The organism is Pseudomonas sp. S3E17, from assembly GCF_024168685.1.
Lineage (GTDB): Bacteria > Pseudomonadota > Gammaproteobacteria > Pseudomonadales > Pseudomonadaceae > Aquipseudomonas > Aquipseudomonas marginalis.
On sequence record NZ_JALJWE010000001.1, the window covers coordinates 3,777,181 to 3,892,523 of the forward strand.

General features: G+C 59.0%; 99 protein-coding genes and 4 pseudogenes (2 of these 103 only partly in view). 49 read left to right on the plus strand and 54 right to left on the minus strand.

Annotated features, from left to right (window positions below; genetic code table 11):
* The 4 genes and pseudogenes from J3D60_RS16875 to J3D60_RS16890 all read left to right on the plus strand — a co-directional run.
* Window positions 1-194, plus strand: partial view of a YbaK/EbsC family protein gene (locus J3D60_RS16875; RefSeq protein ID WP_057711097.1) — the end only. It extends 277 nt beyond the left edge of the window; only the last 194 of its 471 coding nucleotides appear in the window; the start codon falls outside the window, past its left edge; its stop codon occupies window positions 192-194.
* A gap of 13 nt (window positions 195-207) precedes the next feature.
* The gene (locus tag J3D60_RS16880) at window positions 208-1,338 is read left to right on the plus strand and encodes an acyl-CoA dehydrogenase family protein (protein ID WP_253492081.1); all 1,131 of its coding nucleotides are present in this window, start codon (window positions 208-210) and stop codon (window positions 1,336-1,338) included.
* Window positions 1,339-1,359: 21 nt separating this feature from the next.
* Window positions 1,360-1,974 carry a LysE family translocator gene (locus J3D60_RS16885; RefSeq protein WP_253492083.1) on the plus strand — a complete coding sequence of 205 codons (615 nt, stop codon included), beginning with the start codon at window positions 1,360-1,362 and terminating at the stop codon, window positions 1,972-1,974.
* Window positions 1,975-2,049: 75 nt separating this feature from the next.
* Window positions 2,050-2,166, plus strand: a pseudogene (locus J3D60_RS16890) (integrase); the annotation flags it as partial.
* 79 nt (window positions 2,167-2,245) lie between these two features.
* Here the strand turns inward: J3D60_RS16890 and J3D60_RS16895 are convergent.
* The 5 genes from J3D60_RS16895 to J3D60_RS16915 all read right to left on the minus strand — a co-directional run bounded on the left by J3D60_RS16895 (window position 2,246) and on the right by J3D60_RS16915 (window position 6,827).
* On the minus strand, window positions 2,246-2,515 hold the full coding sequence (locus J3D60_RS16895; RefSeq protein WP_253492085.1) for a hypothetical protein: 270 nt from the start codon (window positions 2,513-2,515) through the stop codon (window positions 2,246-2,248).
* Window positions 2,512-3,492: an integrase domain-containing protein gene (locus J3D60_RS16900; RefSeq protein WP_253494019.1), complete on the minus strand. Its 981-nt coding sequence runs from the start codon at window positions 3,490-3,492 to the stop codon at window positions 2,512-2,514. The genes J3D60_RS16895 and J3D60_RS16900 overlap by 4 nt, the downstream gene beginning before the upstream one ends.
* Window positions 3,476-3,829 carry a hypothetical protein gene (locus tag J3D60_RS16905; RefSeq protein ID WP_253492086.1) on the minus strand — a complete coding sequence of 118 codons (354 nt, stop codon included), beginning with the start codon at window positions 3,827-3,829 and terminating at the stop codon, window positions 3,476-3,478. Before J3D60_RS16905 ends, J3D60_RS16900 begins: the two co-directional genes overlap by 17 nt.
* On the minus strand, window positions 3,822-5,222 hold the full coding sequence (locus J3D60_RS16910) for a YfjI family protein (protein WP_253492087.1): 1,401 nt from the start codon (window positions 5,220-5,222) through the stop codon (window positions 3,822-3,824). The genes J3D60_RS16905 and J3D60_RS16910 overlap by 8 nt, the downstream gene beginning before the upstream one ends.
* Before the next feature lie 1,068 nt (window positions 5,223-6,290).
* Window positions 6,291-6,827, minus strand: coding sequence for a LasR-specific antiactivator QslA (locus J3D60_RS16915; RefSeq protein ID WP_253492088.1), 537 nt, complete (start codon window positions 6,825-6,827; stop codon window positions 6,291-6,293).
* 533 nt (window positions 6,828-7,360) lie between these two features.
* Here J3D60_RS16915 and J3D60_RS16920 point away from each other — a divergent pair.
* Together J3D60_RS16920 and J3D60_RS16925 are read left to right on the plus strand one after the other, a co-directional pair.
* Window positions 7,361-7,693: a hypothetical protein gene (locus tag J3D60_RS16920; protein ID WP_253492089.1), complete on the plus strand. Its 333-nt coding sequence runs from the start codon at window positions 7,361-7,363 to the stop codon at window positions 7,691-7,693.
* A 294-nt stretch (window positions 7,694-7,987) separates the two neighbouring features.
* Window positions 7,988-8,569: a lasso peptide biosynthesis protein gene (locus J3D60_RS16925; protein WP_253492091.1), complete on the plus strand. Its 582-nt coding sequence runs from the start codon at window positions 7,988-7,990 to the stop codon at window positions 8,567-8,569.
* Between the two features lie 156 nt (window positions 8,570-8,725).
* Here the strand turns inward: J3D60_RS16925 and J3D60_RS16930 are convergent, their stop codons facing one another.
* Entirely contained in the window at window positions 8,726-11,587 is a 2,862-nt protein-coding gene (locus tag J3D60_RS16930) for a DNA methyltransferase (RefSeq protein ID WP_253492093.1), read from the minus strand.
* Between the two features lie 219 nt (window positions 11,588-11,806).
* Between J3D60_RS16930 and J3D60_RS16935 the strand changes: the two are divergent.
* The 4 genes and pseudogenes from J3D60_RS16935 to J3D60_RS16950 form a co-directional block, all read left to right on the plus strand.
* Window positions 11,807-12,182, plus strand: a pseudogene (locus J3D60_RS16935) (transposase); the annotation flags it as partial.
* A gap of 217 nt (window positions 12,183-12,399) precedes the next feature.
* Window positions 12,400-14,694, plus strand: coding sequence for an AAA family ATPase (locus tag J3D60_RS16940; protein WP_253492094.1), 2,295 nt, complete (start codon window positions 12,400-12,402; stop codon window positions 14,692-14,694).
* Window positions 14,691-16,538, plus strand: coding sequence for a UvrD-helicase domain-containing protein (locus J3D60_RS16945; RefSeq protein WP_253492096.1), 1,848 nt, complete (start codon window positions 14,691-14,693; stop codon window positions 16,536-16,538). The genes J3D60_RS16940 and J3D60_RS16945 overlap by 4 nt, the downstream gene beginning before the upstream one ends.
* 373 nt (window positions 16,539-16,911) lie before the next feature.
* Entirely contained in the window at window positions 16,912-17,520 is a 609-nt protein-coding gene (locus J3D60_RS16950) for a hypothetical protein (protein WP_253492097.1), read from the plus strand.
* Window positions 17,521-17,686: 166 nt separating this feature from the next.
* On the opposite strand, the gene J3D60_RS16955 is transcribed toward J3D60_RS16950, so the two are convergent.
* Window positions 17,687-19,564 (minus strand): AAA family ATPase, encoded by a 1,878-nt coding sequence (locus tag J3D60_RS16955; protein ID WP_253492098.1) that lies wholly within the window; start codon window positions 19,562-19,564, stop codon window positions 17,687-17,689.
* A 230-nt stretch (window positions 19,565-19,794) separates the two neighbouring features.
* Between J3D60_RS16955 and J3D60_RS16960 the strand changes: the two genes are divergently transcribed.
* From J3D60_RS16960 to J3D60_RS16975, 4 genes are all read left to right on the plus strand, one after another.
* Window positions 19,795-20,136 (plus strand): hypothetical protein, encoded by a 342-nt coding sequence (locus J3D60_RS16960; RefSeq protein ID WP_232246175.1) that lies wholly within the window; start codon window positions 19,795-19,797, stop codon window positions 20,134-20,136.
* A 122-nt stretch (window positions 20,137-20,258) separates the two neighbouring features.
* Complete coding sequence (locus J3D60_RS16965) at window positions 20,259-21,350, plus strand: PfkB family carbohydrate kinase (protein ID WP_253492099.1); 1,092 nt, start codon at window positions 20,259-20,261, stop codon at window positions 21,348-21,350.
* Window positions 21,347-21,952, plus strand: a complete 606-nt coding sequence (locus J3D60_RS16970) for a 7-cyano-7-deazaguanine synthase (protein WP_253492100.1) — start codon at window positions 21,347-21,349, stop codon at window positions 21,950-21,952. The genes J3D60_RS16965 and J3D60_RS16970 overlap by 4 nt, the downstream gene beginning before the upstream one ends.
* The gene (locus J3D60_RS16975; protein WP_253492101.1) at window positions 21,930-22,613 is read left to right on the plus strand and encodes a hypothetical protein; all 684 of its coding nucleotides are present in this window, start codon (window positions 21,930-21,932) and stop codon (window positions 22,611-22,613) included. Before J3D60_RS16970 ends, J3D60_RS16975 begins: the two co-directional genes overlap by 23 nt.
* Here the strand turns inward: J3D60_RS16975 and J3D60_RS16980 are convergent.
* Both J3D60_RS16980 and J3D60_RS16985 read right to left on the minus strand, forming a co-directional pair.
* Complete coding sequence (locus tag J3D60_RS16980) at window positions 22,610-23,380, minus strand: 8-oxoguanine DNA glycosylase (RefSeq protein ID WP_253492102.1); 771 nt, start codon at window positions 23,378-23,380, stop codon at window positions 22,610-22,612. The two genes, J3D60_RS16975 and J3D60_RS16980, sit on opposite strands and share 4 nt — an antisense overlap.
* Window positions 23,380-24,018 carry a DNA adenine methylase gene (locus J3D60_RS16985; protein WP_253492103.1) on the minus strand — a complete coding sequence of 213 codons (639 nt, stop codon included), beginning with the start codon at window positions 24,016-24,018 and terminating at the stop codon, window positions 23,380-23,382. The genes J3D60_RS16980 and J3D60_RS16985 overlap by 1 nt, the downstream gene beginning before the upstream one ends.
* A gap of 310 nt (window positions 24,019-24,328) precedes the next feature.
* Between J3D60_RS16985 and J3D60_RS16990 the strand changes: the two genes are divergently transcribed.
* A complete protein-coding gene (locus tag J3D60_RS16990; protein ID WP_253492104.1) occupies window positions 24,329-25,105 on the plus strand; it encodes a phytanoyl-CoA dioxygenase family protein in 777 nt (258 codons plus the stop codon).
* Between the two features lie 215 nt (window positions 25,106-25,320).
* Here the strand turns inward: J3D60_RS16990 and J3D60_RS16995 are convergent, their stop codons facing one another.
* Complete coding sequence (locus tag J3D60_RS16995) at window positions 25,321-26,604, minus strand: hypothetical protein (protein WP_253492105.1); 1,284 nt, start codon at window positions 26,602-26,604, stop codon at window positions 25,321-25,323.
* 210 nt (window positions 26,605-26,814) lie between these two features.
* Complete coding sequence (locus J3D60_RS17000) at window positions 26,815-28,608, minus strand: ATP-dependent endonuclease (RefSeq protein ID WP_236183850.1); 1,794 nt, start codon at window positions 28,606-28,608, stop codon at window positions 26,815-26,817.
* A gap of 1,127 nt (window positions 28,609-29,735) precedes the next feature.
* On the opposite strand from J3D60_RS17000, the gene J3D60_RS17005 reads away from it, so the two are divergent.
* From J3D60_RS17005 to J3D60_RS17020, 4 genes are all read left to right on the plus strand, one after another.
* Window positions 29,736-30,668: a chemotaxis protein CheV gene (locus tag J3D60_RS17005; RefSeq protein ID WP_253492108.1), complete on the plus strand. Its 933-nt coding sequence runs from the start codon at window positions 29,736-29,738 to the stop codon at window positions 30,666-30,668.
* 72 nt (window positions 30,669-30,740) lie between these two features.
* Complete coding sequence (locus J3D60_RS17010; protein WP_253492109.1) at window positions 30,741-31,856, plus strand: HD-GYP domain-containing protein; 1,116 nt, start codon at window positions 30,741-30,743, stop codon at window positions 31,854-31,856.
* A gap of 132 nt (window positions 31,857-31,988) precedes the next feature.
* Window positions 31,989-34,151, plus strand: a complete 2,163-nt coding sequence (locus J3D60_RS17015; RefSeq protein ID WP_253492112.1) for a methyl-accepting chemotaxis protein — start codon at window positions 31,989-31,991, stop codon at window positions 34,149-34,151.
* A gap of 149 nt (window positions 34,152-34,300) precedes the next feature.
* A complete protein-coding gene (locus J3D60_RS17020) occupies window positions 34,301-35,740 on the plus strand; it encodes a glycosyltransferase family 39 protein (protein WP_253492114.1) in 1,440 nt (479 codons plus the stop codon).
* A 15-nt stretch (window positions 35,741-35,755) separates the two neighbouring features.
* Here J3D60_RS17020 and J3D60_RS17025 read toward each other — a convergent pair whose 3' ends face one another.
* Entirely contained in the window at window positions 35,756-36,244 is a 489-nt protein-coding gene (locus J3D60_RS17025) for a TIGR00645 family protein (RefSeq protein WP_017253710.1), read from the minus strand.
* A gap of 163 nt (window positions 36,245-36,407) precedes the next feature.
* Here J3D60_RS17025 and J3D60_RS17030 point away from each other — a divergent pair, with 163 nt between their 5' ends.
* Window positions 36,408-38,231, plus strand: coding sequence for a hypothetical protein (locus tag J3D60_RS17030; RefSeq protein ID WP_253492116.1), 1,824 nt, complete (start codon window positions 36,408-36,410; stop codon window positions 38,229-38,231).
* Between the two features lie 6 nt (window positions 38,232-38,237).
* Here the strand turns inward: J3D60_RS17030 and J3D60_RS17035 are convergent, their stop codons facing one another.
* Complete coding sequence (locus J3D60_RS17035) at window positions 38,238-38,555, minus strand: hypothetical protein (protein WP_027605329.1); 318 nt, start codon at window positions 38,553-38,555, stop codon at window positions 38,238-38,240.
* A gap of 297 nt (window positions 38,556-38,852) precedes the next feature.
* Window positions 38,853-41,291 (minus strand): Lon protease family protein, encoded by a 2,439-nt coding sequence (locus tag J3D60_RS17040; protein ID WP_065925342.1) that lies wholly within the window; start codon window positions 41,289-41,291, stop codon window positions 38,853-38,855.
* 268 nt (window positions 41,292-41,559) lie between these two features.
* Here J3D60_RS17040 and J3D60_RS17045 point away from each other — a divergent pair, with 268 nt between their 5' ends.
* From J3D60_RS17045 to J3D60_RS17060, 4 genes are all read left to right on the plus strand, one after another.
* Window positions 41,560-42,048, plus strand: coding sequence for a DUF3015 domain-containing protein (locus J3D60_RS17045; protein ID WP_027605327.1), 489 nt, complete (start codon window positions 41,560-41,562; stop codon window positions 42,046-42,048).
* A 91-nt stretch (window positions 42,049-42,139) separates the two neighbouring features.
* The gene (locus J3D60_RS17050) at window positions 42,140-43,993 is read left to right on the plus strand and encodes a DUF4105 domain-containing protein (RefSeq protein WP_253492118.1); all 1,854 of its coding nucleotides are present in this window, start codon (window positions 42,140-42,142) and stop codon (window positions 43,991-43,993) included.
* Window positions 43,994-44,354: 361 nt separating this feature from the next.
* Window positions 44,355-44,711 carry a hypothetical protein gene (locus tag J3D60_RS17055; RefSeq protein ID WP_065938304.1) on the plus strand — a complete coding sequence of 119 codons (357 nt, stop codon included), beginning with the start codon at window positions 44,355-44,357 and terminating at the stop codon, window positions 44,709-44,711.
* 70 nt (window positions 44,712-44,781) lie between these two features.
* Window positions 44,782-45,279, plus strand: a complete 498-nt coding sequence (locus J3D60_RS17060; RefSeq protein ID WP_253492120.1) for a GreA/GreB family elongation factor — start codon at window positions 44,782-44,784, stop codon at window positions 45,277-45,279.
* Here the strand turns inward: J3D60_RS17060 and gdhA are convergent.
* A complete protein-coding gene (gene gdhA, locus J3D60_RS17065; protein WP_065938305.1) occupies window positions 45,276-46,613 on the minus strand; it encodes an NADP-specific glutamate dehydrogenase in 1,338 nt (445 codons plus the stop codon). The two genes, J3D60_RS17060 and gdhA, sit on opposite strands and share 4 nt — an antisense overlap.
* 298 nt (window positions 46,614-46,911) lie before the next feature.
* Window positions 46,912-48,576: an energy-dependent translational throttle protein EttA gene (ettA, locus tag J3D60_RS17070; RefSeq protein WP_027605320.1), complete on the minus strand. Its 1,665-nt coding sequence runs from the start codon at window positions 48,574-48,576 to the stop codon at window positions 46,912-46,914.
* A gap of 285 nt (window positions 48,577-48,861) precedes the next feature.
* On the opposite strand from ettA, the gene J3D60_RS17075 reads away from it, so the two are divergent.
* Both J3D60_RS17075 and glyA read left to right on the plus strand, forming a co-directional pair.
* Window positions 48,862-52,713, plus strand: coding sequence for a bifunctional diguanylate cyclase/phosphodiesterase (locus J3D60_RS17075; RefSeq protein ID WP_253492121.1), 3,852 nt, complete (start codon window positions 48,862-48,864; stop codon window positions 52,711-52,713).
* 142 nt (window positions 52,714-52,855) lie between these two features.
* Window positions 52,856-54,109: a serine hydroxymethyltransferase gene (gene glyA, locus J3D60_RS17080; RefSeq protein ID WP_253492122.1), complete on the plus strand. Its 1,254-nt coding sequence runs from the start codon at window positions 52,856-52,858 to the stop codon at window positions 54,107-54,109.
* Window positions 54,110-54,235: 126 nt separating this feature from the next.
* On the opposite strand, the gene yjiA is transcribed toward glyA, so the two are convergent.
* The 3 genes from yjiA to J3D60_RS17095 form a co-directional block, all read right to left on the minus strand.
* Entirely contained in the window at window positions 54,236-55,195 is a 960-nt protein-coding gene (gene yjiA / locus J3D60_RS17085; RefSeq protein WP_253492123.1) for a GTPase, read from the minus strand.
* A 137-nt stretch (window positions 55,196-55,332) separates the two neighbouring features.
* The gene (locus J3D60_RS17090; RefSeq protein ID WP_003176208.1) at window positions 55,333-55,530 is read right to left on the minus strand and encodes a YbdD/YjiX family protein; all 198 of its coding nucleotides are present in this window, start codon (window positions 55,528-55,530) and stop codon (window positions 55,333-55,335) included.
* A 15-nt stretch (window positions 55,531-55,545) separates the two neighbouring features.
* Window positions 55,546-57,612: a carbon starvation CstA family protein gene (locus J3D60_RS17095; protein WP_065938308.1), complete on the minus strand. Its 2,067-nt coding sequence runs from the start codon at window positions 57,610-57,612 to the stop codon at window positions 55,546-55,548.
* Window positions 57,613-57,786: 174 nt separating this feature from the next.
* On the opposite strand from J3D60_RS17095, the gene J3D60_RS17100 reads away from it, so the two are divergent.
* Window positions 57,787-58,155 carry a PilZ domain-containing protein gene (locus J3D60_RS17100; protein WP_253492124.1) on the plus strand — a complete coding sequence of 123 codons (369 nt, stop codon included), beginning with the start codon at window positions 57,787-57,789 and terminating at the stop codon, window positions 58,153-58,155.
* A gap of 4 nt (window positions 58,156-58,159) precedes the next feature.
* On the opposite strand, the gene J3D60_RS17105 is transcribed toward J3D60_RS17100, so the two are convergent.
* Genes J3D60_RS17105 through katB form a run of 4 tightly spaced genes read right to left on the minus strand, consistent with a single transcriptional unit; the run spans window position 58,160 to window position 62,440 of the window.
* Entirely contained in the window at window positions 58,160-58,885 is a 726-nt protein-coding gene (locus J3D60_RS17105) for a hypothetical protein (RefSeq protein WP_065938391.1), read from the minus strand.
* A 16-nt stretch (window positions 58,886-58,901) separates the two neighbouring features.
* Window positions 58,902-60,269, minus strand: coding sequence for a DNA repair protein RadA (gene radA, locus J3D60_RS17110; RefSeq protein ID WP_024077502.1), 1,368 nt, complete (start codon window positions 60,267-60,269; stop codon window positions 58,902-58,904).
* Window positions 60,270-60,304: 35 nt separating this feature from the next.
* A complete protein-coding gene (locus tag J3D60_RS17115; protein ID WP_253492125.1) occupies window positions 60,305-60,844 on the minus strand; it encodes an ankyrin repeat domain-containing protein in 540 nt (179 codons plus the stop codon).
* 54 nt (window positions 60,845-60,898) lie between these two features.
* The gene (gene katB / locus J3D60_RS17120; protein ID WP_253492126.1) at window positions 60,899-62,440 is read right to left on the minus strand and encodes a catalase KatB; all 1,542 of its coding nucleotides are present in this window, start codon (window positions 62,438-62,440) and stop codon (window positions 60,899-60,901) included.
* A 286-nt stretch (window positions 62,441-62,726) separates the two neighbouring features.
* Here katB and mscL point away from each other — a divergent pair, with 286 nt between their 5' ends.
* Window positions 62,727-63,143, plus strand: a complete 417-nt coding sequence (gene mscL / locus J3D60_RS17125) for a large-conductance mechanosensitive channel protein MscL (protein ID WP_053137928.1) — start codon at window positions 62,727-62,729, stop codon at window positions 63,141-63,143.
* A 46-nt stretch (window positions 63,144-63,189) separates the two neighbouring features.
* Here the strand turns inward: mscL and J3D60_RS17130 are convergent, their stop codons facing one another.
* Window positions 63,190-63,966, minus strand: coding sequence for a ferredoxin--NADP reductase (locus J3D60_RS17130; protein WP_065938312.1), 777 nt, complete (start codon window positions 63,964-63,966; stop codon window positions 63,190-63,192).
* A gap of 380 nt (window positions 63,967-64,346) precedes the next feature.
* Between J3D60_RS17130 and J3D60_RS17135 the strand changes: the two genes are divergently transcribed.
* Both J3D60_RS17135 and J3D60_RS17140 read left to right on the plus strand, forming a co-directional pair.
* On the plus strand, window positions 64,347-65,057 hold the full coding sequence (locus J3D60_RS17135; RefSeq protein ID WP_253492127.1) for a LuxR family transcriptional regulator: 711 nt from the start codon (window positions 64,347-64,349) through the stop codon (window positions 65,055-65,057).
* Window positions 65,058-65,218: 161 nt separating this feature from the next.
* Window positions 65,219-66,343: a methyltransferase gene (locus tag J3D60_RS17140; RefSeq protein WP_253492128.1), complete on the plus strand. Its 1,125-nt coding sequence runs from the start codon at window positions 65,219-65,221 to the stop codon at window positions 66,341-66,343.
* Between the two features lie 66 nt (window positions 66,344-66,409).
* On the opposite strand, the gene J3D60_RS17145 is transcribed toward J3D60_RS17140, so the two are convergent.
* Genes J3D60_RS17145 through J3D60_RS17155 form a run of 3 tightly spaced genes read right to left on the minus strand, consistent with a single transcriptional unit; the run spans window position 66,410 to window position 69,038 of the window.
* On the minus strand, window positions 66,410-66,577 hold the full coding sequence (locus J3D60_RS17145) for a DUF2474 domain-containing protein (protein WP_010562540.1): 168 nt from the start codon (window positions 66,575-66,577) through the stop codon (window positions 66,410-66,412).
* 12 nt (window positions 66,578-66,589) lie between these two features.
* Window positions 66,590-67,597 carry a cytochrome d ubiquinol oxidase subunit II gene (cydB, locus tag J3D60_RS17150; protein WP_027605307.1) on the minus strand — a complete coding sequence of 336 codons (1,008 nt, stop codon included), beginning with the start codon at window positions 67,595-67,597 and terminating at the stop codon, window positions 66,590-66,592.
* A gap of 1 nt (window position 67,598) precedes the next feature.
* Window positions 67,599-69,038 carry a cytochrome ubiquinol oxidase subunit I gene (locus tag J3D60_RS17155; RefSeq protein ID WP_027605306.1) on the minus strand — a complete coding sequence of 480 codons (1,440 nt, stop codon included), beginning with the start codon at window positions 69,036-69,038 and terminating at the stop codon, window positions 67,599-67,601.
* 318 nt (window positions 69,039-69,356) lie between these two features.
* Here J3D60_RS17155 and J3D60_RS17160 point away from each other — a divergent pair, with 318 nt between their 5' ends.
* Entirely contained in the window at window positions 69,357-70,604 is a 1,248-nt protein-coding gene (locus tag J3D60_RS17160; RefSeq protein ID WP_065938315.1) for an MFS transporter, read from the plus strand.
* Window positions 70,605-70,666: 62 nt separating this feature from the next.
* Here the strand turns inward: J3D60_RS17160 and J3D60_RS17165 are convergent, their stop codons facing one another.
* The 4 genes from J3D60_RS17165 to J3D60_RS17180 all read right to left on the minus strand — a co-directional run bounded on the left by J3D60_RS17165 (window position 70,667) and on the right by J3D60_RS17180 (window position 74,900).
* Window positions 70,667-72,850: a xanthine dehydrogenase family protein molybdopterin-binding subunit gene (locus J3D60_RS17165; protein WP_253492130.1), complete on the minus strand. Its 2,184-nt coding sequence runs from the start codon at window positions 72,848-72,850 to the stop codon at window positions 70,667-70,669.
* Window positions 72,847-73,836 carry a xanthine dehydrogenase family protein subunit M gene (locus J3D60_RS17170; RefSeq protein ID WP_253492131.1) on the minus strand — a complete coding sequence of 330 codons (990 nt, stop codon included), beginning with the start codon at window positions 73,834-73,836 and terminating at the stop codon, window positions 72,847-72,849. The genes J3D60_RS17165 and J3D60_RS17170 overlap by 4 nt, the downstream gene beginning before the upstream one ends.
* Window positions 73,833-74,357, minus strand: coding sequence for a (2Fe-2S)-binding protein (locus J3D60_RS17175; RefSeq protein WP_253492132.1), 525 nt, complete (start codon window positions 74,355-74,357; stop codon window positions 73,833-73,835). The genes J3D60_RS17170 and J3D60_RS17175 overlap by 4 nt, the downstream gene beginning before the upstream one ends.
* A 96-nt stretch (window positions 74,358-74,453) precedes the next feature.
* The gene (locus J3D60_RS17180; protein ID WP_253492133.1) at window positions 74,454-74,900 is read right to left on the minus strand and encodes a DUF4879 domain-containing protein; all 447 of its coding nucleotides are present in this window, start codon (window positions 74,898-74,900) and stop codon (window positions 74,454-74,456) included.
* A 188-nt stretch (window positions 74,901-75,088) separates the two neighbouring features.
* Here J3D60_RS17180 and J3D60_RS17185 point away from each other — a divergent pair, with 188 nt between their 5' ends.
* Together J3D60_RS17185 and trmA are read left to right on the plus strand one after the other, a co-directional pair.
* Entirely contained in the window at window positions 75,089-76,384 is a 1,296-nt protein-coding gene (locus J3D60_RS17185; RefSeq protein ID WP_053137959.1) for an NCS2 family permease, read from the plus strand.
* The gene (gene trmA, locus J3D60_RS17190; RefSeq protein ID WP_253492134.1) at window positions 76,381-77,460 is read left to right on the plus strand and encodes a tRNA (uridine(54)-C5)-methyltransferase TrmA; all 1,080 of its coding nucleotides are present in this window, start codon (window positions 76,381-76,383) and stop codon (window positions 77,458-77,460) included. Before J3D60_RS17185 ends, trmA begins: the two co-directional genes overlap by 4 nt.
* On the opposite strand, the gene J3D60_RS17195 is transcribed toward trmA, so the two are convergent.
* The 9 genes from J3D60_RS17195 to J3D60_RS17235 form a co-directional block, all read right to left on the minus strand.
* Entirely contained in the window at window positions 77,443-77,910 is a 468-nt protein-coding gene (locus tag J3D60_RS17195) for a DUF2442 domain-containing protein (protein ID WP_065938320.1), read from the minus strand. The two genes, trmA and J3D60_RS17195, sit on opposite strands and share 18 nt — an antisense overlap.
* Window positions 77,907-78,335 carry a DUF4160 domain-containing protein gene (locus J3D60_RS17200; protein ID WP_065938321.1) on the minus strand — a complete coding sequence of 143 codons (429 nt, stop codon included), beginning with the start codon at window positions 78,333-78,335 and terminating at the stop codon, window positions 77,907-77,909. The genes J3D60_RS17195 and J3D60_RS17200 overlap by 4 nt, the downstream gene beginning before the upstream one ends.
* Window positions 78,336-78,470: 135 nt before the next feature.
* On the minus strand, window positions 78,471-79,799 hold the full coding sequence (locus J3D60_RS17205; RefSeq protein ID WP_253492135.1) for a TolC family outer membrane protein: 1,329 nt from the start codon (window positions 79,797-79,799) through the stop codon (window positions 78,471-78,473).
* On the minus strand, window positions 79,796-81,121 hold the full coding sequence (locus J3D60_RS17210) for an HlyD family type I secretion periplasmic adaptor subunit (RefSeq protein WP_253492136.1): 1,326 nt from the start codon (window positions 81,119-81,121) through the stop codon (window positions 79,796-79,798). The genes J3D60_RS17205 and J3D60_RS17210 overlap by 4 nt, the downstream gene beginning before the upstream one ends.
* Window positions 81,118-82,854 carry a type I secretion system permease/ATPase gene (locus J3D60_RS17215; protein WP_253492137.1) on the minus strand — a complete coding sequence of 579 codons (1,737 nt, stop codon included), beginning with the start codon at window positions 82,852-82,854 and terminating at the stop codon, window positions 81,118-81,120. Before J3D60_RS17215 ends, J3D60_RS17210 begins: the two co-directional genes overlap by 4 nt.
* Window positions 82,855-83,028: 174 nt before the next feature.
* Window positions 83,029-83,649, minus strand: coding sequence for a heme acquisition protein HasA (locus J3D60_RS17220; protein WP_065938324.1), 621 nt, complete (start codon window positions 83,647-83,649; stop codon window positions 83,029-83,031).
* Between the two features lie 103 nt (window positions 83,650-83,752).
* Complete coding sequence (locus J3D60_RS17225) at window positions 83,753-86,503, minus strand: TonB-dependent receptor (protein ID WP_253492139.1); 2,751 nt, start codon at window positions 86,501-86,503, stop codon at window positions 83,753-83,755.
* A gap of 151 nt (window positions 86,504-86,654) precedes the next feature.
* A complete protein-coding gene (locus J3D60_RS17230; RefSeq protein WP_253492141.1) occupies window positions 86,655-87,653 on the minus strand; it encodes a FecR family protein in 999 nt (332 codons plus the stop codon).
* A gap of 63 nt (window positions 87,654-87,716) precedes the next feature.
* The gene (locus tag J3D60_RS17235) at window positions 87,717-88,238 is read right to left on the minus strand and encodes an RNA polymerase sigma factor (RefSeq protein ID WP_253492143.1); all 522 of its coding nucleotides are present in this window, start codon (window positions 88,236-88,238) and stop codon (window positions 87,717-87,719) included.
* Between the two features lie 207 nt (window positions 88,239-88,445).
* Here J3D60_RS17235 and aroQ point away from each other — a divergent pair, with 207 nt between their 5' ends.
* Complete coding sequence (aroQ, locus tag J3D60_RS17240; RefSeq protein WP_010206717.1) at window positions 88,446-88,895, plus strand: type II 3-dehydroquinate dehydratase; 450 nt, start codon at window positions 88,446-88,448, stop codon at window positions 88,893-88,895.
* Entirely contained in the window at window positions 88,892-89,740 is an 849-nt protein-coding gene (locus J3D60_RS17245) for a shikimate dehydrogenase (RefSeq protein ID WP_253492145.1), read from the plus strand. Before aroQ ends, J3D60_RS17245 begins: the two co-directional genes overlap by 4 nt.
* 49 nt (window positions 89,741-89,789) lie before the next feature.
* Here J3D60_RS17245 and J3D60_RS17250 read toward each other — a convergent pair whose 3' ends face one another.
* Window positions 89,790-90,455, minus strand: a complete 666-nt coding sequence (locus J3D60_RS17250; protein WP_027605289.1) for a TetR/AcrR family transcriptional regulator — start codon at window positions 90,453-90,455, stop codon at window positions 89,790-89,792.
* An 80-nt stretch (window positions 90,456-90,535) separates the two neighbouring features.
* Window positions 90,536-92,437: a 3-dehydroshikimate dehydratase QuiC gene (quiC, locus tag J3D60_RS17255; protein ID WP_253492147.1), complete on the minus strand. Its 1,902-nt coding sequence runs from the start codon at window positions 92,435-92,437 to the stop codon at window positions 90,536-90,538.
* Window positions 92,438-92,660: 223 nt separating this feature from the next.
* Here quiC and J3D60_RS17260 point away from each other — a divergent pair, with 223 nt between their 5' ends.
* Entirely contained in the window at window positions 92,661-93,995 is a 1,335-nt protein-coding gene (locus J3D60_RS17260) for an MFS transporter (protein WP_065938329.1), read from the plus strand.
* Here the strand turns inward: J3D60_RS17260 and J3D60_RS17265 are convergent, their stop codons facing one another.
* Window positions 93,996-94,874, minus strand: a complete 879-nt coding sequence (locus J3D60_RS17265) for a DMT family transporter (RefSeq protein ID WP_027605286.1) — start codon at window positions 94,872-94,874, stop codon at window positions 93,996-93,998. It abuts the gene before it with no gap.
* A gap of 199 nt (window positions 94,875-95,073) precedes the next feature.
* On the opposite strand from J3D60_RS17265, the gene J3D60_RS17270 reads away from it, so the two are divergent.
* From J3D60_RS17270 to J3D60_RS17280, 3 genes are all read left to right on the plus strand, one after another.
* Window positions 95,074-95,487, plus strand: a complete 414-nt coding sequence (locus J3D60_RS17270) for a lipoprotein (RefSeq protein WP_065938330.1) — start codon at window positions 95,074-95,076, stop codon at window positions 95,485-95,487.
* Window positions 95,488-95,654: 167 nt separating this feature from the next.
* Window positions 95,655-96,542: a neutral zinc metallopeptidase gene (locus J3D60_RS17275; RefSeq protein ID WP_253492149.1), complete on the plus strand. Its 888-nt coding sequence runs from the start codon at window positions 95,655-95,657 to the stop codon at window positions 96,540-96,542.
* A complete protein-coding gene (locus J3D60_RS17280) occupies window positions 96,543-97,520 on the plus strand; it encodes an alpha/beta hydrolase (protein WP_253492150.1) in 978 nt (325 codons plus the stop codon).
* On the opposite strand, the gene J3D60_RS17285 is transcribed toward J3D60_RS17280, so the two are convergent.
* Both J3D60_RS17285 and tesB read right to left on the minus strand, forming a co-directional pair.
* Window positions 97,510-98,139, minus strand: coding sequence for an HAD family hydrolase (locus J3D60_RS17285; RefSeq protein WP_253492151.1), 630 nt, complete (start codon window positions 98,137-98,139; stop codon window positions 97,510-97,512). The two genes, J3D60_RS17280 and J3D60_RS17285, sit on opposite strands and share 11 nt — an antisense overlap.
* Window positions 98,136-99,005: an acyl-CoA thioesterase II gene (tesB, locus tag J3D60_RS17290; RefSeq protein WP_027605282.1), complete on the minus strand. Its 870-nt coding sequence runs from the start codon at window positions 99,003-99,005 to the stop codon at window positions 98,136-98,138. The genes J3D60_RS17285 and tesB overlap by 4 nt, the downstream gene beginning before the upstream one ends.
* On the opposite strand from tesB, the pseudogene J3D60_RS17295 reads away from it, so the two are divergent.
* Window positions 99,004-99,162, plus strand: a pseudogene (locus tag J3D60_RS17295) (outer membrane lipoprotein carrier protein LolA); the annotation flags it as partial. The gene tesB and the pseudogene J3D60_RS17295 sit on opposite strands and share 2 nt — an antisense overlap.
* 3 nt (window positions 99,163-99,165) lie before the next feature.
* Here the strand turns inward: J3D60_RS17295 and J3D60_RS17300 are convergent.
* The gene (locus tag J3D60_RS17300; protein ID WP_065938334.1) at window positions 99,166-99,735 is read right to left on the minus strand and encodes a GNAT family N-acetyltransferase; all 570 of its coding nucleotides are present in this window, start codon (window positions 99,733-99,735) and stop codon (window positions 99,166-99,168) included.
* Between the two features lie 76 nt (window positions 99,736-99,811).
* Here J3D60_RS17300 and J3D60_RS17305 point away from each other — a divergent pair, with 76 nt between their 5' ends.
* Entirely contained in the window at window positions 99,812-100,732 is a 921-nt protein-coding gene (locus J3D60_RS17305; protein ID WP_065938335.1) for a histone deacetylase, read from the plus strand.
* Window positions 100,733-100,903: 171 nt separating this feature from the next.
* Complete coding sequence (locus J3D60_RS17310; protein ID WP_253492152.1) at window positions 100,904-102,130, plus strand: TIGR03862 family flavoprotein; 1,227 nt, start codon at window positions 100,904-100,906, stop codon at window positions 102,128-102,130.
* Between the two features lie 53 nt (window positions 102,131-102,183).
* On the opposite strand, the gene J3D60_RS17315 is transcribed toward J3D60_RS17310, so the two are convergent.
* Both J3D60_RS17315 and yedA read right to left on the minus strand, forming a co-directional pair.
* The gene (locus J3D60_RS17315; protein WP_065938337.1) at window positions 102,184-103,521 is read right to left on the minus strand and encodes a DEAD/DEAH box helicase; all 1,338 of its coding nucleotides are present in this window, start codon (window positions 103,519-103,521) and stop codon (window positions 102,184-102,186) included.
* 48 nt (window positions 103,522-103,569) lie between these two features.
* Window positions 103,570-104,466 carry a drug/metabolite exporter YedA gene (gene yedA / locus J3D60_RS17320; protein ID WP_115487534.1) on the minus strand — a complete coding sequence of 299 codons (897 nt, stop codon included), beginning with the start codon at window positions 104,464-104,466 and terminating at the stop codon, window positions 103,570-103,572.
* A 161-nt stretch (window positions 104,467-104,627) separates the two neighbouring features.
* Between yedA and J3D60_RS17325 the strand changes: the two genes are divergently transcribed.
* Together J3D60_RS17325 and J3D60_RS17330 are read left to right on the plus strand one after the other, a co-directional pair.
* A complete protein-coding gene (locus J3D60_RS17325) occupies window positions 104,628-105,083 on the plus strand; it encodes an Lrp/AsnC family transcriptional regulator (protein WP_253492153.1) in 456 nt (151 codons plus the stop codon).
* Window positions 105,073-105,771 (plus strand): cyclase family protein, encoded by a 699-nt coding sequence (locus J3D60_RS17330; protein WP_253492154.1) that lies wholly within the window; start codon window positions 105,073-105,075, stop codon window positions 105,769-105,771. Before J3D60_RS17325 ends, J3D60_RS17330 begins: the two co-directional genes overlap by 11 nt.
* Window positions 105,772-105,891: 120 nt before the next feature.
* On the opposite strand, the gene J3D60_RS17335 is transcribed toward J3D60_RS17330, so the two are convergent.
* On the minus strand, window positions 105,892-106,155 hold the full coding sequence (locus J3D60_RS17335; RefSeq protein WP_065938340.1) for an acyl carrier protein: 264 nt from the start codon (window positions 106,153-106,155) through the stop codon (window positions 105,892-105,894).
* Window positions 106,145-106,711: a hypothetical protein gene (locus J3D60_RS17340; protein ID WP_065938341.1), complete on the minus strand. Its 567-nt coding sequence runs from the start codon at window positions 106,709-106,711 to the stop codon at window positions 106,145-106,147. The genes J3D60_RS17335 and J3D60_RS17340 overlap by 11 nt, the downstream gene beginning before the upstream one ends.
* 476 nt (window positions 106,712-107,187) lie before the next feature.
* Between J3D60_RS17340 and J3D60_RS17345 the strand changes: the two genes are divergently transcribed.
* The 3 genes and pseudogenes from J3D60_RS17345 (at window position 107,188) to J3D60_RS17355 (ending at window position 110,011) form a co-directional block, all read left to right on the plus strand.
* Entirely contained in the window at window positions 107,188-108,642 is a 1,455-nt protein-coding gene (locus J3D60_RS17345; protein WP_253492155.1) for an AAA family ATPase, read from the plus strand.
* A gap of 1 nt (window position 108,643) precedes the next feature.
* A complete protein-coding gene (ptuB, locus tag J3D60_RS17350; RefSeq protein WP_253492157.1) occupies window positions 108,644-109,288 on the plus strand; it encodes a retron Ec78 anti-phage system effector HNH endonuclease PtuB in 645 nt (214 codons plus the stop codon).
* 427 nt (window positions 109,289-109,715) lie between these two features.
* Window positions 109,716-110,011: pseudogene (locus J3D60_RS17355) on the plus strand (DUF3077 domain-containing protein).
* A 128-nt stretch (window positions 110,012-110,139) separates the two neighbouring features.
* On the opposite strand, the gene J3D60_RS17360 reads toward J3D60_RS17355, so the two are convergent.
* From J3D60_RS17360 to J3D60_RS17370, 3 genes are all read right to left on the minus strand, one after another.
* Window positions 110,140-110,751 (minus strand): PolC-type DNA polymerase III, encoded by a 612-nt coding sequence (locus J3D60_RS17360; RefSeq protein ID WP_065924992.1) that lies wholly within the window; start codon window positions 110,749-110,751, stop codon window positions 110,140-110,142.
* Window positions 110,752-110,797: 46 nt separating this feature from the next.
* Window positions 110,798-111,274, minus strand: coding sequence for an NYN domain-containing protein (locus J3D60_RS17365; RefSeq protein WP_065938345.1), 477 nt, complete (start codon window positions 111,272-111,274; stop codon window positions 110,798-110,800).
* A gap of 117 nt (window positions 111,275-111,391) precedes the next feature.
* On the minus strand, window positions 111,392-112,135 hold the full coding sequence (locus tag J3D60_RS17370; RefSeq protein ID WP_253492159.1) for a DUF2076 domain-containing protein: 744 nt from the start codon (window positions 112,133-112,135) through the stop codon (window positions 111,392-111,394).
* Window positions 112,136-112,315: 180 nt separating this feature from the next.
* On the opposite strand from J3D60_RS17370, the gene J3D60_RS17375 reads away from it, so the two are divergent.
* Together J3D60_RS17375 and J3D60_RS17380 are read left to right on the plus strand one after the other, a co-directional pair.
* Window positions 112,316-112,975 (plus strand): YciC family protein, encoded by a 660-nt coding sequence (locus tag J3D60_RS17375; RefSeq protein WP_065925008.1) that lies wholly within the window; start codon window positions 112,316-112,318, stop codon window positions 112,973-112,975.
* A 40-nt stretch (window positions 112,976-113,015) separates the two neighbouring features.
* Entirely contained in the window at window positions 113,016-114,104 is a 1,089-nt protein-coding gene (locus J3D60_RS17380) for an endonuclease/exonuclease/phosphatase family protein (protein ID WP_253492161.1), read from the plus strand.
* A 137-nt stretch (window positions 114,105-114,241) separates the two neighbouring features.
* Here the strand turns inward: J3D60_RS17380 and hrpB are convergent, their stop codons facing one another.
* Window positions 114,242-115,343, minus strand: partial view of an ATP-dependent helicase HrpB gene (gene hrpB / locus J3D60_RS17385; RefSeq protein ID WP_253492163.1) — the 3' portion only. It continues 1,409 nt past the right edge of the window; only the last 1,102 of its 2,511 coding nucleotides appear in the window; its start codon lies off the right edge, out of view — the gene reads right to left on this strand; it ends in the stop codon at window positions 114,242-114,244.

The window sequence follows — 115,343 nt, forward strand, 5'->3', positions numbered from 1 at the left end:
AAGAGGTGACCGGCTTCACCATCGGTGGCGTTCCGCCTCTCGGACATAAGCAAGAGCTGAAACTGTTCGTCGATGAAGACCTGCTGACGTTCGACGAGATTTGGGCCGCAGCCGGTACCCCTAACGCCGTATTCAGAATTCCTGGCTGTCTGACAGACATCATCTCGGCACACCAAGTGATCTCGGTGAAATAAAAGCGAACCGACTATGCCCAGCCCCTATCTGAGCGACAGCCATCGCAACTTCGCCCTACAGGTGCGCCAGATCCTGCAGAGCCAGCTTCTGCCAATAGCAGACGCTGCCGAAGAACGTGGACATCTGTGCGAAAACGCCTGGCAGACCCTGGCCGAGCACGGCCTGCTAGGTTTGCCACAGCGTGGCGAAGGCTTTCTGGAAAGCGCTGTGTTCCTTGAAGAGCTGGGCGCGCTGGGGTACGCCGGTATCCGTGCGTCGGTTGGGGTGCATGCCTACATGGCCAGCGCCTACCTGGAGTTGTTCGGTAGCGAAGAACAAATCCAGCGCTACCTTCCTGGCATTCGCCAAGGACGGATCATTACCGCCTTGGCTATCAGCGAAGAACACGCCGGAAGCGATCTCAGCCAGATGCAATGCAGGGCGCGACCCTCGGCTAACGGTTTTATCGTTGAGGGCAGCAAACGCTATATCGCTAATGGTTCCCGCGCCTCCTTGATCGTGACCCTGGTGCGCAGCTGCGAAGGCCAGCACGCACTGAGCAGCAGCAGTCTGTTGCTGATCGATGGCGACAGCCCGGGGCTGGTGCGCACGCCGCACCCCATGCTTGGCTGGTGCAGCGCCGACGTCTGCGATCTCGACTTCACCCATCTGGTGGTGCCGGCCTGCAATGTGCTCGGCAAATCCGGCAAGGGCCTGCTCTACCTGATGCAGGGCCTGGATTTCGAACGCTTGGTCGCAGGTCTTCTAGCCCTCGGTGGGGCCCACCACAGCATCCGTGTACTCGACGGGTTCGTGCGTCGACATCAACTCCAGGGCAGGCCACTCAGCGACAAACAAAGTGTCCGGCACCGTCTGGCAGACCTCGTCGGCGAACAACAAATCCTACGGCACTACGCCTATCAGGTGGCATGGCAGCACAGCAAAGGCCAACTCGACACGCGCTCCGCCTGCATCCTCAAACTGCGCGCCACCGAACTCGCTCTCAGCGCCGCGCAGGCTTGCGCGCAACTGCATGGTGCGCAGGGCTATCAACTTAACTCCGAGGTGGCACGCGTGTATCGAGATGCCATGGCCGGCACTATAGCCGCCGGTGCGAGTGAACTGATGCGCGACATGATCTTCGACAGTACGCCAGCAAGTTGAATATCCAAAGAGGCAATCACCATGGACATGGTCAATTTTCTCGGACTTTCACTGCTGCCAATTTTATCGCCCGGCCCCTCGACGATCCTCGTGGTACGTAACAGTCTGCGTTACAGCTGGATGTTTGCCGTACGACGCCTGCTTGCCGACCTCGGCGGTACATTGATCACCGCCACTCTTCTGCTTTATGGCCTGGGCGCAGTGATTGCGGCTTCAAACCTGCTCGTCGTAGGCATCCAGTTAGCAGGTGCCTGCTACGTTCTCATCATCGGCATAAGGATTTTGAGGCATGAATATTGGCCAAGCCCCTATAGCCTTGACACGGCACACCGTTTCCACGGTTCTTGGCTAGAGGCTTTTTTTGCGGGATTGCTCAATCCCAAGACCTTGGTATTTTTCTCCCTTCTGTTTCCCTTGCTACTCGGGGAAAACAGGTCCCATTTGACGATCGCATTACTATATTCACTAAGCTATAGCCTGCTCAAAGGACTGGTTTTAGCGGTTGCCTCTGGAGTTTTCCTGCTCGCTAAAAACCGGTTGCGCCCACACTTACGCCCAGCCAATGGGACTCTTGGTGCCATATTGATCGCTGCAAGCTCAATCTTTCTGGTGAAAATATCGATCAACCTGTGGTGAATAACTGCCCTTAGAAATCACCTACCCTATTCTGATGATAAGGACGATGTTCCCTATTTAAAAATATGCCCCCTCTTGGTCAGTCACGGCATCCGCTCCATGGCTAACACCATCCTGAACGAGCGTGGGTAGCGTCCGGAGCTAATCGAAGTCGCGCTGGCGCATGTTGATAGAGATGAAGTCCGAAGTGCCATACCGGGCTAATTACAGCGACCCCGACACCCAGTGAATACTGCGCACTCCATCCTCACGGGCTCACGCTTAAGGTCTATCAGACAACCACGAGTTGCGCCTTTCTGCGGCGGATCAGCCCTGCGGTTAACTCATAGTAATAAATGGTCGCTGGTGCTGAGCAACGCAGGTGGTGCTCTAAAAACCATCTAGTGTGCTTTTCCTTCCAGGACCAAGGGGTCGCACAACTCCAGCGCTCACGAATCGCCTCGTGCATCCTTTCTGCCTGCCTGATATGCCGCTGCCGCGTGGCATGCGCACCTTTGAGCACGGGGCTCAGAAACAACGCCATATCGAACTCGGACTTCATCGACGACCTCCGATGTAGGCACTCACCACGTCGATGCGGTTATGCCCCAACTCGTGGCTGATCTGCTGACGTGCACGCTGATCGAGTGCTCGATCCTCTCGTTGACCACGACCGCCATTGATGGGCGCGGAGAAGCCGGTCAATTGTTCATAGCGCTCACAGGCGTAAGCCGCCCGCAGTTCATGAAAGCCTTTCAATCCATGCTCATGCATGATGTCCCGCGCCGGTCGTAAGATTGTCTGTAAGAAATCCTTGTAGCTTTCATCAGGTGTTAACAAATTCCGACTGCCCTTGGGTGAGGCCTCGCTGGCCCTGTCGAGGGCGCCACGAACTTGATCCGTGACCACAATCCAACGCGGTGCCGATGCTCCTGATCGACCGCCTTTGGTGCCGTCCTGGATATTGATCTTGCCCAGTTGCCGAGCCTCACGTTGCAGCCGGGGCAAGTCCGCCAAGATCGCTTCACGCAGGCGCATGCCGGTCTCCCGAGCGAGGAGCACGATGGCACTCACCCTCAGTTGCTGTCGCTCTGACAGCGCTTGCGCAATCAGCCTGACCTGCACACGGTCTTGGCCTTGTGGCGCCTCACTACGCACGCTTGAGCGCTGCAAGCCAAGCGCCTTGCTCGGACTCGGAATTTTGACGTATTGATCACCGCGCAGCGCAGCCATCGTTCGGTTCACGCTGGACAGTCGGTTCTGCGCGGTGGCGATGCCGACGTTGCCCTGATCAACCTGCTCCCGCACGTGGACGGCGTACCGCATTAGGACTTCGCGGTCGATCTGTCGCGCATCATTGAGCCTCGGCCCTTCCTCGGATAGACACCAACGCACGAAGGCCTGCCAGCGATCACTATGGGCTTTGACGGTAGCAAAATGGCCGTCGCCAAACAGGTCTTTCAGTGCTTGCGGTCCGGCATAGCTGAGCTGGCGACCGAAGCCGAAATTGCGCCCAGATCGCTTACCAACTCGAGCCATTTTTCTGTTCCTGATCGATTGCAGCGAGATCATGCAAAAGGGCTCGCCAGTGCGCGCTCACGATGGGGATCTGCGCCCAATCAGTCGGGCAAAAACACAGCGTGTTGTCGGTGACGTAAAGATGCGCACCCTCCTCTTTCAACCATTGAATAATGGCTGTCGTAGAGGCGATAGCTTTATGGGTGGTGGCGACACTGGCGACAGCGGCGACAACCCTCGTCCTGCCTGGTTTTGCGCGTGGCGACAAAGTGGCGACAGTAGCGGCGACAAATCGCGCTTTGGGCTCCTTTTGACGCTGAGCCAGATGGTTGCGCAGCGCTTCATCAAGATTAAACATGGCGCACCTCGAAGGTGTGGCCATCGGTGATCAACCACTGATGATCAATCAACTCGACCAGCAGCTTGGCGGCATGACGACTGCTCTTGCGGGCAAAGCGGGGACCGTTGCGATTCAATTCACGAATACTGAAACGCTTCCAATCTTTGACCTGTAGCCATCGCAGCAGCCGGTCTGCTTCCTCTTTTACTCGACACACTGGCTCCTGCTCAGTCAAGCGCTGGATCTCGGTGAGGTAGTAGCCGACTAAAGCGGAGGCCCGTTGGATATGGTCGACCTCCACGACGCTGCTCTCCTCCACAACTGCAAGAATGCCGGCGACGCGCAGCAGGTTATCGGCGGCCTTTGATCCGCTGGGCCGTACGCTGGCCAGCTCGCCAAACTCCCCCAGCTGAGCTTCGATAGCATCATGCAAATCAATCCAGCGACGACGAGCCAGCGGACTGAGGCTCAGCTTTGACAGTTGCAAGGCTCCGTCAGCGGAAAGTGACCAAGGCTGATAAAACAGAGCCGAAAGGCGATGATGATAGCGCTTGAGGGCAGCGTCTTTGGACAAGTCGACAGCCTGGTAGCTACGTTGCCCGGCTAGACTGGTGGGCCAGGTCATCAAGCAGCGCCCTAGAATGCCTTGCCCCTGCAGCAACGGGTCACTGAGTAACTGCATGGCCAAATACGGTTGCAGCATCAGGTGCAGGCTTAAGCGTCGATCATAAGCTCGCAAGCTTTCACCCACCATGGACCGCGCGCGATCTATCGGACTGCCGTCCCAGAGTGACGACAAGGTCGTAACCGCTTTCAAACGGTTATCCCGACTCATGGTGCTGCTGCCGAGGAATTGTCCACCCTCATCACAGAACAGACCCATGCTAGGCAGGTCATGACAGAGCCCCTTGATCAGGGCCTCGATAGTCGGGTCGGTGGTGATCAGTCTAGGGGCTGAGGGCTCCGCTTCGAGCGACATTCCGTTTGCGGGCTCAGGATCGCCAGGCTTGATACGCTGCGCCTGCCGCTGTGCGGCACGGTACCTGGCAAGTTGTTCGCGATAGCGCTGCCACTGTTCACGCTCCCATTGCCGTGCAGGCAGCAATGCACATCGGTCTGCGGCGGTCTTGCGATCACCTGACGCGGCCACCGTGATCAGGTACAGCGACAGGGGATAATTTCTCCCGTCGAGTTGTAAGCCCGCATGACCTTGAGTGGCCAAAGCCGAGGCGGCCAACACCGATTGCGCGGCCAGAGCCTGAGGCACGCCGATGACCTCGGCCATGCGTTCGACCGCAGGCCCAAGAATCCCACCCAGTGCCGGCACCGGATAAGGCTGGGGCACGGGGTTCGACTCAATCAACGGTCGAGGTGGTCGTGGTAGTTCAAGCTTCGGATCTAACTGCTGCATGGGCCTCTCCTCGATCATTGCTGGTTGTCCTCACGTAGTCCCGCCACGGCTGTTGAGTGTTATCAGGGATCAAGGCCCCTGCGGCCTGTGAGGTGTTCACTGACGCGGAACGAACGGCTCCTTACAACCAGGAGCGAGGGCATGACCCCATGAATCTGGCCTCCTTAGTCGCATCCGAAGATGCGGGCGGGTGGAGGCTGTGCCGACTGACGAGTTCGGCACCTGGAGATCCTGAGTAGGAGAAGGCAACGACATGGACACCTGGAGCATGCCTGACTGTCAGTCAGGTGCAGCCTTTCCATTGGCTGCTGCACCGGTGCCTGTGTCATTGCGGATGGCGACGAATCGCATTTGTCAGGTCGATTGTCACGAGGAGAGTTGCGGCAATGCCTTGTACGACGTGGCTTGCAGCAGCGGTACAAGCGCCCGTCTCTTTCCAGAAGAAAGAGACGGGCGCGGATTGGCGCAGCGAAGTGTGCCGAGAGGTGAGGTTGCTGCAGTGCAGCGAGGAAGGTCCATCGTCTGCCGCAGTAGGCAGATTGGTCGAGTAGGCATCCATCACTCTTGGGAGTGACCGTGCGAGCCGCCGGACGCTAATCGCACTTGGGGAAGAACCACCACGCAAGTGGCGTAACCTTAAAGGTTCTGGCTACCTGGGCAGGTGCTGTCAACTACAGCGATCCGTGCGCCAATTTTTATACCTACTCGAAAAGGCGGTCAAGAGTCACGAACAAAGCGCTTAGAAAGTGGCGACTGTCGCCACTAGTGTCGCCACGCTCCAGGCCCGGTCTGCATGGGTTGTCGCCATTGTCGCCGTTGTCGCTACACCTAGATCCACGCCTCAACGAAACGATCCGTCCTGACACTTAAACGGCGCTGCGCTTAGTAGAATCGCGCGGGCGATTACCGACGGTAAAAGAATATGTGGCGCTAATCAGATATCAAAATAAGACGGTGGCACGACGTGGCTTCGAGAAAAAGCGAGTGAACCCTCCGATCAACGCGATCAAAGATCGCTTGATCGGAGGGTTTGGCGGAAAAAGCAAATCTCAAACGTCAATTACAGACTCAGGCATCAAAGCTGGTTGATTGGGAGGTGACGGCTTCACGTCGCACGATCAGCGTCTGCTGCAACCGCAGCAGAAAGCCTGCTTCAAATGCTTCTTGGGGATCACCTGGACGATGATGCTTTCGGTTTTGCGCCAGTGCCCACCACAGCGGCAATGATGAGCCATCGAGCCAGGTCTCAGCGCACCGAACGCCGTCCTCAATCATCGGGCGGAATTCATTGCCCCACGGTGTTCGAAGACCAGGACAGCCTTCAGCTGAAGGGACAGAGACGTACTCACCAACCTGTTGATGAACGCGCTGAGCTGGGATACCGGACAAACATCGAAACGCCTTGTCGAACAGTACAGCCGCGTCATCCAACAGCTCTACCGCCAGCTCAACATCCTGTGGAAAATGAAGCAGGACGCTCTGTGCTCCATTAAGCCGAAGGATTGCAGCCTGCCGTAGTTTAATAGCTGCATCTTCAGGGGTAAGCGATGAAGTATCGATGCTGTTGGGTTTGGGTAGGCCAATGAGAAGCGAAAGATCAAACATCGCGGAATCCTCCGAGATATTGTGCAGCTTGAATCATTTGGCCAGGGTGGCGCACGAGCTTAAAAGGGGGACAGGTCATTTTCCTTATCTCCTCGGACAGTTAAGGAGCCGTCCACCCAGCCGTTCTGACACGAAATGGGTGGCGGACCGTACGGGGGTCAGAAACCGGCGTCCGAGGGAACCGGCCAGGCCGAAGCCTGCCCCGCACGGACCGCCATAGAAAAGCAGCAGCTAAGCCTATGTAAGCACTTAATAGCTGGCTATGGCGCTATGCGCCTCGAACAATTCAGGTTCTGACACCCGGCCACGGGATTGACCGTGACGGGACAAAGCGTAAATGTGAAGCAGTGACAACACAAGCATGCAGTATCAATAAGCTATACATCGAATGAAGCTGCCAGCCAGACGATGACGCTCGGCGGTGACTGGCGGCCCTCCACCGCTTCAGGTTTGACCTAGCGACGAATAATGCAGAGTCCGACCACGCTGACAGAATCGGCATGGTTGTACATAACGCCCTTCTGAGAAATGTTATGACTACAGAATTGACGGAAGAAGAGATGCGCCGGGCGCTATTCGGTGATTCACAGTCCCCTGCGCCAGCATTTAACACACACGTGCAAGACACCATCTCGGATGTCGTGATGGTACAACCGGTAAACGCAGCGAAGAAAAAGAAAGTCTCAAAAGGTTTCACGCCCAGGCTGAGAGTCACGCTGCGGGTGGGAAATGAATTTGAAGGCAAAATGCACGAGATGGTACATGAGGCCGATACGCTGAGCTCACTAGTTGCGGAGCAAGAAGCTACAAAGACGGCCAGAAAAAAATTCAGGTTTGTCGAAGTTGTATCGGTCAAGTCGATGTAAACGGCCCCTCTAATGGCACTGAATCGCTTTCTGTTACCGCGGGTCATCCGACCGACCAGTTCGTGTCGATTGAGCCCTTAAACCTCAGTTATGCTAATCATATCGCAGGTCGGATTTAACATTGACGCTCCATCCAAAGTCTCGATACTTAACTGATCGCCAGCTCCCCCCGCGGCCGAGGGTGGCGACGGGCAGAAACCGGTCAGCAGAGGACTTTAACAAACTCTCCATTTGAGGTGTGGAGGCGTCTATGGCATCGGGGACGATTCAGAATGTATAGGAGCAGGAATTAATATGTCGCGCATACCGCTATGGCTCCAGAATGCCCATACAGCCTCGCTTACCATCAAAGATGGGCAAGACATTTTTGAGGTTTTCGACGTTCCTCTCAACTTGACGTGGCTGAACAACTGGGGCGGTGCCTGTCATGACACCTCTGCCTGTCTCTACATGATCTTGAGTGAGATGGGACTGAAACCTGCACTGGTAATCGGTGAGGTCATGTCAACTGTAGGGACATTTGATCATTCATGGGTTGAAGTCGATGGCAAGATTTTTGATATAGCGGTTTCCTTACCTGATAAAGGTGGGGTAGATGTTGGGCCGCCGATATTTTCAAACCTCGACCTGGACTCAGCGCAGCCGACTCAACTTAGATATGGAGTCAGAACAACCATTGGGCTTCATGAGCACGGATTAAAGATTGCTCACAAAACCCTGGATGAATATTCAAAGATGCAGAATCCAAATGGCGCTGTCTGGAATCTGACGTCATTGATAGCGGATCTGTGCGGATTCAGTTTGGATACGGACTACCTGAAGAGAGAGTATGGCCATGTGAGACGTGTAATTCGCGGACAAGAACTGCGTCTATGATCTTTTCCCTCAGCTAACCCCGGGAATCGGATGTCTCTAGCCGATTGCTGCCCTCGTCACCGGCAGCAATCGGCCATAGGCGGACATTCTTAGATATCTGCATATGGCAAAACGGCGTCATCACGCTCCGAATCAGAACAAAATGCAAATCCTAGTTTAACTACGATGGCCAAAAGCATCAGTACTTACCAGTGATTCAGGATGTGGGTAGGAGGGAGGCAAGCCCGGACCGTTAACCGTTTGTCCAGCAGCAATCTGCGTGGCGACTGCGTGATTAAGGTTGAGCAATCCTTCAAGCAAATCTTGCTTGGCAGAAAAGCCGTAAGCCTTCAGCACCGCGGTATCAAGGATCGCATGAGCGTCTTTGAGGGGGTTCTTACCGGGTACATCAATGGTGCGATAGAGGGTACGAAGGCCTCCATCGAGATGTTCCAAGGCTTGATCGCGCACCTGACGCAAATGACGTCCTGCATTCACCACCGCGTCGATCTCGGCAACGCTTACATCTTGCGGCCAAGGAAAGGTATCAAACACTGATTCCGAGGTGTAGCGCGGGTCCGACTTCATATTAGAGCATTTGGCATGAAACCATTTGTAATGTGCAGCCGATTGTAGGATGCCGAAGCTGTAGTCATCAGCGAGGGCAAATACTTGAAGGGCGTCACCGGGACGTATGGTCGCATCAATGAATGTGAAGATTGGACGCTTCGTGACCCGGGAGCAGGTGAGGTAGCGCGGGACTTCTTTGATGGCATCAATCAAATCCTCACGTCGACGCCAATGTTTCCACCAGTAGTTAATAGATGTTGCTCGCTCAGAAGCCTCTGATTTTGCCAACATATCTGGAAGTACGTTTGTTTCCAAATGGGCAAAAACCTTCTTGAAACGCTTGGCTTGGAGAACGTCCATATCGCCAAGGTCGATAATATTGCGGGCGAGCTGGCGACCACTAAGCAGATCATCACCAACCAGATATGGGTGAATGATGACTTGCTCGTTTTCAGGCATCGCGGATTTAGCGAAGTTGTCCAGTAGAAAACCAGAATGACCAGGGGTAATACCTTGGCAAGTAACGACCTGGCTGTTGCAGGATAATTTTTCTGCAGCCCCCACATCTACCTTATCCGACAACGACGCGTTGATATGCGTCACTATGCGCATATCCAGTTCGTAATCCTTGCTTGCATGTCCGCTACCACGAGCCTTGCGAGCTTTGGGTGCCTGTTCAATCTTGTACCACAACCTCCGGCCTTTCGGCAGCAATGCAGAATCCTGAGATTTAATCCAGTTAGCGATAGAAACGTGTACGTTGGCTTCTCCGGACCAGGGTTGGTTATCAATGGCCTCGATCACAGTACCGCTTGCACAGATGAAGTCTAAACCACCGATGCGACTAGCATTATTGCGGATATTCTGCGTACCAACCAAACCTGCACGCCCAGACGGCCAGTCGTTCATGGTGCTTTCAGCTAGGTGCAGTTCTGCACGGCGGAACCAGTAAACGCAGAAATCTGCCATGCCCGGTACTTCTGGGTAGGCGTTACGCAAACGCTTGACATAGTCTGCACCATGTTTGGGTTTGAGTAGTTTAGCGCCTAGAAATGGAGGGTTACCTATGATCACGTCGACTTCTGGCCAAGGGGTACGAGCTCCGTCATCGAGTATCAAGGCATCACCGATACTGAAGTTGGCGTCGAGATTATCCAGCGGAAGTGCTTGCTCCTGAACATGTAGTTCCTCGATAGCCAACTTGTGCGCCAGCATCATCGTTACCTTGGCTAATTCAACCGCGAATGGATTGATGTCCATGCCGAAAAAGTTACGTGTGGAGACAAAGCCCATCGGCCTCTGGGATGCGTCAATGCTCTTGTACTCACCCATGCGCTCGTAAATGACAGCTTCCAGGCGTTTGATCTCACGGTAGGCGATATAAAGGAAATTACCTGAGCCGCAAGCCGGGTCCAGCACCCTGAAGCTCTCGATACGCATCAGGAGGTGCTCCAGCTCCGTTAGCGTTTTCGCGTTGTCGATGCGCTGCCGCCAAGGCTCGACAATCGTCGGTCCAACCACCTTCATGATGTCCACAGGGCTTGTGTAGTGGGCACCGTAGGCACGGCGCTCGTCGGAGTCCATGCTGTGCTCAAAGATGGCGCCGAATATCTCCGGTCGCACCTGCGACCAGTCGAACTTGGCTGCTTCCTTGAGCATCACAATTTCGTCCGCGCTGAGTTCGATGCGAGCAGGATTGGCAAATAGGCCGCCGTTGAAATAGGGAACACCCTTGAAGCGGCCTCCGGGTGTTCTGCCGGGGGTGTTCATCTCCACGAATAGCTGTCCGATCAGGTCATAGGCAAGCGCCGGACTTGTGCAGTCATCTAGTAGTCGGGTTAAAAAATATTTCTCAAGTAGGCCAATATCTTCTGCGAACAGCGACATTAGGATTTGAAGCGTGAAACGCTGAGCAAGATCACGATCAACATTTCGCTTGATCAAAGAGCGAAAAAGCAGCACTAACTGATCGGCGGCTTTACGTGTGACGCTTTCTTGGTGGTTACCGAAGACAGGCTCTGTGGGAGCAGCGAATAGAAACGCCAGCGGCCCAAATCGCTCTGGCAACTCACTGAGACGGACCTTGTCGACCGGGCTGTCCATCTGGCTATTGAAGTCGAAGATCCAGAACTCATCGAAGTTACACAGTACGACATAATTCGGGCGGTTGGGAACCAAGCGGGTCCAGTATGTGAAAGCCTGAGAGTAATGCTTGGAGAGGTCCTCACCGCGCTTTTTCATCTCCACTAACACCACTGGTTTCCAGACCAAATCCGCAAAGCTGGTGCCCTTGTCCGCCTTCTTAACGCGCATTTCGCAGACGGCGCCTGCTTCCTTAAAGCCTGCATGACCGAAGGCTCGAAAAAGTTGATCCAAGAAAATTTGGGCCTCACCCTTCTCATCGCCGATAATGTGATCCGAGCACCATTGAACAAATTGCTGAAGGGGAGCTTTACAGATAGCGGTCATGTCGGATGTGCGTCCTGCAATGGTTAGAAGTTGTGTAGCACGTAAAATTTCGCTGGCTACTGTACTACGCTACGTAAAAATTTATGTTCAAATCGCCATCATTATGGGTACCTCAGGCCGTTTGCCATTCGCGAGCGGCGGCTCCTGGCACAGAGTGTGTAAAAACGCCTTCGCGAACCCTTGCTATGATTTCTGAGGATTTCATCGCAGGGATCGCCCATGAAGCGCTTTATCCAAGGTAAACATCGAGGCCAAGGCACCTTACTTCTCGAGGGCCTCGACGACTACGTCAGCGTTATCAACCCGGCGCGCGTAGTCCACGTCTTTGTCAATGACACTCGACCTGTTCTCCTTGGGTTTTGACGGTGCTATCCCAGCCGACACAGGCCGGCCTGCTTATCACCCGGCGATCCTGCTGAAGAGCTACATTTACGGCTATCTCAACCGCATCCAGTCGAGCCGACGCCTGGAACGAGAAGTCCAACGCAACGTCGAGCTGATGTGGCTGACCGGGCGGTTGATACCCGACTTCAAGACCATCGCTAACCTTCGAAAAGACAACAGCAAGGCCATCCGGGGCGTCTGTCGCCAGTTCCGCAGCATTTACCGTGCGATCGCTCAGCCAACGAAAGTCGATGATCCAACGATGAGGTCAAAGCGTTTTTACACACTCTGGGCCGAAAGCTGCCGCTCACGAACGACTACTTTCGGCCAAAAAATAAATTTCTCTCCATTGTTCTCTCTTTGATTGTTATAGGCAGCTAGCTATATTGATAGCAAATTGATACTCCTCAGGCTTTCAAGGACGACGCATGCGCATCCAGCACGTAGAGATATCTAACTTTCGAAAACTGCTTTCTGTCCGAATTGACTTCGCTAATGAGACCACTCTGCTTGTAGGTGCAAACAACAGCGGCAAATCCTCCGCTATGCTGGCACTCCGGAGATTTTTGGTTTCGAAGGCTTCTGCTTTTCGGCTCCAGGATCTGACTCTTTGTCATCTCGCCAAGCTGGACGAGATTGGGAAGGAGTGGGAGAACCCACCAGCAAACTATGAAATTCCTACAGCCAAGGACTGGGCCGACTGGCTCCCTAGTCTGGATATCTGGGTGTCGGCAGATCAAGGAGAGTTCCACTTCATCCGCGATCTCATACCCAGCTTTGAGTGGCGCGGGGGGCTTGTGGGAATGCGTTTCCTGCTTGAACCAGATGATATGAATACGTTGTACACGGACTACCGCAAGGAGCGCGCGAGGGTTGCAGAGCTTGAGGATGCTCTAGGGAAGGAAGACCCGCCTGGTAGCCCGCTGACACTATGGCCGCAGAGCCTTCATGATTACTTGAACCGTCGTCTGGGAGATAAATTCAAGATTCGTTGGTACCGCCTAGATCCACAACAACTTAAGAAGCCTGACAAGTCGACTCGAATGGCGCAAATGCAGCAATTGGGCCCTACTGCCCTGCCCTTGGAAAGCAATCCTCTCAGTGGATTAATTCGAGTACATGAAATCAATGCACAGCGGGGATTCGGCGACCATTCGGACGACAATCAAGGCGATAGCACTAGCCCCAGCGGCGCTCGAAAACTCTCGGAACAACTCAGATCTTATTACTCCCGACACCTTGATCCAGGTGACAGCCCAGATATTTCAGATCTCGAAGCGTTGCGGGCGATAGAAGCAGCCCAGTCGGCATTCGATACGAAGCTAGGTAGCAGCTTCGAACCTGCTATTAGAGAGGTCGAGGGATTGGGCTACCCCGGCCGCAATGACCCACGCATCAAAGTCGCAAGTCGCCTAGCAACAACTGACGGCATGAATCATGAAGCGGCCGTCCTTTTTGAGTTGGATTCAATCCAGGGCGCTCCAGGAGCCCCTCCTCTTCACTTACCAGAGACCGCTAACGGGTTGGGATATCAAAACCTGATATCTATGATTTTCCGGTTGATGGGCTTCAGGGACGAGTGGCTGAGAAAAACCAGGGCCGCCAGCACTGAAGTAATAGACCGCGTCGAGCCCATCCACCTCGTGCTCATTGAAGAGCCTGAAGCCCACCTTCATGTTCAAGTGCAACAAGTGTTCGTGCGGCACGCCTACCAAGTTCTATGCCGAGACGCTTTGCTTGAACGCTACCCAAATCTGAAGACTCAGCTTTTGGTGAGCACGCACTCCAGCCATGTAACACATGAAGTGGAGTACCAGAACCTTAGGTATTTCAGGCGACTCCCAGCTGGGATGTATCGCATCGGTGTACCGGTGTCGACGGTCTCTAATCTCTCTAACGTGTTCGGCGAGGGAACAAAGACGAAGGAGTTCGTAACCAGGTATTTGCGGGCACAGCACGCGGACATATTCTTCGCCGATGCCGTCATCTTGGTAGAGGGTTCAGCAGAGCGAATGATGCTGCCGCATTTTTTGCGAAATAAGTTTCCATTCCTTGACCGCTGCTACATCACAACTCTCGATATCGGTGGTAGTCACGCACACCGACTAAGGCCTTTAATTGACGCCCTTGGCATCCTCACCCTGGTTATTACAGACCTCGATGCAGGGCTTAATAAAGCTGCAAAACCGGTGCAAAGAAACGCAGATCAGATTACGAACAATCCGACGTTGCGGAGCTGGATGAAACTGATGCATCTCGGCAGCACAGTGGATGAGCTGCTTGAGCTGCCAGCGAACCAAAAAGAGCACCAAATCGACGACCTGTACTCGGTACGCATCGCCTATCAAACTCCTATTTCCACCCACCTGCCCGCTACTGGTAAAGCAATACAAGCTCTTCCAAATACCTTTGAAGACAGCTTCGTGCTTAGCAACGCTGGTTACTTTGCGAAAAAGACAAACAGTACTGGTCTGATGAAGGCTTTCGTAAAAGTTTTGAATGAAGCGCAAACATCGGAAGCCGTCGGAGAAGGATTTTTCAACGAATTACGCGAAGGAAAGAAAGCAGAGTTTGTGTTGCTCGTTTTGGGCGACAAAAACTTTCCCAGCCTCGAAATCCCTGAATACATCTGTGAAGGCCTCAACTGGCTTGAGTCCAAATTGCGAAACAAGCAAAAAGAGCTGCTGGTAATTCCACCCGAGGGCGTGGAGGTGACGCCATGAGCGAGGCACCTATCGCAGATGCCGACACCATTATGCAGGCTTGCCTGAATCTGGCAGACCCGAAGAGTTTTTTTCTTTACGCAGGTGCTGGCTCAGGAAAAACCCACTCACTCGTCGAATCTATCCGCGAACTCAAAAGTCGCGAGCGAGAACGCCTGACATTCGAGGGCAGGCGCATTGCGGTGATCACCTATACAAACGCAGCCTGCGATGAGATTCTTCGGAGGCTAGAGTATGATCCACTCGTGGAAGTCTCGACCATTCACGCGTTCGCCTGGCGCCTAATCCAAGGATTCGACAACGAGATCAGAGAGTGGCTAAGAATCAAACTTGCCCAGGACATTGAAAAGATCGAGGGCGAGCTAGCACGCTCGAGAGGCGACAATAAAACATCTCGGGCAAACAGACGGAAGCTACAAAGCAAAATACGCAGGCTTGAGACTCTCGACGAGATTACGAAGTTCATCTACAGCCCCGCTGGCGACAACAGAGAGCGGCAAGCACTTAATCACGATGAGGTCATCAAGTTAACTGCAGCATTCGTTCCTGAACGCCCTTTGCTGGATGTTCTAGTAGACCGCTACCCAGTTGTATTGATCGACGAAAGTCAGGACACCCACGCTCCAGTAATGGAGGCTTTTCTGAAAGTCCAGCAATTGGCGCAGACACGCTTCTGCTTAGGGCTACTGGGCGACACCATGCAACAGATTTACGGCCATGGAGTAACGCGCCTTGATAAAGCGATACCGGGTGACTGGCTGAAACCTGAAAAGGTCGTTAATCGCCGCTGCCCTCGTAGGGTGGTAGACCTTATCAACGTGATTCGAAGCACTGCCGACACTCATCAGCAGACCCCAAAACCTGATGCCATTGAAGGCGTAGTGCGCATGTACTGCATTAGTCAAAGCCAAGAACAGGCATCGAATCTTGAGGAAGGAATCGCACATTCGATGGCTGCAATCACCGACGACGGAGAATGGGCTACCGGCCCTGAAGGCCGAAAGACCTTGATCCTCGAACATAAGATGGCTGGGCGGCGAATGGGGTTCGAGAAGCTGTTCACGCCCCTACACGCGGTTGAGCACCTTCAAACAGGCTTGCTGGATGGAACCCTGCCCGCACTTCGCGTTTTCAGCGAAGGCGTTCTTCCCATTCTTACCGCAAAGGACGATCACTTCCTTCTGCTTGAAGCAGTACGCTCTCGCTCTCCTTTGCTCAGTAAGGACGCTATGCAATCAACAGGGGATCAATCGGCCCACATGCAGCGTGTAGAGGAAGCGACGCACGCCCTGCTTTCTCTTTTCGAAAGAAACGATCCAACACTGAGCGAGGTCGCAACGCTTCTGTTGCAAACCCAACTACTTGATGTCCCTGAAAATCTGGTTGGGGCAATGGTGTTGGGAGCTCCTGGTGAGGCTCCAGATCCTGAAGATACGAGCGCGATGACCAACTACGCCTACCAGCTATTCCTTGAGCGTCCATTTTCGGAGCTGGCAGCCTTTGCGAGTTATGCGGATGGCCTTTCACCCTATGGTACACATCAAGGGGTAAAGGGGCTGGAGTTTCCACGAGTCATGGTCGTCATCAACGATGAAGAGGCAGGCGGTTTCTTATTCAGCTACGACAAATTGCTGGGTGTAAAAGAACCAACAAAGACAGACCGAGACAACGAGCGTGACGGCAAGGACAACGCACTAGCACGTACTCGTAGGCTGCTTTACGTGACATGTAGTCGGGCTGAAAAGAGCCTGGCGATTGTCGTATATACACCCCAGCCGACGCTGGCTAAGCGAAACGTTGTTGCTGCTGGCTGGCTTCTTGAGAGCGAGGTCGAAATCCTGTGAGGCCTTCCTCCTAGGATTGAGTCGCCCTAGTTGCGTAGACGCTTCCGGGCGTCATAGTGAGGCTATATGAGCGAGCTCCCTTTTTTGAGCAGGGCTTCCGCCAGCGGCTGCTTTTGGCCGATAGCGACGTCGGTAATCCGCCCGTTATGGCCCTTCTTGGATGGTAGTGAACCGCCAGGTGGGGGTATTCGAAACCAGCTCCATCTTACCGAACCACCTGTTGTAACATCTGGAGCTGCCGAATGCATTTGCTCCTTTGACACGCGTCGCGTCAGCAGTCGAATTTAATCGAACACTGTGAGTGCAGCACTCGTGGACGAGTTGAGCGAAGGTGGGGCATCCTCTTGGGCTGAAACATAGACAGGAGCTTGCAGTGAGTAAGTGGCAATCGATTCCTCGCGAGATGGGGGTCTTCACCGTGTGGTGGTTGTGGCTTTTGATGCTCGGCATACCGACGCTCTGGTTGCTAGTCGGGGTATTTGTGCATTTCGGTGTGCTCGATAAAGATAGCCCCGGCTGGGTGCAAGCGGTTGGGTCTATTGCAGCAGTTTTCGCTGCGGTTCTGATTGCTAATGAGCAAGGGCGGCAACAAGCGCGGGAGCGCCAAAGTAAGGACCGGGTGGTTTCTCATCTAGTTGTTGGCGTTGCTGCGCGCGCAGCTGCGGTGAGCAGTTTGCTGTTCCAGAGCTTCAACGATCTACAGCAACAGGTTAAGGAGACGAACGAGGAGATCCTGACAATTGTCGAGTCGCAGGTACTTGCTCTGCGGGGTATCAACCCTGTGGATCTGCCACGGCCTGAGATGGTTGAACCATTCTTGAGAATCAGAGCCGCAATGGAGCAAAGCCACGTAATGGCTAACCTGCTTGCTAACGGACGTGACGGTTACGTCGACAGGCTTCGCTGTGCGACTGCCTTCGCGCACAACTCTCAGGCCGTCCATAGAGCTGCTGAAGAGCTGCAGCAGGCCGCCCTAATTTAGATGCGTATGCCGACGTTGTGGAGGCTATGAAGCGAAACCACCAAGCTCAGATCTCCGGCGGGTTCTACCCCATCTCAGAAATCGACGGGCCATGCAAAACCAGGCACCTGCGCCAAATTATTGCCGCGAGGCAATCGGCTTAGCTCCCCGGCGAAATGCTCTCGCATTACAGCGCAGCAATGCGCTTCCCAAGAGATGTAAGTACAGAGTGAAGGTTCTGCAGGCCTTGGCCCGAGAAAATTTCAATAGAAGTATCTGCTTTGTAGAGGTACTCAGCCAAGATCAGGCCGTATTGAGCCTTGGTAGGTAGGGAGCTCAATCCCAAGCTGTTCTGAGCTACCTCCATGCTGTCTTTCCCCAAGAGCATTTCCAGCGCCATCCCTTCGAATGAGGCATCGATATCTGCCAGGGTGATCACCATTTGATCCGGGAGGATCCATTCCTTTCGGAAGCGATCTCGGGCTTTTCGTCCTTCCTTGTCGTCATCTAGCAGAACAATGAATTTTTCGCCTCGCCCCATGAGTAAGTTGATCAGATTACCTGACGCGCTTGAACCGACACCCGGAATAAGATTGAACCCAAGCTTGTCTCCAGTCCGTAATGCTGATGCTTTGAGCGCGTAATAGTCAGAGATCCCTTCCAAGATCACACATGGTGAAGTCCCCACGACTTCAGGTACGACGTACTGCAGTCGGTCAATCACTGGCTGGAAATAGTGGGTACGAGTTGGGAATGTGTTCAGGTATTGCTTGTACTTAATAGCGTTCACTTCAGCAGGCGTGAAGTCGAGATCGTAGTCTTCATCATCACCCTGACCTGCAGGGCGATTCTCGATAATGTAAGCCCCGGAAAGCCACTTCGGGTTCACCATATGGTGACTATGGGTTGAGTAGATGATCTTATCGCCGCTGGCCGCCATCTTCTCGAAGTAACCCAGCAGCTCTGCCTGAGCGCGGGAGTGCAGGTTTGCAGCAGGCTCGTCAAAGACGTAGATTTTATGCTGGTTTTCACGCTCAAGTTTGAATCCCGTGAGCAGCAAGAATGTAAAGAACCATCTGAAGCCGATCGATCGCTCGGCGATCTTATAAGTCGTATCGCGGTTACTCACGACAAACGACACGACCGCATTGGGGTCATCAGCGCTGCCGACTATCCACTTGAGGTCAACCCGTTTTGCTGTGGCATTGCGCGAAAGAACGCGCCGCCAACCGCCAATCACTTCAGCGGAAAGCGCGTTGGAGACCTGCTGGAAGACATTATCAATCTTGCCCTTTGCTGCGCTACGCTGGAACTTCTCATACCAGTCAGCACCGTTAGCGGCCCGAAACGACTCGATTGGTCTGTTCACATCCCGGTCAACATCGAAGCCAGCGAATTTGATTATGCGCTCGACAATCTCCCGATAATGCCTCTTCTCGTAACCCTCATAACCATCGGATGCGAGCGAGATTTGCTCAGGCACATTGATCAAAAACGTCGGAAAATACGCAACCTTGGGTATCGAAGCCTCGATCAAATCAGCCGTACGTTTCCACAGATTTTCGTTTTCATCATCCGGCTGGGCATAAACCTCAAACTCACCTTCCCCCTGGGGCCTGACGCGAAAGTCGAACCCAAGGCTAGCAATCCTTGACTTCGGCATACTATTTTCGAAGCTAAACTCCCGTGCGATCTTGAATGGTCTCGCTAGCGCCTCGGTGTCCACATCCAGCCCAGCACGACTCACCAGCGCCTTGATCGACTCCACATCATGCACTTCAAGCTCAACAGTCGCAGCAATCGATACGGTGCCAGTAAACGCACCTTTCTTGCTGGCAGGGATGAAGGTGAACTGATCTTTATTTTCTGGGCTAAAGAAGTAAAGCCTTGAAACAGAACGGTCGCTGCTCACAAATTGCGAGATGGCTTCCAATATCGTGGTTTTGCCACTTTCATTCAGTCCAATGAGTGTCACGACTGGGTTGTCCAGTCGTCCTGCCAGCTCAATTCGTGTGTTAACAATCCCTTTGTAGTTTTTTATCTCAAAATCTAGGATTTTCGACATCAGCGCACACGACCTTGTGTTGGCACGAATCGGAGCATAGCCAGAGCGTAGTCTGGCCGGTTTGCCCCCTGCGAATAGTGCTCTTCCGCTGAGACGCGGGCTATTGGCAAATAGGATACAACAGGGGTAGAGTGCTGGCACTCTAGCATCAAGCTGACCGCTGTCAACTGGCTTTGATTTGACGCTGGGCCGCTGTTGCGTCGGTTCACATAGGGAAGATGGGGAACGTAATGTCAGGTACTGACGGAAGGCTTTTTAGAGATTATACAGCCGGTGCTCCAACGGAGACCGCCTGCGATACGTTGTACCTGCAGACCCAGCTTGCTTCTCCAAAGCCCGAGGTCGTGAGCGAGATCGAAGTCGGGGATACACTTGGAATTGGCCTCGGTGAAATCGACGGCAACGTAGTCGCCTGCGCATTTTGGAACAGGCATATTGCCGGCGGCATTGCATCTCCCAAGGTTATTCGGCTGATCGCCTGCCTCCAAAGCGGTACGAACTATTCCGCAATAGTTACGGCAAAAACGGGCGCTCAGATCTCGATCAAAATCTCGCCGATCAAGGAGGAATGATTTTGATCAGACTAACTGGCGGTGTGTATTACGAGCAGTGCATGTGCCCCACCTGGCAAGAGCTTTTTGGCTCTGGAGGGCGAGCAGCTACAGCTATAGCGCGCCTTGGCGGGCACGTCGCGTTGGACACCTACACTGATCTTACGGCGGAGGCCATTCTACGCCAGAGAGCAGTGCTTGAAGGTTTCTCTGTTTCAAGCTATTCCATCGATCAGAGCCTGCACTTCCGGTATACCCATGGTCTTGCCAAGCCGTCGATCCAGTCACTACCAGAGACATCTTCGACGACTCTTCAAATCACTGCCGAAAATGTGGTTCGCTTCGGACTGCTCGAAGGTGACTGCGTCGTAGATGCCCGCAATGCTGTTTACGACCCACAGAGCTCCCGGCACCCAGCCCCCTTTCATGAGAATGGCTCCAAGGCCGAGCGACTTGCGCTTGTCCTGAACAGAAGTGAAGCCGAAGCGCTGCATGGCAATGACGAGTTGAGCGCAGCCGATTTGGCGCGGGCACTATCGACGTCTCAGAATGCTGAGATCGTCATCATCAAGATGGGCCCTGCCGGCGCCCTGCTGTTTTATGACGGCCAATCGCACCACATTCCCTCCTTTGTGACGTCGCAGGTGTGGAAGATCGGTTCAGGTGATGTGTTCGTCGCCAGCTTCGCGCACTTCTGGCTCGAAGAGGGACTTACGCCACTCAAGGCCGCCATGCAGGCCTCACGTGCCACGGCGTACTACTGCGAGACAAAGGGCTTTGCCTCCAAAACGGAACTGGAGACCTATCACCCTGCTGCCGCCAGCCTGCCAAAGAAATCCAGGACAGGGCGACCTCCTCTGGTCTACCTCGCCGGCCCCTTCTTCTCGCTGGCACAGCTTTGGCTCATCGAGGAAGCCCGCGTCCGGCTTTTGGAAATGGGATTGAAAGTATTTTCTCCTGTACATGACATTGGCCACGGGCCTGCGGATGAAGTCGTGCAGAAGGATCTCGATGCGATCCACGACTGCGACCTAATGCTCGCGATCGGGGATGGCCTCGACGCCGGAACGATCTATGAGATCGGCTACGCGCGCGCACTCAAGAAGCCCGTCATAATGTACGTGGAGAATGAGTCGGAAGAGGATCAGAAGATGATGGCCGGCTCCGGCTGCACGCTGACCAAGGACTTCGTCACCGCCATTTACCAAACCGCATGGAAGGCAGCTGAACTATGAGACGCGCCCTTCTTTTATCAGGCGGTATGGATTCACTCGCGGTGGCCTGGTGGCTGCGCCCTGAAATTGGCATCACGCTGAACTATGGGCAACTCGCCGCTCAGGCTGAGATCTGCGCCTCGAAGGCAATCTGCGAGCAACTCCAGATTGAGCACCACGTCATTTCCATCGACTGCCGATCGGTCGGTTCCGGTGACATGGCCGGAGGCAAGGCTGATGCCCATGCACCTGCCAGTGACTGGTGGCCATACCGGAACCAGATGCTCGTAACCCTGGGGGCCATGAAAGCCATCAGCCTCGGCGTAAACAAGCTCTACTTGGGTACCGTGAAATCCGATGGTTCCCACCGCGATGGCACTCCGGAGTTCATCGCTGCCATCAACCAACTGATGGTCATGCAGGAGGGTGAGATGACCGTTGAGGCGCCTGCGATCGATTTAAGCACCACCGAGTTGGTAAAAACTGCAGGCGTGCCCTCCTCTATCCTGGCCTGGGCTCACAGCTGCCACAAATCGAGCGTGCCGTGCGGCAACTGCAGAGGCTGCAACAAATACTTCGAGGTCTGGCACGAGATCGAACATGGAATGGATCAAGCTCGGTAGCCCGGCAGTAAGAGCTGAACCTGGCTACTATCAGCCCTTCACCTGGCCTGATGGAACATTCCATGCCCTGCCCGAAATTGAGGATGTCTGCGACAAAGGTATCCTCAATCTACTCGACCATAGACGCACCAGGCGAACGTTCAATGCTTTGAGTAAAGGCCAACTAGGCCAGTTGCTATGGCGCTGTGCACGAACGCAGGCCATTGCCGAATCGGATTATGGCTTCGACCTAGAGTTGCGACCGGCGCCATCTGCCGGCGCCATCCACCCTATCCATATCCTGATTCACCTTCCAGGCGCCTCGAACTGGCTCCGCTACGATAGTCGCCGGCACGGTCTTGTCGAGATATCAGGATCAGTGGAGGCCTTTGCAGGATTGATAGAACAGTGCCATGACGCTTTGCCCACAGAACAGGCAACACGGTTGCTCCTAGTGGCCGAGCCCGGTAAAACTCGTGCCAAATACCAGTACGGTGAAAGCCTGATCTGGCGAGACGCTGGAGCACTCTTGGCGATCATAGCCGTGATTGCTGATGCCTTGGACTACTCGTTTTGCCCGTTGGGGATTACGGGTGAACCTTGGGCTGGCCGACTAGCACCTGCAGGTGTGCTCACTGGGGTTGGTGTTGCGCTCGTTGGCGGGCAAAAGCCCCAGCACTAGGCGGCTTTCAAACCAGCCTGGCTCAGCAGTCCGTGGACGACGGTAGGCGAAGACATCATCTGGTACCACATCAGCGCGTCGAGCTTGGAAGGTCGAACGTCGATCGCTTTGCTCAGTGCAAGAAACTCAGCTTCGAGCTTCAGGTAGTGGCGCTCCACGGTGAGGCCGGGGGAGAAGAAGCCAGCCAACGCCCCTGCACGCAGGATGTGGATATCCAGGATGGCGACATCATCTGCATCAAGCCAGTTGCGAGTAATCCACGAAGCAGTCTTGTACCCAATGCCCGGCAGCTCCAGCAGCCAGTCCCGAAGTGCCCGGCCAGAATGGAGAGGAACATTCCCTAAGACCAAAGCTGCAAGCGCCGAATGAAGGTAACGCGCCTTCTGTTTGGCGAAGCGGTAGCGCACTGAGCGGCTGCCGATTTTCAGTGGGGTGCTCAACCACTCTTGCAGTTGTTCCTCACTGGGCACCTCAGCGTCAAAAGCCCCGAGGTTTCTCAGGTGAGCGAAGGCCGCCAGTCCGACGTTCGCCTGGATACCATGGCCACCCAGCAGGCACGCTCCGACTTCCTCAGCCAAGGTGGCGCCAAGCTTATAGTTGAGCGGCTCGAGCTCTTGCTCGTTTGCCCACACCTGATAGGCCCAGTACGCCGGAGTCGGGAATGCTTCGATCAAGCCCCATGAAACACCGGGGAGCACTTCGCTCATAGCGTCAGGGAAATCGCGGCTGTAGATCTTGGCGTCTACGAATACAACACCGTTCTGCATTACCGGGCCTCCTGAACAAAGCCATAGGTCTGCGTGATCCAGTGGAGGAAATCACTACGCTCTACCGGATCCATCGCTATAACTCGATCTCGTAGACGGGACTGGCGCCTGGCGATGGTCTGCCGCTCACGAAACGTGTCACCTAAGAAACGAGTGTCGTGAAGCTCTTTGGGGGCAGCGTAGTTCATCCAAACGCACTCTTCCCTGACATCCGTGTGCGTCTTCGCCATAAACGTCACCTTTCTCCATCCTTGAAGTGTGTCGTTGTAGAGGACGCTGTCGTAACCCGAAATCATCACCTTGCAAGGGACACTATTAAGTGTTGAGAGCAGCTGCTCGTGCTGGCCCACGTCATACTCGAAACGGTAAATTTTGGCGCGACGGCGAGTCTCCGTCACGTACGGAGGGTCAGCGTAGATCAGTTCGCTACCGTCGAATAAAAAGCTGCTCAGGTAGCTCAAAGCATCGCCCTGGATGAGCTCAAGGCTCTCAACCTGGTGATCAGTCCAAGCTTCGTGAACAGCGGGATCTACGTCCACGCCGATGTTTCGAGCGGCAGACTTTTTGTGGCGCAGGACAGCGCCCGCCCCCAAGTGAGTCTCGATGTAGGTCTGATGCGGAGGCATCAAGTTGATCAAGCGCTGGTAGCACTTGCCTTTCCCGCCTGGATATCTCATGCACACATCATCGTCAAAAGTGACGATGATGTCAATGGAGCCTACCGACCAGAGAACCGTGGGAGCGGCACGAACGCTTGAAGTGCTCTAGCAGCTCGACAAACCATTAGCCGTTGCGGCGCAGGGGAATAGCAGTCCCAATTCATCACCGAAAAGGCTGATGTTTTTCGCTCATGACCGGCAGCAGTCGGCCAAAAGCGGACAAAGATGGACGCCCCGCCTGTGCGGTCGTAGGCTCGCCTCACCTGAAACATCGACTACGGAGTCTGCTTTGAACACAAGGACTGTGAAATTTGCCTCCCATGGCTATTCAGTAATACCCGGACTCATTTGTGAACAAGAACTAGCGTTCGCACGAGAGCTGGTCACCGAATTGGTTGATCGCTATCGGAGCGGTGATCCGACTGCGTTATCTGTTGGGGTCACTATTGGTGATGTTAGCCGGCAACATCCACAGCGCAATCCAGACATTGACCCAGATCGATGGAGGCACGAACCGTTCATTATCGGCGACCTCATCGCCCTGGAGCCCCGCTTTGCGCGGCTACTCTCCCAGAAGTCCATCTGGACCTGCGTCGCCGAACTACTCGAATGCGCTTCTAGCGATCTGCTGTTTCATTTCTGCAACCTCACACGCAAACCCAGCGAGGTTGGCCCTGCCATCGGGTGGCACCGGGATGCTGACAATAAATACTTTGCCAGCCATGACGGACGCACTTTGCGGTTATTGATCCCGCTTCAGTTCATGTCTGCTCGCAATGGCGGCACAGCGGTAGTTCCGGGCTCCCACATTCAAACCGACACACCTGTCGAAACCGCGCTTTATCCTGATGTGGCTCCTGGCGCCTGTCTGGCACTGCACTCCGCAACTCTGCACGGCGGCTCACCCAATCGTAGTGAGCAGGAACGGGAGGTCATCGTCATCCAATTTGGTTTGTGTTCATCGACTCTTCGTTGCCAGGCGGACGAAACATTGTCCCTAGCGACTAGAGAAGATCTTCTAGCGTTCTACCGGGGCACTGTAGAGAAACGGATCGTGAATTCCTGAGCGTCATCTATGGGTCGAAATCAGCAGTTCGCGACATACCGTTTTCGAATCAAGGCGAAGTCCCAGCAGTGAGCCGTAACAACTGACGCTCGCCCCAGCCTTTAGAACTTAACGACAAAGCCTTATAGTTAAGGCTTGCCTATATCGAGCAGGACCGAGGACCTAACTTTTAGAAACTAAGCATGTCGAAAACGATGAGAAATTATAAATCTAGTCTACTCTTGCGGAAGGCAAGCAAGGGAAAAATATTCTCGGATAAGTTCTTTGTTGTTGAAATGCGAATCTAGAACTTGAAATATGAAGTGGCGATCTGAGCATTTGTAATCAAATGGAATTCTTGCATTGTCAATCTTGAATGTTTTGCATTTTTTATGGCCTTTCTGTTTCGGGTTGGTTTGTCTATTTATATATTCATCTAGAGTATAAATAATATACTCATGATCCAAGTGACTTATAAAAAAATCACTCTCTCCTTTAGTTAGCTCCAAATGAATTACTTGAGTTGCTATACAGCCATCCCTCTCTGGGAAATCGCGATAAAGCTCCTCAAAAGTGATGCTTGATTTTTTGTGATCCACATGAATCCATAGACTATCATCAAAGCATTTCGAGTTATAAAATTTAGAGAATTTAGGTAGTTCTAGTGCTCTGAAGCTGAAAAAAGATCCGTACTCGAGATTTTCTAATGACGGTACGGCTTTTGCGATCGTTCCTATCCTGAAGGAAATTTCGCGGACATAACCTTTATCTATTAAGCTCTCAAGAGCGAGCAACACATCGCGCGGTACATGAATGGTGAAATGAATTCCCGTTCGTTTCTCTATCAACGTCTGGCTGTCTTTTTGGTTGCAAATAATAAGGTTTTCGTCTAGTGAAATCAGGTCGTATTTTAAAAACTGAGCATCCTGCTCAAGAAGGTTAACGCCTAAAGTTCTGTATGTGTCCAGCAGTAGCTGCTGGCTTTCCTTACTGTCGAATAAATCGAAGATGAAATTTTCATTCATGATGCGGGACTTATAACGCTCGTACAGAAAAGCTGTAACGCTGTACAAGCTATAAAGCCTGTTTACATAGTTAGTTGCCTCTGCAAGGCCAATTTCTTGCTCTTGCATAACTCTTGTGGCTAGATGGACCTTGGTGTCTTCAAATCTTGGGTTTGAGTCCAGCCAATTAATATATTCATCGATATTTTTTATTGAGAGCATTTCTTCGAGATAAGGAAGTTGACGCTCGTAAAAGTACGAAGGTTTGCATGCGTGTTCACATATTTTAATTTCAGCCAGAATTGAGTCGCGCTCAGCGCAGGCAATCGTTCTAAACATCTCCATGTAATTACTTTGAAAGTCTGGCAGGGCGAGTTTTGCTCTAAGAGCAAAGAATATCTCATCAATAAGTAGAGGGCTTCCTATGATGAATAATACCTTTATTATACCGTCAAACAATTCGCTTTCAGATCTGATCCTATCTGCAGTGCTGACTGATTCAAACAAATTATCCATTTTTGCCTGCTTACGTATTGGTGGCAGTAGAAGTATATATTGATAAAGTGGAGCGATAATTAATTTAATTTGTGGGAAAATACCCCAACTCTAACCTGATCGAAAGGCCGTCTTTGGCCATTAGGCGACTCCGGCCAACGGTAGCTGTGGGGCGAAAGCTGCCGGCCGTGGGTTATTGCTTTCGCCCAGGAGCAGACGTTCGTCCAAGCCTCAAAGCAATGGAGCGTAGACGTTGGTTAACAGTTTTTTGAGCTGTTCTGGAACACCATCCCAGGCTTCTCCCCACTCAAGAGTACGCTTGTAGGCATTGAAGGGTTTTTCGGAACTTGGCGCCGCGTAACCCAGGAAGTCTTCGATGCACTCCTCTAGGAGGATCAGCTTTTCGTCATTACCCACTGCAACCCTGATTGGCTCGTTAAATTTCTCCGCCCCTTCGGTACCTTTGTCGCGATCATGAATGACAAAAAAATCAACATTGAGTGCGCTAAGGTACTTAACCAATCCGATAATTGAGGCTTTACCTCTAGCCTTGACCATTTCACTTCCCGAAAGGACTAGTGATTTCATTTCCGGCGGCATTCTGCGAATGGCCTCTTTGATGACGACCTCTTCTGTATCGCCTTCGACGACCAGTACCCGACGGGTGAAGAATATCCGCGACACGTGATCGTCAAGCTTGATAAGCATTTTGACCTGATCTTTATCATTACTTTGCAGCTTGACGAACTCCTCGGATACCGAAAATGGAAGCACGCTGGTGTGCCCTTTTTCGTATTGAAAGCGATTGAGGACCTGCTTGGGTTTACGGGAAAGGTCGATCAGGTAGGGCGAGTGAGTGGTAGCAACTATCTGAGAGTTCTGATCGGACAGGTCGTAAATCAGATCCCGCATCTGGTTAGCAGCACTCGGATGCAGGTAAATCTCTGGTTCTTCAAAGCCGATAATGAGTCCGCGCTCATCGTTACCTTCGCGTCGTTTCAGCCATTGCTGCCTAAACCGCAGCAGCCCGAATACAGCAGCGCGAACCATGCCGGTACCCTGGTTGGCGACGCTTGTGCGGATGTTGCTGGACATTTCAATTGCGAAGGTAGGGACGAGTGCATCTGGGCTAGAGAGATCAGCTGCGGCGTAAATGCGAGACTCTGGGAAGACTCCGCCAAGGACCGTGTTCAATTCCCCCATCATCTTGCCAAACTCTGAGCCAGCATCGCTTGGGTCAAGCTCTTTGGCAAGCAGGCTCAGGCACGCTTGGGCATCTTTGTAATTGGCGGAGCTTTCACGGACATCCTTGAACAGCTCGTGCAGAATCTTCTGCAGCACACCATTTTTCTGATCGATTTCGTGGGATGCGGCGTCCGCCGGGATGATGAGGATGGAAGGGAGCTTAGAGAGAACGACGCTACCAATGCCGCCTGGATTAAGCGCCCACTCCTCTTCTTCATTTGTTTCCCACAGTTCGTCGATGAGTTCGAGTTTATCTCGGTCGCTAGCGGAAATTTTCTTGTCTAATACGGAGAAGGTCTCGGCGAGCAGCTCTGGAGGGGCCCCGGCGGCGATGAAGTCGGCAGGTTTCTGTAGATCTGCAAACTCTGGTTTCATCGTTCGTCTAAGGGTCTTCAACTCGATCTTGACATCTTCGAGCACCTTGTACGTTTTTCGATAAAAAATGCTTTTCCCAGTCTCTCCGGTGTCTTTCGGATCATACGAGAAAATGCGCCCTTTGAAGCCACGCCACGTGGAAGCGGAGTCAGGGACATTTCTGAACTCCGCCTCTAGAACGACAGTGTCACAAGTGATTTTCGTCTCGCCTGTTTCTTCATCTAGTTCGGAACAGAAGCATTCAGCATCCATACGTTTGCTGTTAGACAGCAGCGATCCGATAGCCTTGAGTACTGAGCTCTTCCCCGCATTATTAGCGCCGATTAGAAAGGTCGCATTACCAAACTCTATTTCAGCAGTTTGCAAGCGTTTGAAACCGTTAATCGAAAGCCTATGAAGTCGCATAATTCTCTTCCTTGAACCGATTTATGAGCTAGTCGTAATGCTTTTCAGTAAGTACTAGGCCTTAAAATTCTTCACTGAGATGGCCAAACGGTGGCAACCATAGACCACAGTTTTTGGGGTGTCGAGAACCGGAGGTGAAACGACCAGACTCTGAGTGTTTCTGGTGATTTCTAGAATCAAGGGGGAACGACCGAATTTGGCCGGTTTCTGCCTGCTGCCACCTTCCGACTTGGATCGATTGCTACCCGTTGTCCCGACTGCCGCGAGAAGATCACTGCTTATCATGGATGCGAAGCAAAGTTTTCAGATCGAATACAGGCGGGGATAACGGAGTGCTATCTCATGAGGTATTCCATTTGGTATTCCAATCAAAGCACACGAATAATATTAGCTTTAATAATCAATAGGATAAGTTACCGTTTCAGATTACCCCGGCTCTAAAGACGTCCACGGACGTCTTTTTTTGTGCCTGAAATCCAGAAAAACCAAGGGTTCGGAGCTATTGGCTTCCGTATAGGCTTTTTGCGTTCCAGACGCGTTGGTACCCCGGCTACCCAGCACCCGTCTTGGGAAAGCCCCTGCACCTTTGCAGACGACGTCCTCCACACCATCCTCCGAATTCATCTCCAGTAGGAGCACAAGCGGGATACGGTGCTGAACAAGGGTACCGGCATAATTCACTCTGATGTAGGAGCTCTGCGCAAAGTCCACTTGATGTTCGCCAAATCCTCGCCTCACCCAACGCCATGACCACGACCAGGCCTTCGAACTCGAAGGCTCCAACCGTCACACGCTACTGGCCACCCACCGATCCACTGTGCTGGGGTGAACTGTTGGTCGAAGGCATGTTGCTACTTACCGAGGACGCCTGCGCACGCCAGTAACAAAAGTAGTCATACGCGCGCACCCGACGCTTTTCCAACCTAAATCATTCTCAGCTCCAAAAATAGCAAGTTAGCCAACTAACTATTTTAAAACACCCACCTGAATAGCTACTCATCCGCGTCGATATTGCTTTAACGATAAACCACTCGATTATTTTTATTTCACATATATTTTACATTCCCCTACATATGCTAATGCCATTACGATATCAACGCTGTTCCAACCAGAATCAAGGGGTGTGTATGGCAGGTGTAATGGCATCCGTTAACAGCCGTACACAACTGGTCGGTCAGAACAGGCTGGAATTATTGCTATTCCGCTTCAACGACCAACAGCTGTACGGAATCAACGTCTTTAAAGTTCGGGAAGTTATCCGCTGCCCCAAGTTATCTCTACTACCAAAGTCTAATAACAACATTTGTGGCGTTGCCAATATACGCGGCGCTTGCATTCCCATTCTAGACCTCGCGATGGCAACAGGGCTGCCCGGGATCACGGATAAAGAAAGCGCCTTTATTATACTTACGGAGTACAACAACCGCGTTCAGGGTTTCCTGGTGTATGCGGTTGAACACATCGTCAATTTGAACTGGGAAGATATTCATCCGCCCCCCAAGGGCAGCGGCGACAACAATTACCTGACGGCCGTTACCCGTGCCGATGATCGTCTGGTCGAAATCATCGACGTGGAAAAGGTGCTGACGGAAATCTCGCCCTCGTCCGAGGAAATATCGGTCGGCGTGGTGGATGACGCCGTCACCCAACAGGCCAGGCATCTGCGTGTGTTGACCGTGGACGACTCGATGGTGGCGCGTAAACAGGTGACCCGCTGCCTGGAAACGGTAGGCGTCGAGGTGGTCGCCTTGAACGATGGGCGCCAGGCGCTGGATTACCTTCGGGCCATGCTCGACGAGGGGCGCAACCCGCACGAGGAGTTCCTGATGATGATTTCGGACATCGAAATGCCGGAAATGGACGGTTATACCCTGACCGCCGAAATCCGCGGCGACCCGCGCATGGCCAAGTTGCATATCGTGCTGCACACCTCCCTGTCGGGCGGTTTCAACCAGGCCATGGTCAAGAAATTCGGGGCCGATGACTTCCTGGCGAAGTTTCGCCCGGATGACCTGGCAGGCCGCGTAGTCGCGCGTATCAAGGCCGCGAGCCCGACCTGAAAGGCAAGACAACACTGCTCAAGCCAAGGAGGCTGATGAGAAAGGTATAAGAACATCAACAGAGGGCATACCATGTGGAAGTGCAATGAACTTAATCTGCAGTCGCCTGACGGCGAGGCAAAGCCCTTCTGGCGGGACGGTTCACCCTCAGAGGGGCCGTGCGCCCTGGGCTGCGGCGCTCCGCCAGCCACCCAGGCCCCAACAGCTGCTCCGGTCATCGCCGTCGTCCCCACCTCCATGCAGGACGAGTTGGTCGCCGCACAGGAAATCTGTAGCCGCGCCAAGGCCGCCGTTGTCGAAATGTTCGGCCATGCCCGCATGGGCCGGGCCCTGGAGCTTGAAGACGTCAGCGCACTGGTGGACGACATTTCGAGCTCGATCGCCCGCCATCCCAACGCCTTTATCAGCCTGGCACGCCTTAAAAGCATCGACGACTACACCTACATGCATTCGGTCGCCGTGTGTGCGTTGATGATTGCCCTAGGCAATCAATTGGGCCTGTCGTCCGCACTGATTCGTCGGGTTGGGATGGCCGGGTTGCTGCACGACATCGGCAAAATGGCCATACCAGGTGCCATCCTCAACAAGCCTGGCCGGTTGAGCAGTGACGAATTGCAGTTGGTGCGCACCCATCCACTGGAGGGGGAGAAAACCCTGCTGGCGGCCTCGCAGATGTGCGAAATGGTCGTGGATGTGTGCCTGCATCACCACGAAAAAGTCGACGGCACCGGCTACCCCCATCAGTTGGCGGGTGACCAGATCAGCCTGGTAGCCCGGATGGCTGCGGTATGCGATGTCTACGATGCAATCACCTCGGACCGTTCCTACAACCAGGGCTGGGACCCCGCCGTCGCCATCCAGCAAATGTCCACATGGGACGGACACTTTGATGATGAGGTATTTCGTGCGTTTTTGAAGTCCGTGGGTATTTACCCGATCGGTTCTATCGTTCAATTGAAAAGTGGCAGTATCGGCGTAGTCATAGAACAACATCCTGATTCTTTATTGACGCCAAAAATAAAAGTGTTTTTCCTGCCCGTTCTGAATATCCATGTAACGCCGAAAATAATAGACCTGAGTGATCCCGCACAACCCGACCGGATTGTCGCGAGGGTGCCGCACCAGCGTTACGGCTTTAAAAACACCGACCGTTTATGGCTCGATGAAGAGACGCCCAAAGAGCATTAAGCAACACCCAGCGCTGTACCGCATGTATATGCCTAAGCAGCCAATGATAAAACACTATGCCTTGTGCAAAGAAAGTACCGGAATGTCGACATTCGATGATGTTGGCAACTATTAGCATGGGCAGGAAACATCATGAAATTCAACTCATTGCAGACTCGAATCTGTTTCACCGCCGGGCTCTGCCTGTTTATCTCTTGCGCGAGCCTGGTGTTATATGGCCTGTATTCCTCGAATGCCAACCAGGCTTTTGTAGGTGCTGAAGTTTCAACCCTGATTGAAAGCGCCACTATCCGCGAAGTGCAAAACCTGGCTGAGGCGCGTGCCAATGCCATCCAGGCAAAACTGCAAAACGCCTTGGATTCGGCACGCACAATGGCCAATACCCTGGGAGCGAGTAAAAGTGCCCAGAGCCCGCTGACCCTGGGCCGCGAGCAGATCAATGCGATGCTGCTCAGCGTGCTCAAGGACAACCCTGAATTCAACGGCACCTATTCATGCTGGGAGCCGGATGCGCTGGACGGCCAGGATCAAGCCTTTCGTATCAATGAGGGCGGTAACAACCCGCTGACGGGCCGCTTCACGCCTTACTGGACACGCAGTTCAGACGGCCATATCGCCGTGCAACCGCTGGTTGAGTACGATTCCGATGCCCGCCACCCCAATGGTGTGCTGAAGGGCGGCTGGTATTCCGGCCCGCGGGACACCCAGAAAGAAAGCGTGCTGGACCCACTTCCCTACGTGGTGCAAGGCAAAAATGTGTGGTTGACCACGCTGTCGGTACCGATCACCGCCAATGGCAAGTTCTACGGCGTGGTCGGTGCAGACTTCGACATTTCGTTTATCCAGAAACTCAGCGAGCAAATGTCCGCCGACCTGTATGGCGGCAAAGGCTCGGTGTCGATCCTGAGCAATCAAGGGTTGGTGGTGGCCGACAGTAAACGCCCGGAACTCATTGGCCAGTCATTGAAAGCGTTGTTGCCCGGCTCTTGGGAGAACGTGTTGAGCAATGTACAGAAGGGTCAGGGAGACAGCCGGTTCAACCCGGATTCCCAGGAAATCGAAGTGCAGATGCCGATCAACCTGGGCCGCACCGGCAAGCCCTGGGCGATCGTGATCCATCTGCCCAAGGCGGTGGTCATGAGCCAGGCCATGGCCCTGGAGCAGGAACTGCAGTCACGTGGTGTCAAGAGCAGCATCTGGCAGGTCTCGGTCGGCGTGGGGATCTCCTTGCTGGCATTGCTGGCGCTGTGGTTGGCCACGGCGAAAATCGTCGGTCCGATTCGTGAAGCCGCGGCCCTGGCCGCCAACATCAGCCTGGGGGATTTCTCGCGTCGGCTGGTGCAAAAATCTGAAGATGAAGTGGGCCAGTTGTCCTTTGCCTTGAACGATATGTCGGAAAGCCTGCAACGCCAGGTGCGCGTGGCCGAGCGAATTTCCGAAGGGGACCTGGATCTGGAAGTGCGCCTGTCCTCGCCCAATGACACCCTGGGCAAGTCGTTGGAAAAAATGGTCGGCAACCTGAACACCTTGATTTCCCAGGTGCAGGCCAGCGCCACGCAAATCACCGGCAGTTCCGCGCAGGTCACCGAGTTGAGCCAGTCGCTGTCCGACGGCGCGTCCAATTCTGCCTCGTCCATCACTGAAATCAGTGCGGTGATGACCCAGATGGCAGCGCAAACCACCGACAACGCCGCCAATGCGAAAAAGGCCGACGAGCAATCCCAGGCTTCCCGCGCCGACGCCGGGGAAAGTGACAAGTTGATGAGTGAATTGATCGCCGCCATGGCGGAAATCGACAACTCGGGCAAAGACATCACGGCCATTATCACCACCATCGACAACATCGCCGCTCAGACCAATCTGCTGGCGCTGAACGCGGCCATCGAAGCGGCACGTGCCGGCGAACTGGGCCGTGGCTTTGCGGTGGTCGCCGATGAGGTCAGGAGCCTCGCCGCCCGCAGCGCCGAGGCCGCCCAGCAAACCGCCGCGCTGATTGCCGACTCCTCGACCAAGACCCAGCGCGGCATGATCATCGCAGGCCGCACAGCCGACTCGTTGAGAAATATCGTCAGCGGCACCAGCACGGTGTCCAGCCTGGTGTCGTTGATCTACCAAGCCTCCAGTGAACAGGCTTCCGGCCTGCAACAGGCGAGCATCGGCCTGGAGCAGATCGACGAAGTCACCCAGCAGAATCAGGTCAACTCCCAACAATGCGCGGTGGCGGCCAAGAATCTCTCGGAGCGGGCTAACGCCATGCAACAGGGCCTGAGCCGCTTCAAAGTCAAAGCCTCGTAATGCCTCACGCGAAGCCAGGGGGAACATCAACCTCCTGGCCCAGCGCTATAAACCCACTCCCATTCATGAAATATTAAGAATCGTCTCCCTATACTCACCGATTGCGAGCCGTTCCCCCGAACGGCCTTCTGCCTCGGTAGCCAGACTCCATGACGCGCCCCGCTCCCCTGCTGCTCCTGCTTGCTGCTCTGTTGTTCTTCTTTGCCCTGGGTAACCACGAACTGCAAGGCTCCACCGAAGCCCGCGTCGCGGGGATCGCCATGGCCATGCACCTGGACAATGACTGGGTCGTGCCGCAACTGTTTCGTGAACCCTTCCTGGAAAAACCGCCCCTGAGCCTGTGGCTGGACGCCGGAGCGATTCACCTGTTCGGCGGCACGCCTGGGGCGGTCCGCCTGGCCTCGGCATTTGCCGGTCTGTTCAGCGTGATGCTGTTCTATGGAATGCTGCGCCGGTTCGGGCGCCCGAAAACATTGGCCTTCAGTGCGGCGCTGATCCTGGCGACCATGGCCAGCTACTGGAGCAATGTGCGCGGCGTGGGGGAAGACTCACTGCTCAGCCTCGGCGTGACCACCGCGCTGCTGGCGTTCTACCAGGCGATGCGGCCTGAGTCCGAGCGCCAAGGCTCCACGACCTGGGCCTGGGCGCTGTTTACCGCCGGCATGGTGATCGCCACCTTGAGCAAAGGCGTACTGGGCCTGGCGATGCCGGGCATCGTGATCTTTGTGTACCTGGCCAGCACCAGCCTGATGGACAAGCGCCTGCGCCTCGCCGACTGGCTCAAGCCGGCGCTGTTCACCCTGTTGGCATTGGTGCCGCTGATGATCTGGCTGGGTTTCCTGTTCCAGCGCGGCGGAATGCAGGCCGTGGGCGAAGTGCTGTGGACCAACAGCGTCGGGCGCTTCAGCGGCTCGTTTGTGGAGGCCGGGCATTACGAGCCGTTCTACTACTACATCGCCAAGCTGCCCGAGGCCTTCCTGCCGTGGAACATCCTGGTGTACCTGGGCCTGTGGCACTTCCGGAAAAGCCTGGTGCGTAACCGCTATCGCCTGTTTTTCAGCGTATGGCTGGTGGCGCAATTCACCCTGCTGACGCTGGCCTCAAGCAAGCGCACGGTTTACCTGATGGCCCTGACACCGGCCGCCGCTGTACTGGCTGCGGAATATGTGCGGGTGCTGCTGAAATGGCTGAAGGATCACAAGCCGGCGTTGTACGCCTATCACCGCCGCGTGATTGGCGGCGTTTTCACCCTGGCAGTGGCGTGCTACCTGATCGCTGCTTTCTGGTTCGCGCCCAAAGCCGACGTGCGCCAGTCGTTCGTGCCGTTGATCAGTCAGATCCAGGCACTGCAAGCCGAAGGCAAGGAGGTGGTGTTGTTTCAGCCCAATGAGCGGATCGCCGGCGCCAGCGTGTTCTACACCCAGGCCTACCTGCCGATCCTGCAGACCGAAGCCGAGCTTCAGCACTTTTTGACCGCCAAGCCCGGCAACGTCGCGCTGCTGGACCATACCAACGACTTGACCACCAAGGTCACGGTGATCAAGGAGATAGCCATCAACCGCCAGCCCTACTACTTCATCGAGCAGTAAGGCCAGCGCGGGGCATCAGTGCTTGGTGACCTTGTCCAGGTAACCCATGGCGAACGCCGAGATCACGAAGGTCATGTGAATGATCACGTACCACATCAGGTGTTGCGGATCGACGTTCTTGGCGTCCATGAAGATGCGCAGCAAATGGATGGAGGAAATCGCCACGATGGAGGCCGCCACTTTCATCTTCAGCGACGAAGAGTCCATGGTGCCCAGCCAGTTGAGCTTTTCCTTGTTTTCATCGATGTCCAGCTGCGAGACGAAGTTCTCGTAGCCGGAAATCATCACCATCACCAGCAAGCCGCCGACCAGGGCCATGTCGATCAACGACAGCAGCACCAGGATCAGCTCGGACTCGGCCATCGAGAACACGCTCGGCAGCAGGTGAATCACTTCCTGGAAGAATTTCAGCGCCAGCGCCAGCAACCCGAGGGACAGGCCGAAATAGATAGGCGCCAGCAGCCAGCGCGAGGCGTACATAGCATTTTCGATAAAGCGTTCCATTGGATCTCACACAGCATGGCTAGAAATGGCGGCGAGTATACCAGCCGCTATAAGACACCTGTAACCACGAGAAAACTGACCTGGGCGGCATCTGTAAGAGAATTTTTCTGCTAGTGTCGAGCCCAATAACTCGGCTCGATGACGTCGGACAGGAAAAACTCAGATGATGGATGTGCGATCCCCTTTGGCCAGCGTTGGCCTGTGCGCCGCCTTGTTGCTGGCCGGCGGCTGTTCCCCAAGCGATGAGCAGAAACAGGCCACCCTCGAAGAGAAAACCGCGAAGTTCGAGCAGTCCCTCGACAGCATCCAGGATCCGAAACTGCGCGACGCCATTGCCGACCTCGGCGGCTCGCTGCTGCTGCTGGAACGGGCGCGGGTCAAGCTCGCCACCAAGCCCATCGAGGCCGAATACGGCGAGGACAGCCTCGCGCTGCTCAAGCACTACCCCACGCCGCAAGGGCTGGTGGACACCTACATCAATGGCTTGTTCGTACTGCGCAAAGCCTCACATTCCGACTACCTGACCGATCTGCAGCCGGTCTTCCCGTTCAACTTCAATGTGCCGGACCAGTTCCCCTTCCCCCACGGCCTGGAATGGCAGTCCGTCACCTTGAGCAACAACAAGGTCGTGCCGTTCCAGCCGGAATGGTCGGAAACCGATCCCGGCATCCAGTTGAGCCCCAGCAGCTCCAACCTGACCAACCCGGATGACCTGACGGTCACCTACCCGTTCATCGATGGCATCGAGACGGAAAACAAAAGCCAGCCGCAACCCGTTCGCCTCAAAGGCGCAGTGGAAGTGATCGCGCCGGGCAAGGTGCTGACCTTCGACTTGTCGAAAAAGGACGTCGGCCACAAACGCACCGAAGGCAATATCACCGTCAACCTGCTGCTCCTGGAAAAGAACTACGCCGAAATCGAACTGACCAACAGCCAACCACTGGCCCCCGAAGTGGGTGACGAATCGCCTAACCCCTTGCTGGTACAGGCGCGGGACAGCACCGGGCAATTCCTCACACGCTCGGGTTCGATCAACGAAAGCAGCGCGCAAGTCGAGTTCTACCAGAAGCAGTTGGCCGAGATGCAAAAACAGAAGGCCTGGTCCGATGGGTTTGAAAAGCAACTGCTCGATGAGCAGAAAGCCTTCGAACACAAGCAGAGCAGCCATTACGCCAAGGTCTATTTCAATGGCCTAATCGACACCCTGCAGATCAATGTGCTGGATTTCTCCACGGCCACGGTCACGCGCAAGGACCTCGACCTGCCGGTCCTGCGCTTCGACAAGAACAGCCTGGAAAAAACCGTACAAGCCTTGCCCATGCCGGTCACCGTGTACGACGACGGCGCCGCCAGCTGGCTCAAGGACGCCTCGTTGACCGAGGAACAACTGAAGAACAGCGTCACCATCAGCCAGTCCGTCGAAGACGCCAGCGCCGCCCATATCGTGTTCGACCACCCATTCACCTTCAATGACGACTTGGTGGGCAGCGAGCGCAACAGCAGCGAATCACCGGTGACGTTCTTCACTGCCGATGAGAAAGGTGAACGCGGCGAGCCCATCGAATTGCCGACCGAGGCGTATGAATTGAACCCGGCCCGCGGCACCCTCACCTACGATCTCAACCTGTTCCCGGAAAACCCGGCGTTTGTGGTGGGTTCGATCCCGCTGTTCCTGGCGACTATCGAGAAAGGCGACATCGATGCGGCCAAGCTGCCCAAGGGTTTATCACTCAAGGACAACGCACTGATCGTCGACCAAAAGGAGTTCCCCGCCGACAGCTGGCGCTTCTACGCCAAGGACGCCAGCGGCAACTACCTCAAGGAAATCCTCGGCGTCAGCCATCGCGCCGAGGAATACGGCACGGCCTTGTTTGACGTGCATTACTTCTACGGCCAGCCGACGGCACTGGAAAGCTACCAGCGCACCGACCTGAGTACCGTGCAATACGGCTTTGAGGTCAAGCTGGACAAACCCGAGAGCAAATAACCGCGCCTACAGCGCCAGTTGCTCATGGCTGCCATTGAGCTGCCGCAGATGGGCCTGCATGTGCAGGCACCAGATCTGCGGGTCACCCGCCAGCTCATAGCCATGCAGGGTCAGGCTGTCGACGATCGATTGCAGCATGCTTTCTGCCACGAAGGGCCCATGAAACGGGCCCTGGGACTTGATTGTGGAAGGCTGCTCACCCGTCATTCCGGCGGCAAACAACAAGGTCCACATCCCGTTATCCCCCGCGAGCGGGCGAACGGAACATTCGATTCGGGTAACCAGGCCGAAGCACTGGCGGGTAAGGCAAAGGTTGCGCGGCATGGCGGCGACCCTCGGTAGATCGGTGTTCAGCCTCAACCTATGGCGAGGCTGTTTCTATCCAGCGACTCCTGTGGATATCCCTAAGGCTCAGAATAGAATAAAAACATGACAAACCAAGGCTGTAGGGACCAACGGACGTTGGCCCCTCGGAAGGACGTCAATTTAGTGACGTAACCAGATCCAAATGTGTGGGGGCTTGCTCCCGATGCAGTGTGTCAGTCGACATCTACATGACTGACCTATCGCAATCGGGAGCAAGCCCCCTCCCACAGGTTTGATCCGGCCTGGCCTCAGAACTCAGGTGGGCTTGGCTTCGGCCAGCGCCTGCTGCGCCAGCTCCTTCTCCGCTTCCTTCAGGTCTTCCTCGCTGATCATCTCGGCAATCGCGCGCAAGCGCTCGACCACGCGGGCATTGACCGTGCCTTCCGGGAACTGCCCCTCGGCGTCCGGCTCACCGGCATCCTCGCCCACCAGCAGGCTCAATGCCTCGTCGGCCTGACGCACCGCATAGATGTGGAATTGCCCGGCGCGCACGGCCTGCAACACCTTTTCATCCAGCATCAACGTGGCCACGTTGGCCTGGGGAATGATCGCCCCTTGCTCGCCGGTCAAACCGCGGGCTTCGCACAGGCGGAAGAAGCCTTCGATCTTCTCGTTGACCCCGCCCACGGCCTGCACTTCACCAAACTGGTTGATCGAACCGGTGATCGCAAAGCACTGCTTGAGCGGCGTCTTCGACAAGGCCGAGATCAAGGTACAGGCCTCGCCCAGGGACGCGCTGTCACCGTCCACGTAACCGTAGGACTGCTCCAGCGCGATACTCGCCGAGATCGCCAGCGGAAACTCCTGGGCATAGCGGCTGCCCAGGTAACCGGTGAGGATCATCACGCCTTTGGAGTGAATCGGCTGTCCAAGGTTAACTTCACGCTCGATGTCGACGATGCCGCTGCCGCCCGGGTAAACCGTGGCGGAAATCCGCGCCGGCACCCCGAACGCCGAGTCGCCGACCTCCAGCACCGTCAGCCCGTTGCACTTGCCGACCGCCGCGCCGGCGGTGTCGATCAGGATCACCCCGGCGAGCATATCGTCGAGAATCCGCGCCGACACACGCCCGGTGCGCGTGGCCTTGGCCTTCAGCGCACGCTCGATATGGCCCGCATCGGTCATCTCATCGCCTGCCAGGTGCCGGATAAAGTCCGCTTCGCTGACCAGCTGGAACAAATCCCCAATACGTGCCGACAAACGGCCCTGGTGCTCCGCCAGCCGTGCGCTGTAGGTGGCCAGGCGCGCCACCGCGTCAGAGGTCAGCGGCGCCATGCCTTCTTCCGAAGTGCGGGTCTTGAGCAACTGGGCGAACTGCTCCAGGCTCTCGTCCACCATCGGGATGTCTTCGTCGAAATCCACCAGCACCCGGAACATCTCCTGGAAGTCCGGATCGGCGTCCTGCAGCGCGTAATACAACTGGCGCGAACCGATAATGATGACTTTGACCTGCAATGGGATCATCTGCGGGTTAAGGGTCACGGTGGCCAGGCGGCCCAGTTCGCCCAGGGGCGATTCCATCTTCAGCTTGCGCGACTGCAGGGAACGCTTGAGGGCGTCCCACACAAACGGCTCGCTGAGCATCTTCTCGGCTTCAAGAATCAGAAAACCGCCGTTGGCACGGTGCAACGCACCCGGGCGTAACTGGCGATAGGTGGTGTACAGCGCGCCCTGGTCGGTGCTGTATTCGATACGGCCGAACAGGTTGTCGTAGGTCGGGTGCGGTTCAAACACCACCGGCGCGCCACCATTGACCGGATGGCCCACAACCAGGCTCGGGCAGTATTGCTCTTCGAGCAGCTTGCGGGCCTGGGCGTCGGTCTTGGCGTCGTCCACCAGTTGCTCGACCACGGTTTTCAGCAGGTACACCTGCATGGCCTGCAGGTAACCGCAGACACCGGCGTTCTCCGCGTACTTTTCCGACAGCGGTGCGAGCAAAGGCTGCAGGGCCAGGGTGATGGTTTCTTCGTTGAACTGACGCAGTTGGTTATTGGACTCGCGCTTCCACTGGGGCAGGCTGGCCAACTCCTCGTTGAGGCGTTCTTCCAGCTCGGAAATATCCGTGTGGAAACGCTCGCGATCCACTTCCGGCAACTGCGAGAACTCGGCCTCATCCAGGGCCTTGCCGTCGAGCATCGGGGTGAAGGCGATATTTGAGCTGTCGCGGTACAGCGCCACGTCCTTTTCCAGGGCCAGGCGCTCGATCACGTCCAGGGCCTTGTCATAGCGCTGGTTGAAGGCGCGGTCGATGGCACTCTTGCGCTGTTGATAAGTCGGGTGTTCGAACACCGCCGGGAAGGTCGCGACGAGGTTGTCGACCAGGCCATTGATATCGGCAATGAACGCCGCCGCACCGCCGCCTGGCAATTCCAGGGCGCGGGGTTCGCGAGGCTCGTCAAAATTGTTCACATAGACCCAATCCGCCGGGGTCTGCAGGCGCTTGCCCTCGGCTTTCAGGTAGCGTTTGACGAACGAAAAGCGGCCGGTGCCCGGCTCGCCCATGACAAATACGTTGTAACCGGGGCGTGGCATGGCCACACCGAACTGCAACGCTTCAACCGCACGTTCCTGGCCAAGCACACCGCGAAAGGGCTCCAAATCATTGGTGGTCGAGAAGCTGAACTGTTCAGCGGAGAAAGGGCGAGTCAGCGCTTCGGGCGCTAGACGCAAGCTGGCAGCAACAGGATCAGGCATCGGGCTTCCTTACATCAGGCGGGGCAGATGACGGCATTCTGGCTCCCTGTTGCGCGCTCTGGCAAGGCGCGCCGTTGGGAAACCCTGGACACGGGAGGCGCCCTGCCAAAAAAATCGCGACAATGCTGATTGTTTTATAAAAACACACGGAACCCTTGGAACGTGCCTAAACTCCAAACTGCGCGGGTTGGACTAATAACCGATCCCTAGGGCGCTATGAAGTGCCTGAACCCTTGTCCATTGGTTTGCACACAAAGAGAACAAAGCTATGAAACGGATCCTTCTCGGTACTCTCTTCACCGTCGTCTCCCTCAATGCAATGGCTGAAGCACCAGGTGGCCCGAACTGCGGTTGGGGCAACATGTTGTTCGAAGGCCAGCGCGGTACTCCAGCTCACTTCCTGGCTTCCACCACCAACGGTACTTCGGGTAACGCCACCTTCGGCATGACCTCGGGCACCAACGGTTGCAGCACCAACAGCGCGCTGACCTACGGCGGCAAGTCCTGGATTGCCATGAATGGCATGATGAACGAGCTGTCCGAAGACATGGCCAAGGGTAATGGCGAAGCACTGACCACCTACGCCGTGGTACTGGGCGTTGCTCCGGAAGATCGCGAGCACTTCGCTGCCGTGGCTCACGAACACTTCCAGCAAATCTTCAGCAAGGCCGATGTGACCGCTGAAGACGTGCACAACAACACCCTGGCTGTACTGAAAGGCGATGCCCGTCTGGCGAAATACGCTACCCAGGCTTAAGCTCGTCCTGCCCGCGCCTACCCAGGCGCGGGTTTTATTTTTGGACCCGCCTCTCCTTGGGTCTCTCTAATTTCCGACTTAAGTTGCCCCTATGCTCAAACGCTTTGCCTGGATGGCACTCTTTGCCTGCGCCCCGCTGTACGCGGCACCGCATCTTGATGATCAACGTTTGCAGCAACTGGCCAATGATCCGTTCTGGCTTTCTCTGGGCCATTACGAAGCCGGCAAAGTCAGTGGCTGGCGCAGTTATGTCAGTGAAAAGAAATTCTTCCTCGCCGCCGATGGCGCCCACCACCCGGATGCAGAACTCAAGGCCACCGTTGAAGCGCTTTACGCTCCGGCCAGCCTGGGTGAAAAACACGCTCAATGCGTTTACCCCGCACGTACCCGCTGGCTCAAGGATCAGTTGCACCTCACTGACCTGCCCGCCGTGGACTGCAAGGAATTCAAGCAGTGGTTCAAGGACGTCGCCCCCCATAGCGCAGTGATGATCTTCCCGGCGGCCTACCTCAACAGCCCGTCGTCGATGTTCGGCCACACCCTGCTGCGTATCGACCAGGCCGACGTGCAAAGCAACAAGACTGCGCTGCTCAGCTACGCGATCAACTTCGGCGCCTATATCGAAGGCTCGGACAACAGCATCCTGTACGCCTGGAAAGGCCTGATGGGCGGCTACCCCGGCCTGTTCGCCCTGGTGCCCTACCAGGAAAAACTCTCCGAATACCGCAGCCTCGAAAACCGCGACCTGTGGGAATACCGCCTCAACCTCACCCAGGTCGAGACCGAGCGCATGGTCGAACACGTGTGGGAGCTCAAGCAGATCCAGTTCGACTACTTTTTCTTCGATGAAAACTGCTCCTATCGCCTGCTGGAGCTGCTGCAAGTGGCGCGCCCCGGCCTGCGCCTGACCGAGCAATTCCCGCTCACCGCGATCCCCACCGACACGGTCAAGGCCGTGAAGGACGCGGGCCTGGTGGAAAAGATCGACTACCGTCCCTCCCGCGAGCGCGAGTTGCTGGAGCGTGCCAAGCCGCTGAACAGCGACGAACAGCAATGGGTGTTGAAGGTCAGCGACGACCAGCAGCAATTGCAGGCGCCAGCCTTCAAAGCATTGCCTCGCGACCGCCAGGCCCTGATCATCGACGCCGCCTACCGCCTGGGCCGCTACCGTGCCAATGGCCTCGAGCGCGACACCGCGCGCTCCCAACGCAGCTTCGAACTGCTGCGCGCGATCAACCAGAACCCCGCGCCCGACCTGACGATCACGCCCCCCGGCCTGCCCGAAAACGGCCATGAGTCCCGCACCTGGCAAGCCGGCCTCGGCACCCGTGGCGACAAGGCCTTCGGCGAATACGGCCTGCGCATGGCCTACCACGACCTCAACGACAACGCCGAAGGCTTCCCCCTCGGCGCGCAGATCGAAATCCTGCAGATGAAACTGCGCCAGTACGAAGGCAACCACTGGCAACTGCAGCAACTGGACCTGGCCACCATCCGCTCCCTGACCCCGCGCAACGCCTTGCTGCAGCCATGGTCCTGGCAAGTCACCGGCGGCCTGGAGCGGGTGCCCGGTAAACACGACGACGAAACCCTGGTCGCCCACGTCAACGGCGGCGCCGGCGGCACCTGGCAACTGCGCGACGACATGCTCGGCTTCGCCCTCGGCACCGTGCGCGTGGAACACAACAACGACTTCAACGAAGCCATCTCCCCTGCTGCCGGGTTCAATACCGGCGTGCTGTGGAAAACCCCCCTGGGCAACTTGAGCCTGGAGGCTAAAGGAGACTTCTTCACCAATGGTGAAGTGCGGCGCAGCATCAGCCTGAACCAGCAGTGGGAACTGTCCCGTAACCTGGGCCTGCGCCTGAGTGCACAGCGCGAGTACAGCCACTTGTCGACGCCGGTGAATGAAGTGATGCTTGAGGTGAAGTGGTATCACTACTGACCAACGCCTGGCGAACATCAAAAATGTGGGAGGGCCTTGCCCCCGATGGCGGCGGTTCAGTCCAGTATCGAGTGGCTGGCGCACCTCTATCGGGGCATGGGTCTCTACACAACTTTTCAGATCCTGAAAAATTCCCCTGTGGCGAGCGGGCTTGTCCCGCGTTGGGCTGCGTAGCAGCCCCAGTAAAGAAGAACGCGGTGTATCAGACACCCTGTAGAGGCTGGTTTTGGGGGGGGCAGGGTCAGCGCCCACCGCTCGATCTCATCGTGCTCCACACCTTTCTCACACCCCTTTCACACCTCCCCGACAAATCCCTATCTAGACTTCTCCTATCAGCCGTGAAACGGCCAGGGAGCAAGCAATGTGGCGGTATGCAGTAATGCTGTGTGCGGTGGTGTGGCTATCGGGTTGCCAGTCAACCCATCAGGAATTGCTGGCTCGGGGCTATCCGCCCGCCTTTGCCGATGGTTTTGACGATGGGTGCAGCAGCGGCCGCCAGGCGGCGGGGGTGATCACCGGGGTGTTTCGCAAAAACGTGCCGCGTTACCTGAAAGACCGGGTCTACGCCGAAGGCTGGGAGGATGGTTTTCGCCAGTGCAAGGCCATGCGCGAGAACGAGGAGCTGCGCGACTACAAGGACAATCACTGGGATGACCGTGAACGCGCCTGGCAACAGGAGAAGAACCGGGATGCTGCGCGGGCCTATCGCTCGCAATAGGTCGCTTTCAGACATTCATCGAAACTAAAGCGCGGCGAACATGGCCCAAGCTCCATAGAGGGAGAACGTCATGAGCCGAGCTTTTGTAAATGAGGACAACGCCGCCGCCCAGGCCGATCAGCCGGTGGAGCGCCAGGTCAGTGAGCAGCCCAATCGCCTGACCGCCCAGGGGTTGGCGCAATTGCAGGCCAAGGTTGCGCAGCTACAGGCCGCCCACAGCGCCGAGTCCGCCAAGGGCGAACAGGCCGATAAGCAGCGCCAGGCCGACCTTGAGCGGGATTTGCGCTACTTCAACCAGCGCATGCAAAGCGCCCAGGTGGTGGCGCCCGCTACGTCTACCGACAAGGTGCAGATCGGCAGCTGGGTGACGTTCGCCAATGAGCATGACGAACAGCAGCGCATTCAATTGGTCGGGGAAGACCAGGCCGATGCCGGCGCCGGCCTGATCAACTGGGGCTCGCCCCTGGGCCGTGCATTGCTGGGCGCCCAGGTGGGTGACGAGGTGCTGTGGAAGCGCCCCGTCGGCGATCAGTTGATCGAAGTCCTGCGCATCGAGGCCGAGGCTTAGACGATGCCCTGGGCCAGCATCGCGTCGGCAACCTTGACGAAGCCCGCAATGTTCGCGCCCTTCACGTAGTTGATCCGACCGTTCTCTTCGCCGTAGTGCACGCAGGCATGGTGGATCGACTGCATGATGTTGTGCAGCTTGCTGTCCACTTCACCGGCGGTCCACAACAGGCGCATGGCGTTCTGCGACATCTCCAGGCCGCTCACGGCGACGCCGCCGGCATTCGATGCCTTGCCCGGCGCAAACAGGATGCCCGCCTCGATAAAGATATCCACAGCCTCAAGGGTGGTCGGCATGTTGGCGCCTTCGGCCACGCAGATGCAGCCGTTGCGCAGCAGCGTGCGGGCCGCTTCGGCGTCGAGTTCGTTCTGGGTAGCGCATGGCAGGGCAATGTCGCAGGCCAGTTCCCAAGGAGTCTTACCGGCGCGGAATTCCAGGCCGTAACGGCCGGCCAGTTCGCTGATGCGCCCGCGCTGCACGTTTTTCAGCTCCAGCAGCGCCGACCATTGCTCCTCGGTCAAGCCGCTTTCGGCGTAGAGCGTGCCTTCGGAGTCGGACAGGGAAATCACCTTGCCGCCCAGGTCCATGACCTTGCGCGCCGCGTACTGGGCGACGTTGCCGGAGCCGGAGACCGCCACGCGCTTGCCTTCCACCCGCAGGCCATCGCGCTTGAGCATTTCTTCGGCGAAGTACACACACCCGAACCCGGTGGCTTCCGGGCGGATCAGGCTGCCGCCGTAGGTCATGCCCTTGCCGGTGAGCACGGAGGTGAATTGGTTGCTCAGGCGCTTGTACTGGCCGAACAGGAAGCCAATCTCCCGGGCGCCCACGCCGATGTCGCCGGCCGGCACGTCCACGTCTGCGCCGATATGGCGGTACAGCTCGCTCATGAACGCCTGGCAGAAGCGCATGACTTCGGCATCGCTCTTGCCTTTGGGATCAAAATCCGAGCCGCCCTTGCCGCCGCCCATGGGCAGCGAAGTCAGGGAGTTCTTGAAGGTCTGCTCGAAGGCGAGGAACTTCAGCACACCCAGGTTTACCGACGGGTGGAAACGCAGGCCGCCCTTGTAGGGGCCGATGGCGCTGTTCATCTGGATACGAAAGCCGCGGTTGACCTGGACCTTGCCGTGATCATCGACCCACGACACCCGAAAGGTAATCGCACGCTCCGGCTCGCAGATGCGCTCCAGGATGCCCGAGGCTAGGTAGTGGGGATTGGCTTCAAGAAACGGCCACAGGCTGCGTAGGACTTCTTCTACCGCCTGGTGGAATTCCGGCTGGTCGGGGTCGCGTTTTTTCAGGCGGGCGAGGAAGGATTCGACGGATTCGATCATGAAAAGTCTCGGCAAATTGATTGTTTTTAAATGAGATTGAGCCGGACTTTATCAATTCATGTCGCACCGCGACAGGGCAAAATGTCGCTTTTGTGAATTTAAATGGTGCATTAGATATAAATAAACCCAGGAAAAAGGGATTTATCGCACTTAAAAGGGGATTACCAAGGCAGGTTATGCACCAGCAGGGAAAAAGCTATCGGGGGCAAGCCCCCTCCCACATTTGATCGGTGTGGGTCAGGAAAAATGTACAAAAAAAACGGAGCCCGAGGGCTCCGCTTTTTTCACACCAGCCGGATCAGGCCAGTTTTTTGTGCCGTACACGGTGCGGCTGGGCGGCAGCTTCGCCCAGGCGCTTTTTACGGTCCGCTTCGTACTCGGTGTAGTTGCCTTCGAAGAACACCGCTTGCGAGTCGTCTTCGTACGCCAGGATGTGGGTCGCGACGCGGTCAAGGAACCACCGATCGTGAGAGATCACAATGGCGGCGCCCGGGAAGTCCAGCAGGGCTTCTTCCAGGGAACGCAGGGTTTCAACGTCGAGGTCGTTGGACGGTTCGTCGAGCAGCAGGACGTTGCCGCCCTCTTTCAGGGTCAGGGCCAGGTGCAAGCGACCGCGCTCACCACCGGACAGGTCCTTGACGAACTTCTGCTGGTCGCCGCCCTTGAAGTTGAAACGGCCGACGTAGGTGCGCGACGGGATTTCATAGTTGCCGATGCGGATCTGGTCGGAACCGTCGGAAATTTGCTGGAACACAGTCTTGCTGCCATCCAGGTCTTCGCGGCTCTGGTCCACACAGGCCAGTTGCACGGTTTCGCCGATTTCGATGCTGCCCGAATCCGGCGTTTCCTTGCCCATCAGCATGCGGAACAGGGTGGATTTACCCGCGCCGTTACCACCAATGACGCCGACGATCGCGCCTTTTGGCATGGAGAACGACAGGTTGTCGATCAGCACGCGATCGCCATAGCCTTTGCACACGTTCTTGAACTCGATGACCTTGTCACCCAGGCGCGGACCGGCCGGAATGTAGATCTCGTTGGTTTCGCTGCGCTTCTGGAATTCCTGCGACTGCATTTCTTCGAAGCGTTGCAGACGTGCCTTGGATTTGGACTGGCGGGCCTTAGCGCCTTTGCGCACCCACTCCAGTTCTTCCTTCATGGCTTTTTCGTGGGCCGATTGCTGCTTGGATTCGGCGGCCAGACGGTCGGACTTGGCTTCCAGCCAACCGGAGTAGTTGCCCTCGTAAGGGATACCGGCGCCACGGTCAAGCTCGAGGATCCAGCCGGCAACGTTGTCGAGGAAGTAGCGGTCGTGCGTGATCGCAACCACGGTGCCGGGGAAATCGTGCAGGAAGTGCTCCAGCCAAGCGACGGAGTCGGCGTCCAGGTGGTTGGTCGGTTCGTCGAGCAGCAGCATGTCGGGCGCCGACAGCAGCAGGCGGCACAAGGCCACGCGACGTTTTTCACCACCCGACAGATGTTCGACCTTGGCGTCCCACGCCGGCAGGCGCAGTGCATCGGCGGCGACTTCCAGCTGGCGCTCCAGGTTGTGACCGTCGCCGGCCTGCAGGATGGCTTCGAGCTTGGCTTGTTCAGCGGCCAGCTTGTCGAAGTCGGCGTCCGGTTCGGCGTAGGCGGCGTAGACCTCGTCCAGGCGGGCCTGGGCGTCCTTGATCACGCTGACGGCCTCTTCGACCACTTCACGCACGGTCTTGGTCGGGTCCAGGATCGGCTCCTGGGGCAGGTAACCGATGTTCAGTTCCGGCATCGGGCGGGCTTCGCCTTCGAACTCGGTGTCGACGCCGGCCATGATTTTCAGCAGCGTGGACTTACCCGAACCGTTGAGGCCGAGCACGCCGATCTTGGCGCCGGGGAAGAAGGACAGCGAAATGTTTTTCAGGATTTCCCGCTTCGGAGGGACAACTTTTCCCAGCCTATGCATGGTGAAGACGTATTGAGCCATGGTGAACCTAGCGTCAGTGACTGATGAATTAAGCGGGCGAAGCCCGTGCCAGGCCATGCGCCGCGCGGGCCGTTGACTATCATCAATGCCAGCGAGCGGAAAAAGCCTGAATGTCTGGGGCTGGAACGCCCCCGCGTAACCGGCAAAGCTACCTGAATGCGCTTGGTCAGTCCAGCCAAGCAGGGCTGGCACTTTGCCACAAGTCAAGGCATGCTAGCCGCCCTTCGGGCGTCCGGCTTATAGTGCACGTCGCGCGCCAGTCCAGCCAAACCGCAGGATCACAGCTTGTCCAAAGTCACGCCGCCAACGCCCTTGCGCGCCGCTCATGTAGCGCCGGGAACGCCCCTGCACGGCACCCTCAAAGGCGCATTGGCGACGCTCGTCCTCCTGCTGCTCGCATTATTGTTCTGGCAACTGCTGGACCAGTTGCAGCAAAACCAGAAAAACCAACAGCAATACACCATCGACTACAGTGCCGACCTGGCTGAACAGATCAGCCTGAACATGGCCCTGAGCGCAAAAATTGCCCTGAACCTGCTACCGATGGTCGAGCCGCCGCGCGACATCGAACAGCAACAGGCCTTGACGCGCACGTTGCAGCGCTCGCTGCCGGAACTGCGCAGTATCGCCCTGCTGGCGCCCAGCGGCGCGATGATCAGCGACAGCGCCAATGACAGCCAGGACAGCGCCTGGCTGGAAGAGTTGGTGCAGCGCAGCCACGGCCAACCCTATTACCTGAGCAATAACAACGACGGCACCCTCATCTATCTGCTGCTGCACCAGCCCAGCGGCGGCTCAAGGATGTACTGGGCGCTGCGCCTGGCACCCGAGTACCTGGTCAACCTGACCCGCCAGGACAGCCAGGGCCAACGACCGATGTGGGCCATCGAGAACCGCCTGAACCACCGTGTGGTCAGCCGTGACAGCGGCATGCCGGCGCAATGGGGCGACGCCCTGACCCCGGATGACCTGAATAAAAGCGTGCTGGTCACGCCCCTGAGCAAAAGCGACTGGCAATTGCGTGGGATGTTCGACCGCGCAGCCGTGCTGGAACAACTGCTGCCGGCGTTTATCGGTAAATGCCTGCTGGGCCTGGCCTTCTCGCTGATCCCCGTGATCGTGTTGCTGAATATGCGTCGCCGCCAGCGCCAGGTGCATGAAGGCCGGCGTCGGTATCAGGATATTTTCGAAGGCACCGGCGTCGCCCTGTGCGTACTTGACCTGTCGGGCCTGAGTGCATTCTTTGGCAAGGTGCACTTGCAGACCCGCGAGCAACTGCACGCCTGGCTGCAAACCTCCCCCGAGGAATGCCGGCAGTTGCTCACCGAACTGCGCATCACCGAGATCAACCAGGTGGCGGTGAGCCTGCTCAGAGTGGGCTCCTGCGAGGAAGCGTGGGAGCGGCTGATCGATGATTGCCCGCGCAACACCACGTCCATCGGGCATCAGATACTCGAAGCGGTCCTGACCCAACAGAATCAGCTTGAGTTGGAAATCCAGCTCAAGGATGTGGCCGGCAACGAACAGTACCTTTGGATGGTGATGCGCCTGCCGGAGCAGCAGGACGACTTCAAGGCGGTGATCCTCAGCATCAGCGACATCACCAGCCGCAAGCTGATCGAGCTGTCGCTGGTGGAACGCGAAAGCTTCTGGTCGGACGTGGTGCGTACCGTGCCCGACCACTTGTATGTGCAGGACGTGATCAGCCAGCGGATGATCTTCAGCAACCACCATCTGGGCCACACCCTCGGCTATACCAAGGCCGAACTGCAGCAAATGGGCGAGTATTTCTGGGAAATCCTGCTGCACCCCGAAGACGCCGAGCATTACCACGATTTGCGCCAGCAGCAACGTCAGGCCGGCTACGCGACGCAGTTGCACTGCCAGTTGCGCTTTCGCCATCGTAACAACCAATGGCGGCGCTTTGATATCCGCGAGCAGGCCCTGGCGCGGGACAAATCGGCGCAAGTCACGCGTATCATCGGTGTGGCCAAGGACATCACCGACCAGATCGAAGCCAGCGAGTCCCTGCGCGACAGCGAAAAGCGCTACCGCATGCTGGCCGAAAGCATCAGCGACGTGATCTGCTCCACCGACAGCCAACTGGCCCTCAACTACATCAGCCCGTCGGTCAACGCCGTGCTGGGTTACGACGTGGACTGGGTATTCAAGAACGGCTGGCAGTCGATCATCGCCAACCCCCAGCAACTGACCGGCATCTATAGCTTGCTGGAACAGGTCAGCCGGGCGCTGGGCGATCCCGACGCGCTGAACAGACTCCGCGATCAAGTGCAGACCCAATTGTTCCTGTTCGACTGCCTGCGCGCCGACGGCCGCAAGGTGCCGATCGAGCTGCGCCTGGTGCTGGTGTGGGATGAGCACGGGGCCTTCGAAGGTGTCCTCGGCGTGGGCCGCGATATCAGCCAGCAACGCCGCGCGGAAAAAGACCTGCGCATGGCCGCCACCGTATTCGAACACTCCACGTCGGCGATCCTGATCACCGACCCGGCCGGTTATATCGTGCAGGCCAACGAGGCGTTCAGCCGGGTCAGCGGTTATGCGGTGAGTGACGTACTCGACCAGTTGCCGAACATGCTCACCGTCGACGAACAACAGGAAGCCCACCTGCGCTACGTGCTCAAGCAATTGCACCAGCACAGCACCTGGGAAGGCGAAGTGTGGCTCAAGCGCCGTAACGGCGAGCACTACCCGGCCTGGGTCGGCATTACGGCGGTGTTCGACGACGAAGGCGACCTGGCGAGTTATGTGTGTTTCTTCAGTGATATCAGCGAACGCAAGGCCAGCGAACAGCGCATCCACCGTCTGGCCTACTACGACGCCCTGACCCACCTGCCCAACCGCACGCTGTTCCAGGACCGCCTGCACACCGCGCTGCAATCAGCCGAACGGCAGAAGTCGTGGGTGGTGCTGATGTTCCTTGACCTTGACCGTTTCAAGCCGATCAACGACTCCCTGGGCCACGCGGCCGGCGACCGCATGCTCAAGGAAATGGCGACCCGCCTGCTCGGCTGCGTGGCCGAAGACGACACCGTGGCACGCATGGGCGGCGACGAGTTCACGTTGCTGCTGCAACCACGGGTCAACCGCGAAATGGCGCTGAACCGCGCGATCCATGTGGCCGAGCAGATCCTCGCCAGCCTGGTGAAGCCCTTCGTGCTGGAGGGTCGCGAGTTCTTTGTGACCGCCAGTATCGGCATCGCACTCAGCCCCCAGGACGGCAACGAGCTGAGCCAACTGATGAAAAACGCCGACACCGCGATGTATCACGCCAAGGAACGCGGCAAGAACAACTTCCAGTTCTATCAGGCCGATATGAACGCCAGCGCCCTGGAACGCCTGGAACTGGAGAGCGACCTGCGCCACGCCCTGGAGCAGGACGAATTCGTGCTCTATTACCAGCCGCAGTTCAGCGGCGACGGCAAACGCCTGACCGGCGCCGAGGCGTTGCTGCGCTGGCGCCACCCACGCCGTGGACTGGTGCCGCCGGGGGACTTCATTCCGGTGCTCGAAGAGCTGGGCCTGGTGGTGGACGTGGGCGACTGGGTGATCAGCGAAGCCTGTCGCCAGCTCAAGACCTGGCACCAGAACAAGGTGCGGGTACCGAAAGTCTCGGTGAACATCTCCGCGCGACAGTTCTCCGACGGCCAACTGGGCACGCGCATCGCCACCATCCTCAAGGACACCGGCCTGCCGCCGGCGTGCCTGGAACTGGAGCTGACCGAAAGTATCCTGATGCGCGAAGTCAACGAAGCCATGCACATCCTCGACAGCCTGAAAAACCTGGGCCTGAGCATCGCGGTGGACGACTTCGGCACCGGTTATTCGTCCCTCAACTACCTCAAGCAATTCCCCATCGACGTGCTGAAAATCGACCGCACCTTCGTCGATGGCCTGCCCTCCGGCGAACAGGATGCACAAATCGCCCGCGCCATTATCGCCATGGCCCACAGCCTCAACCTGGCGGTGATTGCCGAAGGTGTGGAAACCCATGAGCAGCTGGACTTCCTGCGCGAGCATGGTTGCGACGAGGTGCAGGGGTATCTGTTCGGGCGGCCGATGCCGGCACATCGGTTCGAGGCGCAGTTCAGCAATGATGCGCTGTTCATGTTCGATTGAGCGGTGTGATGAGGCCGGCACAGTCACCGCCCATCTCGAGATGAGCCCCACTTGTCCGCGACATGATGTCCTTTCATATGCCATCTAAAACCCATTGGGTTAGAATGCCCTCCTTTTCTGCCCCCGATCCTTGAGGACCGCCATGTTCAGCCGTGATTTGACTATTGCCAAGTACGACGCCGATCTCTTCGCCGCCATGGAGCAAGAAGCCGTGCGCCAGGAAGAGCACATTGAGCTGATCGCTTCGGAAAACTACACCAGCCCTGCGGTGATGGAGGCTCAAGGTTCGGTTCTGACCAACAAGTACGCCGAAGGCTACCCAGGCAAGCGCTACTACGGTGGCTGCGAGTACGTCGACGTGGTTGAGCAACTGGCCATCGACCGTGCAAAAGAACTGTTCGGCGCCGATTACGCCAACGTCCAGCCGCACGCCGGCTCCCAAGCCAACAGCGCCGTGTACCTGGCCCTGCTGCAAGGCGGCGACACCATCCTGGGCATGAGCCTGGCCCATGGCGGTCACCTGACCCACGGCGCCAGCGTTTCCTCCTCCGGCAAGCTGTACAACGCCGTTCAGTACGGTATCGATGCCAACGGCCTGATCGACTACGACGAAGTCGAGCGCCTGGCGGTCGAGCACAAGCCAAAAATGATCGTGGCCGGTTTCTCTGCCTACTCGCAGATCCTCGACTTCCCACGCTTCCGCGCCATCGCCGACAAGGTGGGCGCCTACCTGTTCGTCGACATGGCTCACGTAGCCGGTCTGGTCGCCGCTGGCGTCTACCCGAACCCGGTACCTTTCGCTGACGTGGTGACCACCACCACCCACAAGACCCTGCGCGGTCCACGTGGCGGCCTGATCCTGGCGCGCGCCAACGCCGAGATCGAGAAAAAGCTGAACTCCGCCGTATTCCCGGGCGCCCAGGGCGGCCCACTGGAGCACGTGATCGCTGCCAAGGCGATCTGCTTCAAGGAAGCCCTGCAGCCTGAGTTCAAGACCTACCAGCAACAAGTGGTGAAAAACGCCCAGGCCATGGCCAGCGTGTTCATCGAGCGCGGTTTTGACGTGGTGTCCGGCGGTACTGAAAACCACCTGTTCCTGCTGTCGCTGATCAAGCAGGACATTTCCGGTAAAGATGCTGACGCCGCCCTGGGCAAAGCCTTCATCACCGTGAACAAAAACTCCGTGCCGAACGACCCACGTTCGCCGTTCGTCACCTCCGGCCTGCGCTTCGGCACCCCGGCTGTGACCACTCGTGGCTTCAAGGAAGCAGAGTGCAAGGAACTGGCCGGCTGGATCTGCGACATCCTGGCGGACCTGAACAACGAAGCCGTGATCGACGCGGTGCGTGAGAAGGTCAAGGCCATCTGCAAGAAGCTGCCGGTATACGGCGCGTAATACAAAGAAGCCCACTGTAGGAGCGAGCTTGCTCGCGAAAAACGTCAACGATAACGCGTGCATCTTGGGTGCACGCGTTGCCTGTGAGTTCTTCGCGAGCAAGCTCGCTCCTACAGGTGGGCTTTTTTATGCCTGATAGACCCGCTCAAAGCCTTCTCGGATCTTGTCCTCCGGCAATTCATCGGCAATAAACACGATCACACTCTCCCGCGCCTCACCCTCGGCCCATTCGGTATCCCAGTCGAAACCATAGAGCTTGAGCACGCCCTGGAACACCATGCGACGGTCTTCGCCGGCAATATTGAGTACGCCCTTGTAGCGCAGCAGCTGCTTGCCATGGTCTTCCAGCAGTTCGTTCATAAACTCACTGAGCCGGTCGATATCCAGCGGCTGGTCGGTGCGCAGCACCAGGCTGGAAATACGGTCGATGGACGGCGCCTTGCTCACCGGGCGCAGGCTCATGCCGGCGTTGAGATTGAAGCCGCGCACATCGAGCAGTTCGGCCAGATCAATCTTGCCGTGCTCAACCACGCGAATCGGCGCGCGGCGGTTGATGCGTGTGAGGCGATCACTGAGTACTTCGAAGGTAGCGTCATCCACCAGGTCTCGCTTGCTCACCAGCAGCCGGTCGGCAAAACCGATCTGCGCCTGGGCGATGGTCTGGGTTAAGTGGTGCTCGGCATGGGCGGCGTCCACCAGGGTGATGATGCCGTCGAGGATGTAGCGCTCGCGCAGTTCTTCATCGATGAAAAAGGTCTGGGCCACCGGCGCCGGGTCGGCCAGGCCGGTGCACTCGATCACCAGGCGGTCAAAGGCGATCTCACCGCTGTCCAGGCGCTCGAGCAGCAGATACAGGGCCTTGGTCAGGTCGGTGTGGATGGTGCAGCACACGCAGCCGTTGGACAGGGTCATGACTTGCACCGGTTCTTCGCCCAGCAATTGGGTGTCGATACCGGCGTCGCTGAATTCGTTTTCGATCACGGCAATTTTCAGCCCGTGCTCTGCCTTGAGCAGATGGCGCAGCAAAGTGGTCTTGCCCGCGCCGAGAAAGCCGCTGAGAACGGTGACTGGAATGGGAGAGGACAAAAGAAATTCTCCTTAAAGGAACACAGAAACAAATGTGGGAGGGGGCTTGCACCCCGATAGCAGTGTGTCAGGCACTTATCTGTCACTGACACACCGCTATCGGGGGCAAGCCCCCTCCCACAGGGCGTTGCGTTAAATCAACAGCACTTGGGCCCACCCTTGCCGCCGTAACGGGCCTCCTGACGTTCCCGGAAGAACGCCTTGTAGTCCATCATCGGCTTGTCCGGGTGCTTGGTTTGCATATGCTCGACGTACGTGTCGTAGTCGGGCATGCCGACCATCAGGCGCGCGGCCTGACCGAGGTATTTACCGAGGCGACTGATGTCATTGAACATGCTTGCAATCCTCGATTATGCGTCCGGTACTGCCTGGAACGGGGCTTCTTTATCCGTACGCTCTTTGTTGCCCCAGGCGGCGACGCCGACCTTGAGCGCATAGAACAGGATGCTGAACACCACGAACAGGAACAGCACAGTCAGCGTTGCGTTGGTGTAGGCATTCCAGATCACGTGCTGCATCTGGTCCACGCTCTTGGCCGGGGCCAGGATCTGGCCGTTTGCCAGGGCATCACTGTACTTCTTCGCCAGCGACAGGAAGCCGATCGCCGGGTTGGCGTCGAACAGCTTGATGAAGCCCGCGGTGGTGGTGCAGATCAGCAGCCAGACCGCCGGCAGCATGGTCACCCAGATGTAGCGCTGGCGCTTCATTTTGATCAGCACAACGGTGGCGAGCATCAGCGCGATACCGGCCAGCATCTGGTTGGAGATACCGAACAGCGGCCACAAGGTGTTGATGCCGCCCAGCGGGTCGATCACGCCCTGGTACAGCAGGTAACCCCACATGGCGACGCAACCGGCGGTCGCGATCAGGTTGGCGGTCCAGGACTCGGTGCGCTTGAGCGCCGGTACGAAGGAGCCGAGCAAGTCCTGAAGCATGAAGCGACCGGCACGGGTGCCCGCATCGACGGCAGTCAGGATAAACAGCGCTTCGAACAGGATCGCAAAGTGGTACCAGAACGCCATGGTGTTTTCACCCGGCAGCACACTGTGCAGGATCTGCGCGATACCCACCGCCAACGTCGGCGCACCACCGGCACGCGCGAGGATGGTGGTTTCACCGATGTCATGGGCCACTGCCGACAGCGCCTCGGGGGTAATTGCAAAACCCCAGCTGCTGACGGTTTGTGCCACGGTCACCACATCGGTGCCCACGATCGCCGCCGGGCTGTTCATGGCGAAGTACACGCCTGGCTCTATCACCGAAGCGGCAACCATCGCCATGATCGCCACGAAGGACTCCATCAGCATGCCGCCGTAACCGATGTAACGGGCGTGGCTTTCACTGGCCAGCAGCTTGGGCGTGGTGCCCGAGGAAATCAGCGCGTGGAAGCCCGAGACCGCGCCACAGGCAATGGTGATGAACAGGAACGGGAACAGGCCGCCCTTCCATACCGGGCCGGTACCATCGATGAACTGGGTCAGCGCCGGCATTTTCAGGTCGGGCATGGTCACCAGGATGCCGATCGCCAGGGCGATGATCGTGCCGATTTTCAAGAAGGTAGAGAGGTAGTCACGTGGCGCGAGGATCAGCCACACCGGCAGTACCGCCGCCACGAAACCGTAGCCGATCAGCATCCAGGTGATCTGGATCCCGGTGAAGGTGAAGGCCTTGGCCCAGACCGGATCAGCGGCAATCTGCCCGCCCAGCCAGATCGAACCGAGCAGCAACAGCACGCCGATGATGGAGATTTCACCGATACGGCCCGGGCGGATGTAGCGCATGTAGATACCCATGAACATCGCAATCGGGATGGTCGCCATCACCGTGAAGATGCCCCATGGGCTCTCGGCCAGGGCCTTGACCACGATCAGCGCCAGCACCGCGAGGATGATTATCATGATCAGGAAGCAGCCGAACAGCGCGATGGTCCCCGGGATACGCCCCATCTCTTCGCGAACCATGTCGCCCAGGGAACGGCCATTACGACGGGTGGACAGGAACAGGACCATGAAGTCCTGCACCGCACCGGCCAGCACCACGCCGGCAATCAGCCAGAGCGTGCCGGGCAGGTAGCCCATTTGCGCCGCCAGTACCGGGCCGACCAGGGGGCCTGCACCGGCAATCGCCGCAAAGTGGTGACCGAAAAGGATGTGTTTGTTGGTCGGCACATAGTCCAGACCGTCATTGTTGAGCACTGCGGGGGTGGCCCGCCGTGGATCGAGTTGCATCACATTATTAGCGATGAACAGGCTGTAGTAGCGATAAGCGACCAGATAGATGGCCACGGCAGCGACCACGATCCACAAGGCGTTGATCGCCTCGCCTCGGCGCAAGGCCACTACGCCCAGGGCGCACGCTCCTACGATTGCCAGCACCAGCCAGGGTAGGTGGCGTAGCAGGCTATTATTATTTTTCATTTTTATATTCCAGCCAGGGTGGACAGAAAGGACAGCCATCCGGAGTTTAGCGCTACTGGCCTTAAAGGCCACCCCCCTACGTTGGTCTAGAGCCTTGCAGAGGCAAAAAAAGCAGAAAAAACCACCCGATAATGGCGCAGGGCTACAATCCTTTTATCCACAGAGGGTTTCACCATGACCGAGCAAGCGTCTGATCGCCGTCGTTTTCGCCGGATCGCCTTTGATGCCAAGACCGAACTTCGGCAAAACGGCCAGGAGTGGCCCGTGCAATTGGTGGATTTGTCGCTGAAGGGCTTGCTGGTGCAAAAGCCCGCCCCCTGGAAGGGGAATAAAGCCCTGCCGTTCGACGTCGACATACGCCTGGACCCCAAGGCTCATATAAAGATGCGAGTGCATCTGACCCACGAAGCGGATGGCCAGCTGGGATTTGTGTGCACAGACATCGATCTGGACTCGATCAGCCACTTACGGCGGCTGATCGAGTTGAACCTGGGCGACCAGGAAGAGCTGGAGCGGGAGTTGGGCGCGTTGCTGGAGGTGTAAGGGCTCAGGGAAACGCCGTACGTGCGGGAAATTCGCTTTCCATGTCCCAGTAGCCCTTCTTCTGACTTGAGGCGCCGTGCCACTGCCCGTCGACAAACCGATAAGTCTGATAACGGGTGGCAAAGTCATCCTCACCGTCGCCGTCCATGAAGGACGACACCTGCAGCAGTTCATCCGCGCCGCCACTGGTTGGCGTCACGATCTTCCACGCCGCCTTGCCCGTATGCGCCAGGGTCAACGCCTGGACTTTGCCGTCGGCGCCCTGGTAACCCAGCGGTTTGAGTTGCTGCTTGCCAGGCAGCAACAGCTGCGTGGCAGGCCCGCTGTAGCTGCCCATGGGGGCGGTCTGGTCAATAGTCAAAAAATACACAGGTTCGGGCAGCCCTTTGAGCGGGGCTTTCTTGACCTGGGCCAAGGGGTAGCCGAGGTCTTCGTGGGCGATCACCTCACCCGTGGCCGAGACCAATCGCACCTGGGCGTCCAGCAGCGGGTTGTCGACCAGATCACCGGGCTCGTCGAACGAGTCTTCATCCAGCCCACTGCCCCAACTGTCCTTGTGCAGCTGGACGCTGATGCGTTGGTCTTCGAGCACCTGCAACACACTGCCGTCCTGTGTCACCAGCGTTTGCGCCAGGCGATAGCCCGTTGGCAGCTCAGCCCAGGCCATGGCGGGCAAGCCGGCCAAGGTGATAAACAGGGCGACGACGCCCCAGCGGTTTGATCGTTGCATGGCGTCCATCCCTGAGTTATTCGAAAAGTGCATCCAACGCCTGTTCCAGGCGCGTGACCCCAATCACCTGTAATCCTGGCGGCATTTCCTTCGGCGCATTGCCCTTAGGCACAATCGCGCGCTTGAAGCCGTGCTTGGCCGCTTCCTTCAAGCGTTCCTGACCACTCGGCACCGGACGCACTTCGCCGGACAGGCCCACCTCACCGAATACCAGCAGGTCGTGGGGCAATGGCCGGTTACGCAGGCTGGACATCACCGCCGCCATCAGCGCCAGGTCGGACGCGGTTTCCAGCACCTTGACCCCGCCGACCACGTTGAGGAACACGTCCTGGTCATGGGTCGGGATGCCACCGTGACGGTGCAGCACCGCCAACAGCATCGCCAGGCGGTTTTGATCCAGGCCCAGCGTGACGCGACGTGGGTTGGCCAGATGGCTGTCATCCACCAGCGCCTGGACTTCCACCAGCATCGGCCGGGTGCCTTCCCACGTCGCCATGACCACGCTGCCTGGGACTTCTTCCTGGGCACGGGTCAGGAAAATCGCCGATGGGTTGGAGACTTCCTTCAGCCCCCGGTCGGTCATGGCGAACACACCCAGTTCGTTCACCGCGCCGAAGCGGTTCTTCACCGCCCGCAGCAAGCGCAAGCGGCCATCGGACTCGCCTTCGAAATACAGCACGGTATCGACCATATGCTCCAGCACCCGTGGCCCGGCCAGCGCGCCTTCTTTGGTCACATGGCCGACCAGGAAGATCGCCGTGCCGCTCTGCTTGGCGTAGCGCACCAGCAACGCGGCACTTTCGCGCACCTGGGACACGCCGCCCGGCGCCGATTGCAGCTGCTCGGTGAAAATCGTCTGGATCGAGTCGATCACCATGACCTTGGGTTTTTCGATCCGGGCCGTGGCGATGATGCTTTCGATGCAGGTTTCGGTCATGACCCGCAGTTGGTCCTGGGGCAAGCCGAGGCGGCGGGCACGCATGGCCACCTGTTGCTGGGATTCTTCGCCGGTGACGTACAGCGCCGGCATGCGGCTGGCGATGCTGCACAGGGTTTGCAGCAGGATCGTCGACTTGCCGATGCCGGGGTCGCCGCCGATCAACACCACCGAACCATCCACCAGGCCGCCACCCAGGACCCGATCCAGCTCACCGGAGGCCGTCGAGAAACGCGGGATCTCTTCAACGCTGACTTCCGCCAGGGTCTTGATCTGCGCCTGCTGCCCGGTCCAGCCGGCGCGGCCGGTGGGGGCCGAGGCGCCGCCACTTTCGATCATGGTCTCGGTCAGGGTATTCCACGCACCACACTCGGTGCATTGGCCGGCCCACTTGGGAAAGGTCGCGCCGCACTCCGTGCAGCCGTACATGCGCTTGGCCTTTGCCATTTGAGAACCTCCAACCGAAAAACCGCGATGATAGCTCAGCGCGACGCCGGGGTCCGGATTTCACCGCTGGCCAATCGTGAAGCACTGTTGCCGACCGGGTCTTCGGCGTTGAGATCGGCGCCCTTGGCCTTGAGTTCGTCGAGCAACTCGAGGCGCTTGAACAGGCCGGCGTACATGGCGGCCGTCTGACCGGCGCCGTTACGTTGGTCGGGGTTGCAGTCGGTGGCCAGCAGGCGCTGGGCAATGGTCAACTCACCCTTGAAGATCGCCCCCATCAACGCGGTGTTACCACGTTTGTCCTGCACACAGGCGTCGGCACCGGCGGCGAGCAAACGCTCCACATAAGGGCTTTCGCCGTGGTAGGCGGCGAGGATCAGCGCGGTATAGCCCTTGTCGTCCTGGGTGTTGAGGGGGAAGCCGGCGTCGATGAAGGTGTTGAGCATGTCGAGGTCGCCACGGCGGGCGGCGTCGAAGTAATAGTCCTGGAGCTGCGCCTTGAGCGCGACCGGGTCGGGCGACTCGGCATGGGCGACAAAGGCCAGCATGGTCATCAGTAAACCGATAGAAATACGCATGGGTTCTCTCCTGCCAGAGGTCGACGCCCGGGAGGGCGTCGACCGAAACCAACGTCAGTCATTGAGTTTTTCGGCCAGCGCCTTCACGCGTGCCAGATCACCCTTGGCGACCTTGGCCACGCCAGTGCCGTATTCCGGATCGGCCTTATAGAGGAACGACAGGATGATGTGCTTGCTCTCGTCATCGGTAGTGGCCAATGAGCCGCCGAAATTGTCGATCAAGTCCTGACGTTCTTTCGGGCTGTAGGAGCGATACAGATCGCCGGCCTGCTTGAAGTTCTGCTCACGCTGGATCTTCGCCTGCTGGGTGCTGCCCGACAGCGCCGTCTGGCTGTAGCGCGCGGTTTGCGGCTCTTCACGGTTTTCCAGGCGGCTTGGCTGGTAGTTCACGCCACTGGTGGTCTTGCCGAAGTTCAGCGCGCCGTCCTGGTTACCGTTGTTGACGGTGACCCGTGGGGCGTTGATCGGCAGCTGCAGGGCATTGGCGCCCAGGCGATACATCTGCGTGTCGGCATACGAGAACACCCGGCCTTGCAGCAGGCGGTCTTCCGACGGCTCGATGCCCGGTACCAGGTTGGCCGGGGCCATGGCCACTTGTTCGGTTTCCTGGAAGACATTTGCCGGGTTGCGGTTCAGCACCATCTGCCCGACTTTGCGCTCGGGTACATTCGGCCAGATCTTGGTAGCATCAAGCGGGTCGAAATCAAACTTGGCCAAGTCTTCCGGCTTGAGTACCTGCACATACAGGTCCCACTTGGGGAAGTCGCCCTTGTTGATATGGGTGACCAGGTCATTGGTCATATGGCTGTAGTCACGCCCCTGCACTTCGGTAACTTGCTTGGGATCGAGGTTCTTGATGCCTTGCAGGCTCTTCCAGTGGAACTTGACGTAGTGCACTTCACCCTTGGCGTTGATCAACTTGTAGGCATGTACGCCATTGCCGTCCATTTCCCGATAACTGGCCGGAGTACCGGAGTCGGAATACAACTCGGTAAGTGTGCGAGTGGCCTCGGGAACATGGGAGAAGAAGTCGAAGCGACGGGAGTCATCATCCAGGTTAGTGCGCGGGTCCGGCTTGAAGGCGTGGACCATGTCGGGGAACTTGATAGCATCGCGGATAAAGAACGTCGGGAAGTTATTACCCACCAAGTCCCAGTTGCCATCGGCGGTATAGAACTTGGTGGCGAAGCCGCGCGGGTCACGCAGGGTTTCCGGGGAATGATTGCCGTGCACCACGGCCGAGAAACGCACGAACACCGGGGTCGTTTCGCCAGCAGCGAAGACCTTGGCCTTGGTCAGGTCACTGAGGTTATCGGTGACGGTGAAGGTGCCATGGGCGCCGGTGCCGCGGGCATGCACCACGCGCTCGGGGATGCGCTCACGGTCGAAGCGCTGCAGTTTCTGGATCAGTTGCACGTCCTGCAGCAGCACCGGGCCGGTGGCGCCGGCGGTTTGCGAGTTCTGGTTGTCGCCGACGGCAGCACCGTTATCGCGGGTCAGGTTAGCGGCTTGTACGGAGAGGGAAAGCAGGCTGGCGGTCGCCAGTACCAGCACATGACGCGCCAATACCGGGCCGCGATTCATTGGATTCTTCATCAAGGTTTCCTCTGGTTTTTTAATGCACATTCAGTTGTGCTTGCCAGAGGCTAGTGACCCGCGAGTCAGAAGATAAATAGAAAAACACCACCAGGGCGATTAAGAAAATAATGTGGTAAGCCGCTGAAATAGCGGGTATTTCGCGCGCGATTGGTGGCACTTTGCAAACTATTTGCGATTTAATGTGTCGATAAAAACTGACAGTGTTAGCAGCTGTATCAGGCAAGCCGGTTACGACTGACTTACACTGAGCGGCACCCTTCTCATCTGTAACAAGGAATAACCTATGGGCGTGATCAGTGAGTTCAAGGCCTTCGCGGTCAAAGGTAATGTGGTCGACATGGCCGTCGGTATCATCATCGGCGCCGCCTTCGGCAAAATTGTTTCCTCGTTTGTAGGCGATGTGGTGATGCCGCCCATTGGTCTGTTGATCGGTGGCGTGGACTTTGGTGACCTGGCGATTACGCTCAAGGCGGCACAGGGCGATGTGCCTGCCGTGGTGCTGGCGTACGGCAAGTTCATCCAGAGCGTGATCGACTTTGTGATCGTCGCGTTCGCGATCTTCATGGGCGTCAAGGCCATCAACCGCCTCAAGCGCGAAGAAGCCGTGGCGCCTAGCCTGCCACCGACACCGAGCAAGGAAGAAGTGCTGCTGGGTGAAATTCGCGACCTGCTCAAGGCACAGAACGACAAGCCGCTTTAACCCGTACCGGCTTGGAAAAAAGGCGCCTCCTTGAGGCGCCTTTTCATTACCAGTAGTTTTCCACTGCCACCTGCCCTGGTCGGCGGCTAAGGCTCAGTTGCATGTCGCGCTGCTTGAGCAACTGGCGAGTGTCATCCACCATCTGCGGGTTGCCGCAAATCAGCACGCGGGAGTGTTCCGGGGTCAGCTCGACGCCGGCAGCACGCTCCAATTCTCCGTTTTCGATCGAGGTGGTAATACGCCCGCTCAATGCACCCGGATAATCCTCTCGGGTCACGATGGGGATGTAGGTCAGCTTGTGCGCATATTCTGCCAGGTACTCCCGCTCGCCCAACCCCTCGATCAGCGACTGGTACGCCAGCTCCCGGGCTTCCCGCGCGCTGTACACCAGGATGATGCGCTCGAATTTCTCCCAGACTTCGAAGTCCTGCAGGATCGACAAAAACGGTGCCACCCCGGTGCCGGTGCCTAACATCCACAAATCACGGCCATCGACGAAACGGTTCAGGGTCAGGAACCCGGTAGCCTGGCGCTCCACCATCAAGGTATCGCCCACCCGCAATCGGCTGAGCTCACTGGTGAATTCACCGCCTGGGACAACAATCGAGAAGAAGTCCAAGTATTCATCAAACGGCGAGGACACCACGGAATACGCACGCCACACCGTGCTGCCATCCGCCTTGGTAACGCCCAGGCGCACGAACTGACCGGCGGTAAACCGGAACCCGGGGTCACGGGTGGTTCGCAGGGTAAACAGGCTGGGGGTCAGGGATTGCACATCGAGCAAGGTCTGGCGGGTAAATTTCTCAGCACTGGCCGTCATGGGGGACTCCGTTCTACAGGTGCCCTAGTGTCCCTCAAACTCAAGCCCGGAAACACCTCTGGTTGGTAGTGGCATTATATAGGCACAAAATAATGGCAACCTAATATCAACTCTGATCAATTTGCTATTAGCTCCTTTATCCGCGCTACAAGCACGCTCTAAGTTGATCCGCTACAGCTGCTTCAACTGACTAAAAAATCGAAAAAAACCACTAAGCCCCTTACCTAAGCCCGCCGCGACCTTAGAGAAAATTTCTTAAACGCTGCCCTGCAAGAGCGAAAATTTTGTCTCGCGATGTAGCTCATGTCCTACACTAATTTCCGTGCAGTGGGAGTTCAGGACGTATCCCATGTCATGCAGAAACCCATGGAGAGTTACCAATGGTCAACTGGCGCAATACCCGACTTCCTAAACTGGAAGGCGAGAGCGAGGTTACGACTCTTTTCGAGATGGCTGTCAACCACACCTACGCGCTCGGCTTCCAATACTGTTCTTTCACGATGAGCTCTCAACTACCTAACAACCAAACGAAACCTGTTCGCCTCAACAACTATCCAGATGAATGGAACAAACTGTATAACCAGGCCCACTTCTTTGACGCTGACCCCGTGGTGGAACATTGCAAACGTTGTGTACTGCCCCTTGTCTGGGAAGAAAAAATCTTTAAAGACTCACCCAACCTGTGGTCTTTAGCTCAATCCTTTGGTGTGCATTTGGGATGGACCCAAGCCGTGCATGATTTCCAGGGTGTGTTCAGCATGCTGACCCTGGGTCGCAGTGCGGGTGAAGTGACCCCGCAGGAGCTTTATGAAAAAGCCGGCCAGGTCCTGTGGCTGTGCCATGCGATGCATGCGGTAGTCGCGAAGACTTACGCACACAAGCCCAGCATTAACCCTGCAAACAAATTGACCCCGCGCGAAACCGAAATCCTCAAGTGGTCAGCCATGGGCAAGACCGCTGCGGACATTGCCGCCATCCTGTGCCTGTCCGAGCGTACGGTGGGCTTTCATATCTGCAGTTGCTTCAAAAAGCTGGGAGTCAACAACAAGATCGCCGCCGTGCTCTGCGCCTCGAAAGCGGGGTTGTTTTAATCAGCGTTGAAACACCGCATGTAATCCCTTAGGAAAAAAAGTAACATTTACGCCCCATTCTGAGTGCTGGGCTGTTCCCACGGGGTGCCGCCCGCTGTTCACTCAGACGGTTCCGCAGCCGACTGCCGAACACCCATCGATGACCCAGAGCCTCCCTCGCCATGCCCCTGCTCGACAGCCCCTTCGCCCAGCTCGATCTGATCCGCCAGCCAGAGCAACATAACGATCCGCTGCAAGCCTTCGACGCCGCCGACGAGTACCTGCTCAACTACCTGGCGGAACAGCAACCGAGCGCTGCGACCCGCGTGCTGGTGCTCAATGACAGCTTCGGCGCCCTGGCTGCGAGCCTGGAAGGCCGGGTGCAGGTGACCTCCAGCGGCGACTCGTTCCTGGCCGCCCTGGGCCTGGATAAAAACCTGGTGCGCAATGGCAAGGCCTTTGACGCCGTGCCGTTCATCCCCGCCAGCGAGGTGCCCAGCGGGCCGTTCGACCGGGTGCTGATCCGCGTCCCCAAGACCCTGGCATTGCTGGAAGAACAGCTGATCCGCCTGCAAGGCCAACTGGCGCCGGGCGCCGAAGTGATTGCCGCAGCCATGGTCAAGCACCTGCCCCGGGCGGCCGGTGAGTTGCTGGAGCGCTATATCGGGCCGATGCATGCATCCCTGGCGGTGAAGAAGGCACGGTTGCTGATTGCGACACTGGCCGACCGCCCCGCGGCGGTCTCGCCCTACCCGACGCGCTACACCCTGGACGCGCCGGCCATCGAACTGCTCAACCATGCCAACGTGTTCTGCCGTGAAGGCCTGGACATCGGCACCCGCGCCTTCGTGCCGCACCTGCCCAATAACCTGGGCAGTGCCCGCGTGGCGGACCTGGGTTGCGGCAACGGGGTATTGGCGATTGCCAGCGCACTGCAAAACCCCGACGCCCGGTACACCTTGGTGGACGAGTCCTATATGGCCGTGCAATCGGCCCTTGAGAACTGGCAAGCCGCCCTCGGTGAGCGGGAGGTGACAGTACGTGCCGGGGACGGCCTCGCAGGCCAGGAGCCGGACTCCCTCGACGTGGTGCTGTGCAACCCGCCGTTCCACCAGCAGCAGGTGGTCGGCGACTTCCTCGCCTGGCGTATGTTCCAGCAGGCGCGGGAGGCGCTGGTGGTAGGCGGCGCCCTGTATATCGTCGGCAACCGTCACCTGGGTTATCACAGCAAGTTGGCGCGCTTGTTCCGTGGCGTAGAGCAGGTCGCCGCCACGCCCAAGTTCGTGATTCTCAAAGCACGCAAATAAAAAAAGCCCTGCCCTTCCAAAAGAAGAGCAGGGCTGAAAACCGGGCGCGAAGCCCGGATCGGGATGTCAGTGGGTGGTCAGGCCGGCCGCATTCATGAACATGCGCATCAGGCTGGCCACCACGAACAGGGCCAGCACACTGCCGGTCCAGATCATCGCCAGCCAGCCGAGGCGCCGCCAGAGCGGCTGTTTCTCGGCCTGTTCAATCTCGTGCAACGTAGGTTTGCCGGACATGCAACGACCCTCCTAGTGATAGCCGTCTTCGTGGGTGACCTTGCCGCGGAACACGTAGTAGCTCCAGAAGGTGTAGCCCAGGATGAACGGGATGATGAACAAGGTGCCCACCAGCATGAAACCCTGGCTCTGCGGCGGCGCAGCGGCATCCCAGATCGACACCGAGGGCGGGATGATGTTCGGCCACAGGCTGATCCCCAGACCGCTGTAGCCGAGGAAGATCAACACCAGCGTCAGCAGGAACGGTGTGTAGTGGGCATTACGCGCCACGGCGCGGATCAAGCCGTACATGGTCACCAGCACCAAGATCGGTACCGGCAGGAACCAGAACAGGTTCGGCAGGGTGAACCAGCGCGAGGCGATTTCCGGGTGCGACAGCGGCGTCCAGAGACTCACGATGCCGATCACGGCCAGCACCACGAAGGCCAATGGCCGCGCCAGGTTGTGCATCTTCTCCTGCAACGGGCCTTCGGTTTTCATGATCAGCCAGGTGCAGCCGAGCAATGCATACGCCACGATCAGCGCCACGCCGCAGAACATCGTGAACGGCGTGAGCCAATCCAGCGAGCCGCCGGCAAACTGGCGATTGACCACCGGGATCCCGTCGATAAACGCCCCCAGCGCGACGCCCTGGAAGAACGTGGCCGCCAGCGAACCGCCGATAAACGCCTTGTCCCACAGGTGACGCTTGTGGTCCTTGGCCTTGAAGCGGAACTCGAAGGCCACGCCACGAAAGATCAGCCCTACCAGCATCAGGATCAGCGGCAGGTACAGCGCCGACAACACCACCGAATAGGCCAGCGGGAACGCGCCGAACAACGCCGCGCCGCCCAGCACCAGCCAGGTTTCGTTACCGTCCCAGACCGGGGCCACGGTGTTCATCATCACGTCACGGTCGGTCTTGCCCGGGATAAACGGGAAGAGAATGCCGATACCCAGGTCGAAGCCGTCCATGACCACGTACATCATGATGCCGAAGATGATGATCACGGCCCAGATCAGCGGAAGATCAATACCCATCTCAATTCCCCTTATGCTGGATGTGGGCGTGGTCGTCATCGCTGCCATCATCGGCGGCGGACAACGGACGGGCCGGTGTGCGTTTCTGGCCAGGGCCACCGTGGGTCGGTTCCGTGCCTTCGTGGGTCACCGGGCCTTTGCGCACCAGGCGCATCATGTAGCCCAGGCCGGCGCCGAACAGCGCGAAGTACACCACCACGAACAACACCAGGGTGATCGTCATCTGCGCCAGGCTATGCCCGGAAGAAGCATCCGCCGTGCGCATCAACCCGTAGACCACCCACGGCTGGCGGCCGATCTCGGTGGTGAACCAACCGGCGAGAATCGCGATCAGCCCGGACGGCCCCATCCACAGCGCCAGGTACAGGAACGGCCTGGACGTGTACATTTTGTCGCCCCGGCGCAGCCAGAGGCTGAACAGGCCGGTGAAGATCATCAGGAACCCCAGGCCGACCATGACCCGGAACGACCAGAATACGATGGTCGAATTCGGCCGGTCTTCCGGCGGGAACTCCTTGAGCGCCGGCACCTGTTTGTCCAGGGAGTGGGTCAGGATCAGGCTGCCCAGGTACGGAATCTCCACCGCATATTTGGTTTTTTCGGCTTTCATGTCGGGCCAGCCAAACAGGATCAGCGGCGTTGGCTCATTGCCTTTGTTTTCCCAGTGGCCTTCAATCGCTGCGATTTTTGCCGGCTGATGCTCGAGGGTGTTGAGGCCATGGAAGTCGCCGATCACCGCCTGGATAGGCGCCACGATCAGGGCCATCCACATCGCCATCGACAACATCTTGCGGATCGCCGGGTTGTCTTTGCCGCGCAGCAAGTGCCAGGCCGCCGAGGAACCCACGAAGAACGCGGTGGCCACGAACGCCGCCGTCGCCATGTGCATCAGGCGGTAAGGGAACGACGGGTTGAAGATCACCGCCAGCCAATCGGTAGGAATCACGCGGCCGTCGATGATTTCAAAGCCTTGCGGCGTCTGCATCCAGCTGTTGGACGCCAGGATCCAGAAGGTCGAGATCAACGTACCGACGGCCACCATCACGGTGGAGAAGAAGTGCAGCTTGCGCCCCACCTTGTTCCAGCCGAACAGCATCACACCGAGGAAACCGGCTTCGAGGAAGAAGGCCGTAAGCACTTCGTACGTCAGAAGCGGCCCGGTCACGGCGCCGGCGAAGTCCGAGAAGCGGCTCCAGTTTGTGCCGAACTGGTAGGCCATGACCAGACCGGAGACCACGCCCATGCCGAAGTTGACGGCAAAGATCTTCGACCAGAAATGGTAGAGGTCACGGTAGGTATCGTTGTGGGTCTTGAGCCACAAGCCTTCCAGCACCGCGAGGTAACTGGCCAGGCCGATGGTGATCGCCGGGAACAGGATGTGGAATGAGATGGTGAACGCGAACTGAATTCGGGCGAGATCTAGCGCCTCCAAACCGAACATAAGTCTTCCTCTGTCAGGTAATACCGGCTGCTGGCGGGAGCCTGCACCCACTGCCCCCACGGATATGGAGTCTGGCGAATTTCAATTCGTTTCTTTTTTTAACCAACCACGTAGGGAGTCGGGCCTTGCGGCCACCAGAACAAATTCTGAAATGACTTTGATCTGGATCAATCACAGTGAAAAGAGTAGTCCCATTTTCGCGGTTGGCCTGTGTGGTCTTTTGCCGCGTGACAGCTTGCCTCAGCCTTCTTCTCGCAACTAATTGTTACAGCTTGATGCTAATCTGCCCCTTCCCTCCGGCCTTGACCTGAACTCCCGATGCCCAGTGAACCCACGTTGCTGTTACGTCACCACCGCCCTTTCATCGCGTTCTGGCTGGCACGGATCTTCACCGCCAGCGGCTTCCAGATGCTTACCGTGGCCATTGGCTGGAACCTCTACCAACTCACCGGCAACGTGCTCGACCTGGGGCTGGTCGGCCTGGTGGAGTTCGTGCCGCGCGTGCTGTTCATGCTGCACACCGGGCATGTGGCCGACCGCTATGAGCGACGCAAAGTCGCGGCCATCTGCCAGACCGTGCAGGCGCTGATTGCCCTTTCCCTGGCCATCGGCGGCCTCACCGGCAACGTGACCCGCGAGATGATCTTCATCCTCGCCTTCCTGCTCGGTGCCGCACGCTCGTTTGAAATGCCCACCACCCAGGCCCTGCTGCCAAGCATCGTGCCCAGTGCGCTGTTCCCGCGTGCGGTGGCCTCGTCGCAGTCGGCCCAGCAACTGGCAACCATCGTCGCCCCGGCCCTCGGTGGTTTGCTATACGCCTTCGGCAGCGTCTGGGTGTATGGGCCCACGGTGGCGCTGTACCTGATTGCCTGTGTACTGACCCTCAACCTGCCCGCCCGCCAGACCCCGCTCAACAAAGGCAAGGCCACCCTCGATTCACTGCTGGCCGGCATCCGTTTTATCCGCAGCCGCCCGGACATCCTCGGGGCGATTTCCCTCGACCTGTTCGCCGTGCTGCTGGGCGGCGCCACCGCGTTGCTGCCGGTGTTCGCCAAGGACATCCTGTTGACCGGCGCCTGGGGCCTGGGCCTGTTGCGCTCGGCGCCGGCGGTGGGCGCGTTGTTGATGTCGTTGTGGCTGGCGCGGTTTTCGGTAGATCGGCAGGTGGGCCGGGTGATGTTCACCGCCGTCGGCGTATTCGGCGTGGCGACCATCGCCTTCGGCCTGTCCACCTCGTTCTGGTTTTCCCTGGCGGTGCTGGTGGTGCTGGGCGCGGCGGACATGATCAGCATGGTGATCCGTGCGTCCTTCGTGCAGCTGGAGACGCCGGATGAAATGCGCGGACGGGTCAGTGCGGTCAACGGTCTGTTTATCGGTGCCTCCAACCAATTGGGCGAGTTCGAATCGGGGATTACCGCCCATTGGTTCGGCACCGTGCCCGCCGTGGTCATGGGCGGCATCGGTACGCTGGTGGTGACCGGGGTGTGGATCAAACTGTTCCCGACCCTGGCGAATCGGGATCGTATGCATGTACCGGTAGATGAAAGCATCAAGCCCGCTGCATGATCCAATGTGGGAGGGTGCTTGCTCCCTCCCACATTTGGATCTTCAGTGTTTGCTGGACCGCGTCAGAGCACCTTATCCAGGGTGATCGGAAACTCTCGCACCCGCTTGCCGGTGGCATGGTAGACCGCATTCGCCACCGCCGCCGCCACCCCGACAATGCCGATCTCTCCCACGCCCTTGGACCCAAGGGCGTTGACGATCTCGTCATGTTCCTCGACAAACACCACGTCAATCTCGCCGATATCGGCATTTACCGGGATGTGGTACTCGGCCAGGCTGTGGTTCATGTAGCGGCCCAACTGATGGTCGATCTGGGTCTCCTCATGCAGGGCCATGCCGATGCCCCACACCACCCCGCCGAGGATCTGGCTGCGGGCCATCTTCGGGTTGACCACCCGCCCGGCCGCAATGGCGCTGACCACGCGGCTGACCTTGATCGTGCCCAAGTCTTCATCCACCCGCACTTCGACGAACACCGCCGAATGGGTGGCGGTGGCGTAACCCTCGCGCTTTTTGTCCGGCTCGCTGTCGACCTGGACTTCCACGCTCTCTTCACCGCTGTCCTTGACCAGCTGTGCCAACGACACGCTCACGTCGCCGGTGTGCAGTTGGCCGTCTTCAAAACGCACGGACTCGGCATCCTTGAACACCGGGTAAGTCTGCCGGGCGATGGCCAGCAGCCTGGCGCTCAACGCTTCGCAGGCTTGCTGCACGGCGGTGCCGACGGACGACACGGTGAACGAACCACCTTGCAGCGGCGCGGAGGGCAATGAAGAGTCGCCGAGCAGGAACACCACGTCCTCAACCGCCACGCCACTGGCCTGCGCCGCGATCTGGGTCATCACCGTGTAGGTGCCAGTGCCGATGTCCGTGGTCGCACTGCTGACGGTCAGCTTGCCCTCGGCGTCGATGCGCGCCTTGGCGCTGGCCTTCATCTGCATGGCCTCCCACACGCCACCGGCCATGCCCCAGCCGATCAACTGGCAGCCGTCGCGCATGCTGCGCGGTTCCGGGTTGCGCTGGCTCCAGCCGAAGCGCTCGGCACCTTCGCTGTAACACTCGCGTAGGGCCTTGCTCGACCAGGGTTTGTCTTCGTTCTGGTTGCGCTCGGCGTAGTTGACCAGCCGCAGTTGCACCGGGTCCATGCCCAAGGCGCTGGCCAACTCGTCCATGGCGCACTCCAGGCCGATCACGCCCAAGGCAGCGCCGGGCGCGCGCATGTCCAGGGGCGTGAATACATCCAGCGGCACCAGTTTGTAGGTCAGTTGCACGTTGTCGCAGTGATAGAGCATGCCGCTCCACTCCACCACGTGCTCGCTGAAGTCTTCGAAGCGCGAGGTCTGGCCAATCGCCGTATGCCCCAATGCCAGCAGGCGACCATTGGCGGCGGCGCCCATCTGCAAACGCTGCAAGGTGCGCGGGCGGTAGCCGAAGGTGAACATCTGCTGGCGGGTCAGGGTGACGCGCACCGAGCGCTTGAGCGCCAGGGACGCCATCACTGCCAGCGGCAATTGATACTGCGGGCGCAAGCCCGAGCCGAACGCACCACCGACGAACGCGGCGAAGATCCGCACCTGGCTTTTATCCAGGCCGAACACCTCTTGCACATAGGCCTGGCAGTTCTGCGGGCCCTGGGTCTTGTCATGGATAAGCAAGGTGCCGTCCGGCTGATACAGCACGGTGCTGGCGTGGGGTTCCATGGGGTTGTGGTGTTCGATGGGAGTGCTGTAGTGCAGGTCGAGGCTGACGGCGGCAGCGGCCCACTCGGCCTGGAAATTGCCACGCGGCTTGGGCGGCGCCTGCGGTGAAGCATGGGCCTGTTCCTGCTGGGCGAGCAGGTCGGTCTCGAAGTCTTCCCGTGCGTAGTCGATCGCTACCAGCGAGCCGGCATGCCGCGCCAGCTCCAGGTTGTCGGCGATCACCAGGGCCAAGGGTTGGCCGCTGTACAGCACACGGTCGTTATACAACGGGCGAAACGGTGAGCCGTCCGCCGCATCGTCATCCTGGAAGGCATCGTCGTAACGGGCGATTGTCGGCCGGTTGAGGTGATGGATAACCGCCATCACGCCCGGCAGGGCCAGAGCCCTGGACGCATCGATCGCCAGCACACGGCCCTTGGCGATGGTGCTGGACACCACACTGCCGTGGAGCAGGCCGTCCTCGGGAAACTCACCGGCATAACGCGCCTGGCCGGTGACCTTGAGCAGACCGTCGACACGGTCCAGGGGTTTGCCAATAGCGGTCATGGGCGATCTCCTGCGACGGCGGCGTCGCTCAGGGCGCGGATGATTGCGCGGCGCGCCAGCTTGATCTTGAAGCCGTTGTGTTCCAGCGGCTCGGCATCTTGCAGCACCGCGTCGGCGGCATTACTGAAGGTTTCGCGGCTGACCGCCCGGCCGATCAGCGAGGCTTCCACCGCACGGTCGCGCCAGGGTTTATGGGCCACGCCGCCGAGGGCCAGGCGCGCGTCGACGATTCGATCGCCGTCCAACTCGAGAGCGGCGGCCACCGACACCAAGGCAAACGCGTAAGACGCGCGGTCGCGGATTTTCAGGTAATGGCTGTGACGGGCCAGGTGGTCGGCGGGCAATTCGATGGCGGTGATCAGCTCATCGTCGGCCAGTTGGTTGTCGCGTTGGGGCGCATCACCGGGCAAGCGGTGGAAGTCGGCAAACTCGATAACCCGCGCGCCGCCTCGGCCTTCGACATGCACCCGCGCCTCCAGCGCCGCCAGGGCCACGCACATGTCCGACGGGTGAGTTGCCACGCACCGTTCGCTGGCACCAAGGATCGCATGGATACGGTTCAACCCAGTGCGCGCCGGGCAGCCGCTGCCGGGTTCCCGCTTGTTGCAGGGCACGCTGGCGTCATAGAAGTAATAGCACCGGGTGCGTTGCAACAGGTTGCCGCCGGTGCTGGCCATATTGCGCAGTTGCGGCGAGGCCCCGGCAAGGATCGCCTGGGACAGCAACGGGTAACGCTGTTCGATCAGCGGGTGCCAGGCCAGGTCGGCATTGCTCACCAGCGCGCCGATGCGCAGGCCGCCCTCGGCGGTTTGTTCAATCTCATTGAGCGGCAGGCCGGTGATATCGATCAGGTGCTCGGGGCGGCTGATGTTTTCTTTCATCAAGTCCAGCAGGTTGGTGCCCCCGGCAATAAAGCGCGACGCCGCGCTGCTCAGGTGCACGGCTTCGTGGACATCGGCCGGTTTGCTGTACTGGAAGGGATTCATTGCTCACCTCCCTGGGCGCGGCACGCCGGCAAAGCCTCTTCGATGGCATCGCGGATATTGCTGTAGGCGCCGCAGCGGCACAGGTTGCCGCTCATCAGCTCCTGGATCTGTGCGCTGTCGTGGGCACGGCCTTCATTGGCCAGGCCAACGGCGGAGCAAATCTGACCGGGCGTGCAGTAGCCGCACTGGAAGGCGTCGTGCTTGATGAAGGCTTGCTGCATCGGGTGCAGTTGGTCGCCGTCGGCCAGGCCTTCGATGGTGGTCAGCTCGGCGCCGTCGCACATCACCGCCAGGGTCAGGCAGGCGTTGATGCGTTTGCCGTCGCGCAATACTGTGCACGCACCGCATTGGCCGTGGTCGCAGCCTTTTTTGCTGCCGACCAGGTCCAGTTGCTCGCGCAGCAGGTCCAGCAACGTGGTCCAGGGCAATACGTCGAGTTGGCGGTCCTGACCATTGAGGGTCAAGCATATGGAGTGGGCGACGAACGGTTGGGCCGCCGCGCCATTGGGGGTCGCGCTCATAAACACCTCACGGGTTGGTGTACGTCCGCGGCGTTCAGGAAAGTCGCCGTCTCAGGGGTACGACTTCCCGGGGTATTGAGCGTTCAAGATGATTGATCAGCGGATATTGAGCAGGGTCTTCAAGGTATTCCGCGGGCCGTTGATCGACGAGTTGCTGTATTCGAACCAGCCTTGGGCCTGGACATTCAGGTCAAATACATAGATGTAGCCCATCAGCGTGCCTGCCCCACTGCAGGCCTCGCTGACGCTGCCGACCTGGCACACGGGCGTACGTTGCCCGTTCAGTTCGGCACCATTGAAGCGCCCCATCGGGTTGCTACCCAGGCCGACTTCCATCACCGACACTTGGGTGGGCCCACGGTGCGTGCACATCTGGGTGCTTTGCGCGCGTTCCGGGATGGTTTCCGTGCAGTGCGCCGATTCGACCTTGAACACGCGCACCTCGCTCAAGGGCGGTGCAGTCGCGCCCCACACCGGTGCCGCGCCCAACCACAGGCCGAGACAGGGGATCAGGGCTAGACTCCACGCGTTGGCTTTTTTCATGCTGTCGATGACCCGCTGTTGAACGTCGCCGCAGTATGCCTCAAGGCCATGCGCCACACAGCCTCGGCTGCTGGTATGATGCGCCGCTTTTTCCGATCCTCTCTGGAACCACAGGCGCTTGGCGCAGTTTGTGCTTTGACTTAGAGGTCAACAAATAACGACGCAACATAGCGTCACAGGGAGCAGGCATGCTGGAAAAGCTGTTTCAACTCAAGGCACACAACACCAACGTGCGCACCGAGATCCTCGCGGGCATCACGACATTCCTGGCCATGGCCTACATCCTGTTCGTGAACCCGAGCATCCTCGGCGAGACCGGCATGGACAAGGGCGCGGTGTTTGTCGCGACCTGCCTGGCGGCGGCCATCGGTTCGACCGTGATGGGCCTGATCGCCAACTACCCGATCGCGCTGGCACCGGGCATGGGCCTCAACGCCTTCTTTACCTACACCGTGGTGTTGCACATGGGTCACACCTGGCAGGTTGCGCTGGGTGCGGTATTCATTTCGGCGGTGCTGTTCTTCCTGCTGTCGATCTTCCGTATCCGTGAGTGGATCATCAACAGCATTCCCCTGCCCCTGCGTTCGGCGATTGCCGCCGGTATCGGCCTGTTCCTGGCGCTGATCGCCCTGCACAACGCCGGGATCGTGGTCGGCAACCCCAACACCCTGGTGGGCATGGGCGACCTGACCAAGCCGGCGCCTATCCTGGCCATCCTCGGCTTCATGCTGATCGTTGCGCTGGAAGCCCTGGCCGTACGCGGCGCGGTGCTGATCGGCATCCTGGCGGTAACCATCGTCTCCATTCTGCTGGGCGTCACCGCGTTTGGTGGCGTGATGTCGATGCCGCCGTCCCTGGCCCCGACCTTCCTGCAGCTGGATATCAAGGGCGCGCTGGACATCGGCCTGGTCAGCGTGATCTTCGCCTTCCTGTTCGTCGACCTGTTCGACAACTCCGGCACCCTGATCGGCGTGGCCAAGCGCGCCGGGCTGATGGGCAAGGACGGCCACATGCCGAAAATGGGCCGTGCGCTGATCGCCGACAGTACCGCCGCCATGGCCGGTTCGCTGCTGGGTACGTCGACCACCACCAGCTACATCGAATCCGCTGCGGGCGTGAGCGCCGGTGGCCGTACCGGCTTGACCGCCATCGTGGTGGCGATCCTGTTCCTGCTGGCGCTGTTTTTCTCGCCGCTGGCCGCCAGCGTACCGGCCTTTGCTACCGCGCCGGCGCTGCTGTTCGTCGCCGTATTGATGACCTCAGGCCTGGCCGAAATCGACTGGGATGACATTACCGTTGCAGCGCCGGTGGTGATCACCGCCCTGGCGATGCCCTTCACTTACTCCATCGCCAACGGCATTGCCTTCGGTTTCATCGCCTGGACCGCCATCAAGCTGCTTTCGGGCCGCTACCGTGAGCTCAACCCGGCACTGGTGATTCTGTCGATTCTGTTCGTGATCAAGCTGGGCTGGTTCAACGCATGACTTTTGACGCCGCACGCTACACCGCTCAACTGCAAGACAAGGTCACGCGCTTGCGTGACCTGTTGGCACCGTTCGACGCACCCGAGCCGCAGGTCTTCGAGTCGCCGCTGCAGAACTTCCGCCTGCGGGCGGAGTTCCGCCTGTGGCGCGAAGGCGGTGAACGCCACTACGCGATGTTTTCCCAGGACGACAAGCGCACGCCGATCCTGATCGAAGCGTTCCCCATCGCCAGCACACGCATCAACCAACTGATGCCCCAGCTCAAGGCCGCCTGGCAAGCCAGCGCTGCCCTGAGCCACAAGCTGTTCCAGGTGGAGTTCCTCACCACCCTGGCCGGCGACGCGATGATCACCCTGTGTTATCACCGCCCGCTGGACGAGCACTGGCACACGGCGGCGAATAAGCTGGCGGCTGATTTGAATGTCAGCATCATCGGCCGCTCCAAGGGCAAGCGCGATGTGATCGGCCACGACTACGTGGTGGAAAAACTCGACGTGGGCGGCCGCACTTTCAGTTACCGCCAACCCGAAGGCGCCTTCACCCAGCCCAACGGCACGGTGAACCAGAAGATGCTCAACTGGGCATACGAAGCCTTGGGCGATCGCCCGGATGACTTGCTGGAGCTGTATTGCGGCAACGGCAACTTCACCCTGCCCCTGGCCACCCGTGTACGTAAAGTGCTGGCCACCGAGATCAGCAAGACCTCGGTGAATGCGGCCCTGAGCAACCTCGATGAAAACGCGGTGGGTAACGTCACCCTGGTGCGCCTCTCCGCCGAAGAGCTCACCGAAGCGCTGAATGAAGTACGCCCTTTCCGCCGCCTGCACGGCATCGACCTGAAGAGCTATGAATTCGGTAGCGTATTCGTCGACCCGCCCCGCGCCGGCATGGACCCGGACACCTGCGAACTGACCCGGCGCTTCGACAATATCCTGTACATCTCCTGCAACCCGGAGACGCTGGCGGCGAACATTGCGCAATTGCATGACAGCCACCGCATTACCCGGTGTGCGATGTTTGACCAGTTCCCGTGGACGCACCATATGGAATCCGGGGTGTTATTGACCCGGCGGTAATTCAGCGTCCTCAGGTTCCTTCTTGCGTGGCCGGCCGCCCTTCTTGCCATTGGCGCGGGCGGCGGCGGATTTGGCGGCGCTGCTCTTGCGACCGTTGCGTGACGCTACCAGGCTGGTGGCCAGGTCCATCAGCGGCTGGCTTGTGGCGATCAGGCCCGTGATCGAAACATCCAGATCCTGGGCCTCACAGCTAATGGCCTTGCCACCGAAACTGACTTCCAACTGCTGGAAATCTTCCTCTGAAAACCCTTCGAACTCCGGCAGGCCGGCCACCGGCAACATGACGCGGCTGCCGTCGCTGAAACCGATGGAAATGCAGTCGTCTACATAACGCACATTGCTGGCGTTGGCGTACAGGCGCTTTAGCCTACGGCCACGGGCGATTGCCTTGTCGATGTCGGCGTCAGTGAGAGGTACATAAGGTATGACTTTGGCTTTTACGATTTTCATAAATTAATCCCCACGCAATCTGGCGCTCTTACCAGATTCAAAATAGTCCGTTGCGCTACAGCGTCGTGCCAGGCGCTTGCGATGACGTAGACACCACGTCGAATGACTAACCCTGGAACCAATTCACTGGTGTCCCAGTTCCAGGAATGATTCTCCAGGCAAACCGTTTGCAGTTTTTCCCACCAAATCTTGCGTGCCCGTGCCAGATAATGTCGCTGCATGATTACCTCGCGTATTTCCTTCAGGACCGCAGTGGGTGGCCGCCTCCGTTCAGGCTCTACGTCCCACAATTCAACGTCCCCATCCAAAAAACTGAAACGAAACCGCGCATCCCATTCCCTGCCCCTGACATGTACATGAGGCGGACAATGCTCGTCCCTGATAAACACCGAGATGACATATCCCTTGTAAGCACCTACTTTCATCGTAACCCATCCGTTAGGTTATTTTCCGCCAGGTAACAATTTCCCCCTGCAACCCGACAACCGGCTCCCAATTCCCGAAGCTGTTTCACAGATTAGTAACCACAAAAAACCCGGCGAATGCCGGGTTGTAACCACTCATGCCGAAGGCTGGAAGTACCCCGCCAACGCCCGCAAGTCCTGCTCGCTCAGCAACCCCGCGTAATACTTCAACTGAATCCTGGCCAGCAGATACGCATGCCGCGCATTGGCCAAGTCGCGGCGGGCAGTGAAGAGTTGTTGTTCGGCGTCGAGCACGTCGAGGTTGACCCGCTCACCGCCGCTGACGCTCTTTTTGGTGGCGATGACCAGCGCGGTGGCTGAGCTGACGGCCATCTCGTAGGCACGCACTTTCGCCGCGCCACTGGTGTTGAGGTTGAATTGCTTGCGCAGCTCCACCAGCGTCGCCGAGGTGTGTGCGTCCAGCTCGTATTGGGCCTGGGACAGTTGATTGGCCGCCTGGCGCGTGGAGGCCGACACCGACCCGCCGGCAAACAACGGCAGGCTGATCTGGATGCCGACGCTGTGGGTGTCGTACCTCTGGTTGTAGCTGCTTTCCGAATCGGAGCTGGTCTGGCGGCTGCTGGCGTACAGGCTGACCTTGGGCATGTGCCCGGCGCGTTTGCGCTCCACTTCGTAGGACGCCACGTCCAGCGCATGGTGCTGGGACTTGAGTTCTGGATTGTTGGCCATGGCCAGTTCACGCCAGGTTTCGAAGCGATTGGGCTCCAGCGGCGGGATGTCGAATTGACGGGTCAAAGGGGCCAGCTCTTCGATCTGCAATGGCTGGCCGACAATCGCTTCCAGCTCGCGCAAGGCGCTGTCCTGGGCGTCCAGCGCCTCGATTTCCTCCGCCTGGGCCAGGCTCAAGCGCGCCTGGGTTTCCAATACATCGGTACGGGTGCCTTCGCCGCCTTTGAGCAAGCGATCATTAAGTTGCAGGCGTTCGGCAAATGCTCGCTTCTGCGCGCGGCTCAACTCAATACGCTCCTGCGCCAGCAGCGCCTGGCTGTAGGCACTGAGCACACGCACGGCCAGCTCCTGGCTCTTGCCGCGAAAGCGCTCATCGGCCATCAGCGCCTGGGCCGTGCCTTGGCGAAAGCGCGCATAGGCTTCGTAGTCCAGCAACGGTTGCTGCAAGGTCAGGGTCGAGGCGTAGCTGCGGTAATCACGGTCGCTGGTGACATCGCCGACGGCGGTGCTTTGGGTCACTTCGGATTCGTTGCGCGAGTTGTTATAGCTCCAGGACAGGTTCGGCAATAACGCTGCACGGCCGATCACGCGGTTCTCTTCGCCGGCTTCGCGCTCCTGAATGGCGGCCTGGAAGGTCGGGTCATTGCGCAGAGCGAGGTCGTAGGCGTCGAGCAAACCCAAGGCATGTGCCGCCGGTGTAACGCTCAGGCACAGGGTCAAAAACAGCGCCTTCATTCTTCCACCAGGGCCATGTGGGTACGGTCCAGCAAGGGTTTGAACAGGTAGTTGAGCATCGAACGCTCACCGGTCTTGATGAAGGTTTCCACCGGCATGCCCGGACGAATCCGCACGCCGTCCAGTTGTTGCATGCCCGCCGCACTGACCTGGGCGCGCACGGTGTAATAAGGCTCGTCGGTGCGCTCATCGACCTGGCGGTCGGCGGAGACCAGCGTCACCTCACCGGCCACCCGTGGGGTGGTGGCCTGGTTGAACGCCGAGAACAGCAACTCCACCGGTAGGCCCGGATGCACCTTGTCGATCATTTGCACCGGCACCCGCGCTTCCACCCACAACGCTTCGCCCTGGGGCACGATGTCCATCAGGGCCTGGCCGGGCTTGATCACGCCGCCTTCGGTGTACACCTCCAACCCGACCACCACCCCCGAGGCCGGCGCCCGTACCAGGCTATTGGCCAGTTCGAACTCGGCCGACGCCAGCCGGTTACGCAGGTCATCGCTGCGGGTGCGGGTCTCGGCCAACTGGCCGCGCAGGTCTTTCTGGAAGTCTTCGCCGAGCTGGCGGATGCGCAGGCGCAGTTCCAGAACCTGGCGCTGCAACTGGCCGATGCGTCCGTAGTCTTCGGCAATCGCGCCGTCGACCTGGGCGTACAGGCGCTCGCTGTCGAGCAGGCGATTGCGCGGGATATAGCCATCGCGCGCCAACTCGCGCAGCCCTTGCAGTTGCTCATTCAACGCCGCGCGTTGCTGCAGCTTGCTCGCCTGGGAATCCCGCGTGCCGCGCAACTGCGCCTCGGCGCCGGCGATGGTTTCGCGCAGGCCTTGCTGCTCGGTGGCCAGCGCCTGGGCGCGGCTGGTGAACAGTTGCCGTTGCAGGTTCAAGGTGTTGGCGGCCTCCGGCTCGTTGAGCAATTCAGGACCGAAGGTGATGGCGGGCAGACCTTCGCTTTCCGCACTCAAGCGCGCCTCGCTGGCCAGGGACGCCAGGTACTGGCTGCGCAGCGACTGCATCTGCCCGCGCAAGGGCGTCTCCTTCAAGCGCAACAGCACCTGGCCGGCGTTGACCACATCACCGTCACGCACCTCGATACGCTCGACGATCCCCCCGGCAGGATGCTGTACGGTCTTGCGATGGCCAGAGACCATGACCTTGCCCGACACCGCCACGCCCTTGTCCAGCGGCGCCAGCGCGGCCCAGCCGATAAATCCGGCAAAGCCGCCGAGCACCAACAACCAGCCCAGGCGCGAATATTTTTTGTCATCCAGCGCCAACACCGTGTGAGGGCGGTCGCTGACCAGCACCGGCTTACTCATGCTCATGCCTGTTTTCCTTCGCCGAGGCGATAGCTCATGCTCAGGGTCGACACCGGTTTGGAGGCTGCCGGTTTCTGCCGCGCCTCCAGCACCCGCGCCGTCGGACCAAAGGCCTGCAACTGGCCGTCCTTGAGGATCAGCAACTGGTCGGTCAGGCTCAGCACATTGGCTTTGTGGGTAATCAGGATCACCGTGCGGCGCTGCTGCTTAAGCTGGGTGATGGCCTGGAGCAGCGCCTGCTCGCCCACTTCGTCGAGGTTGGCGTTGGGCTCATCCAGCACGATCAACGCCGGCAGGCCGTACAGCGCACGGGCCAGGGCCACGCGTTGCTTTTGCCCACCGGACAACCCCGCACCGCCCTCCCCCAACTGCGTGTCGTAGCCTTGCGGCAGTTGCAGGATCAGGTCATGTACGCCGGCCATTTGCGCGGCGGCGAGGACTTTGTCGGCCTCCAGCTCGGCAAACCGCGCGATGTTGTCGGCGATGCTGCCGGCGAACAATTGAATGTCCTGGGGCAGGTAGCCGATGTGCGGGCCGAGTTGCTGTTTGTCCCACTGGGCCAGGTCGGCGCCGTCCAGCCGCACCTTGCCGGCCAGCGGTGCCCAGGCGCCCACCAGCACCCGCGCCAGGGTGGATTTGCCGCAGCCGGAAGGCCCGATCACGCCGAGCACATCCCCCGCGGGCAGGTTAAACCCCAGGTTCACCAGTGCAGGCCGACGGCTGCCGGGGGCGCAGGCGCTGATTTGCTCGACGCTCAACTGGCCCTTGGGCACCGGCAGGTTCATGCGCGGCGGTCGCGCCGGGTTGGCCGCCAGCAGCTGCGACAAGCGCTCGTAGGCCAGGCGCGCCGAGCCCCATTGTTTCCAGACGCCGATCAGTTGGTCGATGGGGCTCAGCACCCGGCCCATCAGGATCGAGCCGGCAATCATCATCCCTGGCGTGATATCGCCCTGCACCGCCAGCAACGCGCCCAGGCCGAGTACCAACGACTGCAACGCCAGGCGCACGCCCTTGGACCAGGCGGTGACGGCGGCGGTCTTTTCACTGGCCAGGTTTTGCTCGGCGAGGAACGCCTGGTGCTGGTGGAACCAACGCCCGCGCAAGGTGGCGAGCATGCCCATGGCCTCGATGCTGTCGGCATTGCGCAGGTTGGCCGTGGCCTGCTGGCTGGCGTGGATGGACAGTTGGCTGGCCTGGGCCATCGGCGCCTGGCTGACATGGTGGTTGATCCACGCCAACGCGATCAATATCGCCGCGCCGCCCAGCGCCAGCAGGCCAAGCCAGGGGTGGAACAGAAAGATCACCAGCAGATACACCGGAAACCACGGCGCATCGAAAAACGCGAACAGCGCCTGGCCGGTGGCGAACTGGCGCAAGGTGGTCAGGTCATGCAACGCCTGGCCTGCCGGCTGGGTGCCGCCCTTGAGTTGCGCTTCGAACGCGGCGTCATAGACCCGCTGGTTCAGGCGCATGTCCATCTGCGTGCCGAGGCGGATCACCACCTGGCTGCGCACCCACTCCAACGCGCCCATCAGGCCGAACAGGCCGAGGATCATCAGCGTCAGCATCAACAGGGTCATCTGATTACCCGAGGCCAGCACCCGGTCATATACCTGCAGCATGTACAGCGCCGGAGCCAGCATCAGCAGGTTGATCACCGCCGAGAACAGGCCGATGTTGAAGAAGCCACTTTTATAGGCCGTGAGGGCGGCCAGGGTTTCGTTGCCGACGTGGCGCATCTGGGGATTCTCGTGGGGTTGAACGTGCAGCGTCGCCGCGTTGACAGCCGATACGGCGCTGCGCAGAATTCGGCACCGCCGTCGCCGGAAGAGTTAGAAGGCTTGGGCGACGGCGGTGTAATACGGCGAATGGGAGAGCGATCTTCCATTCGCTTTTTTCAGGCGGCAGCAGGTTCAGGCGGCGAGTGCCCAGTCCTGTGCCACGTCCTGCACGCCCACCAGGGCAACGTCGGTGGACACTGCGCTGGCGTGTGCCGCCAGGCCCGCCGACACTTCGTCGAAGGTGCTGGCAGTGGACAGGCCGAAGTCGTCGAGCAGGTTGTTGAGCACGGTTTCCAGCGCGGCGGTGTTGCCCTGCATCAAACCGTAGATCACGCTTTGTACTTCGTTGCCAGCCCGGCCGGCGCCCTCGGCGGCGCTCAGGTCGAGGCCGTTGAACGCGACCTTGAAGTCGCTCAGGGAGAAGTCGCTGCCATTGCCGCCGCCCAGGCCTGTGCCCAGTTGCACGTTATCCAGGTCGCCCCACAGGTAGTGGTTCAGGTTGCTGCTGGCGGGCAACGACGGGTTGAACACATAGTGCAGGCCATTGCTGGTGTCGCTGTCGGCGATGAACGCGTACTCGGAGTTGTTGGCGCCGTGGGTCGAATACTGGTCGCCGCTGAGGGTGCCGTTGCTGAAGCCGCCGGTGTTGCTGGTGCCGTGCCCTGCGGTGTTGAACCCCACTGCCCAGGAGCTCAGGTAGTCCGATACCGACAGAGAACCCAGGCCCGAATCGTAGCTAACAGAAATAGTCATCGCTAAACCTCGTTAAACAACGTTGTTGATGAGCACGCCGGTGCGGCGCGCCTTTTTGCCCACCCATGGGCAAAACCGTTGATCAAGTGCCTGCGCACGCTGATCAGAATTTGTATTCCAACATGCCGCTCAGGGTTCGCCCGCGCGCCAGACTGAGGTTGTTGGCGTCGCCCATGGCGACGAAATAGGCTTCATCGGTGGCGTTTTCCAACGCCAGTGCAATGTTCAGTTGATCCGTCATCCAGTAACTGGCGTACAGGTCATAGAGCGTGTACTTGGGCCACATCGCCTGATCCATCAACTCGTAGCCCTGCTGATTGAGGTTTTCGCCGTTGCCCGAGCTGTAGCGCACACGCACACCCGTATCCAGGCGTTTTTCCAGGAAGCGCGTACCCAGGGTCAGCGAGCCGCGATCGGCTGGCATGTACGTGGCGTTCCCCATGATTCGCCCGCAGCTTTCCTTGTTGTTGGCGACGTCGTCATCCAACACTTCATAGGTGGTGACCGGCCGTATGCCGATGCGCCCATCCGGCAGGGTGAAACGCTCCAGGCGAGTAGTCCTTGGCCCGGTGGTCTTGGCACCGCCCATGTAATAGTTCTTCGAGCAGAACTCATTGCTGCCGATCATGTGGGTGTAGCTGAGGTTGGCGTACGCACGGCCCATGTCGTAATTGAGCTGGTATTCGACCCCGCGAAAACGCGTCGGGTTGGTGTTATTGACGTAAGCCATGGTCCCGAGAAATCCACCCACCTGGGTTTCCGGCAAGCTGACGCTGGTGTTGAGGAAAGAGAAGTTTTCGATCCGGGTATCGAAGTACGCCACCTTCATGCCGAGGCGATCGTCACTGAAAAACAAGCCTTCCTTGAAGACATTCATGCCCACTTCCCAATCCCGTGATTCTTCAGGCTTGAGGTAGGGGTTGGGAAATACGCGCTCTCCCGAACCGCCACCGTGGGGTCTGCCGGTCATGAAGGTTTCGGTCACCGCCGGTGGCCGCCAGCCCTTGCCCCACCGGGTATAGAGCTGCAGCCAGTCCACGCCCGGTTTCACCGCGAGACCGAAGGTGGGGGAAAACTGGCCTTCTTCACGGTCGACCTCCATCACTTCCGAGACACGCCTGGCACCGACAAGGCTGTTGTAGAAGCGATCACGCCGGTACAGGGTCATGCCGGTTTCGCCTTCGAGCCGATAGCGGTCATAACGCAAGCCCGCATCCAGGGTCAGCCAGCCGCCATATTCGTACTGCGCGTTGTTGAACAGGCTGGCGATGGTGCGCTTGCCCCCTGGGGTGCTGCCCTCTGCGTAAGGCAACAAGCCCAGGTTGTTGGTGGCTTCAACTTTGTTGGTGCGGGGCTTGAACTCGTCCTGATACAGCTCCACCCCGTAGTTCCAGGTGACATGCCCCTGGTCGCCAAAATCGAACCGCGAGGTGTTGTCCCCCTGCAGGCCCCAGGTGTCGGTCTGGAAGTGATCGGTGTAGGCGCCGACGTAGTTACCGGTACCTGGCGACGACAGGTTGGGGGCGTTGCCGCGATCCATCTGGGTGGTGACGTAATAGAGCTTGGCCTTGAGATCGATCAGCGGGTTGTCCGGGCTGTAGCTGTAGTCCAGCGCGACGTTTTTGGCGTTGAGATTGTTTTTGCTGGTGCGTACGTAGTAGGTGCTCTGAAGATCGTTGGCGATATAGCCCCAGGCATCGTTACTGTCGGTGTCGGTTTCCAGGTAGCTCAACTGCACGCGTTGGTCGTTGGGCAGGTTCAGGCCGAACTTGACGATCTGCGAGCGGGTCACGCTACCGGTGTCGCCGACTTCGCTGTTCAACCAGTCGTCGAAGGCCGCAGGGGCAGATGACCTGGCGCGCAGGTTGGTGCCCAGGTTGTCGTCGTTGTGCCGGCCGGCGCGGTAGTTACCGAAATGCCGCTCGCTGTAGCCCAGCACGACATCGCCGCGCTCATCACCAAAGGCAAACACGCCACTGCCGTTGAAGTCGGTGCCGTTACCCAGCTCACCGATGCCGCTGCCGGCGCGAAGGCGGCCGCCGTAGTCCTTGCCGTCCTTGAGGAACTCACTGGCATCCAGGGTCTTGAACGAAGCAATGCCGCCCAGCACGGCCGCACCGCCCTGCCCCGACTGGCTGCCTTTGTCGATCTCGATGCTGGAGATGAACTCCGGGTCGATCAGCATGGTGCCGTTGCGCTGCTGGTGGCCGTTGACGTTGAAGTTCTGGCGCATGCCGTCGATGTTCATGTTCACCCGGCCATAGTCCTGCACACCGCGAATATTCACCGACAGGCCAGGGTCGCGCTGGTTGACGGCGGTGTAGACGCCGGCGGTTTCTTCGAGCATGTCGGCGGCGTGACGGGGCGGACGTTTATCGATCATGTCGCGGCTGATCACCGCCACGGACTTTGGGGTCTGGTACACCCAGTCGCTGGCCTGGCCGTTGGTGTTGCCGGTGATGGTGGTGGTGCCCACGGTCATGGCGCCGTCGTGGTCGTCGCTGACACGGTTGAGGGTGACCTGGCGCTCACCGGTAAAGCGGTACTCCACCGGCGTGGCACCGAGCAAACGGCCAAGGCCTTCCTGCACGCTGAAGCTGCCTTTGAGCGCGGTGCTGCGCAAGCCTTGCAGGCGCGGGCTGTCGAACAGCACCTGCAGACCGGCCTGGTCGGCAAAGGCCAATACGGCACTGCCCAAGGATTGCGCCGGGACATCGAACACCCGCACCGCCGACTGGGCAGCGTCCACCTGAGGTTGCACCGCATACACGGGAGCGGCCGCGGCGAACAGACCCAAGTGGATGGCCAGGGCTAACCGGCTACCGGTGATACGCCCCTTGGTGAGTGCTGACATTTCTGGTTTCCCTGCGCTGATCGTATGTTTGTTTATGCGAATGCTTCTCACCTAGCAAGACGTACGAGGCGCAGGAAGTCAGTAAGGTTTTTTCAAAAGTTTTTGCGCAGGGGGGGGTTAAGCGGGTGAGAGCAGGCCTCCCACCGGGTCATCAATAGATCAGGCTGAGGCCTGCCAGGTCCAAGCGTTGCACTTGAAGTTCCTGGGTGAGCGTTCCGAGGGCGCTGTCGAGCATGTCGAGACGGAAGACGCCGCTGACTTCACGCTCACCCAAATCGGAATGGGTCAACACCACCCGCCCCGGACGGTAGCGATTGAGCTGCTCAATAACCTTGGCCAGGGGCTGGCGATCAAAGATCAGCACGCCGCGTCGCCAACTGGTGGCACGGTCTACATCAAATTGATCCAGGGGCACCACCCCCTCCTGGGCGTTGTAGCGCGCAGCCTGGCCCTCCTGGAGCACCCGATCGCTGGGGCCTTTTTTCGGCGAGGCGTGCAAAGACACTTCGACGCTGTGCTGCAACACGCCCACCCAAGCCCGGCGGTCGGCCTCGCGCTCCACCACAAACCGCGTGCCCAACGCCCGCGTCTGCCCGCCGGCGCTCTGCACCACGAACGGACGGGTCTCCTGACCCACCATCGGCGCCACATCAAAAATCGCCGAGCCCTGGATCAGGCTGATACGCCGCTGCACGCCGTCGTAATCCAGGCGGATGGCACTGGCGGAATCCAGCTCCACCGTGCTGCCATCGGCCAAGTGCACGGTGCGTACCTCGCCCTTTTGGGTGACATAGTCGGCCTGCATGCGCAGCCAGGCGTCCGGCCCGCGCAGCCAGCCGACGCCAGCCACCACCACGACCAGCGCGACCGCCGCCGCACTTTGCCAGGGCCTGCGCCGCAGGGAGCGACGCGGGGGCAGCGCTGCAGTCGCAGGGCGCTGGCGGTGAACGGTCTCGTCCTTATGCACCTCGCCCAACGCCGCCCAGGTCTGTTCGGCAAAGCGCAGCGCCGCTTCGTGGCGGCTGTCGCAGGCGATCCACTGGCGCAACTCGGCCTGCTCCTGGTCGGTCAGGGCACCGGCGTGCAGGCGCACCGCCCACTCGGCGGCCTCCTCGGTAATGCTGTGCTGTTGCGGACCCTGGCTATTCACGTGTGAATCTCGAATTTTTCGTTATATGACGCTGTGACGTCTGAGCGGAGGTTTTTCCGTAATTCATTCGTCGGCTGGCTCCACCTCGCCGTCCTGCAAGCGCAGCATCACATACGCCAGCGCCTTGGCCAGGTGCTTTTGCACGGAGCTGTCGGAGATGTCCAAATGCCGGGCGACCTGGGCGTGGGTCATGCCCTCTATACGGTTCAGACGGAAGATCTGCTGGGTGCGTTCCGGCAATTCCGCCAACGCCTGCTTCAATGCCTGTCGCTGTTGCTGCGCCATTGCCTGAGCCTCCAACCCGGCCACTTCATCTTCAATTTCGGCCAGCGCCTCATGGGGCACGGAGTCTGTCTTGCGCCGCGCTTCCTGGCGAATATGGTCGATCAGCAGATTGCTCGCCGTTCGATAGAGATAGCCCTGGGAGTTGTCGATACGCTCGCCGGCGGGTTTTTCCGCCAGGCGCAGGAAGCTCTCCTGCACCAGGTCGGCCGCCAACTGCGGGTCCCGTACCTTGCGCGCCAGATACCCGCGCAGGGTATCGGCGTGCTTGAGAAACAGGCCTTTGAGATCCACGTCCGACAAACCGACTCCCTGGAATGTAAAGGAAACAGGCGGGCATCTTAAGCGTTGTCGAGAATGATTTTCAATTGATATCTAATCCGATTCGAGCACCGGACACGTCTGATTAACGGTTCGGTAATCGAACACATCTGCCGTCATCAATTGACCAAATTAACTAACCAGTACATTTTATCTCCACAACCAACAAGAACTGTGGAGATCCCCCGTATGCCGCCCATCGTGCTGGTGCTCAACGGCCCCAACCTCAACCTGCTCGGCACCCGCGAACCCGCCACCTACGGCCACGAAACCCTGGCCGACGTGGCCGCTCTATGTGGCCGCAGCGCAGAACAACTGGGGCTTAAAATCGAATTCCGCCAGACCAACCACGAAGGCGAACTGCTCGACTGGATCCACGGCGCCCGCGCCCGCTGCGCCGGTATCGTGATCAACCCGGCAGCGTGGACCCACACCTCGGTGGCGATTCGCGACGCCCTGGTGGCCAGTGAAGTGCCGGTGATCGAGGTGCACTTATCCAATGTGCATGCGCGCGAGGCGTTTAGGCATCACTCGTTTGTATCGCCCATCGCCAAGGCGGTGCTCGCAGGCTTTGGCAGCCATGGCTACCACTTGGCCCTGGAACATTTCAGCCAGTTGTTGAAGGGGTCGGCCCGATGAAACCGCGCATCCTCGCCGGCCTGATCGGCGCCGGCATCCAGGCCTCCCGCACCCCCGCCTTGCATGAGCAGGAAGGCGACGCCCAAGGCTTGCGCTACCTGTATCGCCTGATCGACCTTGAGCCCCTGCACCTGGACATCAACGCCCTGCCCGACCTGCTGGACGCCGCCGAGTTGATGCACTTCACCGGGTTGAACATTACCTACCCGTGCAAGCAGGCAATCCTGCCGTTGCTCGATGATTTGTCCGACGAGGCCCGAGGCATCGGCGCGGTCAATACGGTGGTGTTCAAGGACGGCAAGCGTATCGGCCATAACACCGACTGCCTGGGATTTGCCGAAGGCTTTCGCCGCAACCTCAACGATGTGCCGCGCCAACGCGTGGTGCAGATGGGCGCGGGTGGCGCCGGTGCCGCAGTGGCGCATGCGCTATTGGCGGAAGGTGTCGAACACTTGAGTATTTTCGACGTGGACCCCAGCCGCGCCCGCGACCTTGTGGATAACCTTGCCCAGCGTTTCGGCGCCGGTCGCGCCCAGGTCGGCACCCACCTGGAGAACGCCATGGCCGAGGCGGATGGCCTGGTCAACACCACGCCCATGGGCATGGCCAAGCTGCCCGGCACGCCGGTGCCCGCGGCCCTGCTGAGAGCCGAACTGTGGGTGGCTGAAATTGTGTATTTCCCACTGGAAACCGAACTGCTGCGCGATGCCCGCGCCTTGGGCTGCCGCACCCTGGATGGCGGCAACATGGCGGTGTTCCAGGCGGTAAAGGCGTTTGAACTGTTCAGTGGCGAGGTGCCGGATGCGCAGCGGATGCTCGCGCACTTCAAGAGCATGAACAGCTGAAATGTGGGAGGGGGGCAAGCGCCCTCCCCCATTGGGTCAGGCGGTGTACTCAGGCCTGCAGGTAGCGCAGCACCGATTCGCAAATCATCTCGCGATGCCGCTGTTTAACAGCCTCATCCGACAGGTCGATCTGAAAGATCTCACTGAACGTATGGCGGTTGGACACCCGGTAAAAGCTGAATGAGTTGATCAGCAGGTGCACGTCCAACGGCTCCAGTCCTTCACGGAACAGCCCCATCTCGGCGCCCCGGCGCAACGTCACGCCCAGCCCCTCGAGGATTTTGCTGTTCATCGCCTTGATGGTTTCGGTGCGTTTCACGTACTCGGCATTGTGGATATTTTCGATGCTGACAATACGCACGAAATCGACGTTCTGATCGTGGTGATCGAAGGTGAACTCCACCAGCCGCCGGATCGCCTCACGCGGTTCCAGGGCGGTGAGGTTCATCCGCGTTTCGGTGTTGCGAATATCGCCGTAGAGCTTCTCCAGCACCTCGACGTACAACTGCTCCTTGCTGCCGAAGTAGTAATAGATCATGCGTTTGGAGGTATGGATACGCTCGGCGATGGCATCCACGCGAGCGCCGGACAGGCCCTGCTGAACAAACTCGACGATGGCTTCCTGGAGAATGTTCTCGCGGGTCTTTTCCGGGTTGTTCTTACGACTCTTGCGCGGTGCGTCTGACACCGCGGGGAGTTCGGGACTTGAGGTCATGGTGCGCTCACGGCCATTTTTATTGTGCAGGCCGCGATTATGGGCCGAGGCGTCCTACGAAGGAAGCACCTGGCCCACCGTTATAAACGCGCCTGGCGCACCGCGCCGCTGCGGGATTTGGCCATCGCCGCCAGGCGCACCGCTACGTTGGCCGCGCCGTAGCCGGCGTAACCGTTCTTGCGTTGGATGATCTCGAAGAAAAACCGTCCTTCGAAGGGCTCGGTATACACATGAAACAACTCACCGCCCTGGGCGTCACGGTCGTACAACACGTTGTAGTACGCCAGTTCGCTGAGGAACTCATCATCGAAATCAAAGCGCGCGGCCAGGTCATCGTAGTAGTTGAGCGGGATATCCAGCAGCGGCACCCCGGCCTCCTTGGCACGGCGCACTTCGGCAAAAATATCCGCGCAGTCAAAGGCAATGTGATGCACACCCGAGCCGCGATAGCTCGACAGCGCGTGGGAAATCGCGGTGTTGCGGTTCTCGGAAATATTCAGCGGTAAGCGAATCGAGCTGCAACGGCTGCGCAGCGCACGGCTTTTCACCAGGCCGTAGGGGTCGGGCAGCACCACTTCGTCATCGGCTTCGAAATCCAGCAGGCTCTTGTAGAACAGCACCCAGCTGTCGAGGCTGTCGGCCGGCAAGGCCATGGCCATGTGGTCGATGCGCAGCAAACCACCGCCGGCCGCGCTGGACGCTTGCAGATTGAAATCGGTGTCGTAGATCCCGCCCTCACTCTGATCAACCAGGTAAATCAGGCTGCCGTCCGGCGCACGTACTGCTGCCAGCTCCAGCTCATTGGGCCCGACCAGGCCGCGGTAGGGCTGGCCTTTGTAGGCGACCGCCCGTTCCAGGGCCTTGGCGCTGTCCTTGACCCGAATCGCCGTGGCGCACAACGATGGCCCATGGGCCTCGAAAAAGTTATGCGCAAAGGAATAGGGTTCGCAGTTGAGGATCAGGTTGATGTCACCCTGGCGCAGCAGGCTCACGCTCTTGGAGCGGTGCTGGCCGGCCTTGACGAAACCCAGGCGTTCCAGCCAATGGGTGAGCTTGGCGCCGAGGTTTTCATCCACGGCGAATTCGAGGAACTCGATACCGTCGTACTCGCTGGCCGCTGGGGTATCAAACAGAATCTCGACGGGTTGTGCGGGCACCTCCTGTTGCAGGCGCTCGCGGGTTTTCTCTTCCAGATACAGCAGGGAGCGCAGGCCATCCGCCGCATTCGCACGGGTTGGCGCGGCGCGGAAGCCATCGTTGAAAATCTCCAGGGACAACGGCCCGGTGTAGCCGCTCTTGATGATCGGCGCGAGGAACCCCGCCAGGTCGAATTCGCCCTGGCCGGGGAAGCAGCGAAAATGCCGGCTCCACTCCAGCACATCCATGGCCAGGATCGGCGCGTCGGCCATCTGCACGAAGAAGATCTTGTCGCCGGGGATCTGCGCGATGGCGCTCGGGTCGCCCTTGAGCGACAGCGTGTGGAAGCTGTCGAGCAACACCCCAAGGCTCGGGTGATCGACCTGGCGCACCAGGTTCCACACCTGCTGCCAGGTGTTTACATGCTTGCCCCAGGCCAACGCCTCATAGCCAATGCGCAGGCCGCGACGACCGGCGTGTTCGGCCAACAGGCTGAGGTCGTCGAGCAGGATGCGTTCATCCCCGACGCAATCGGCCGAGGCATTGCTGCACACCAGCACCAGGTCGGTGCCCAGTTCCTGCATCAGGTCGAACTTGCGCTCGGCGCGCTCCAGGTTGCGCGCCAGGCGATCGCGGCGGCAGCCTTCAAAGTCGCGAAACGGCTGGAACAAGGTGATGGCAATGCCGAGGTCGGCGCACATCTGCCTGACTTCACGGGGGCTGCCGTCGTAATACAACAAGTCGTTTTCGAAGATCTCGACCCCATCGAACCCGGCGGCAGCAATGGCTTCGAGCTTTTCCGGCAGAGTACCGCTCAAGGACACGGTGGCGATGGAACGTTGCATGGGCGACTCCCGGCAATTGTTGTTTGTGGCAAATTATTCGCCCCCAGACTACCCGCAGCAATTAAAATGTACGAACCGGTTAGTTTTTGGTGCGATTATCGAACACTAAGCCTCTTTGGCGAATTGACGATTTTTTAGCCACTGCGCACCATCAATCACGCAGCGACACCCAAAAGAAGACCCACAACACCTCATAAAAATTTCAAAAAACGGGTACAACCACATGCCTTCGCAAAACTCCGCCCTGGCCGCGCGCCCGGGCACCCCGCACGCCGGCATCGGCGACAAGATCCGCGGCGCCCTCGCCGTGGGTAAAACCCGCTGGGGCATGCTGGCCCTGGTGTTCTTTGCCACCACCCTCAACTACATCGACCGCGCCGCCCTGGGCGTGATGCAACCGATCCTGGCCAAGGAAATGAGCTGGACGGCGATGGACTACGCCAACATCAATTTTTGGTTCCAGGTCGGCTACGCCATCGGCTTTGTGCTGCAAGGCCGGCTGATCGACCGCGTGGGCGTCAAGCGCGTGTTCTTCTGCGCCGTACTGCTGTGGAGCCTGGCCACCGGTGCCCATGGCCTGGCCACTTCGGCCGTCGGCTTTATGGTCTGCCGCTTTATCCTCGGGCTGACCGAAGCCGCCAACTACCCGGCCTGCGTGAAGACCACGCGCCTGTGGTTCCCCGCCGGTGAGCGCGCGGTGGCCACCGGTATCTTCAACGCCGGTACCAACGTCGGCGCGATGATGACGCCGATGCTGCTGCCGCTGATCCTGCATGTGTGGGGCTGGCAGGCGGCGTTCCTGTGCATGGCGTCGCTGGGCGCGATCTGGCTGGTGTTCTGGGGCTTGAAGTACTACAACCCGGAAGACCATCCGAGCGTTAAACAATCCGAACTGGACTACGTGCAACAGCAAGTCGAACCGGAACAACCCGGCGTCCCCTTCAGCCGCATTCTGCGCATGCGCGGCACCTGGGCCTTCGCCATCGCCTATGCACTCACCGCACCGGTGTTCTGGTTCTACCTGTATTGGCTGCCGCCGTTCCTGAACCAGCAGTACAACCTGGGCATCAACGTGACCCAGATGGGTATCCCGCTGATCATCATCTATCTGACCGCCGACTTCGGCAGTGTGGGCGGGGGGATTCTGTCGTCGTTCCTGATCGGCCGTGGGATGAACTCGATCAAGGCGCGGTTGCTGTCGATGCTGCTGTTTGCCTGCTGCATCGTCGGCGTGATCATGGCGGCCGGTTCCAGCCAGTTGTGGGTCGCGGTGTTTGCCATTTCCCTGGCCATCGGTGCGCACCAGGCGTGGACCGCCAACATCTGGAGCCTGGTGATGGACTACACGCCCAAGCACATGATGAGCACGGTGTTCGGTTTCGGCGGCATGTGCGCGGCCATCGGCGGCATGTTCATGACCCAGATCGTCGGCCACATCCTCACCGTCACCAACAACAACTACACCGTGTTGTTCACCCTGATCCCGGCGATGTACTTCATTGCGCTGACTTGGATGTACTTCATGGCACCGCGCAAGATTCCGACCGTAGACGCCTGATCACCTGCGCCGCTGCTGCCAGGCAGCGGCCAGACCGCTCATGCAGATCACCCCGATGCCGACCACCGTGGTCACATCGGGGGTATGGTTGAACACCAGCCAGCCCAACAACCCCGCGAAGACGATCTGGCAATAGCCGAACGGCGCCAGCAAGGCCGGTGCCGCGAAGCGGAACGCCTGGGTCAGCATCAAGTGGGCAGTCATCCCACAGGTGCCCAGCGCCAGCATCAACACCCCGTGCCACAGCGTGGGCACCTGCCAGAAGAACGGTACCATCGCACTCATCACCAAGGTATTGCACAGCCCGGCGAAGAAGTTGCTGGTGGTGGGCGTGTCGTATTGGCTGAGGATGCGCGTGAGCAGTTGGTAGAAGCAGAAGAACAGCGCCGAACACAGCGGCAGCAACACCGCCGGCGTAAACAACTCACCGCCTGGGTGAATGATCACCAGCACGCCGACAAACCCGCAGATCACCGCCAGCCATTGGCCGCGTGTCACGTGCTCGCCGAGCAGCGGCACCGACAGTGCCGTCACCAGGATTGGCGCGAGAAAGTTCACCGCCGTGGCTTCCGCCAATGGGATGTAATGCAGCGCTGTGGTGAAAAACAGGCTGGTGCCCAACAGGCACAAGGCCCGCACCACCTGCATCCCCGGTCGTTTACTGCGCAGCACCCGCAAACCCGATTGCGGCAGGAAAATCCCGGCCATCAGCAAGGTGTGCACCACGTAGCGCGCCCACACCACCATCACGATCGGGTAAAACCCGGCCAGGTACTTGGACAAGGCATCGTGGCTGGAGAACAGGAATGTCGCCAACACGATCAGCAAAATGCCTTTGAAGGGATGGTTGACGCCGGATAGGGGGGTGCTGACAGTCATGAAATTCTCTTGCGTGGCGAGCGGAACGCTGAGCACTGAACGAAGCAGCGCTCAACCCGGTAATCTAGCAGCCGGGCTGGCGCCTGCCCCAAGAGCATAACCAAACAGCGGGCGAACAGCGCACTAAATCACTGGATTCGAGTCCAACGCAGCACCTTAGCCTGCGCATTGCATACTTTTTAACCAAGGCCTCGTCGCTATGAAAAAATTCCTCTTTGTTCTTTCTGCCCTTGCCCTGCTGACCGCCTGCGACCAGGCGTCCAAGCCAGCGCCCAAACCTGCGCCGCCTTCCGTGCAGGCCACCCTGGTGCCCGAAACCCCGCCCACGGATAAATGGGTCGGCAAATGGATCGGTGTCGAAGGCCTGCACCTGACCATCGCCAAGGACGACAGCATCGGCCGTGGCCATTACCTCCTGACCATGCAATACGGCCTCGACGCCGACGACTCGGGCACCTTCAAGGGTGAAGCGGCCGAAGACGGCATCGCCTTCACCCGTCCGGACGGCCCGCAATTGCTGCGCGCCGGCGACGGAGAAGCGACCGGGCTGAAATGGCTGGCGGATAAAAAAGACTGCCTGATCGTCGCCACCGGCGAAGGCTATTGCCGTTAATACCGACCATACTCAGACACTAAATTAGTGTAGGAGCGAGCTTGCTCGCGAAAATCGTTAACGATAAAGCGGGCAATCGGGTTAAACGCAGTGGTTGTGCGTTTTTCGCGAGCAAGGACTAGGCGTCCCCCTCGCTCCTACAGAAGGCTGATCAAGAGGATTGCCCCATGCTATGGAAAAAAGGTCGACGCAGCGACAACGTGGTGGATGCCCGCGATGACAGTGGCGGCGGCGGTGGCGGGATGCGCTTTGGCGGCGGCAAGGGCCTGAGCCTGACCGCGATTGTGCTGATCGTCGGCATCGGCTGGCTGACCGGCCAGGACCCGATGCAGATCCTCGGCCAGTTGACCGGCCAGATGGAACAGGCGCCCTCGGTGAGCACGCAGTCACGCCAGGCACCGCCGGCCAACGATGAGCAGGCCGACTTCGTACGCGCGGTGCTGGGCGATACCGAAGACACCTGGGGCCAGGTGTTCCAGGAAAACGGCCTGGCCTACAAGAACCCGAAGCTGATTCTGTTCCGTGGCCGGGTCAATTCCGCCTGCGGTGGCGCCACCTCGGCCAGCGGTCCGTTCTATTGCCCGGCTGATCAGCAGGTCTATCTGGACCTGGATTTCTTCCGGGAAATGTCCCAACGCTTCCAGGCGGCCGGCGATTTCGCCCAGGCCTATGTGATCGCCCACGAAGTCGGGCACCACGTACAAACATTGCTGGGCATTTCGTCGAAGATCCAGGCCGCACGCCAGCAAGGTCGGCCGATGCAAGGCGACGGTGGCCTGCTGGTGCGCCAGGAGCTGCAAGCCGACTGCTTCGCCGGTGTGTGGGCCAACCGTGCGCAAAAGCGCCTGAACTGGCTGGAGCCTGGCGATATTGAAGAAGCACTGAACGCCGCCAACGCCATCGGCGATGACCGTTTGCAGCAGCAGGGCCAGGGGCGCGTGGTGCCGGACTCGTTTACCCACGGCACCTCGGCACAGCGGGTGCGCTGGTTCAAGATCGGCTTCGCCCAGGGCCAGATCACTCAATGCGACACGTTCGCTGCCAAGAGCCTATAAATGAATCAACGATTGGGACTGCTGTTGGGCCTGTTGCTCATCTCGTCATCCGCCTGGGCCGCCGAGCATGGCGTCAAGGTGGTCAGCCCCGAGCGTTTTCATCTGGAAGCCGGCGATCTCAGCCTCGGCCTGAGCCAGGACTGGCGCCAGCCACTGCCCGACGTCACCCGCGCGTTGATCATCGTGCACGGGCGCCTGCGCAATGCGCAGACCTACCTGCAAAGCGGAATGGATGCCGCCGAACACGCAGGCGTTGGCCCCACCACCTTGGTAATCGCGCCGCAGTTTCTCAATGGGGCCGACGTGAAGCGCAACCACCTGGACAATCAGTTGCTGCGCTGGAGGGGTAATGACTGGATGGCCGGCGATGCCTCCACCGGCCCAGGCCAGATCAGCTCTTTCGGCGCCCTCGACCAGATCATCAAGCACCTGGGCAACCGCACGCTGTTCCCGGCGCTGAAGGAAATCGTGGTCGCCGGCCACTCCGGCGGCGGCCAGGTGGTGCAGCGCTTCGCCCTCACCGGCCACGCGCACCCGACCCTGCAAACCGAGGGCATCCGCCTGCGTTATGTGGTGGCCAACCCCTCGTCCTATGCCTACTTCAGCCCACAGCGGCCGGTGAAGTTCGATACCGCCAGTTGCCCGGGCTTCAACACCTGGAAGTACGGCATGCAGCACCTGCCGGCCTACGCCAACGGCCAAAGCGCCGAGCAGCTGGAACAAGCCTACGTATCACGCACCATCACTTACCTGCTGGGCCAGCAGGACACCGACCCGAACCACCCGGCGCTGGATAAAAGCTGCGAAGCCGAGACCCAGGGCGCGTATCGGCTGATTCGTGGGCACAACTACTTTGACTACCTCAAGCAGCGCCATCCGCAATTGCGCCAGACGCTGGTGGAAGTGCCGGGGGTGGGGCATGACGGGGATGGGATGTTTACGTCGCCCGAGGGCCAGAAGGTACTGTTCACTCAGTAATACCTGACGAAACAGTCTCAAAATGTGGGAGCTGGATCATCCGGCGCAATGCAGCGCAGTCTGCAGCATGCCAATCCGCCAGCTCCGGCCACGGGTTCTCCGGCAGGTTGACCAACACCGTCCGCGCCCCTGCCGCCCGGCCGCAGTCCAGGTCAAAACGGTAATCGCCGACCATCACCATCTCGCTCGGCGATACATCCCACGCCGCCGCCAATTTCAACAACCCACCCGGATCGGGCTTGGGCGGCGCATCGTCGCGCCCCAGCACATCGTCCACGGCAAAGCAGTCCGCCAGGCCAATCGCGTCCAGGGTGATATGCGCCAACTCCCGCGCATTGCGGGTCAAAATGCCCAGGCGATAACCGCGCCCGGCCAGCTCGCGCACCAGTTCCACCGCACCGTCCGCCGCCACCGACCCCAGCGCCAGCTCGCGTTCATGTTCCAGCAACCAGGCGTGCTTGGCCGCTGCGACGTCCGCCGGTAATGCGGCAAGGTGAGTGAGGATGTCGTCCTCGGAGGGAATATCCAGGGCCACGCGAATCGCCGCAAAGTCATGCACCGCCACCGTCAGGGTGCCGTCCATGTCGAACACCCAGTGCTTAATGTCCGTCAGGCTCATGCCCAATCCTTGCGATGGCGAATCAAGCCTTCCTGGGTCACCGACGCCACCAGTTGCCCGGCGCGGTTGTACACGCTGCCGCGGGAGAACCCACGGGAATTGCCGGCCCATGGGCTGTCCATGGCATACAGCAACCAGTCATCGGCACGCAGGTCGGCGTGGAACCACAACGCGTGGTCGAGGCTGGCGACCTGCATGTCTTTCTGCCACACAGTCTTGCCGTGGGGCAGCAACGAGGTGGTCAGCAGGCCGAAGTCCGAGGCGTAGGCCAGCAGGTATTTGTGCAGCGCCGGCGTATCCGCCAGGGCACCATCGGCGCGAAACCACACGTATTTGACCGGGTCGGACGGCTGCGGGTTGAACGGGTCTTTTTCGGTGACCGGGCGCACTTCGATGGGCTTGGGGCACAGCAGCTTGTCGCGCATATGCTCGGGGATCAGGTGCGCGCGCTGCTGGGTCAGCTCCAGCTCCGACGGCAGGTTTTCCGGGCCGACCACCACGGGCATGGTGGTCTGGTGCTCGAAGCCGGCCTCGTCGTACTGGAACGAAGCGCTGCAGGTGAAGATCGGGTGGCCCTTCTGGATCGCCGTCACGCGGCGGGTGCTGAAACTGCCGCCATCGCGTACACGGTCCACCGAGTACACCACCGGCAACTTCGCATCGCCGGGGCGCAGGAAATAGCCATGCAGGGAATGCACGTGGCGCGCTTCTTCGACGGTCTGGCTGGCGGCCGACAGCGACTGGCCGAGCACCTGGCCACCGAACAGTTGGCGAAAACCCAGGTCCTGGCTGCGGCCGCGAAAGAGGTTTTCCTCGATCGGCTCCAGGGTCAGCAAGTCCACCAGATCTTCCAATACTTGGCTCATTCAAACTCTCCTCAGAGCAAAACGGTATCTACCTGTAGGAGCGAGCTTGCTCGCGAAGATCGTTAACGATAACGCAGCGCTTCTGGTTTACAGCAGCGCTCTTGCGTTCTTCGCGAGCAAGCTCGCTCCTACAGGGGGTCTATTGGGCATTCCGGGCTGCTTATCCGTGCAGCGTGTCCAACCATTGGGCGCGGGTGATGCGGTACAAAACGTGGGGGCGCAGCGGGTCATCGGCTGCGACCTTGGGGTGTTCAAAATCTGCCTGGGGATCGTAATGCATACCGATGGCCTGCATGACTTTTTGTGATGGCAGATTGGCTTGAGTGGTGAAAGCGACAATTTCGTCCAACTGCAAACGGTCGAAACCACAGCGCAGCGCGGTCCAGGCCGCCTCGCTGGCATAACCCAGGCCCCAATGCTCACGGGCCAGGCGCCAGCAGATTTCCACCGCCGGGGTAAAGCCCGCTTCGAAGCTGACGTTCTGCAACCCGGTCAGGCCGATGAACTCACCTGTGTCCTTGCGTTGCAGGGCCCACTGGCCAAAACCGTATTCGGCGAAGTGGCCGCGAATCCGGCCGATCAGGGCGGCGCTTTCCAGGTGGCTCAATCTGGCCGGGAAATAGCGCATCACCTGCGGGTCGGCACACATGCGCGCAAATTCCGTCAGGTCGGCATCGCGCCATTGGCGCATGACCAGGCGCGCGCTTTCCAATTGCAATATCTCCTCCATGGGTCCCCTCCCCTTGCCATGTGCGTGAGTGTACAGCGCTGTTAAGATCCTTCGCAGATCCCCGTCAGAAAATCCCATGCCTTTGCCATTGATCTACCACGATGACTACAGCCCTGAGTTCCCGGCAGACCACCGGTTCCCCATGGACAAGTTCCGCCTGCTGCGTGACCACCTGGTGGCCAGCGGCCTGACCGAAGACAGCCAATTGCTGCGCCCGTCGCTGTGCCCACCGGAGATTCTGGCCCTCGCCCATGAACCTGGGTATATCGAACGCTACATGAGCGGCGAGTTGTCCCGCGAGGACCAACGGCGTCTTGGCCTGCCCTGGAGCGAAGCCCTGGCCCGGCGCACCGTGCGCGCGGTCGGCGGCTCGATCCTGGCGGCGGAGCAGGCGCTTGAGCATGGCCTGGCCTGCCACCTGGCGGGCGGTACCCACCACGCCCACTACGACTACCCGGCGGGCTTTTGCATCTTCAATGACTTGGCGGTGATCAGCCATTACCTGCTGGCCAGCGGCCGGGTCAACCGCGTGCTGATCTTCGACTGCGACGTGCACCAGGGCGACGGCACCGCGCGCATCCTCCACGACACGCCGGAGGCGATCACTGTGTCCCTGCACTGCGAAAAGAACTTCCCTGCGCGCAAAGCCCAGAGCGATTGGGACATCCCGCTGCCCATGGGCATGGGCGATGCCGACTACCTCACGGTGGTGGACGACGCCCTCAACTACCTGCTGCCGCTCTACCAGCCGGACCTGGTGCTGTACGACGCCGGCGTCGATGTGCACAAGGATGACGCCCTCGGTTACCTCAAGCTGACAGACGCAGGCGTGGCCGCCCGCGATGAAAGCGTGATGCGCCATTGCCTGGGCCGCGACATCCCGGTGATGGGCGTGATCGGTGGCGGCTACAGCAAGGATCGCCCCGCCCTGGCCCGCCGCCACGGCATCCTGCACCACAGCGCGCAACGGGTGTGGACGTCATCAGGGTGTCATTGAAGTGTGGGCGTTACCCACAATGTCTGTGGAACGGCCTGTGGATAACTTGAGCGTAAGCGTCTAAGAGCCCGTATCCGTCTGGCCTGTCGGAAGCTGTACATTTTTTGATCAGGCAGCGCCGCGCGCCTCGGGTAGAATGCTCGGCTTATTTCCGCGATCGTAGCCCTGCCCATGTCCGATATTTCCTCTCGACACGTCACCATCATCGGCGGCGGCCCTGCCGGGCTGATGGCCGCCGAAGTCTTGAGCCTGGCCGGGGTGCAGGTTGACCTGTACGACGGCATGCCGTCGGTGGGGCGCAAATTCCTGCTGGCCGGCGTGGGCGGCATGAACATCACCCACTCCGAAGCGTACCCCGCGTTCCTGTCGCGCTACGCCGAGCGTGCAGCGAATATGGCCCCGCTGCTGCGGGGGTTTGGTGCCGAAGCGTTGTGCGAGTGGATTCATGGCCTGGGTATCCAGACCTTTATCGGCACTTCCGGCCGCGTGTTTCCCACGGATATGAAAGCCGCCCCGCTATTACGTGCCTGGCTCAAGCGCCTGCGCGATCAGGGTGTGGTTATCCACACCCGGCACCGTTGGGTGGGCTGGAATGCCGAGGGTAATTTACTTATCCACAGCCCGGAAGGCGAAAAAGTTGTCCACAGCGATGCCGTGCTCTTGGCCTTGGGCGGCGGCAGTTGGTCGCGCCTGGGTTCCGACGGCGCCTGGCTTAAGCTGCTGGAAGACAAAGGCGTGCCCTATGTCCGCTTGCAACCGAGCAACTGTGGTTTCGAAGTGTCGGCCTGGAGCGACTTGATGGTCAGCAAATTCGCCGGCGCACCGCTGAAAAACGTCGCCATTGGGCTGGGGGATGACAAGCCGCGACTCGGCGAATGCGTGATCACCGCCACCGGTATCGAGGGCAGTTTGATCTACGCGCTGTCGGCGCCGATTCGTGAGGCGATCAACCGTAATGGCTCGGCGACGGTGCATATCGATTTGCTGCCGAGCAAGCCATTGGACAAGGTCCAGGCCGCCTTGACCAAGCCGCGAGGTTCGCGCTCGATGAGCAAGCATTTGCACAGCCAATTGGGTTTGGATGGGGTCAAGGCGGCGCTGTTGCGCGAGTTGGCACCCGCCGAACACTTCAATGACCCGGCGCAATTGGCGGTGGCTATCAAGGCGTTGCCGCTGACAGTGGTGAAGACACGACCGATGGATGAAGCCATCAGCACCGCAGGCGGCGTGCCGTTTGAGGCGTTGGATGAGCGGCTGATGCTCAAGCAATTGCCGGGGGTGTTTTGTGCGGGGGAGATGCTCGACTGGGAAGCGCCCACCGGGGGGTATTTGCTGACGGGGTGTTTTGCCAGTGGCAGAGCGGCTGGGCGGGGGATGTTGGAGTGGCTCAACCGCTGAGATCTGCGGTGAATTCAAAGCCCCCGATGAGGCCCTTGGCAGCACCTCAAAACTTACTTCTTCTTACGCGGCCCGGTATTAAACACCGGCACCTTGCGCACCGGCTTGATCGAAGGCTCCACCGGCGCCACGTCACCACTGTCCACCCACTTGCCGAGGTTGCGCTTGCCACCGCCGCCACCGGATGCCTTGGGCTTCTTCGGTTTTTTCGGCTTCTTCACCACCTGACCGCTGGCATCGGTATCCGGCACGCGGTGTTCCGGCTCGAAGTCCTGTTCCATCTTGCGGGTCAAGGTCTGGCGGGTCAGCATCTCGATGGCCGACAGCATGTTGACTTCATCGGCGCACACCAGGGAAATCGCCTCACCGGTGTTGCCCGCGCGACCGGTACGGCCGATGCGGTGGATGTAGTCTTCGGCCACGATCGGCAGGTCGAAGTTGACCACCAGCGGCAGGTCTTCGATATCCAGGCCACGGGCCGCTACGTCGGTGGCGACCAGGATCTGCACTTCGCTCGATTTGAAACGGTCCAGCGCACGCTGGCGTGTGGCTTGTGGCTTGTCGCCATGGATGCCATCGGCGTTGATGCCCAGGCCCTGCAACTTATCCACCAGCGCATCCACGCCGTTACGGGTCTTGGCAAACACCAGCACCTGCTTCCAGCGGCCTTTGCGCATCAGGTGCACAAACAGCTCCGCCTTGCGCTTCTTGTCCACCGGCACTATCCATTGCTTGACGGTGTTGGCGGCGACGTTACGCGGGCTGACTTCGATGCTCAGCGGGTCGTTGAGCATCTGCCCGGCCAGCAGGCGAATGTCATCGGAGAAGGTCGCGGAGAACAGTAACGTCTGGCGCTTTTTCGGCAGCATGCGGTAGATGTTCGCCAGTTCTTCGGAGAAGCCCAGGTCGAGCATGCGGTCGGCTTCGTCCAGCACCAGGGTTTGCAGCTGGTTGAGTTTCAGCGCGTTCTGGCGGAACAGGTCGATCAGGCGGCCCGGCGTGGCGACCAGGATGTCGACGCCCTTGCGCAACTTCATCATCTGCGGGTTGATGCTCACGCCGCCGTACACCGCGTAGGTGGTGAGCGGCAGGTGCTGGGCGTATTCGGCAACGCTGGCGTGAACCTGCTCGGCCAGCTCGCGGGTCGGGCACAGGATCAGCGCGCGCGCCGAGTTGGCGGCGACTTTCGGCCCTTCCAGGGTCAGCAGTTGCAGCAGCGGCACGGCGAAACCGGCGGTCTTGCCGGTGCCGGTCTGGGCCGCGGCCATCAGGTCGCGACCGGCGAGCACCGCCGGAATGGCTTGCGCCTGCACCGGCGTCGGGGTCTGGTAGCCGAGCGTCTCAAGGGCGCGCAGCAAGGGTTCGATCAGGCCAAGTGTGGCGAAAGTCATGTAGTTACCGTAGGAAAAATTCAGCGCAAGGGCGTAATGCGCGGCAGTTTACCTTATTTCCGGCTTGGGCTTTCGCCACTGGGGCAGGCTGATCAACAGCACGGCGCTGATAATCACCAGCATGGCCAGGGCCTCTTCCACACCGATGGTCTCGCCGATGAACACAATCCCCAGCAACACTGCGACGGCGGGGTTGACGTAGGCATAGCTGGTCGCGGCTGCCGGGCGTACGTGCTTGAGCAGGTACATATAGGCGTTGAAGGCGATGATCGAGCCGAACACCGTCAGGTAGGCCAGCGCCAGCCAACCCTCCAGCGGCGGCATGGCCTGCAGGTGCTCACCGGAAAGCGCGCTGCCGATCAACAATGTCACGCCCGCCACCAGCATTTCCGCAGCGCTGGCCATCGCGCCCTGGGGCAGCGGCAACTGCCGACTCCACACGGACCCGAATGCCCACGATGCCGCCGCGAACAACAACAAGGCGGCGCCCACCGGGCTCGATTGCAGGGTGCTGCCCATGTTGAGCATGGCGATGCCCACAATCCCCAGGATCACCCCGGCCCATTCCAGCCGCGTATTGCGCGCGCCCCAGAAAAACCCGCACAGCAAGGTGAACAGCGGCACGGTCGCCACCGCCAGGGCAGCCACGCCAGACGACACGCCCGCATGTTCGGCCAACGTGACGCCGCCATTACCGAAGGTGAGCAGCAAAATGCCGATCATCCCGGCGGCCTTCCATTGTGGCCACGTCGGCGCTGGCACCCCGCGCCATCTGAGGTAGCCATACATCAGCGCACCCGCTGTGCAGAATCGAATCCCCGCCAGCAGCAACGGCGGCCAGTAGTCCACGCCGATGCGAATCACCAGGTAGGTGGAACCCCAGATCACATACAGTGCAAAAAAGGCGGCGATCAACGGTAAGGGAAAGCGACGTGTGCCAGGCATTGGGCGGCTCGAAGGCAGAGATAAGAGAGGCTTATTCTAAAAAGGCAGGTCGTTAAACATAAGTTACAAAACCTGTTTAAACCGCCCATACACTTTTCAAAACATGGTTATGAGGGCTATAAACCATGCTTTCGAAAGCCACGCGCAACTGGAGCCTTCCGATGGACAAATACGACCGCATGCTCCTCAGCGCCCTGCTCGAAGACGGCCGCGCCTCCTACGCGCAACTGGCCCGCACGGTAAACCTCTCCGCCCCTGCCGTGGCCGAACGGGTGGCCAAGCTGGAAGCCAGCGGGGTGATCACCGGGTACCAGGCCAAGGTGGATTTTTCGAAGGTGGGCTTGCCGATTCAGTGCGTGATTGAACTGCGGCTGACCAACCACGGCAGCCAGAAGGTGTATGACGCACTGGCCGAAATCCCGGAACTGACCGAATGCCACCGGGTGACGGGCGATCCGTGCGTGATCATGCAAGCGGCGGTGGGCTCGATGCCGGAGTTGGAGAACTTGATCAATCGGCTGGCGAAGTTCGGGTTCAGCAAGACCTCGATTATTTTGTCGAGCGCGATCGAGCGTCGGGTGCCGTTGGGGCAGTTGGAGGGCAAAAATGGTGGATAAGCACAGCAAGGTCTTCAGCCTCAGCCACCCGATCACCCCGCGTATTCCGCTGTGGCCGGGGGACCCGCCGGTGACGTTTGAAGACGTCGCGTCACGGGATAAGGACGGCTATTTCCTAAGGCGTTTCAGCATGGGCGAACACAGCGCCACGCACATGAATGCGCCGAACAGTTTTTATGCCGACGGGATGGGGATTGATGGTTATCAACCCGAAGACTTGGTGCGACCCGCTGTAGTGATCGATGTGCACGGTAAAACCCAGAGCAATCCAGATTACGAAATCAGCCCACTGGATATTGAAGCGTGGGAACGTCAGCACGGGCTTATCGAACCTGGCTCGGTGGTGCTGATGTACACCGGCTGGCAACACCTCTGGAACGACCCGATAGCGTTTTTTGGGCAGGACGCGCAAGGCTCACACTTCCCTGGGATTGGTGAAGCGGCGATTCGGTTTTTACTCGAACAGCGCCAGATTGCCGGGGTTGGCATTGATACCCACGGGGTCGATCCAGGGCAAAGCACCGCCTTCGCGACAAACCATGCCGTGTTGGCGGGAAACGGGATTGTGCTGGAATGCCTGACCCACCTCGACCGGCTTCCGGCCAAGGGCGCCACGTTAGTGATAGGTGTACTGGGACTGGAAGGCGGTTCGGGATCACCAGCCTCGGTGATGGCGTTTATTCCCTGACTTGCAGGTAGGCCCTACCGACGCCATCGCAGGCAAGCCAGCTCCCACACTAGACCGCATACAGTCCGGGCAACTCGTCACCTGTGGCGAGCGGGCTTCCCCGCGACGACGTCGGTTGCTTCAACACAGCTGTGAGCGTTGAACAATCAAATCGACCACTTGCTCAATGGTGGTGATGTGATCCCAATCTTCCTGGGTCGCTTGCAAGTTGAATTGCCACTTGATCTGCATGACAAAGCAGGTCAAATCATCATCAATAATCTTGAAGTCATGGATGAAGTCCGTTTGCTCCGTGACCTGACTTCGGTCGATGAAACCGATGATATCGACGAATAGCTGAATCACCTTTTCGCTGATCTCGGCTCTAGTCGGGCTACCTTCCATTTCTTGCCTCATAGGCACACTTACCAATACTGATTAGATCAAAGACAGCCAACCCCGCAGCAACGAAAGGAATGCCTCGTCCAATAATGCCAAATACCCGGACGGTGCCAAACGTTGCTTTCGCCATTCTGGCCACCGTGGGTTGCCTGATCAATGTACGAGGGAAAAAGCGCATTCCAATGAGACTCGCCAGGTTCGTCGTTTTGCTGGAGCCAACATGAACCCAAGTGCCCACGGCAATTTTGCTTATAGGTATGCCCGCGGCGCCAGTGAGAACCGTTGCGGCCGTCAAGCCATAGTGTTGCTGTGTACATTTCCAGAGTTCGTCAAACGTGGTGTTCGGCACCGAGGAGTCAGCATGAACGGGCTTGAGTAACTGGTAACTGGCGCCATGGGTCCAGCCTGGCGAATTAGGTAAAACCATGACTGCCGGGCAACTTGTCATCGTGTTTCCTAAATGAAACGCCATGCTTGAAGTTGAGCCGAAATCAATTCCATTGCGTTGGAGCTCAAACTGGCTGTGCATGATTGCTGTGTGAAGATCGATTTCCTGCATGACGTAATCCTTTTACGTAAATGACAGGCGGGATGTTAGGTGGCCGCGCAAGGCGATAGGCGGCAGAAGGGAAAATCCAGAAAGGTCCGACGAGCCAGTAGGGCTAAGCCTACTGGCTATTCAGAAAGCAGCTAAAAGCTCCCCAAAAAGAGCTGTTGTTTCATGGCCAGCAAAACCGATCCTTTTCAGTTGCAGGACGTTTCCTAGAGAATCCAACGGCCTTGTTTCCGTCGGCTCAGGTAGCCAGTCTCGCTCCGCCATCGAATGTTCGGTGACCTGAGGGGGCTTGCCCCCGATGATGCCAGTTGCCGCATTGCCGAGGGACCCGCTTGTTCTCTCCCTTGGGATTTGGAATGTTCAGGGGAAGACTGGCACTTTACCGAATCAAAAAGTCTATTCAGGATTTCCTCCAGTAACTACGCTGGGGGGTTGGTCAACAGGTAGACTAGGGCTTTAGGCGCCGGTCTGGAGATCTCATGGGCACGCAGAAAAATATGGCGAGTGCCGGAATAAATTCGCTTCGGCTTTCGCGGTTGCGGCTACGTGATTTCCGCTGCTTCGAAACAATGGATATAGACTTCCATCCGCAGTTGACCGTGCTGGTTGCGGCCAACGGTACGGGTAAGACGTCCATCCTGGACGCCATCGCTGTCGCCTTCGGCCCCTACGTGGGAGCGTTCGATGAGGCGGTAGGCAAACACCTTGAACCCAGCGATATCCGCCAGTTTCGTGCCAGGCGAACCACAACCAACGAAATGGAATACGCGCCCCAAGGGGCTCGGATCGAGGCGACAGGGGTCATTCCTGGAAGCTTGATGGATCAGTTGTCCGATGATCTATCGACCATTTGGCGCCGTCATTTATCAAGCACGACCAAGACCAAGACCTCGATCAAGGATGCCAAGGAGCTGGTGAGCTACGGCAAGCGCATGCAGGAAGCGGCGCGCACTCCGGGCACCGAAGTTGTTCTGCCACTCATCGCGTACTACGGTACGGGGCGACTGTGGCAGCAGAAGAAACTGACAGACGCAAAGAATATTCAACGCACCTCCAGAACCGTGGGCTATACCGATTGCCTGGATCCGGCCTCTAGCTATAAATCGTTTGTGCAGTGGTTTCGCTACTGGAGCCTGAATGCCAAGGAGGCCCAACTCAAAGCTCTTGAAGCTGGGGCCAGCATTGCCAAAACTGAATTCGACGACTACATCCAGTCAGTTAGTCGCGCGGTGAATGCGTGTATCCAACCAGCAGGTTGGAGCGGCATTCAATATTCGTTCACTCGTGACGCATTGGTCGCTCGCCATGAGCAATTTGGAGAGTTGCCGGTCGAGTGGCTTAGCGACGGCATTCGCAACATGATTGGCATGGTTGCCGATATCGCGTTCCGTGCGACCAAGCTCAACGGGCACCTTGGTGCACAGGCAGCTCAAGAGACTCCCGGCGTGTTGCTGATAGACGAAGTCGACATGCATCTGCATCCGGAATGGCAGCAAGTGGTGCTGCTCAACCTGACCGAAGCATTTCCGGCCATGCAGCTTATCGTTACTACCCACAGTCCTCAGGTGTTGAGCACCGTATCCTCGGACAGCGTCCGAATCTTGCGTACCGAAATCGATCCTGAGACCTCTAGTCGAATTACCAGCGTCAGCGAGCCACAGTGGCAGACCCGAGGGGTTGCCAGTTCCGACCTGCTCGCTCGTATCATGGGTGTGGACCCCGTTCCTGATGTGCCTGAGGCATCATGGGTTTCTGACTATCAGGCACTGATTCAGCAAAATCTCCACGAGCAGACTGCCGGACTCGCGTTGAGAACAAAGCTGGAGTCTCATTTCGGCGCTGACCATCCAGTTATTCGCGAATGTGAGCGGCAAATTCGATTGCAGGTCATTAAGCAGCGTCTTCCGCGCGACCTCGGCAACCGGGAGTATTGAGATGCGTCGTCTACGTCGGCAGGATGAACCTCCCTCGGGGCTGAAGCGTTACCGACACGGCCGAGACAGATGGACTCGCACATGCCCAACGCAAGAGGAACGCGACGGTATTTGGGCATCTTTAGAGCTCATGCAAGGTCCACGGTGCGCCTACTGTGAAGGACCGATCAGCCCAGGAAACCGTCATATTGAGCACTTCCGCCAACGGGATCGGTATCCGCAAGGTACTTATGACTGGAACAATCTGTTCGGCTCATGCGAGCGCGCCGGCACCTGCGGGAAGGCCAAAGACCGATGTGGAATCTACCCACCGGACGTTCTGATTAAACCGGATATAGAAGACCCCGATGCTTTTCTAGTATTCACACCCGGTGGAACGGTGGAACCACGGGCAGGCTTGAGCGCACGCGATCATCTTCGTGCACGCGAGACAATCCGTATTCTCGGTCTGGACGGCGCGCTGAATGAAATTCGGCGCGCGGAACTTAGCGGCTACCTCCAGACCATGGATTATTTTGTTGAAATCGCCGAAGCATTTCCCGAAGACGAGGAATGGATACAGGAGTTACAGCAGGAGGTGAGTAACGCTGCACACTTACCGTACGCGACGGCGATCAGACATGTTCTTACTCGACAGAGTGAATAATGGAAAAGACTGTGCCGAAGGGTCTGACGGAGCGATAAGACTCAACCTACTGACTACTCCGAGAATTTGTAAAACCCCTCTCAAAGGTCTGACTTTTAAGTGGCCAGCAAGACCGGTCCCTTTCATTTGCGGGACGTTTCCGAGAGAATCCCACGGCCTTGTTTCCGTCGGATCAGGTAGCTAGTCTCGCCCAGTCATCGAATGTTCGATGACCGGACGTGCAAGTCCGATCAGTGGAAAATGCGCAAAAGCCTTACCGTCCTATGCCAGCTTTTCAGGCATTGGCATGCTATGGCAGTTGTGCGCGGGAGGCCATTCGGCCTGCTGGGTTTTCCGCCCCGGTCTTGCACACCCGCGTACTGCTGCCACCCTAATTCGTGTGCAAGCGAACGGTTGCAGCTTCAAACCTAGCGGAAGGATTTACAACATGGTCAAAGTCACCCCCGATCCACCCAGTTTCCTCAGCGAAGACGCCCTGCTCAATCGCCGAGCCATCGACTACTACCTCAAAGCCTGCGCCCCGGATGCACCCACCTTCATCCTGAATGACAACCTGAGCCTCGAAGACGCCCTCGCCCATGCGGCGGATTTGCTGCATTGCGCGGTGGGCACTGCGCACGCGTCGGGTGAGGGATGGATGTGCAGCAGCGGGCGGCGATGCATTTGGTGGAGATGGCGAAGGGGGGGGTGGATCGGGCTTTGGAGTGTGTGCAGCCTCGATGAACGACAGATAACCAATGTGGGAGGGGGCTTGCCCCCGATAGCTGAGTGTCAGTCACCAGATGTACTGGCTGACACACTGCTATCGGGAGCAAGCCCCCTCCCACATTTTTTTGAACGGCGTTGTTCTATCAGAACCCGCGATGTTTCTTCAGATGCTCATTGATCTTCGCCGCCGGCACTTTCTGCAGGGTGCACAGCAGGTCGTGGGACAGTTCGCGCAAGCCATGGGTACGCCGCAGTTCCTGGGCCAGGTGCGCCGTGAGGTTGGCGGCCATTTCCGCATCCGCCAGCGCGCGGTGGGCCTGGCCGGTGTGGGGCAGTTTCGCGTAGGCGTTGAGGGTGCCGAGCTTGTGGTTGGGCGCAGCCGGCATCAGGCGGCGGGCCAGCAGCAGGGAGCAGGCGAATTTTTGCAGGCGGGTGCGGCGGATCAAGCCCAGTTCGAAATCCCAGAACTTCTGGTCGAACGCGGCGTTGTGCGCCATCAGCGGCGTGGTGCCGACGAATTCGTTGACTTCGTTCATCACCCGCTCGGCCGGCGGGGCGCTGCGCAGCATGGCGTTGCTGATGCCGGTGAGTTGCTCGATAAAACCGGGCACGCGCACACCGGCGTTCATCAGGCTCTGGTAGCGGTCCACGATCTGGCCGCGTTCGAGGATAACCACCGCGATTTCCGTGGCCCGGCAGTGGCTGCTCGGGGTGATGCCGGTGGTTTCAAAGTCGATGACCGCTATACGTTCCAAACCTGTTCCAACTCCGTCTAACCCTTTATTTATTAAGCCGCCGTGCTTATTTGAGCAGCAACGCGCCTTCGATCGGCACGTAGCGGCTGGCGGCACGTATCAATGAGTTGGCCGTCAGCCCCGGTACACCGTAGGCCACGGCGTCGACGCCGTGCTTGTGGATGATGCGGTCGAGCAGCATGTCGAAATCGCCGTCACCCGAGGCCAGCACAATTTCGTCGACGTGGTCGGCGGCGTCCATGATGTCGATGGTGATGCCCACGTCCCAGTCACCCTTGGCCGAGCCGTCGCTGCGCTGGATATATGGCTTGAGCTTTACCGTGAACCCCAGGTTGCGCAGGATCTGCTGGAACTGCTGCTGCTTGCTGTCACCGCGGTCGATGGCATACGCATAGGCCTCGACGATCTGCCCACGCGAGCTGATATCAGCCCACAGGGCGGCGTAGTTGAAATGGCAGCCATAGGCCTGGCGGACGGTGTAGTAGAGGTTTTGTACATCGGCGAACACTGCAATTTTCTTCACCGCACTTCCCCATGACAGCCAGGCGCCAGGGCCCGGAAAGGGTGCCAGTATGCCAGCCGCGAGAAGGTTGCCGGGAAAAATCAGACCGGGGCGGCTCAGCGCCCCGGGCCGGGAGGGTCAGACGAAGGAATCGTCGTCGCCGAAGGAAGAGGAATCGTCGGAATAGTCGCTGTCGGCAAAGCTGTCCGAGGCATTGTCGCTGCCCCAGCTGTCATTGCCGGCGAACTTCTGGTCGTCGTTGCCCCAGTTGCCGTTGTCACTGGCGGGCGCCGGCTCTTCACGGATGATCTCTTCCACCACCTGCGGCTGTTGCGAGTTGTGGTTGAACAGGCTGCTGATGCCTTCGGCCAGCAACACACCGCCGGCCACGCCGGCGGCGGTTTTCATCGCTCCACCCAAGAACCCGCTGCCAATGGGGGCGGCGGCCGGTTGCTGCGGCTGTTGATAGTTCTGTTGCGGCGCTGGCTGGCCAAAGGACGGCCGCGCCGGTTCACGCCAGCCACCGCCCGACGATGCCGGAGCGCTCTGGGCCGGTTGCGGGTCACGGGAACCGCCGCCAAAGATGCTCGACAGGAAACCACCGCCGCTCGCCGGGGCCGGTTGCGCAGACTTGGCCCGCTGCAACTCATCCTGCAATTGCTGGATCTGCTGCGCCTGTTGCTTGTTCTGCGCGTCGAGACTCTTGAGCGCGTGTTCCTGCACCAGGATCGACTGGGTCATGTAGTACCCGGCGGCCGGTTGGCGAGTCATATGCTCCTTGATCCGCGCTTCTGCTTGCGCATCGCGCGGGGCTGAGTCCGTTTCGGCTTGCTGCAACCGTGAAAACAGTCCATCGATCAGGGTTTGCTCTTCGCTGTTCATGGCGACCTCGTTAGATTGCCGGTAGAAATCGTGGCCTTGCCTGTGATCAGGCCAGGTGCTTAACCGTTATGGGGGTGTTACGAGTTGTTTCAATGGTCTTTACTCAAGGTTTACATTTGCTTACCGCTGGCCATGATCGGTTAAAGTGTTGCCCTTGCTTTCAGGCCTGCGATGAACCCGATGAATCCGTTAGACGTATTGCGCGACTCCTTCCGTTTTACCCGAGGCAACCTGGGCGCAATCGTCCAACTGTGCCTGCCATTGGTGATCCTCGAAGCCCTGTTGCAACAGCTGCTCGACCACACGCTCGGCGCGGATGCGTTCCCCGGCTACAGCGTGGTGGTGGGTTTGCTGGTGTACCCGCTGTACACCGGTGCCTTGATCCTGTTTCTCGACGCGCGCACCCGTGGCGAGTCGCCGCGCACCAAGGACATCTGGGCCATGGCCCTGACCCTGTGGCCGCGCTTCGCCCTGCTGACCGCCATGAGTACCCTCCTGATTCTGCTGGGCCTGTCGCTGTATTTCCTGCCGGGCCTGTGGCTGATGGTGGTGTTGGCGTTCGCCGAGTACCTGCTGGTATTGCGCGGCATGCCGGCGCTGGAGGCGATGAAGGAAAGTTTGCGCCTGACCCGTGGGCATTTCTGGCGAATCCTGGTGTGCCTGCTGTGTGTCATGACGCCCCTGTGGCTGCTCAAAGGCGCCAGCGTCGCGGCCTATCCCAACCCCGCGCCGTTGCTGGGACTGCTGATGGACAGCGCCCACAGCTTCCTGCAACTGTTCACCAGCGTGGTGCTGTTCCGTTTATTCATGCTGATCGGTGGCGATGCCGACGCGCGGTGATATGCTCCACGCCACTCCTGAAACGCCATAAGCCGAGCCGATGACCCGTTTATTGCGCATCACCCTGCTGGGCCTGCTGATCATCGCAGGCCTGCTGACGGCCCTGATCTACAGCCTGACCTGGCGCCCCGCCGCCAAGGAAACCCTGCCCGTCAGCTGCGTCGCGCCCCGTGCGCCAACCCTGTTGCCCGGGCAGGCGCTCAAGGTCATGACCTGGAACGTGCAATACCTGGCCGGCAAGAACTACGTGTTCTGGTACGACACCGCCGACGGCAGCGGCCCGGACGACCGCCCCACCGTAGAGGACATGGCCGCCAGCCTCGACGAAGTGGCGCGGGTGGTTCGCGACGAACAACCCGACATCCTGCTGTTGCAGGAACTCGACGAAAACGCCAAGCCTTCCCACTATCAGGACCATCTGGCGCTTCTGCAGGAGCGCCTGGTCGACCTCTACCCGTGCAGCGCCCAGGCCTTCGACTGGAAAGCCGACTTCGTGCCCGACCGGCATATCTTCGGCAGCGTCGGCCGCAAGCTGGCCACCCTGAGCCGCTACCAGATCGAACACGCCGAACGCCTGCAATTGCCGGCGCCCGAGGCCAATATCATCAGCCGCCAGTTCCAACCCAAGCCGGCCTTGCTGCTGACCTACCTGCCGCTGAGCGATGGCGGCCAACTGGCGGTGCTCAACACCCGCCTGGACGGCGACGCGCCGGGGCGCAGTGCGGTGCAGGAGCAGGTCATCAGCACGGTCAAGCTGTTGGATAAATTCGAAGGCCGTGGCACGCCCTGGCTGATCGGCGGGGATTTCAACCTGCTGCCCCTGGGGCAATTCCTGCGTTTGGAGGCGGGCAAGCGCGGGCAGTATTCGCCGGACAGTGAGCTGCATTTACTGTGGGACAAGTACCCGATGATCCCGAGCAACAGCCAATCCAGCGGGATTGATCGTGAGAAATGGCTGACGTACTTTCCCAATGACCCGAGCATCGATGGCCCGGATCGCACCGTCGATTACCTGTTCTACAGCCCGCGGATCAAGCGGGTGGAGGCGAAGGTTCGGCAGGAGGATACGTTGCGTATTTCCAACCATCTGCCGGTGATTGCGCGCTTCCTGTTGCCCGCCGCGCAATAACCCACACAACAAGATTAATGTGGGAGGGGCGGTGCGACGATTCGACTTGCTCCCGATGGCGGTGTGTCAGTCAGCTCATCTGTAATGGATCCACCGCCATCGGGAGCAAGCCCCCTCCCACATTTGGATCTTTGGCGTTACGACTTCCGGGGTTTGATCCGCGCGGTCGGCTCGGCTATCAGCGGATCATCCGGCCAGTAATGCTTGGGATACCTGCCCTTCAGATCCTTCTTCACTTCGGCGTAGGTACTGCGCCAGAAGTTCGCCAAATCCTGGGTCACCTGCACCGGCCGCCGTGCCGGGGACAACAGGTGTAACTTCACCACCTGGCGCCCGCCGGCAATGCGCGGGGTGTCGGCCAGGCCGAACAGTTCCTGCAAGCGCACCGCCAGGATCGGTGGCTGTTCGCTGTAGTCCAACCGCACCGATGAACCCGATGGCACCTTCACATGCTGCGGCGCCAGTTCGTCCAGGCGCTGGGGCAGCGGCCAGGGCAACAGGTTGTGCAGGTAGCTGGAAATATCCAGGTTGGCGAAGTGACTCAGGCGCGAGACTTTGCCCAGGTAGGGCATCAGCCAGTGCTCCAGGCTGGCGAGCAAGGCGCTGTCGCTGACGTCGGGCCATTCGCTGGTGTTGCCGGCGTCCAACTGGCGCAACAGCAGGACGCGGGATTGCCATTGGCGCAGCTCCGGGGTCCAGGGCAGCAGTTCCAGGCCTTTGCGCCGCACCAGGTTGACCAGCGCCTGGCTGCGCGCGGCTTCGTCGAGGCCGGTGAGCGGTTCGCGGCTGAGCACCAGTTCACCGACTTTGCGCTGGCGTTCGGCGCGCAGCACGCCTTCGCGCTCGTCCCAGTCCAGTTGATCGACGTTACGCACTTGTTCCGCGAGCACCGTGTCGAACAGCGCCGGATCGAAGTCGGCCGCCAGATAAATACGCTCTTCACGCTGGCCCTGGCGGCTGCCGAGGTCGGCGATCACCAGCCATGGCTGTTTCATCAGGCTGTCGGCCTCGGCGAATAATGCCGCGCGGCCATTGGCCAGGCGATATTCGGCACCGCCGGGGCGACGTTGCTGGGCGACACGGTCCGGGTAAGCCAGTGCCAGCAAGGCGCCGAGCCAGCGTGGGTGGTCGGGGTCGGCCACCGGCCGGGTCGCCTGGCCTCTCAAATAGCCACGGTATTGCCGTGCCAGTTGCTTGGCGCGTTGCACGCCGCCTTGAGTACCGCGTGCACGCTCTTCA

Excerpts from the sequence above, each read along its gene's own strand:
- J3D60_RS17140 (WP_253492128.1), top strand. The coding sequence starts at position 65,219 with ATGCCCCTGCTCGACAGCCCCTTCGCCCAGCTCGATCTGATCCGCCAG.
- J3D60_RS17145 (WP_010562540.1), bottom strand. The coding sequence starts at position 66,577 with ATGTCCGGCAAACCTACGTTGCACGAGATTGAACAGGCCGAGAAACAG.
- quiC (WP_253492147.1), bottom strand. The coding sequence starts at position 92,437 with ATGCAACGTTCCATCGCCACCGTGTCCTTGAGCGGTACTCTGCCGGAA.
- J3D60_RS16900 (WP_253494019.1), bottom strand. The coding sequence starts at position 3,492 with ATGGCTCGAGTTGGTAAGCGATCTGGGCGCAATTTCGGCTTCGGTCGC.
- J3D60_RS17315 (WP_065938337.1), bottom strand. The coding sequence starts at position 103,521 with ATGACTTTCGCCACACTTGGCCTGATCGAACCCTTGCTGCGCGCCCTT.
- J3D60_RS17310 (WP_253492152.1), top strand. The coding sequence starts at position 100,904 with ATGTCCGATATTTCCTCTCGACACGTCACCATCATCGGCGGCGGCCCT.
- J3D60_RS17370 (WP_253492159.1), bottom strand. The coding sequence starts at position 112,135 with ATGAACAGCGAAGAGCAAACCCTGATCGATGGACTGTTTTCACGGTTG.
- J3D60_RS17025 (WP_017253710.1), bottom strand. The coding sequence starts at position 36,244 with ATGGAACGCTTTATCGAAAATGCTATGTACGCCTCGCGCTGGCTGCTG.
- J3D60_RS16955 (WP_253492098.1), bottom strand. The coding sequence starts at position 19,564 with ATGTCGAAAATCCTAGATTTTGAGATAAAAAACTACAAAGGGATTGTT.
- J3D60_RS17210 (WP_253492136.1), bottom strand. The coding sequence starts at position 81,121 with ATGAGCATGAGTAAGCCGGTGCTGGTCAGCGACCGCCCTCACACGGTG.
- J3D60_RS16905 (WP_253492086.1), bottom strand. The coding sequence starts at position 3,829 with ATGTTTAATCTTGATGAAGCGCTGCGCAACCATCTGGCTCAGCGTCAA.
- J3D60_RS17030 (WP_253492116.1), top strand. The coding sequence starts at position 36,408 with ATGATGGATGTGCGATCCCCTTTGGCCAGCGTTGGCCTGTGCGCCGCC.
- J3D60_RS16975 (WP_253492101.1), top strand. The coding sequence starts at position 21,930 with ATGGAATGGATCAAGCTCGGTAGCCCGGCAGTAAGAGCTGAACCTGGC.
- J3D60_RS16995 (WP_253492105.1), bottom strand. The coding sequence starts at position 26,604 with ATGGATAATTTGTTTGAATCAGTCAGCACTGCAGATAGGATCAGATCT.
- J3D60_RS16910 (WP_253492087.1), bottom strand. The coding sequence starts at position 5,222 with ATGCAGCAGTTAGATCCGAAGCTTGAACTACCACGACCACCTCGACCG.
- J3D60_RS17055 (WP_065938304.1), top strand. The coding sequence starts at position 44,355 with ATGTGGCGGTATGCAGTAATGCTGTGTGCGGTGGTGTGGCTATCGGGT.
- J3D60_RS17170 (WP_253492131.1), bottom strand. The coding sequence starts at position 73,836 with ATGAATCCCTTCCAGTACAGCAAACCGGCCGATGTCCACGAAGCCGTG.
- J3D60_RS17135 (WP_253492127.1), top strand. The coding sequence starts at position 64,347 with ATGGTCAACTGGCGCAATACCCGACTTCCTAAACTGGAAGGCGAGAGC.
- J3D60_RS17245 (WP_253492145.1), top strand. The coding sequence starts at position 88,892 with ATGAAACCGCGCATCCTCGCCGGCCTGATCGGCGCCGGCATCCAGGCC.
- J3D60_RS16920 (WP_253492089.1), top strand. The coding sequence starts at position 7,361 with ATGACTACAGAATTGACGGAAGAAGAGATGCGCCGGGCGCTATTCGGT.
- J3D60_RS16915 (WP_253492088.1), bottom strand. The coding sequence starts at position 6,827 with ATGTTTGATCTTTCGCTTCTCATTGGCCTACCCAAACCCAACAGCATC.
- J3D60_RS17165 (WP_253492130.1), bottom strand. The coding sequence starts at position 72,850 with ATGACCGCTATTGGCAAACCCCTGGACCGTGTCGACGGTCTGCTCAAG.
- J3D60_RS17300 (WP_065938334.1), bottom strand. The coding sequence starts at position 99,735 with ATGGAGGAGATATTGCAATTGGAAAGCGCGCGCCTGGTCATGCGCCAA.
- cydB (WP_027605307.1), bottom strand. The coding sequence starts at position 67,597 with ATGGGTATTGATCTTCCGCTGATCTGGGCCGTGATCATCATCTTCGGC.
- J3D60_RS17225 (WP_253492139.1), bottom strand. The coding sequence starts at position 86,503 with ATGTCAGCACTCACCAAGGGGCGTATCACCGGTAGCCGGTTAGCCCTG.
- J3D60_RS16945 (WP_253492096.1), top strand. The coding sequence starts at position 14,691 with ATGAGCGAGGCACCTATCGCAGATGCCGACACCATTATGCAGGCTTGC.
- J3D60_RS17195 (WP_065938320.1), bottom strand. The coding sequence starts at position 77,910 with ATGAAAATCGTAAAAGCCAAAGTCATACCTTATGTACCTCTCACTGAC.
- trmA (WP_253492134.1), top strand. The coding sequence starts at position 76,381 with ATGACTTTTGACGCCGCACGCTACACCGCTCAACTGCAAGACAAGGTC.
- J3D60_RS17010 (WP_253492109.1), top strand. The coding sequence starts at position 30,741 with ATGTGGAAGTGCAATGAACTTAATCTGCAGTCGCCTGACGGCGAGGCA.
- J3D60_RS17160 (WP_065938315.1), top strand. The coding sequence starts at position 69,357 with ATGCCCAGTGAACCCACGTTGCTGTTACGTCACCACCGCCCTTTCATC.
- J3D60_RS17220 (WP_065938324.1), bottom strand. The coding sequence starts at position 83,649 with ATGACTATTTCTGTTAGCTACGATTCGGGCCTGGGTTCTCTGTCGGTA.
- J3D60_RS17095 (WP_065938308.1), bottom strand. The coding sequence starts at position 57,612 with ATGAAAAATAATAATAGCCTGCTACGCCACCTACCCTGGCTGGTGCTG.
- yedA (WP_115487534.1), bottom strand. The coding sequence starts at position 104,466 with ATGCCTGGCACACGTCGCTTTCCCTTACCGTTGATCGCCGCCTTTTTT.
- J3D60_RS17275 (WP_253492149.1), top strand. The coding sequence starts at position 95,655 with ATGCTATGGAAAAAAGGTCGACGCAGCGACAACGTGGTGGATGCCCGC.
- J3D60_RS17380 (WP_253492161.1), top strand. The coding sequence starts at position 113,016 with ATGACCCGTTTATTGCGCATCACCCTGCTGGGCCTGCTGATCATCGCA.
- J3D60_RS16880 (WP_253492081.1), top strand. The coding sequence starts at position 208 with ATGCCCAGCCCCTATCTGAGCGACAGCCATCGCAACTTCGCCCTACAG.
- J3D60_RS17035 (WP_027605329.1), bottom strand. The coding sequence starts at position 38,555 with ATGCCGCGCAACCTTTGCCTTACCCGCCAGTGCTTCGGCCTGGTTACC.
- J3D60_RS17050 (WP_253492118.1), top strand. The coding sequence starts at position 42,140 with ATGCTCAAACGCTTTGCCTGGATGGCACTCTTTGCCTGCGCCCCGCTG.
- J3D60_RS16940 (WP_253492094.1), top strand. The coding sequence starts at position 12,400 with ATGCGCATCCAGCACGTAGAGATATCTAACTTTCGAAAACTGCTTTCT.
- J3D60_RS17330 (WP_253492154.1), top strand. The coding sequence starts at position 105,073 with ATGGTGGATAAGCACAGCAAGGTCTTCAGCCTCAGCCACCCGATCACC.
- J3D60_RS17265 (WP_027605286.1), bottom strand. The coding sequence starts at position 94,874 with ATGACTGTCAGCACCCCCCTATCCGGCGTCAACCATCCCTTCAAAGGC.
- katB (WP_253492126.1), bottom strand. The coding sequence starts at position 62,440 with ATGAAGAATCCAATGAATCGCGGCCCGGTATTGGCGCGTCATGTGCTG.
- J3D60_RS16970 (WP_253492100.1), top strand. The coding sequence starts at position 21,347 with ATGAGACGCGCCCTTCTTTTATCAGGCGGTATGGATTCACTCGCGGTG.
- J3D60_RS17045 (WP_027605327.1), top strand. The coding sequence starts at position 41,560 with ATGAAACGGATCCTTCTCGGTACTCTCTTCACCGTCGTCTCCCTCAAT.
- J3D60_RS17345 (WP_253492155.1), top strand. The coding sequence starts at position 107,188 with ATGGGCACGCAGAAAAATATGGCGAGTGCCGGAATAAATTCGCTTCGG.
- J3D60_RS17340 (WP_065938341.1), bottom strand. The coding sequence starts at position 106,711 with ATGCAGGAAATCGATCTTCACACAGCAATCATGCACAGCCAGTTTGAG.
- J3D60_RS16930 (WP_253492093.1), bottom strand. The coding sequence starts at position 11,587 with ATGACCGCTATCTGTAAAGCTCCCCTTCAGCAATTTGTTCAATGGTGC.
- J3D60_RS16980 (WP_253492102.1), bottom strand. The coding sequence starts at position 23,380 with ATGCAGAACGGTGTTGTATTCGTAGACGCCAAGATCTACAGCCGCGAT.
- J3D60_RS16895 (WP_253492085.1), bottom strand. The coding sequence starts at position 2,515 with ATGAAGTCCGAGTTCGATATGGCGTTGTTTCTGAGCCCCGTGCTCAAA.
- J3D60_RS17155 (WP_027605306.1), bottom strand. The coding sequence starts at position 69,038 with ATGTTCGGTTTGGAGGCGCTAGATCTCGCCCGAATTCAGTTCGCGTTC.
- J3D60_RS17325 (WP_253492153.1), top strand. The coding sequence starts at position 104,628 with ATGGACAAATACGACCGCATGCTCCTCAGCGCCCTGCTCGAAGACGGC.
- gdhA (WP_065938305.1), bottom strand. The coding sequence starts at position 46,613 with ATGATCGAATCCGTCGAATCCTTCCTCGCCCGCCTGAAAAAACGCGAC.
- J3D60_RS17180 (WP_253492133.1), bottom strand. The coding sequence starts at position 74,900 with ATGAAAAAAGCCAACGCGTGGAGTCTAGCCCTGATCCCCTGTCTCGGC.
- J3D60_RS17285 (WP_253492151.1), bottom strand. The coding sequence starts at position 98,139 with ATGAGCCTGACGGACATTAAGCACTGGGTGTTCGACATGGACGGCACC.
- J3D60_RS17000 (WP_236183850.1), bottom strand. The coding sequence starts at position 28,608 with ATGCGACTTCATAGGCTTTCGATTAACGGTTTCAAACGCTTGCAAACT.
- J3D60_RS17375 (WP_065925008.1), top strand. The coding sequence starts at position 112,316 with ATGAATCCGTTAGACGTATTGCGCGACTCCTTCCGTTTTACCCGAGGC.
- J3D60_RS17020 (WP_253492114.1), top strand. The coding sequence starts at position 34,301 with ATGACGCGCCCCGCTCCCCTGCTGCTCCTGCTTGCTGCTCTGTTGTTC.
- J3D60_RS17305 (WP_065938335.1), top strand. The coding sequence starts at position 99,812 with ATGCCTTTGCCATTGATCTACCACGATGACTACAGCCCTGAGTTCCCG.
- J3D60_RS17260 (WP_065938329.1), top strand. The coding sequence starts at position 92,661 with ATGCCTTCGCAAAACTCCGCCCTGGCCGCGCGCCCGGGCACCCCGCAC.
- J3D60_RS16960 (WP_232246175.1), top strand. The coding sequence starts at position 19,795 with ATGTCAGGTACTGACGGAAGGCTTTTTAGAGATTATACAGCCGGTGCT.
- J3D60_RS17335 (WP_065938340.1), bottom strand. The coding sequence starts at position 106,155 with ATGGAAGGTAGCCCGACTAGAGCCGAGATCAGCGAAAAGGTGATTCAG.
- J3D60_RS17280 (WP_253492150.1), top strand. The coding sequence starts at position 96,543 with ATGAATCAACGATTGGGACTGCTGTTGGGCCTGTTGCTCATCTCGTCA.
- J3D60_RS17015 (WP_253492112.1), top strand. The coding sequence starts at position 31,989 with ATGAAATTCAACTCATTGCAGACTCGAATCTGTTTCACCGCCGGGCTC.
- J3D60_RS17105 (WP_065938391.1), bottom strand. The coding sequence starts at position 58,885 with ATGCAACGATCAAACCGCTGGGGCGTCGTCGCCCTGTTTATCACCTTG.
- tesB (WP_027605282.1), bottom strand. The coding sequence starts at position 99,005 with ATGAGCCAAGTATTGGAAGATCTGGTGGACTTGCTGACCCTGGAGCCG.
- ptuB (WP_253492157.1), top strand. The coding sequence starts at position 108,644 with ATGCGTCGTCTACGTCGGCAGGATGAACCTCCCTCGGGGCTGAAGCGT.
- glyA (WP_253492122.1), top strand. The coding sequence starts at position 52,856 with ATGTTCAGCCGTGATTTGACTATTGCCAAGTACGACGCCGATCTCTTC.
- J3D60_RS17200 (WP_065938321.1), bottom strand. The coding sequence starts at position 78,335 with ATGAAAGTAGGTGCTTACAAGGGATATGTCATCTCGGTGTTTATCAGG.
- J3D60_RS17215 (WP_253492137.1), bottom strand. The coding sequence starts at position 82,854 with ATGCGCCACGTCGGCAACGAAACCCTGGCCGCCCTCACGGCCTATAAA.
- radA (WP_024077502.1), bottom strand. The coding sequence starts at position 60,269 with ATGGCAAAGGCCAAGCGCATGTACGGCTGCACGGAGTGCGGCGCGACC.
- J3D60_RS17130 (WP_065938312.1), bottom strand. The coding sequence starts at position 63,966 with ATGACGGCCAGTGCTGAGAAATTTACCCGCCAGACCTTGCTCGATGTG.
- J3D60_RS17040 (WP_065925342.1), bottom strand. The coding sequence starts at position 41,291 with ATGCCTGATCCTGTTGCTGCCAGCTTGCGTCTAGCGCCCGAAGCGCTG.
- J3D60_RS17115 (WP_253492125.1), bottom strand. The coding sequence starts at position 60,844 with ATGCGTATTTCTATCGGTTTACTGATGACCATGCTGGCCTTTGTCGCC.
- aroQ (WP_010206717.1), top strand. The coding sequence starts at position 88,446 with ATGCCGCCCATCGTGCTGGTGCTCAACGGCCCCAACCTCAACCTGCTC.
- J3D60_RS17100 (WP_253492124.1), top strand. The coding sequence starts at position 57,787 with ATGACCGAGCAAGCGTCTGATCGCCGTCGTTTTCGCCGGATCGCCTTT.
- J3D60_RS17270 (WP_065938330.1), top strand. The coding sequence starts at position 95,074 with ATGAAAAAATTCCTCTTTGTTCTTTCTGCCCTTGCCCTGCTGACCGCC.
- J3D60_RS17205 (WP_253492135.1), bottom strand. The coding sequence starts at position 79,799 with ATGAAGGCGCTGTTTTTGACCCTGTGCCTGAGCGTTACACCGGCGGCA.
- mscL (WP_053137928.1), top strand. The coding sequence starts at position 62,727 with ATGGGCGTGATCAGTGAGTTCAAGGCCTTCGCGGTCAAAGGTAATGTG.
- ettA (WP_027605320.1), bottom strand. The coding sequence starts at position 48,576 with ATGGCTCAATACGTCTTCACCATGCATAGGCTGGGAAAAGTTGTCCCT.
- J3D60_RS17185 (WP_053137959.1), top strand. The coding sequence starts at position 75,089 with ATGCTGGAAAAGCTGTTTCAACTCAAGGCACACAACACCAACGTGCGC.
- J3D60_RS17175 (WP_253492132.1), bottom strand. The coding sequence starts at position 74,357 with ATGAGCGCGACCCCCAATGGCGCGGCGGCCCAACCGTTCGTCGCCCAC.
- J3D60_RS17060 (WP_253492120.1), top strand. The coding sequence starts at position 44,782 with ATGAGCCGAGCTTTTGTAAATGAGGACAACGCCGCCGCCCAGGCCGAT.
- J3D60_RS17090 (WP_003176208.1), bottom strand. The coding sequence starts at position 55,530 with ATGTTCAATGACATCAGTCGCCTCGGTAAATACCTCGGTCAGGCCGCG.
- J3D60_RS17250 (WP_027605289.1), bottom strand. The coding sequence starts at position 90,455 with ATGACCTCAAGTCCCGAACTCCCCGCGGTGTCAGACGCACCGCGCAAG.
- J3D60_RS16925 (WP_253492091.1), top strand. The coding sequence starts at position 7,988 with ATGTCGCGCATACCGCTATGGCTCCAGAATGCCCATACAGCCTCGCTT.
- J3D60_RS17005 (WP_253492108.1), top strand. The coding sequence starts at position 29,736 with ATGGCAGGTGTAATGGCATCCGTTAACAGCCGTACACAACTGGTCGGT.
- J3D60_RS16885 (WP_253492083.1), top strand. The coding sequence starts at position 1,360 with ATGGACATGGTCAATTTTCTCGGACTTTCACTGCTGCCAATTTTATCG.